Genomic DNA, 115,343 nt, shown 5'->3' with positions numbered 1-115,343 from the left:
GTCCCTGGCCGATCTCCCCGCGGACCAGGCCCACGGTGGCGTCCAGCGCGGCGTGGTCCGGCACGCGCATGGCCAGCAGCTGGTGGGTTCCCAGCCGCAGGGCGTCCACCACCGCGGGGTCCAGCTGGTCGAGGGGGCGGTCCACGCACGTCTGGAGCACGGCGTCCCACGTGCCGCTCCAGCGCATGGTGCCGTAGGCGAGCTCCGTGGCGAACGCGGCGTCGCGCCGGTCCAGACGGTGCTCGCGCGCCAGGGACGGGAGCACGAGGTTGCCGTAGGCGTCCTCGGAGTTCACCGCGCGCAGGGCCTCGAAGGCCGCGAGCCGCGCCGGGTCCGAACGTCGACGCCGCTGGCCCGGCGCCTGCGCCGAGTACGACCGCTCGTGCTGGGCCCGGCGGTTGCGCTCGTGCCCCCGGGCGTTGCGGCGGGAGCTGTCCTGCGAGCGGCCCCGGTCCCGGTCCCCGCCGCGGCCGCTCACGCTGCCGCCGCGCCGTTCACCGCCTCCGGGGCCGCGCTGCTGCCGGCCCTGCGGTCGGCCCCGTCGGTCGTCACCGGATGCTGCTCCACGGTCGTCGTACTCCCGGCTCATGCGAAGGCCACCTGCTCCCTGTGCTGCTGTCCACGGGCCCAGTCCAGGGCCGCCATGGGTTTCTTCCCGCCCGGCTGCACGCGCGTGAGCTCCACGGCGTACGAGCCGGTGCCCGCGAAGACCTGCTTGCCGCGGATCTCCACGTGGCCGGCGGCCAGTCCGGTCACTCCGGGGGCGGGGACCACGCTCTCGACCTTGATGCGCTGCCCCTCGTACTCCGTCCAGGCACCCGGTTCGGGGGTCACCCCGCGCACGTGGTGCGCCACGGCCACGGCCGGGTGCGTCCAGGTGATGCGAGCCTCCGCGCCCGTGAGCTTGGGGGCGGCGGTGGCCTCCCCCCGCTGCGGGACGGGCTGCACCTGTCCGGTGGCCACGCCCAGCAGCGACTCCGCGAGCAACGGCGAGCCCTCGTGCGCGAGCCGGTCCAGGACGGTGCCCGCGGTGTCCTCCGGGCGCACCTCGTCCGTGAGGGTGCCCACCACGGGGCCGGTGTCCATGCCCTCGTCCAGAACGAACGTGGTGGCTCCCAGCACGGAGTCGCCGGCCATCAGGGCGCGCTGCACCGGCGCGGCCCCGCGCCACTGCGGAAGCAGCGAGAAGTGCAGGTTGATCCAGCCGTGCTCGAAGACCTCCAGCGCCGGCCGCGGGAGCAGGGCGCCGTAGGCCACCACCGCCCCGATGCGGGCACCGGTCCCACGCAGCGCGGCCCGGACGTCCTCCGTGACACGGTTGGCCCGCAGCACGGACAGGCCGAACTCCTCCGCGCGGCGCGCCACGGCGGAGGGCGTGAGCACTTTCTTGCGCCCCACGGGGGCGTCCTCGCGGGTCAGCACGGCGGCGATCTCGAAGCGCGGATCCGAGTGCAGGGCCTCGAGCGGGGGCACAGCCGTCTCCGGCGTGCCCGCGTAGACGATTTTCAGTCGTTCGTGCGTCATCGTGCCCCTCCCCGGGTGAAGGCGGAGCCTGCTGCGCGCACGGGACGGGACGCGGCGTCGTCGGCGGGGCGGGTGAAGGCGGAACCGGCCGCCGCCGGGGAATCCCCCGTGCGGACCGGGCCTCGTGCACCACGGGCGGCCGGGGCCGACGGCCCCTGGGTGCCGGCGCCGTGCGACGACGCCGCGAGCCGCTGCTCGTCCCGCTCCTTCTCCGTCCTGGCCGCGGCCTCGCGAAACTCGGGGCTGCGCAGCCTGCGCAGGGCGTCCTTGCGCTCGTCACCCACCAGACGGTCCACGTAGAGCATGCCGTGCAGGTGGTCGGTCTCGTGCTGGAAGCAGCGGGCCAGCAGCCCCGTGGCCTCCCGTTGCACGGGGCGGCCGTGGGAGTCCACGCCGGTGAGCACCGCCCGGTGCCTGCGCGGGGTCTCGTGGGACAGGCCCGGGACGGAGAGGCAGCCTTCGCCGCCCTCCTGGGGTTCGTCCCCCACGCTCAGACGGGGATTGACCACGTGGCCCTCGTCCCCGTGGACACCCCACGTGAAGATCTGCAGACCCACCCCCACCTGGGGTGCGGCCAGTCCGACGCCTCCCACGGCGTACATGGTCTCGAACATGTCCCGCACCAGGGTTCGCAGGGAGTCGTCGAACTCCGTGACCTCCTGGGCGGGGGTCCGCAGGACCGGGTCCCCGATGGTGCGGATGCGCAGAATACTCACCGTGCGGTGCTCTCCTCGTGTGGGTTCGTGGGCCGGGACGGCATCGTCCTCAGTCTACGGCGGGCCCGGCCACCGGCAGTGTGACAGTGGAGTCCGGCACCAGGCGCCCCGTGGGGCTGCCCTCGAGCGGCGGCGGGGCAATGCTGCGCAGCTGCGGCCCCGCGGACTCCAGCTGCGCCGACCGGGCCCACACCTTGGCCAGGGCGCAGAACTTGTACCAGTGGGCAGGCAGGTGCTCGGACACGGCCTGGACCGTGAGCGCCTCCGTCTCCCCGATCGCCACGGCCATGAGCACGTCCGCGTCCCCGTAGCGCCACGGCTCCCACTGCCCCGCTGCGGCGTCCACGAGCGACTCCTCCGCCTTGAGACCCGCGACCAGCTGGGTGACCACCTTGGGGTCCGGGGACTTCACCCGCCCGGAGCGGTCCGTGCCCTTCGTCTTGTAGTCGATGAGGCAGACCTTGCCGCCGATCCGCGCCACGAGGTCCAGGGTGCCGGCGTAGCCCACGGTGGAGTTCCACACCGTGATCTCCGCCGCCAGCGGCTCCGGCCGGTAGAGCTCCCACCACTGGTCCGCGCTGTCCGCGAAGCGTGCCTCGTGGTGCTCCGTGAGATCGGCGCGGGCGCGCTCCACCTCGTGGGCCGCCCCCATGGCACGCAGCGCAAGCTGCTCGCAGTAGTCGTGGACGCGGTCCCCGCGCTGCGCCGCCTGGTCGCGGTGCCGCTCGGCGGCCTTGGCCGCGTGGTTGACCAGGGAACGACGCCGCCGCGAGTCCCGCAGCGCGTCCGGCAGCTGGGGGTCGTTCGCCAGCGCCTGGGCTGCGCTGTACCCGTACCAGCCGCCGAGGTCGTTGGCCTCGCAGCCGATGATCGTGGTGATGGACGGAACCTCGAGGTCCCCGCCCTCACGGCGCGCGTACATGCGGCCGGTGGGCGTCTGCTGTGCGAGTCGGGGTTGCGTCATGGGCCCAGCGTAGGAAGGGCCCCCGACACGCAGAAGCCTTCCGCTCCGTGGGCGGGCACGAAAAAACCCGGCCCCTTCCGGGACCGGGTTCTTCGTTCGTCCGTGCGCGATACTGGGATCGAACCAGTGACCTCTTCGGTGTGAACGAAGCGCGCTACCGCTGCGCCAATCGCGCTTGCAACGTTGAAAACTCTAGAACACATCCCGCGGCAACGGCAAATCGGCCCGGCCCGGATGTGCCACCGGGCCCGTCGGAGCCGCCACGGCCTGTTCCCGCACCCCTCGCACCACTCCTCATGGCGGCCCGATTTGCCCGGACCCGGGGGCATGGGTAATGTTCTTCCTCGTTGGCAACGCCCCGCAGGGGACGGCCTCCGCACCGGAAACGGTTCGGGTGCCGGAACGGCGGGTAGCGCGAAGACCTGTGATAAAGTTTCCGCTCGGAAGAACGGAGAATGAAACAGGTTTCCGATCGACCGACAATGCGGACGTAGCTCAGCTGGTAGAGCATCACCTTGCCATGGTGAGGGTCGCGGGTTCGACTCCCGTCGTCCGCTCGCAGTTATCGACCTCGTGGTCGAGATCTGAGACCCTGTCCTCCAAGGATCTGGTCCCCGGTGGGGTGGCCGAGTGGTTAGGCAGCGGCCTGCAAAGCCGTCAACGCGGGTTCGAATCCCGTCTCCACCTCGGTGCAACCACCCGTTCAATACGTGAACATTGAGCGCGATTGGCGCAGCGGTAGCGCGCTTCCCTGACACGGAAGAGGTCACTGGTTCGATCCCAGTATCGCGCACCAGATCAAGGCCCCGGAACTCACGTTCCGGGGCCTTTTCTCATGTCCTTCTCCCCCGCCTGCCCCCGCGCGGGGCGGAGCAGACACCGTCGCGCCCCCAGGGGCAGGACGATCAGGCCTCGGCGCCGTCCACCACGCCCACGGCGACGGCGAGGTCCTGCCAGCTCATGCCCACGCACTTGAACACACGGGGCCGGGAGCGGTCCACGGCGGCCGCGCCGGTGACCACGTCCGCGAGGGGCACGAGGTCCTCCTCGGTGAGCGCGCCCTCCGCCACGGCCTGCACGACGTCCCCGGCCTCGCGCAGCGCCGTGCCGCGGTCCTCCACGACCACCTGCGCCCGGCCCATCAGCGCGGCGTCCAGTTCCCGGGCGTCCGGCTCGTGGGATCCCATGGCGACGACGCACGCCGCGTCCCGGACCAGCGCACCGTCGAACAGGGGCTCCGCGGCGGAGGTGGCGCACACGACGACGTCCGCGTCCCGGACGTCCTCCGCCGTCCCGGCGCGCGCGGCCAGTCCGAGCCGTTGCGCGTGCCCCACCGCGGCCGCGACCTTCTCGGTGCTGCGACCGCACACCACCACCTCCGAGAAGTCCCGGACGTCCGCGAACGCCTCGATGTGGGACAGCGCCTGCGGGCCGGTGCCGAACACCATGAGCGTCTGCGCATCCGGGGCCGCGAGGTGGTCCGCCGCGAGGGCGGAGACGGCCGGCGTGCGCAGCGTGGTGAGCGCGTTGCCCTCCATGACGGCCTGCACGCTCAGCGTGGGTGTGTCCATGAGCAGGTAGGTGGCCTGGATGCGCGGCAGACCACGTTCCGGGTTCCCCGGTGAGACCGTGGCAACCTTGATCCCGCTCCACGCTCCCAGCACGGACGGCATGAGCAGCATGTGCCCCTGGCCGGCGGTCACGTTGCCCCGGGCGGGGTCCTCCCCGGGGTGGAAGCCACCCACCAGGGTCTCCTCGAGGAGCTTCCTGGCCCGCCGGGGGCTCACCGCGTCGAGGATCTGCTGCGCGGCGAACCAGCGCGGGGCGTTCTCAGGGGTGCTGTGGTCCTGGGTCATGGAGGTTCTCCTGATGATGGGGGCGCAGGCCGGGCGTGGCAGCCGGCTGCCGGTTGTGGACGTGCTCGACGGTGCTCCGGACGACATCTGCCCCGCCCGACCAGGGGTCGAACGGGGCAGAGACGGCCAGGCCGGGCAGGCACCGGGCGCAAGCACCGAGCACGGTCACCGGGGGCGCAGGAAGCGGACCGGGCCGATGCGAAGGCGAGGTGCCCGCGGTGTGGCGCGCGGCGTCGTCGTGCCCCTGTGCTCAGGGACGACGACGGCGCGTCACAGCATGCAGGACACGCAGCCCTCCACCTCGGTGCCCTCCAGGGCGAGCTGGCGGATGCGCGAGTAGTACATGGTCTTGATGCCCTTGCGCCACGCGTAGATCTGAGCGCGGTTGATGTCCCGCGTGGTGGCGGTGTCCTTGAAGAACAGTGTGAGCGAGAGCCCCTGGTCCACGTGCTGCGTGGCCGCGGCGTACGTGTCGATGATCTTCTCGTAGCCGATCTCGTACGCGTCCTGGAAGTATTCCAGGTTCTCGTTGTCCATGAACGGCGCCGGGTAGTACACGCGGCCCAGCTTGCCCTCCTTGCGGATCTCGATGCGCGAGGCGATCGGGTGGATCGAGGACGTGGAGTTGTTGATGTACGAGATGGAGCCGGTGGGTGGTACGGCCTGCAGGTTCTGGTTGTACATCCCGTCCGCCATGACCTTCTCGCGCAGCTCGCGCCAGTCCTCGACCGTGGGCAGGGCGATGCCCGCCCGCTCGAACAGCTCCCGGACCCGCGCGGTGGCGGGCTCCCAGACCCGGTCCGTGTACTTGTCGAAGAACGTGCCGTTCGCGTAGTCCGAGTTCTCGAAGCCCACGAAGGACTCCCCCCGCTCCTTCGCGATCCGGTTGGAGGCGCGGATGGCGTGGTAGGTCACCGCGTAGAAGTACATGTCGGTGAAGTCCACACCCTCCTCCGAGCCGTAGAAGATGTGCTCCTTGGCGAGGTAGCCGTGCAGGTTCATCTGCCCGAGGCCCACGGCGTGGGACATCTGGTTGCCGCGCCGGATGGAGGGCACCGAGTCGATGTTGGACATGTCCGAGACGGCGGTCAGGCCGCGGATGGCGGTCTCGATGCTCGCACCGAAGTCCTCGGACTCCATGGCCATGGCGATGTTCATGGACCCCAGGTTGCACGAGATGTCCTTGCCCACCTCCGCGTAGGTCAGGTCCTCGTTGTACGTGGAGGGCTCGGAGACCTGGAGGATCTCGGAGCACAGGTTGGACATGATGATCTTGCCGTCGATGGGGTTCGCCCGGTTCACCGTGTCCTCGAACATGATGTACGGGTAGCCGGACTCGAACTGCACCTCCGCAACGGTCTGGAAGAACTCACGGGCGTTGATCTTGGTCTTCGCGATCCGGGAGTCGTCCACCATCTCGTGGTACTTCTCGCTCACGTTCACGTCCGCGAAGGGCATGCCGTAGATGCGCTCCACGTCGTACGGGGAGAACAGGTACATGTCCTGGTTCTTCTTGGCCAGCTCGAACGTGATGTCCGGGATGACCACACCCAGGGAGAGGGTCTTGATGCGGATCTTCTCGTCCGCGTTCTCGCGCTTGGTGTCCAGGAAGTTGAGGATGTCCGGGTGGTGCGCGTGCAGGTACACGGCCCCGGCCCCCTGACGGGCACCCAGCTGGTTCGCGTAGGAGAAGGAGTCCTCCAGCAGCTTCATCACGGGGATCACGCCCGAGGACTGGTTCTCGATCATCTTGATGGGAGCGCCGGACTCGCGCAGGTTGGTGAGCGCGAACGCCACACCGCCGCCGCGCTTGGACAGCTGCAGCGCGGAGTTGATGTTGCGCCCGATCGACTCCATGTTGTCCTCGAAGCGCACCAGGAAGCACGAGACGAGCTCGCCGCGCTGCTTCTTGCCGGCGTTGAGGAACGTGGGCGTGGCCGGCTGGAACCGGCCGGAGATGATCTCCGCCACGAGGCGCTCGGCCAGGGCCTCGTCCCCGTCCGCGAGGTACAGGGAGACCATGACCACGCGGTCCTCGAAGCGCTCCAGGTATCGCTGGCCGTCGAAGGTCTTCAGCGTGTAGGACGTGTAGAACTTGAACGCGCCCAGGAACGTCTGGAAGCGGAACTTGTAGCCGTAGGCCTGCTTGGAGAGCTTCTTGACGAACTCGAAGCTGTACTTCTCCAGCACCTCGGCCTCGTAGTACTGGTGGTCCACCAGGTACTTGAGCTTCTCCTCCAGGTCGTGGAAGAACACGGTGTTCTTGTTCACGTGCTGGAGGAAGTACTGGCGGGCCGCCTGCTGGTCCGCCTCGAACTGGATCCTGCCCTCGGCGTCGTAGAGGTTCAGCAGCGCGTTGAGCTCGTGGTAGCCGAGGCCCCGGTACTTCTCGGGGCACGTGGGATCTTCGTGACCGGGCTCGATGCTCACGCCCGGGGTTGCATGGATGCTTGCCAAAACTCTTCCAATCCTTGGGTGACTTTCTCGACGTCCTCGTCCGTGCCCATCAGCTCGAACTTGTAGAGCAGGGGCACCTGGCACTTGACGGCCACCTTCTCCGCCGCCACGCAGAACAGGGGGCCGAAGTTGGTGTTGCCAGCGCCGATCACACCGAGCAGGTGCTGCCGCGACGAGGGGTCGTTCAGGAACTTGACGACTTGAGGGGGGACTGACCCCGCTCCCCCGGGCCGTCCGTAGCTGGGCACGGCCAGGACGTACGGCTCGGTGATGCGGGGAACGGGGTCGGTGGTGCGGAGGGGCAACCGGACGGATCTCACCGGCAGCTTGGCGATGAAACGGTCCGTGTTGCGCGTGACGGAGGAGAAGTACACCACCAGGGGTGCATCCTCCCCCGCGACGACGGGTGCGCGATGGAGTTCCCGCTCCTTCGCCTGGGCGAGAACCGAGCTGATGGCGCTCATACCGGCTCACTTCGACTCGTGGTGGATCGTGCGGTGTGGCGCATGTCCGCGGTGTGGTGCGCCTGCCGGGCCGGACAGGTGGTGCTGTGGCCGGTGGACGCCTGGTGCGCCGGTGCCGACCGGTTCTCGGCCGTGGACTGCGCGGCGCGCCGGGGGAGCTGCCCGCCCGGGGACGGACCGTGGAGTCCGCGGGGAACTGCCTCAGGCGGAGAGCAGCAGCGCCAGGGAGTTGATCTTGTCCGGGCGGAAGCCGGACCAGTGCTCGGTGGTGGTCTCCACCACGGGCACCTGCTGGTAGCCCAGGCCCACCACGTGGTCGTACGCGGTGGTGTCCTCGGTGACGTCCACCACTGTGTAGTCGATGCCCTTCTTGGTGAGGGCGCGGTAGGTGGCGTTGCACTGGACGCACGACGGCTTGGAATACACGGTGACTGACATAGCCCATTCTCCTTGCGGGAAGTACCGATTCTCCGACGCCTCCGGGGCCCAGGGGGTCACGGTCCGGGTGGTGCGCCAGGTGATTGAACAACTGCGTCAATACTACATCTAGTGGCGCAGGAGCACAGGGCACCCAACATGATGTGGTTGCGTGTTCCACAGGGGTGGGCGTGTTTTCCCCCTGTTGTCCACAGGACCGTGCGGGGCAACCCCGCGTGCTTCCGCGGTTCAGGGCACGGTGGTGTGGATAAGAGGAGTTCCCCACGTCACCCGAAATCTTTTTCGGGCGTGGCCCTCCCCCGTCCCCGGCCGTGACGGGACGAGGGCTCAGAGCAGGCCGGCGTCCCGGAGCTGGTCCGAGATCGAGGCGCCGTCGTTGGCCTCGATCCACAGCACCCCCTCGGGAACCGCGACCCGGTGCCCGTCGGACCCGCGGGTGCCCGCGGCCAGCACCGCCTCGGTGGGAGAGAGGTTGCGGATCACGATGGCGGCCACGGAGTCCGGGTAGCGCTCGGCGAAACCCGCGTAGATCTGCGGGTCGTGCTGGCCGTCGTCCCCGATGAGGATCCACCTCACGTGGGGGAAGTTGCGGGCCAGCCGTTGCAGGTTCTGCACCTTGTGCTGGGAGCCGGAGCGGAACCAGCGCTCGGTGGTGGGCCCCCAGTCGGTCAGCAGGAGCGCACCGGCAGGATAGGCGTTGCGGGTGAGGAAGCGGCGCAGGGTGGGTGCCACGTTCCAGGCGCCGGTGGACAGGTAGAGGAACGGCGCGTGCGGATGCCTGCGCCGCAGCCGGTCCATCATGGTGGACATTCCCGGGGTGGGGATGCGGGCGTGCTCGTTGGCCACGAAGGAGTTCCAGGCGGCCAGCATGGGGCGTGGCAGGGCGGTGACCATCACGGTGTCGTCCACGTCGCACACCACACCCAGGTGCTGCTGGTCCGAGACCACGGTGACCGTGGCCTCCGTGACCTCTGACCCCTCGGCCTGCATGTAGATGGTGTGGATGCCCGGCGCCATGGACACGTTGAGGTCCACGTCGATCACACCGCCCTTGTCCGCCACGAAGTGGAACTCGTGGTCCCCGAGCCACACGTTCACCTGGGCGAAGGCGTAGGGCACGGAGGAGAAGGAGCGCCACCCGCGGATGGACTCCGCGGCGTCGTCGGTGTCCGCCACGTAGGTGCGGGTCTTGAGCAGGACGCGCCCCAGGGCCCGGACGTAGCGCGGGCTGCCGTAGCCGTCGAAGGCGAGCATGGTGGGGATGTCCCCCCGCTGCAGGGCACGGCCCTGGCGCCAGCGCTGCAGCTTCTGGTCGAAGCGGTAGCCGATGTTGATTGCCTCTTCCGTGACCTGGTCCACGGACGGCAGCAGATCCCCTCCGCCGCTGTTCTTCGCCATGGCTCCCAGTGTTCCACAGGCTCGCACGCGTGCAGATCCCCTCCCCGTGTCCCTCTTCCCGTGTCATCGGGACCCCGCCCCCTCGCGGGCCGCGGCGCCGTGGCCCGCCTCCGCGCGGGGCGCACCACGGCTCCCCGCGCGGGAGCACGTGCGCCCCGCGGGAGAGGACCCGGTCTCGGAACCCCGCCGGCCGGGCGCTCGGGACGGCGAGGGCCGGGAGCCCAGCAGGGTGCGCGGGTCCGGGAGGGTCTCCGGGCGGGAGAGGTCCCACGCCCGGGCGGCCTGGATGCCGATCCCGCGCGGACCGGTGCGGCGGGTGTGGCCGTGGACCAGCAGCAGCGTGGGAGCGAAGAGCACCTCTCCCGAGGCCTCCTGGGCCTCGTCGAAGAACGTGCAGTCCACGGCTCCCGAGCCGTCGTCCAGGGAGATGAAGACCACGCGCCGGCCGCTGCGCATGGGCGGTGTCATGGTGGAGACCCGGACACCGGCCACCACCACCTCGCTGCCGCTGCGCAGCCCCAGCAGGTCCTCCGCGCGGGTGGCCCGGTAGGCACGCACGAGCTCGGAGTGGGAGTCCATGAGGTGGGCGCTGACCTCGATGTTCATGGTCTCCATCTCCGCTCGGACCCGTTCCTGGGAGGTCGGCTCGGGGAGCCGCGCGGGCACGGAGGTCAGGTCCACGTCCCCCAGGGGCAGCGCGAGCTGGCCCTCCCCCGGCTGCGCACGGCCGCCCCGTCCGCTCGCGGGCTGCTCCGCCCGCTCGGTGAGGAAGCGGACCACGTCCGTGCGGGAGGCGCGGGCCCCGGCCCCGCGCAGCAGCCCGTCCAGGGCCCCGGCCGTGGCGAGGCGCTGCAGGGAGCGCCGGGAGGGCCGGGCCCGCACCCGGACCTCGGCGAGCGTGGCGTAGGGCTGCCCGGCGAGGAGCCGCTCGACCTCCGCGGCGCTGATGCCGGTGATGGTGGCGAGGGACATGCGGATCCCCCAGGCGCCGTCCTGGGTGTGGGGGATCCCGGCGTCCAGGTCCCCGGACACCACCGTTCCGGGGCGGGGGGTGACGGCCTCCACCCGGTGGTGCTCGCCGCTGCGGTTGACGTCCGGGCCGAGCACGGGGATCCCCATGCGCCGGGCTTCCCCCACGAGCAGCCGCGCGGGGTACATCCCGGGGTCGTGCTCCCACACCCCGGCCATGAAGGCTTCCGGGTGGTGCGTCTTCAGCCACGCGGACTGGTAGGTAGGCACCGCGAAGGCCACGCCGTGGGCCTTGCAGAAGCCGAAGCTGCCGAAGGCGTGGAGGGTCTGCCACACGCTGTCCACCACGTCCGGGGAGAAGCCGCGAGCGCGGGCGCCGTCCCGGAACGCGGTCTCCACGGGTTCCTCCCCGGGGGATCCGAGCAGCCGCCGCCAGACGTCCGCCTGTCCGAGTCCGCAGCCGGTCATGCGGTCCATGATGCGCATGATCTGCTCGTGGTAGACGGCCACGCCGCGGGTCTCGGCGAGGATCTCCTGGAGGTCCGGGTGGGAGTACACGGGGGTGGACCAGCCGTGGCGGGCGTCCAGGTAGGGGCGGACCATGTTGGCCTGCATGGGGCCGGGGCGGAACAGGGAGATGTCCACCACGAGGTCGTTGAATTCCTCGGGCCCCATGGTGCCGATGAGCTCGCGCTGGCCGGGGGACTCGATCTGGAAGCAGCCGAGGGTGTGGGTGGAGCTGATGAGGCGGAAGGTGTCGGGGTCGTCCCGGGGCATGGCGTCGAGGTCCGGGGGCGGTTCGTGGGGGTGCAGCCGGGTGATCTCCGAGACGGCGTGCGCCAGGGTGGACTGCATGCGAACCCCCAGGATGTCGAGCTTGATGAGCCCCATGGGGTCCATGTCGTGCTTGTCGTACTGGGACATGGGCAGCCCGATCCCGCTGGCCTGGACCGGGGTGCGGTCCAGCAGGGTGGTGTCGGAGAGGATCACGCCGCACGGGTGCATGGAGATGTGGCGGGGCAGCCGGTCCAGGCGCTCGGTGAGGTCCACGAGCAGGTCCATCTGCCGGTTGTCCCGCAGCCGCTGCGCGAGGGGGGCGAGCTCGGGGCGGCGGGAGATCTCCTCGCGCAGCGTGGCCCCCGGGACCCGCCACAGCTGCCCGGCCACGTGGTCCACGTCCTGGGGGCCGAGACCCAGCGCGAGCCCTGCGTCCCGCACGGCGCCGCGGGAGCGGTAGGCGTTCTGCATGCTCATGAGGCTCACGCGCCGGGGCCCGAAGCGCGCGAAGATCCGGCGGTAGACGTCGTGGCGGCGGGCGCTCTCCATGTCGATGTCGATGTCCGGGAGGTTGGGGCGCAGCGGGGAGAGGAAGCGCTCGAACACGAGGTCGTATTCCAGCGGGTCCGCCGGGGAGATCCCGAGCAGGTGCACCACCAGGGAGGAGACCCCGGAGCCGCGGGCGGCGTGGCGCACCCCCAGGGAGGTCATGAGCTCGGAGACCTCTCCCACGGTGAGGAAGTAGCCCGCGAAGCCCAGCTGCGCGATCACGGCCAGTTCCCGTTCCAGGCGTCCCCGCAGGGACTCCCGGTTGAGGCCGGGGACGGTGCGGTCCCAGTCCTCCCCGCCGTGCAGCCGGGCGAGTCCGGCGTAGCAGCGCTGCGCGAGTTCGCGGTCCGGGTCCCCCCGCAGCCCGAGCACGGAGGCCTCGGGGATCACGGGGGTGTCCACGCCGAGGTCCTGTCGCAGGTCCAGGACGCAGCGCTGCGCCAGGTGGTGGGTGTCCGCGAGCAGCCCTGCCGCCCCGGTGCCCGGCACCTCGGCCGCGCTCGTGATCTCCCGCGCCAGCCGCGTCATGGCGTCCCCGTCCTTGAGCCACCCCTGGCCGTTGGGCTGTAGCACCCCGCGGTCCGCTCCCGCGAGCTCGTCCAGGGACATCAGGGTGCGTGCGGCGTCGAGGACGTCCGCGGTCACGGCCTGGCCCGGGTGGGCGTAGCGCACGGCGTTGCTGAGCACCACGGGCAGCTCCGCGGCCCGCCCGATCTCGTACATGCGCACGGCGTGGCCCGTGCCGAGGGGTGCCCCCTGGGGTGCCAGGTGGTGCACGGTCTCCACCACGAGGGTCTGGGCCGGCAGCCGGGAGCGCCAGCGGTTCAGGGCCTCCCGCGCACCCCGGTAGTGGCGGCGGGCCAGCAGCCTGCCCACGTCCGAGTCCGGGCCCACGAGCACCACGAGTCCCGGGGTGCCGCCGCGGGCCGCGCGGTGGACGTGACGGGCGAGCTGCGCGGCCGTGAGCCCGATGGGGTGGGGGCCGCGGCGGTCGTGGCCGCGGTGGGTCGCCGAGACGAGCCGGCACAGCGCCGCGTACCCCGCCCCGCCGTTGTGGCCCGTGGCCAGGACCACCACCCGCCCGACCACCCGGGGTGCCACGGCACGCCGTCGCTCGCCGGCGGGGGTCCCCCCGGGCTCCCGCAGCAGGGCGAGGTCCACGCCCAGCACCGGGGCGAGGCCGTGCTCCCGGCACGCCAGCACGTGCTTGACCGCGCCGTACAGCCCGTCCCGGTCCGTGCACGCGAGGATCTGCGCCCCCTGCTGCGCGGCGGTCCGCGCGAGCTCGTCGGGGCGGGCCACCCCGTAGTGCGCACTGAAGGCGGAGGCCACGTGAAGGTGAGGGAACCACATGCTCATATTCGAATCTTTGTTCGAATGTTTGTCAACCGGGTCGAGACCTCCCGGAGCTGCGGCTCCACCCCGAGGGGAGCCCGGATCAGAGGCTGACACCGAGCAGCTCCCAGCGTCCCGTGACCTGGCTGCGGGTGATGTCGAAGGTGCGCGCCACGGCTGCACCGGCCTGGACCGCCTGCACACGCCAGCACTCCCGGTCCACGGCACTGGTGCGGCTCTCCCTGGGGACGCGGTCCTCCACATCCCACCAGTTGCGGCGTTCGAACCAGTGGATCACCGGCTGCAGGACCCGCTGCTCCCGGCCCCGGTAGGTCACTGCCCAGGGTGCCCCGGTGTCGTCGCACCGCACCGAGAACCCCTCCGACCCCGGGTCCGGGAGGACGGCAGCCACCCCGGGACCGGCGCGGCCCGCACCGATCACCGGGACCGCGTCCCACGGGTCCTCGTGGCCCGCGGGACCGCCCTCGACGTCCACGCCCTCCGTCATCTCCAGCACCGTCATGGTGGTTCACCCTCCCCAGGTTTTCGAAACTTTATTCGACTCCTGGGACGGTGCCAAGGCCGTCCGACACGCATAAGCGACCACCGGTGCGGGCCCCGTGACCCACCGGGGAGAGGGAGGCAGCGGTCCACCGCGGCTCGCGCCGCGCCGTGTCAGTGCCCGCGGTCCGCGGGCCGCGCCACGGCGGCGAGCACCGCATCCGTGGCACGGGCCAGGTCCTCGGGCGAGAGCCCCACGTCGAAGCCGCGCCGCCCGCCGGAGACGTAGACGCGCTCCATCCCCCGGGCGCTCTCGTCCAGGACCGTGGGCAGGGGTGTGCGCTGGCCCAGCGGGCTCACTCCCCCGAGCACGTAGCCGGTCAGGCGGTGGACGTCCGCCGGGTCCGCGAGGTGCGCCTTCTTGGCACCCAGTGCGGCCGCGGCGGCCTTGAGGTCCGCACGGGCGGCCACCGGCACCACGCACACCCCGAAACCGCCGGGCTCCAGGGCCACCACGAGAGTCTTGAACACGCTCTGCGAGTCGAGTCCGAGCGCCTGGGCGGCCTCGTCCCCGTAGGACCCGGCCCGGGGGTCGTGCTCGTACGGCAGCTCCTCGAACTCGACCCCCGCCGCCGTGAGCGCCTGCGTGGCCGGGGTGGCCGAGGACTTCGTCTTCTTCGCCGCCATCTGTGCTGTCTCCGTTCACTCGTCGCGGGCGGGTCACATGCTGCGGCCCCGGGGAGCCGCACCGGCGCGCCGGGTACTGTGGTGCTGATCCGCGGCGTGCGCGGTGGGCGTCCCGGCCTCCGAGCCTACGACGCTCCCCGCACGCGCACGAACCCCCGCAGCACACGCCCCGACCCCGGCGGCGCGCCACCGGGCACGGGCCGGCCCGCAGGGCTCCGTGCGCGGCCCCCGCTCTCCGTGCACCACCCGCCCACCGCGCAGGGCCACCCGCCCCCGCACCACGAGCGCCACGCATCACGAGCACCACAGCACCCGCGGCGCACCCCCGCCGCCCAGCACCCGGCCGACGGCGCTCCCCCGCCCCGCCGTGCAACCCGCCCATCATCCACCACCCAGGAGGTCCGGGAAGTTGGTCACGACCCCTCCCCCCACCGCCGTGCCGCCCCCGGGCACGGCCCTCGCCCGCTGGTCCGCCGGGACGGGCACCCCGCAGCGGCGTCTCGTCCTCTTTCCCCACGCGGGGGCCGGCGGCCTCTCCGGGCGCGCCCTGCAGCACCCCGGCACCGAGGTCCTCGTGCACCGCCGCCCCGGACGCGAGTCCCGGATGGCCGAGCCCACCCCCGTGCGCGTGGACACCACCGTGGCCGAGGCACTGGCCGTGCTGCTGCCCGTCCTGGACGCGGACGAGGTCCCCACCGCAGTCCTGGGCCACTCCTTCGGGGCCCTGCTCGCCGCGGAGTTCACCGCCGCGGTGGACCGCGAGCGCCCCGGGCGGCTGTCCGTCGTGGCGCTCTCGGCGAAGGCCGCTCCGCCCGCCCCCGACCCGGAGCTCGCACGCGTCGTGGAGGACGACGACGCCCTGCTCACCTGGCTGCGCGGGCTCGGCGGGACCCCGGAGGAGCTGCTGGAGGACCCGGTCATGCGGGAGCTGGTGCTGGGCCCGCTGCGCGCGGACCTGCGTGCGTCCCTGGCCCACGGGGACCCCGCGCCCCGCTGGGTCACACCCCTGCTGCTCGTGAGCGCGGAGCGGGACCGCACGGCGTCGGCGCAGGTGATGGCCCGCTGGGCGGACGCCACGGCCGCCCCTGCGCGCGCGCTCACCGTGCCCGGAGGACACCACGGTCTGTTCGAGCACCCCGAGCTGCTGCACCGGGCGCTGTGGGAGCAGGACGGGGGTGTCCGGTGAGCGCGGGAACCGCCGTGCTGCGGCACCCCGTGTGGGCCGAGCACCGCCGCCGCGTGCCCGGGGCGCCGGCGGACCTCACACTGCATGTGCTGCCGCTGGCGCAGCTCGCCCCGTGGGCCTTCGCGGCCGCGGACTGCCTCACGGAGGAGGAGGTGGCCCGCGCCCACGCCGGGCAGGAGGCCCGCGCGCGGGAGCTGTTCACGGTGTCCCGCGTGGCGCTGCGCCACGTGCTCGCGCACCGGCTCGGCTGCCGGCCCGGTGAGGTCCCGGTGGTGCACGACCCCCGCAGCGGGGCCCCGCGGCCGGTCCGCGGGCGGGCGGGCGCCGTGACCGCGGGTTCCGGGCTGGATCCCACGGCGGTTCCCTCCCCGGAGCTGGGGGGAGCGTCCCCCGTGCGGTTCTCGGTCTCGCGCACCGCGGGGGTGGTCGCCCTGGTCACGGCCCAGCGCCCCGTGGGGGTGGACGTGGAGCGGCTGCAGTCCGAGGTGGAGGCGGACGTGCTGCTGGACCTGCTGCACCCCGCGGACCGGCAGCGGCTCGCGCGGCTGCGCGGGCGGCGTCGTGCCGCGGCCGTGACCCGCACGTGGGTGCGGGTGGAGGCGCTGGTCAAGGGCTGGGAGACGGGGCTGTCCCGCGATCCCGCCGGGATCCACATCGGCGCCGCGGCGCGCGCGGACTACGGCCGCGGCTGGAGCGTGAGCGACGTCCGCACCGCGCCCCGCGAGCACGCCCGCCTGGCCGTGGCGTGGCGGACGGACCCCGCCCCGCAGGGCTGAGGTCCGTCCGTCGGGGCGCCGCGTGCGCTCGCGCTAGCGGCGCGTGGGCTCCGCACGACGCCGCGGGGGCGCCTTCCCGGGCCGGACCGCCGCCGCGGCCGCGCCCTTGGAGACCTTCGTGACGAGGCGCTCGAGGGGGCCGTTGCCGAGGGCCTGCTGCCAGGCCACCGCGAACAGCGCCGCCACGGCGATCTGGACGAGGAACCAGAACCACGGGGTGGTCTCGGTCCACACGAAGGCCAGGAACACCAGGTGCGCCACGTAGAGGGTGAGCGTCATGGAGCCCATGGCCCCCAGCCAGGTCAGCCACTTGCCGATCACCCGGCACAGCAGCAGGAAGGCCCCGAGGGCCACCATGGCCAGCCCCGCGCTCTCGAGCAGCGCGAACGGCGTGTTGGTGTGCGGGCCGGAGAGCAGCAGCCACAGGTTGGTGGTGTCCGGCAGCTGGGGATCCGGGCCGTAGATCTGGATGTTCCAGACGTCGTCCGAGGTCATCCACGGGGTCGCCTCCACCAGGGCGTCCTCGAGGTCGAAGCGCATCAGCATGAGCAGGGAGATCCCACGGGCCACCGCTGCGGTGACCGCGCCCACGATCACGAGCAGCACCTGCACGCGGTCCCGGGACAGGGGCAGCCGGCCGAGGGCCATGCCCAGGCAGATGAACGTCATCCAGGGCAGCGCCGGGTAGGTGCCGGTGAGGAACAGCTCCGCGAGCACCGCCCCCGGGTCCGTGAGCAGTGCCACGAACACCGGGTTGCCGTACACGTGGGCCGGGAGCACGGACAGGGACCACTGCATCACGAACGGCATGACCACGGCGAAGGCCGCGGAGGAGGCCAGCAGCCACGGCACGCTGAGCCGGGTGAACGGGATGGCCACCAGGAACATCAGGCCGTAGTAGATCAGGATGTTGTAGACGGGCAGCTCCAGCATGTTGACCGTGAGACCGAGCAGGAACAGCACCAGGGCGCGCACGAGGATCGAGACCCTCGCGCGGGTGCCGTCACGGCCGCGGCGCGGGGCGCGGCCACCCGTCATGAACGCGAGGCTCACCCCGGCGAGCGTGGCGAACAGCGCGGCGGAGTGCCCCGCGAACAGCTGCCACTCCAGGGACGGGTTGCCCTCGGCGTCGGCCACCGCGGGCAGCACGTGCACCGCGATCATCCCCACGAGCGCGAACCCCCGGGCCACGTCCACACCCATGATGCGGCGCTTCGTGCGGCGGCCGTCGGCGCTGCTCACGTTGCGGGTGGCAGCACCCTGCCGCGGTGCGGACGCGGAGCGCGGCGGCGCGGTCACCACGGGGGTCGAGGAGGTCCACAGCCCGCTCTCGGCGGCCGTGCGGCCCTCGTCCCCGCGGTCCCCGAGCCACACCTCGCGCGGTGGCCTGCGGCCCGGCCGCGGGCGCTGGCCCACCGGCAGGTCCCCCTCCACCACGCCGTGGTCCGTTCTCTGCTGGGTCATTCGGTGACTCCCTCGTGCTGGGCGGTGGGCAGCCCCGCCGCGGCGGGGGCGGCGGTGGAACCGGCGCCGTGCTGCGTGATCTCCTCGGGGGCCGACGACGCCGCGTGGGCACCGCGGCGGCTGGCCGGTGCCGCGGTGGGCGCCACCTGCGCGCTGACCACCTGGTCCCCGGGGGCGAGGTGGCGGATGGGGTTGCCGCCCCAGTTGCCGTCGGAGGGCACGGTCTCCTGGCGCATCACCAGGGAACCCGGTGCCACGGTGGTCCGCTCCTCGATGGTCGCCCCCGGCAGCACGAAGCTGTTGGGGCCCAGGGTGGAGCCGCGGCGCATGGTCACGGGCTCCATGCGCATGATGCGGTCGTGGAACAGGTGGGTCTGCAGCACCGTGCCGCGGTTCACGGACACGTTGTCCTCCAGCTGCACGAGGTCGAACTCGGGCAGCCACCAGGTCTCGCACCACACGCCGCGCCCGATGTGCGCGCCCATGAGACGGGCCCACGCGGTGAACATGGGCGAGCCCACGCTGAGGCGGATCATGGACGGGACGGCCAGGGACTCGGCGAACACGTCGGTGAGCTCGTTGCGCCACACGAACGAGCTGAACAACGGCCGCTCGCTCGGGCGGAACCGGCCCATCAGGGCCCACTTGACCAGCACGGGCACCAGGCAGGCCGCGGTGCTCGCGGCGCTCAGCACCACACCGGACCACGCGAGGGCCGCGAGCACACCGCTCCAGCCCATGCCGTGGGACATGTAGACGTCCGTGAGCACGTAGACGACGAGCAGGTCCAGCCACGCCGAGACCATGGCGGGCAGGAACCGGAAGAGCTCCACGAAGGCGCGCGCGGCCTTCAGCCGCCGCTGCGGCTGGAACGTGGACTCGGTGTCCGCCTCGGTCCTGGCACGGGCGATCGGCTCGGCCGTGCGCCCCAGCCAGGAGGAACCCGCCGGGGCGTGGTGCGGGGCGGAGCTGAGCACGGCCACGAGCGCGTCGGCCGGCAGGTCCCGGTCCGGGCCCACGATCCCGGAGTTGCCCACGAAGGTGCGCTCACCGATCACCGAGGTGCCCACGTGCAGCCACCCGAAGCCCGCACGGTGGGAGGTGACCAGGGCGTGGTCCGCGAGGAACGAGCCGTCCTTGAGCGTGGTGAGGTGCGGGATGGTCTCCGCGGTGGAGATCTCCACGTTGCGTCCCACGGTGGCGCCCAGCAGCCGCATGAACCACGGGGTGATGCAGGAGGCGTAGACGGGGTAGGTGGAGATCAGGGTGCGCTGCATGAGCGTTTCCGTGAGCCACATGGCCCACCCCACGGGGCCGTTCTGCGGGAAGTACCCGGGCACGATCATGCCCGAGACGAGGCGCACCACGGCAACCACCAGCAGCAGCCACACCACCGCCGTGACCACGGTGAACACGGGGACCCACACGGCCACGATGGGGAAGACCACCTCGTACTCCTGGATGGTGACCACCCGGGTCAGCACGAGGAGCGCACCGGGGATCAGGGCCAGGAAGGGCAGCAGCCCCACCAGGGCCGCCCCGGCGGTGAACATCAGGTGGGAGCGCACGGGGCCCCAGGTCCTGAGCCCGCCGGTCTCCTCCGGGGACTCCTCGGGCCACGTGAGCCCGGCGGAGCCGTGGTGGCGCAGCGGCGAGCCGCCCCACAGCTCCCCGTCCGGGACGCTGCGGCTCACGTGGGAACCGGGCAGCACCTCGGCGCCGGCTCCCACCCGCATCCCGGGGTCCACCAGGGTGCGGGTGCCCACGCGGGCGTGCTCGCCGACCTCGATGGCCCCCACGTGGAACACGTCGCCGTCCAGCCAGTAGCCGGAGAGGTCCGCCTCGAACTCCACGGTGGCGTGGTCCCCCACGCTCACCAGACCGGTCACGGGCGGGGTGTTGTAGAGGTGGGCGTCCCGGCCCACGGTGTTCCCGAACAGCCGGTGCAGCCACCGCGCCATGGGGGTGCCGGTGAGGACGTCGTACTTGTTGAACACGACCACGCGCTCGGCGGCCCACACGCGCAGGTGGGTCCAGCTGCCGCGCCGGTAGTGTCCGGGGCGCAGGCCCGCTGTCAGGGCCCGCACGGTCGCGGCGCCCACGAGCACCCGCCCGGGCAGGGAGAACATCACGAGCCAGCCCAGCACGAGCGGCAGCAGCGGCGGCCTGGGGACCCACCCGGCGTCGGCCACGACCGCGAGGACCCAGACCACGATCATGGAGCCGAGCACGTAGCGGAAGCCGTTGACCACGTTCAGGGCCAGCAGGAACAGCCCCTGGAGCCAGCCCGCGGGTGCGGGAACGGGTTCGGGGTCCCGCTTGACGTCGTGGGACTCGCCCAGGGTGGCCAGGTACCCGGCCATCGCCTCGAGCGTGGGGTGCGCGTAGATCTTGGCGATCTCGGTGTCCGGGTGGGTCCGGCGCAGCGCGGAGACCAGGCGGGCCAGGGCCACCGAGCTGCCGCCCATCGCGAAGAAGTCGCTGTCCGCGGTGAACGGGAGGGGCCCGAGCTGGTCCGCCCACAGCTCCGCGAGCCAGGCGAGGTCCCCCTGGAGCGGGGCCGAGCCGTCCTCGTTGCTGTTCGGCAGGGGCCACGGCAGGGCCTTGCGGTCCACCTTGCCGGAGGTCTTCATGGGCAGCTCGTCCATCACGCACAGCGCGGGAACCATCCCGCCGGGCAGGCGCTCCACGAGCCAGCGGCGGGCCTCCGTGAGGTCCACGGAACCCTCCGACTCCGGGACGAGGTAGCCCGCGATCACGCTGCCGCCGCCCGGGGTGGAGTGCACGGCGCACGCCCCGAGCCTCACACCGGGGACCTCGGTCATCTGGGTGTCGATCTCGCCGAGCTCGATGCGCCGCCCGGAGACCTTGACCTGGTCGTCCGCGCGGCCCGCGAAGACGATGCCCTCGGGGTCCGCCCGCACCACGTCACCGGAGCGGTAGGCCCGCTCCCAGCCCAGGGACTCGAGCGGCGCGTACTTCTCGGCGTCCTTCTCCGGGTCCAGGTAGCGGCCCAGACCCACGCCGCCGATGATCAGCTCACCGGTCTCGCCCCAGGCCACGGGCTCGCCCTGGGAGTCCACGACGGCGAGCTCCCACCCGGGCACGGCCAGCCCGATCCTGACGGGTGCCTCCCCGGTGAGCAGGGCACCCGTGGCGATCACGGTGGCCTCGGTGGGGCCGTAGGTGTTCCACACCTCGCGGCCCGGGCGCACCAGGTGCCTGGTCAGCTCCAGCGGGCAGGCCTCGCCGCCGAAGATCAGCAGCCGCACGCGGTCCAGGGCCTCGCTGGGCCACAGGGAGGCCAGGGTGGGCACGGTGGAGACCGCGGTGATCTGCCTGTCCACGATCCACTGGCCCAGGTCCGGACCGGAGCGCACGATGCTGCGCGGCGCGGGAACCAGGGTGGCCCCGTGGCGCCACGCGAGCCACATCTCCTCGCACGAGGCGTCGAACGCGACCGAGAGACCGGCCATCACGCGGTCCCCGGGTCCGAGGGGCCGGCGCTGGAGGTACATCTGCGCCTCCGCGTCCACGAGGGCCGCGGCCGAGCGGTGGCTGATGGCCACGCCCTTGGGCTTGCCGGTGGAGCCGGAGGTGAAGATGATCCAGGCGTCGTCGCGGGTGCGCGGGGTCTCGGTCTGCTCCCCCGAGCGGACCGCCGGGTTGCGGGTCAGTTCCAGGCCCTCCCCGAAGACCGCGGCCACCCCGGCCTCCTGCCACACGGTCTGGGCGCGCTCGTCCGGGTCGTCCCAGTCCACGGGCACGTAGGCGGCACCGGCGAACAGCGTGGCGAGGATGGCCACGTAGAGGTCCACTCCGCCCGAGGGCACGCGCACCCCCACACGGTCCCCGCGCCCGATGCCCAGGTCCCACAGGCGCTGGACGTGCGCCTCGATCCGGTCCTCCAGCTCGCCGTAGGGGACGGACTCGTTCTCGTCCTCCAGGGCGATGGCGTCCGGGTACTGTGCCACGGTGTCGAGCACGATGTCCACGAGTGTGCGCGGTGCCGGCGGCTGCTCCACCGGGTACACGGCGCGGTCCGGGGCCTCCCCCGGACGGGCGGTGGCCGCGTGGGCCCCGCCGCTGAGATTGTGGCTGTCCACTGTTGGTACGCTCCCCCTCGTTCAGGATCCGTGGCGCAGGAGGAGACAGACGTCCACCCCGGTCGGGATGCGTCGGTGCGGATGTGTGGATCCTGCCGTTCAGGTCCCCCGACCCGAACGACGGCGCGACATCCAGGTGCGCGCCCAGTGCCCGGCAAAATGTCCCCCTGCTGGCACGGTTCTGTGGTCCCAGGATACGGCAGGCGTGAACTCAGGTGCAATACGGAAAAGAATGCATGCGTTTGCGAAAAGATATCCTGAACTAACCCGCGGGTAATGTCATGCGGGCCACACGGGGAATACCGACCGGTATCACCCGGTGGCGTGCGGGGAAGCCTCGGAGGCCGAGAGCAGCTCGTCCAGGATCAGGGCGTCCGGCATGTCGAAGTGGTCGTGGCCCGGCAGCAGCTCCAGGCGCGTGCGCTGGAATCCCCGCTGCTGGTAGAAGCCGTGGCCGCGCGTCGCCGCCCGCACCGCGTCGAAGTCCGAGTCCGGGTCGGAGCCGTCGTCCTCGGCGCCGGTGCACCACCACATCCGCAGGTTGCGCTTCTCGTTGTCGGTGGCCGCGGTGCCCAGCGCGTCCGGGGCCCCGCCCCCGCCCACCATGACCGCCCCGTGGGAAACGAGGTCGCGGGCATCGCTGAGCACACCGTAGCTGAGCATTTCCGCCCCGCCCGAATACCCCATCCAGGTGACGAGATCATGCTGAACGGGCGAATTCCGCAGCAATTCCTTGGTGGTGAGCGCTCGCAGCCAGCCCAGGTTCACACGCATGTTCTCCCACCACGTGCGGTCCCCGTTCGAGTCCGGAGACAGCGGTACGGCCAGGAGTGCGTTGTGGGAGGCCGCCACCGCAGCGAGGCACGTGCTGCGGCCGCCGGGTTCGTAGAACTCCGCGCCCCCGTCCCCGTGCAGGTCCACCACGAGTCCCACCGGCCGGGACGTGTCCACACCGCCGTCGATCACGTGGAAACGGCTCGTGACCCCCCGGTCCGTGAAGCTCTGGTCCAGCCGCCCCAGGGGTCCTGCCTGCGTCTGGTCCTCGGCCGTCTCCTGCGTGGCCCGGGTGACCGTGTGGGGGTGCGCCCGGGGATCGTCCGCGGCGAGCCCGTAAGCCGTGCAGTCCGTCGTGGCCGGTGCGGCCGCGCGGAAGGGGTTCACAGCGACCAGCACGCCGGCCATGACCAGCACGGCGACCGCCGCGACCACGGCCGCGGTGCGCCAGCGGCGGGACGTCGGGCGCGTGGCTCTCGTGGGCATGGCGGTCATCGTACCCCCGCCGTCGCCGCACGTCGGAACGGGCGCGCAGCGAGGACGACGACGCCGCGGGCACCACCGCGGACCACCCGGGCGACGCCTCGTCCGCTGGCTGGGGTGGGCGCATGAATGATTCCGCACCCTTCGTGGACCGTGTCGTGCCGGGCGCAAGGCTCCCCCGGGATCGCATTCCACGGGGACCCCTTCGACCCCGACTCTTCGTCCGGGACACCCGCGGGTCCCGCGGCGGCGCTGCGGTGCCAGGGGCACGACGTCGTGGGTCCCGGTGCCCGCGCGGGCGAGCGGGTCGACCCCGGAGTCCAGCGCGCGCTCGCGGTTCCCCGGATGATCCCGCGGCTGACCGCGGTCCTGCGGGGCCAGCCACTCCCCGAAGCCGTGGACCCCGCGAAGGTCTTTCCCGTGGGCCTCGGGCCCACCACGTGCCGGGAGCCGGTCCCGGGAGCGGGGCCGATCCCGTGGCCGGGCAGGGAACGGAGTCGAGCGGCGTCGTCGGGACCGGTGGCGAGCGCCACGGCGCGGACGGGCGGGGCGGCACGGTCGACGACGGCGGCGCCGTGGGCGGCGGTGCAGTGGACGGCCGCGCGGGGAAGCACTGGAGCGTGCCCCGGTTCCTGTTCGCGGGCACGGCGTGGGAGGACAAGAGCGGGCATGCGCGCGCCTTGTGGTCCGCCTGCTTCGCGGTGAGCGGCGCGAAGGTGCTGCAGCGCAGGTCCCTCGGGTAGAGGTTCACGTCGCAGACCGCCACGTCGGGCACGACCACCGACGGCGCCGCCCAGTGCCCCGGGGAAAGTGCCCCGGGGAAGTGGCCAGCCGCGCGGTGCGCATCCCGGCCTCGTACGCGGCGATGTGGTCCTGGTGCAGGGACGGGAACGGCAGGTGCAGCTCCTCCGGTTCCAGCTCCGCGCAGATCTCGTCCGGTAGCCGCGCGAGCGCGAGCACGTCCGCCCCCGCGGCGCCGTCCGGCAGGTCCAGCTCGCGGGTCCGTGTCACGCCCAGCACGTCCATGGCCCGGGCGAACTCACGACGCCGCGTGGGACTCCCCTCCGCGAGGACCACCGCGAGGACCACCGCGGTGCACTTGTCCGGGAACGTGGCCAGCAGTCCCCCGCAGCCCATGCCCTCGTCGTCCTTGTACGGGGCTGTGACAAGTCGTCTCATCGTGCGGTGTCCAGGGGGTCGGGGGTGCGGGGGGTGCCGGATGTTCGCCGTCCATGCTCACCCGCCGGGCCCGGATCCCGCCCACCCGGCACCCGGCACGGGCCGCGCGCGACGTAGCATGAGAGCGAGAGGGCTCCGTGGTGCAGACATGCCACCGATTCGTGCCGCACGGCGGTCATCTCTGCACCTCAGGCGTCACCGGTCCCGCTGCACCCCGCGCGGCGTCACGTCCCCCAGGCCCTGCGCGTCCCTGCCCGCGGCCAGGCGGCGGTCGAACGGGTCCTGCCACCAACGGTCGGTGCCGCGCTCCAGGGCGTCCAGGCGCTCCCGCAGCGGCGGGTGCTGCTCTGCCGGGGTGAGCGTCAGCAGCGTGGTGAACAGTGCGCGGAGCCTGCGCTGGACCTGCACGGAGGTGGTGCCGAACTGCCGGATCTCGTCCGTGGCCGCGGCCACGTGGTCCTCCCACGAGTGCTCCCAGCGCCGCAGCAGCACGGCCTCCGGGTGCCGGGCCACGTCACGACGCCGCTCGCTGAGCCGCGGGGACAGCCGCGCCAGGACCTCCTCGATCTGGTCCAGGGCCTGCACGGCACGCGTGGGGTCGTTGACCGCCGGGGACAGGGCCTTCAACGCCATGTCCACCATGGCGCGGATCGCGCCGAAAGGTCCGCTGTCCGGGGAGAGGATGTCCCCGAACGCCACGGCGTGCTCGAGCTGCCGGCGCTGATCGGGGGTCGTGGGGGCGCTCGTGCGGAACAGCAGACCGCCGCAGGGGCACGGGGGAACCGATCTCCGGGACCAGTTCGACGTGCATGCCCCACGCGTCTTCGCAGTCCAGCAGCCGCGGGGTGTTCACGGCCAGCACACAGTCCCCGCCGGTCCTGCCCCTGCGTGTCCCGGGCACGCGCCGCCGGACCTCGCGGCCCTCCGGGACCGCCCGCGTCTCCACCACGTCCGCGTGGGTGTGGAACCGGGCGGGGTCGTAGCGTGTGGCGTTCCAACCGTCGCGGGCGAGCCGGCGCAGCAGCATCCCCGGGTTCAGCTGCTGCGTGACCCGCACGGACACGGCGAGGAACATGGTGCCGCTCGCCAGGGTTGCCGCGACCGCCAGGACGGTGCCCACCCAGGGGCGGTAGGCGTCATCACGCACGGCAATGCTCAGGGCGATCAGCAGGGAGTAGCCGAAGGTGCCCACGAACGCGCCCAGACCCCACTGGATGACCCGGTCCCCCTGGAACACGGGCACGATCCGCACGGACATGGCCGTGATCCCCAGGCTCATGGCCGTGGCCAGCGCCGTGAACACCAGACCGGCCAGCGTGACCATGGCCCCGGAGACGATGCTGAGGATCGAGGCGACGGCACCGGTGTCCAGGTCCGGGTAGCCGGGCACCGCGGAGCCCAGGAAACGGTCCAGGAACGGCACGAGCACCCCGAGCGCGAGGGCCACCACGAACACCCGCAACGGGATGCCCCACATCGTGGCCACCCGGGTGTGACGGCGCATCCGCTCCCACTCCCGCCGGTTCGCGGGGCTCTCGCGCGGGGCCGAAGCCCCGGTCCCGCTCGCTGCTCGTGCGGCGGGTGCGCGGTGCTCGGTCATGCGGATCCCTCCTGTCGGGCGTCACGCGGGGTGCCCGCACAGGCGGGACGGAACCGCGTGCCGCGGGTTGGGGCCCACCCTACCGAGGGCCGCGCCCGCCCATGGGAAGGTCCGAGAGCAGCGGTGCGTCCAGGAGCACCGGGCCCGGTGGTCGTGGGCTGCCCGCTGAGGCATTGTCCCCCCGCCGCGCACCGGCGCGAGTCCGGGCTACCTCTTCTCGCGTCCGGGGGCCCTCGCGACAGCGCACCAAGGGCCCGCAGGGTGGGCACGAAAAAATCCCCCCACCGTGTCCGGTGGAGGGATCTTTTTCGTTACGTGGAGCTAAGGGGACTCGAACCCCTGACCCCCTGCATGCCATGCAGGTGCGCTACCAGCTGCGCCATAGCCCCGTGCGCCAGAGGAAACTTTACCACGCTTCCGTCGCTGTCCGTTCACCCGAAATTGTCATCCGGGCCACCGTGCGACGGCCGCGTTTCCGGTTCTCCCGTCAACGACTCGATCATCCTAGACAGGATGCTCGGGCGCGCGCAAATCTCCCGGGGTGGGGTTCAGAGGGCGCGTGCGGCGTCGTCGGCCGAGCCCACGGCGGCGTCCGTGGTGCCCGGCGCGGGCAGCTGCACGTCGATCGCGGGCGAGTCGCCCCAGAGCCGTTCGAGCGCGTAGAACTCGCGGTCCTCGTCGTGGAGCACGTGGATCACGGCGTCGCCGTAGTCCAGCAGCACCCAGCGGCCCTCCCCCTTGCCCTCGCGGCGCAGGGGGCGGCGGTCGAAGCGCTCGATGAGCGTCTCCTCCACGGCGTCCACCACGGCGGCCACGAGCCGCTCGTTGGGCGCGGAGGTGACCATGAAGGCGTCCGTGATGGCGAGGCTGTCGCTGACGTCGAACGCCACGATGTTCTCGGCCTTCTTCTGGTCCGCGGCGCGCGCGGCGGCGCGCACGAGGTCGGTGGATTCGGTGGTGGCAGTCACGGAGGTGTGCCGTCCTTTCACAGGGTGTCCGGACCGGGAGGGGCCCGGTGGATCGAGGTCTAGAGGATGAAGATCACGAGCACCACGGCGAGCGCGACGACCACGGCGAGCAACAAGCCCAGCACCACGCGCAGGGTGGTGCTCCCCCGCGTGTAGGCCTTGGGTTCGAGCAGCTGGAGCCCCTCGGCGTCCACGGCCCGGACGGGCTGGGCGGGCAGCACCTCGGGTACTTCCCCTCCCCCGGCGGACGACGCCGCTGTCCCCGCCGTCCCCGCGGGGCGCGCCGCGCCCCCGGTGGAGGTGGGCCCGGAGGTCGAGTTCTCGTTCGCGGTGGCCTCCCCCCGGGCCGCGGGCTCATCGCGCGGCGCGGTGTGGACCGGGATCTGCGTGGTCACGGGCCCGTAGTGCACGTGGGAGGCCGGCAGGGAGGCGGGGTCCGCCGTGCTCACGCCCAGGTCCAGGCCCCCGGCGCCCGTGGCGGCGGCGGACGGGAACCTCACGGTGATCCGGTCGCCGGGGCTCGGGCGGGCGGCATCGGCGGAACCGGGTGCCCCCGTGCGTGGGCCGGTGCCGTGCGTGGACCCGGGGCCCGCGGCGAGGGCGCGCTCGGCGTCCTCCCGGTCCCGGTCGTTGGCGGCGGCGGCACGCACCGCGAGGTCCGCGAGCCGGTGCTGGGCCGCGAGCAGCTCCTCGTCCACCGCTCCCCCGCCGGTCTGCGCCTCGGACTCCTGGATCCGCTGGGCGTGCTCCGCCATCTCCCGCTGCAGCCGCGCGAGCCGCCGCGGCCCCAGGGGCTTGACGGGCTGCGCCTGCTGGGGCGTGTCCAGCTCGATCATGGGCGCGGGCGGGGAAAGCCGCTCGTGCTCGCCCGTGGCCGGGTGGGCGGCCCACGGGCACTGCGGGGACTCGGGGTCGGTGTTCTCGGGGGGTGTGCTCACGCGGTGCTCCTCTGCTCCGAGCGGGGGGTCTCGGGGGTGTCCGCAGGGGCGGACGGGTGGCCCGGGGCGGCGTCGTCGGCGCCGTGGGGCGGCTGGGCGGCCAGGTGGCCGGGGGGCTCCACCGCGTCCGAGCGGTACAGGCCGTACTTGTTGATGTACTGCACCACGCCGTCCGGCACCAGGTACCAGACGGGCTTGCCCGCGGCCACGCGGGCCCGGCAGTCGGTGGAGGAGATCGCCATAGCGGGCACGTTGAGCAGGGAGACGCTCTCGGAACCCACGGGGGCGGAGAGGGTGTGCCCGGGACGGGTGACGCCCACGAAGCACGCCAGGCGCCACAGCTCCTCCGCGCCCTTCCAGGTGAGGATCTCCGCCATGGCGTCCGCGCCGGTGATGAAGAACAGCTCCGCCTCCGGACGCAGCCGGTGCAGGTCGCGCAGCGTGTCGATCGTGTAGGTGGGCCCGTGCCGGTCCACGTCCACCCGGGACACCGTGAACCGGGGGTTGGACGCCGTGGCCACCACCGTCATGAGGTAGCGGTGCTCGGCGTCGGAGACGTCCTGGCCTGCCTTCTGCCACGGCTCGCCCGTGGGCACGAACACCACCTCGTCCAGGTCGAACACCGCGGCCACCTCCGAGGCAGCCACCAGGTGCCCGTGGTGGATGGGGTCGAACGTCCCGCCCATGACCCCCAACCGGGTGCGGCCCGGGGTGCGCGGCGGGATGTTCAGCTCCGTCTCCGCCCCGGTCACCGAGGCGCTCGTGGGATTCACGTCCGGCGGTGCCAGGGGTCAGTGACGCGGCGCGGCGTGCACGCTGTCCAGCATGGCCTGCTCGTCCGCGGGCAGCTGGGCGGGGTCGTGGTACTCGCCGATCTCGGGGCGGCGGCCGCGGTTCGAGAAGGACATGGCAATGAGCAGCGCGGCGATGAACAGCGCGAAGGCCAGGACGCCGAGCACGGGCGCCATGGCGTGCAGTCCCTCGTTGACGGAGTGCGCCTCCTCGGCGGCCACGACGGTGGCGTTGGACAACAGGTACAGCGAGCTCATGCGGTTCCCTTCTCAGGCCGGCGGCGCCGGTCGGTCAATGCTGCGGACGCGCACCGGGTGGCGTCCGTTCCATGGTACGTCTCAGGGGCGCACGTGGCCGTCACCCTGGACGAGCCACTTGGTGGTGGTCAGCTCCTCCAGGCCCATGGGCCCGCGGGCGTGCATCTTCTGGGTGGAGATCCCGATCTCGGCGCCGAGGCCCAGCTGGCCCCCGTCCGTGAACCGCGTGGAGGCGTTGACCATCACCGCCGCGGAGTCCACCTCCGCGGTGAACCGCTCGGCGTTCGCGAGGTCGTTGGTGATGATCGCCTCGGTGTGCCCGGTGGAGTAGCGGCGGATGTGCTCCAGTGCCTCGTCCAGGGAGTCCACCACCTTCACGGCCATGTCCATGTCCAGGTACTCGGTGGCCCAGTCCTCCTCGGTGGCCTTGAGGTGGTCCGAGCCCGGGGGCAGCAGCGCCGCGGCGCGGTCGTCCACGTGCAGGGTCACCCCCGCCCTGTCCAGGGCGGCGAGCACCTCCCTGCCGGTCTCCTCCGCGCCGCCGTGCAGCAGCAGGGTCTCGGCGGAGTTGCACGTGGAGGTGCGGTGGGTCTTGGAGTTCACGCTCAGCCGGACCGCCATGTCCGCGGGGGCGGTGGCATCCACGAACACGTGCACGTTGCCCTCGCCGGTCTCGATCACGGGAACGGTGGCGTTCGTGACCACCGACTGGATGAGACCGCGGCCGCCGCGCGGGATGAGAACGTCCACCTTGCCGCGCGCGCCCATCAGGGCGTTCGCGCCGTCCCGGCCGTAGTCGTCCACGGTCTGCACGCAGTCCACGGGCAGCTTGGCGTCCGCGAGCGCGTCCCGCAGGATGCCCACGAGCGCCCGGTTGGAGTCGAACGCCGCGGAGCCGCCGCGCAGCAGCACGGCGTTGCCGGACTTCACGGCGATCCCGGCGATGTCCACGGTCACGTTGGGGCGGGCCTCGTAGATCACGCCCACCACGCCCATGGGCACGCGCACCTGGCGCATGCGCAGCCCGTTCGCGAGGGTCTGACCCCTGACCACGGAGCCCACGGGGTCCGGCAGCGCGGCCAGCTCGCGCAGGGCGTCCGCGAGCCCGGTGATGCGGGCGGCGTCGAGCTTGAGGCGGTCCAGCAGCGCGGCAGAGGTCCCGGCCTCCCGGCCGCGCTCGAGGTCCCGCGAGTTCGCCTCCAGGATGGTGTCCCGGCGGGCCTCGATGCGCTCCGCCATGAGGTGCAGCGCGCGGTCCTTCCACGCACGCGGGGCCTTCGCGAGGGCGCGCGCGGCGACCCGGGCGTCGTCGGCCATCAGGCCGACGCCGGTCACGGGGTCCTCCCCGAACGTCTCCTGGGCGGTCAGTACGGACGTGTTCTCGGCCACGGTTCCTCCTGGGGGTCCTCGGCTGGTCGGGTGGCGGGTGCGCACCCGCGGTGCGGTTCGGGACTACTTCTTGAGCGTGGTGCGGGCGGAGCGGGGGCGCAGGTTCACCAGGTTGTCCACGTGCACGAGCTCGCGCGCGTAGTCCTCCCCGAACTCCTCGCCGAGCTCGTAGGTGCGCTTGCCGAGCATCCCGGGGACCTCGTCGGAGCCGTAGTTGACGAGCCCGTGGCCCACCTCGTTGCCCTCCGCGTCCACCATGGACACCGGATCTCCGGCGCTGAACGTGCCGGACACGGCGGTGACACCCGCCGCGAGCAGGGAGCGCCGGCCGCGCACGGCCTCCACGGCGCCGTCGTCCAGCGTGAGGGTGCCCTTGATGTCCGCGAGGTGCGCGAGCCACAGCAGCCGCACGTTGCGGCGTCCGCCCGTGGTGGCGAACCAGGTCCCCACGTCCTCACCGGCCAGGGCCCGCTCGATGTTCGCCGCGGACGTCACGAGCGCCGGGATGCCCGACGACGCCGCGATGCGCGCCGCCTGCACCTTGGTCACCATGCCGCCGGAGCCCACTCCGGCGCGGCCGACCGTGCCGATCTCCACGCCCTCGAGGTCCGTGATGGGGTCCGCCACCGTGGCGATCCGCTCGCCGCCGTCCTGGGGGGGCCGGGTGTAGAGCGCGTCCACGTCCGAGAGCAGCAGCAGGGCGTCCGCCTTGATCAGGTGGGCCACCAGGGCGGCGATCCGGTCGTTGTCCCCGAACTTGATCTCGTGGGTGGCCACGGCGTCGTTCTCGTTGACGATGGGCAGGATGCCGAGGTCCAGCAGCCGCTCGATCTGGCGGTGCGCGTTCTTGTACTGCGAGTGGCGCATCAGGTCCTCGGCGGTCAGGAGCACCTGGCCCACGGTCACGTGGTGGCGCGCGAAGTACTCGGTGTAGCGCGAGATCAGCAGCCCCTGGCCCACCGAGGCCGCGGCCTGCTTGGTGGCCAGGTCCTTCGGCCGCTTCGAGAGCCCCAGCGGCTGCAGCCCCGCGGTGATGGCGCCCGAGGAGACGAACACCACCTCCACGCCCTGCGCCTTGATGCGCCCGAGCGCGTCCACGATGCTGCGCAGCGCGTTCTCGTCGATCGAGTTCTCGATCGACGTCAGGGAGGACGAGCCCACCTTGACCACCACACGGCGCGCGGCGGGCAGCTCCTCACGGCTGCCGATGGCCGAGCGGCGGTTCTTCCCGCGGCTCTCGGTGCTGAGCTGGATGGCGGACTTCGAGGCCTGCTGCTCCACGGCGGAGACGTCGATCGTCTCGGTGGGGGTCTTCTCGCGGTGCGTGCCCTGCGGGGTGCCGGTCACTTCTCGTTCGTCTCCTTCTGCTCGGCAGTGCGACGGCGATCTCGGGCTCCGTCAACGGACTCGGTCCAGATCCCGGCGCGGCGCTCCTCCTCGAGCTCCGCGCGGGCCTCGGACTTCGCGTCCATGCGGTCGTAGAACTGCTCCCGCTTCTCGCGGCGGGTGGGACGGGAGGTCTCCTCGAGGCGCAGGTCCGAGCCGCGCGGGCCGCCCAGCAGCTCCGCTCCGCCCACCATGGTGGGCTCCCAGTCGAAGACCACGCCGTTCTCCTCCGGACCGATGAGCACGGCGTTGCCGGGCTTCGCGCCGATCCGGAACAGCTCGTCCTCGATGCCCAGCTTGGCGAAGCGGTCCGCGAGGTAGCCCACCGCCTCGTCGTTGTTGAAGTCCGTCTGCAGCACCCAGCGCTCGGGCTTCTCCCCGCGCACGTGGTACAGCGGCTCCTCCGCGCGGTCCTCGCGCGTGATCACGAACTCCTGGCGGTCCTTCCCCCGACGACGCCGCGCGGGCTCGGGCTGCAGCACCGTCACCGTGCGGCGCTGCTCCTCACGGGCCTCCTCCTGCTCGCGGGCCTCGGCCACGAGGCTCGCCATGGCGAAGCCCAGCTCCCGCAGGCCCTCGTGGGAGGCCGTGGAGATCTCGAACACGGGGTAGCCGCGCTGCTCCAGCTCGGGGCGGATGAAGTCCGCGAGCTCCCGGGCGTCGGGCACGTCCACCTTGTTGAGCACCACCAGGCGGGGCCGCTCCGTGAGCGGGACCGCGGTGGGGTCCTCGTCCCGGATGGCCTCGGCGTAGTGCGCGAGCTCCGCCTCCAGGGCGTCCAGGTCCGTGAGGGGGTCCCGGCCCGGTTCGAGAGTGGCGCAGTCGATCACGTGCACCAGCGCGGCGCAGCGCTCCACGTGGCGCAGGAACTCCAGCCCCAGGCCCTTGCCCTCGGACGCACCGGGGATCAGACCGGGCACGTCCGCGACCGTGAACCGCGTGTCACCCGCCTGCACCACGCCCAGGTTGGGCACGAGCGTGGTGAACGGGTAGTCGGCAATCTTGGGGCGTGCGGCACTCATCGCGGCGATCAGGCTGGACTTGCCCGCGGAGGGGAAGCCCACGAGCGCGACGTCCGCAATGGACTTCAGCTCGAGCTCCACCTCCTGCTCCTCGCCCGGGATCCCCAGCAGCGCGAAGCCCGGGGCCTTGCGCTTGGGCGAGGCCAGTGCGGCGTTGCCGCGACCGCCCTGGCCACCGGCGGCGAGCACGTACTCCGCACCCTCCCCCAGCAGGTCCGCGAGCACGTTGCCCTCGCGGTCCTTGACCACGGTGCCGTCCGGGACGGAGAGCACGAGGTCCTGGCCCTTGAAGCCGTGGCGCATGTCGCCCTTGCCGGGCTCGCCGTTGGGCGCCTTCTGGTGGGGTGCGTGGTGGAAGCCCAGCAACGTGGTGGACTGTCCGTCCACCCGGAGGACCACGGAACCGCCGTCCCCGCCGTTGCCGCCGTCCGGACCGCCCAGCGGCTTGAACTTCTCGCGCTTGACGGAGACGCAGCCGTGGCCGCCGTTGCCGCCCGTGGCGTGCACGATGACTCGATCAACAAAACTGGCCACGTGGCTCCTCGACGTCTGGGTCCCCCGTGGGCGGGCGGACCGGGGTTCTGCTCAAAAGACTAGAGGGTGAGCGCGAGACGCGCCCACCCTCCAGTGGTCGCCGCCACGCTCAGGTGGCGGCGGGTGGACCCTGAGGTCCGAAGCAATGACTACTCGGCGGTCTGGATGTTGACCACGCGGCGGCCACGGCGGGTGCCGAACTCGACGACACCGGCGGCCAGGGCGAACAGGGTGTCGTCCTTGCCGCGGCCCATGTTCAGGCCCGGGTGGAAGTGCGTGCCGCGCTGGCGGACGATGATCTCGCCGGCGTTGACGGACTGGCCGCCGAAGCGCTTGACACCCAGGTACTGGGCGTTGGAGTCACGGCCGTTGCGAGTGGAACTCGCACCCTTCTTATGTGCCATGGTGTGTGCCTACCTTCGTTGGAAAATGTACGGGGGACCGGCGGTCAGGCGTCGATGCCGGTGATCTTGACCGTGGTCAGCTCGGCGCGGAAACCCTGACGCTTCTTGTAGCCGGTCTTGTTCTTGTACTTCATGATCGAGATCTTGGGACCGCGCAGGTCCTCCACGATCTCGGCAGTGACCTTGACGTTGGCCAGGGTCTTGGAGTCGGAGGTGACCTTGTCCCCATCGACCAGCAGCAGTGCAGGGAGCTCGAAGGTGCTGCCTGCCTCGCCGGCGACGCGGTCAAGGGTCACGAGGTCTCCTACGGAAACCTTCTCCTGGCGGCCGCCTGCGCGGACAATCGCGTACACCACTTGGGAACTCACTTCTCTCGACATCTATGGACTGCGTGTAATGGCCGGGTGGGCTCCTGGAGCACTGCGAATGTCGAGACATCACGCCGCGGTGGTTCACGACCGACCGCACGGTTGCGTGGCTATCGCATCAAAACAGGAAGTTCACCCGAGCGTGCCGCTTCCGGGCGCGTGTCATTGCTGATGACGCACACCGGTGGCTGGCACCGACAGCCCAGACTACCCGATGACCCGAAGCCGCGCCAATCATGGCCGCCCGGCGGCGTCGTCCGCGGTCTGGGCGAAGAACGCGAGCTCCAGGCGGCACGCCCGCCGGAATGCACGGCGCATGGCCTCGCGCGTGGCGGGGTCCGCGGTGGCCGCCGCACGGTCCACCGCGCGGCGTGCGACGTCCGTGGCACTCTGGAAGTCCGGGTCGCTGTAGGTGGCCAGCCAGTCCGCGAACGGGTGGCCCTCCCATCCGACGTCGTGGGCGCGCCGGGTGAGCTCCGTGCCCACGTGGGCGTAGAGCCAGTAGCACGGCAGCACGGCGGCGGCTCCCACCGCGAAGCCGTCCTGGCCCGTGCGCGCCAGCAGGAAGTCGGCGTAGGCGCTCGTGGTGGCCGAGGGCGGTTCCGGGGAGCGGCCCCCGAGGCGGGCCCGGTGCAGGGCGGACTCGCCCGTGACCACCGCGGCGGCCGCGGCCGCGAAGAACTCCCGGATCTCCTCCCCCGGCGCCGCGGCCGCGAGCAGCGCCAGTGCCCGGGAGTAGGCCTCCAGGTACTGCATGTCCTGGTCCAGGTACCACTCGAACGCCGCCCGCTCCAGGGTGCCGTCCCCCAGCGCCGTGACGAACGGCAGTGCCGCGATCTCCTCCCGGATCGGCGCGCAGTCCTCCCAGAGCTCGTCCGTGAACCGCTCCGCCGTGCCCCGCGCGTCCGCCTCCCGCGCGTCTGCGGGCTGCCCCGCGCCGGCTGCGGGGACGCCGTGCGCACGGGGACCCACCCCGGAGCGCCCGGGCGCGGCGTCGTCGTCCGCCGCGCCGGCCGCCGAGACGAAGGCGGGGTCCGCCACGAGGTCCTGCACGTGGTGCATGTGGTGCACCGGGCCGTTGCCGTGGCCCACGTGCAGGGAGTCCGCCGCGCGCAGCGCACCGCGCAGCCACGTGCGGGCCGTGCCGATGCCGCCCGCCCAGTCCCCCGTGCGGGCCACCACGGTGGCGAGCGCCGAGGACAGCGAGCAGCCGGTGCCGTGGGTGTTGCGGGTGGCCACCCGCGCTCCCCCGTACTGAGCGGCGGGCTCCTGCCGCCCGGGGACCACGAGGGCGTCCGGGGTGCTCTCCCCCGCGAGGTGCCCGCCCTTGACGAGCACCCGCGTGCCGAAGGTGTCCGCGACGGCGCGCCCCTGCGCGAGCGCCTCGTCCCACGTGCGCGCCACGGGCCGTTCGGCCAGCACCGCGAGCTCGGGCAGGTTGGGGGTGATGAGGTCCGCGTGGTGCAGGATCCTCCGCAGGGCGTGCTCGGCCTCGGGCTCCAGCAGCCGGCCGCCCGCGGTGGCCACCATGACGGGGTCGACCACGACCACGGGCGCCCGGTGCTCCGCGAGCCACCGGCCCACGGTCTCGATGACCGGCACGGAGCCGAGCATGCCCACCTTCACGGCGTCCAGCTCCACGTCCTGGGCCACGGCGTCCAGCTGGGCCTGCAGGACCTCCACCGGCGGGGTGTGCACGGCCACCACACCCTGGGTGTTCTGGGCGACCACCGCGGTGACCACGCTGAGTCCGTAGCCGCCCATCGCGGCAATGGACTTGAGGTCCGCGGCGTGCCCGGCACCGCCCGTGGGATCGGTCCCGGCGATCGAGAGGACGCGGGGGGCGGGGGCAGAAGGCGTGGTGGTCACGACATTCCCTTCGCTAGTGCGAGCTAGATCAGGTTCGACGGGTGTGTTCTCAGCCGCTCGGCGGCACCCCGTGTGCGTGGTCCCGATCATGCCACAGGAGCGCCCGGACGGGTCCGAGCGCTCCTGCGAGGTGGTGCATGGTGGTGTTCGCGGTGCGCACCCGGACGGCCCGGGCGCGCACCGCGGCCATCACTCGCCCTGGGGCGTCATGGTGATGTCCTGGGCCTTGACGCCCACACCCACCACCGTGGGCCGACCGTCCGACGCCGCCACGGGATTGGCGGACGCTGCCGCGGTGAAGCGGGCCGCGGTCCTCTCGGACGGGGTGTACTCGTGCTTCTGCACGCTCGCGGTGCCCGGTGCCGCGGCGGGGGCCACGGCACGCCGCGAACCACGACGCCGCCTGGCCGGGGTCTGCTGCTCGGCGGCCGGCTGCGAGGCGGTCGCGCTGCCGTTCCCGGCCGCGCCCCGACCGGCCCCGTTCCGGCCGGCACTGCTGGCCGCGGCATCGCCCGAGCCGGCGTCGGACCCGGAGGTGACCGCTCCGGCGGCGCCCACCACCCCGGTGGTGCGCGGCGCCGCCGCGTTGTGCCCGGAGGAGGTGCCCTCGTCTGCGCCGCCGGAGGACGATGCCGCCCCGCCCTGGGAGCGGGACCGGCCACGTCCGCGGCCGCGCTGGCGTCCGGAGCGCTCGTCCGTGCCCTCGGAGCCCCGGTTCCGGGTGCCCTCGGTGCCGGACCCCGTGTCCGTGGCGCCGCGGCCCCCGGAGGTGTGGCCGTCGGTGTCCTGCGAGGCGTCCTCGCCGGAGAACGCGGCGGTGAGGGAGTCCAGGGTCATGGCCTCCTCGGCGGTCTCCCGCTGCTCACGGGTCTTCGTGCCGCCGTGGCGCCCGGACCCGGAGTCCCGCGAGCGGTCCTTCTGCGGGCGCTGGCCCTGCGGCAGTTCGATGACCTCGCCGTGGATGGTGAGGCTGGAGGAGTCGCCCTCCCCCGCATCCTGCCCCGAACCGGTGTCGGTGTCGGAGCCGCTGCCGTCCTGCGAGCCGTTGTCCTCGCCGTTCTGCGCGCGACCGCGGCTGCGCTTGCCGCGGCGCTTCTTGCGGCGGCGGCCGCCCTCGGACTCGCCGTCACCGGCGTGCTCGCCCCCCTGACGGCCGCCGGAGTGCTGCTCCGAGCCGTCCTGGTGTGCGGAGTCCCCGCCGCCGCTGCGGGCGCCGTCCCCGGAACCGTCCTGCGCGGCGTCGTCGTCCTCGTGGGAGGAGGCTGCCGCGATGTTGGCGAACGCGGTGCGGGTGGCCTCGTCCCGGGCGTTCTGCTCGCCCGAGTCCTGGGACCGGTTGCCGGAACGGGGCTTCTCCTGCGCGGGGGTGCCCTGCTTCTGGCGCGAGCGCTTGCGGTCGTTGCGCCCGCCCCGGTGGTCCGTGGGGGCGGGGGCGTTGCGGCCCTTGAGCGGGTGGTCGTGGACCAGCACACCGCGGCCCGCGCACTCCTCGCACGGCTCGGAGAAGACCTCCAGCAGCCCGGTGCCCATGCGCTTGCGCGTCATCTGCACGAGGCCCAGGGACGTCACCTCCGCCACCTGGTGCTTGGTGCGGTCCCGACCCAGGCACTCCACGAGCCGGCGCAGCACGAGGTCCCGGTTGGACTCCAGGACCATGTCGATGAAGTCCACCACGATGATCCCGCCGATGTCCCGCAGCCGCAGCTGGCGCACGATCTCCTCGGCGGCCTCCAGGTTGTTCTTGGTGACGGTCTCCTCGAGGTTGCCGCCCGAGCCCGTGAACTTGCCCGTGTTGACGTCCACCACGGTCATGGCCTCGGTGCGGTCGATCACGAGCGAGCCGCCGGAGGGCAGGAACACCTTGCGCTCCAGGGCCTTCTGGATCTGCTCCTCCACGCGCATGTGCACGAAGAGGTCCTCGTCCTCGGTCCAGCGCTGCAGCCGGTCCAGCAGGTCCGGGGCCACGTAGGTCACGTAGGCCTCGATGTTGTCCCAGGCCTGCTCGCCCTGGACCACCATGGCGGTGAAGTCCTCGTTGAACACGTCCCGCACCGTCTTGATGGTGAGGTCCGGCTCCGCGTACAGCATCTCCGGGGCCAGCGTCCTGGTGGAGCGCGCCTTGTCCTGGATCTGCTCCCACTGCGAGCGCAGCCGGTTGATGTCGTTGGTCAGCTCGGTCTCGGACGCGCCCTCCGCGGCGGTGCGCACGATCACGCCCGCGCCCTCGGGCAGCCGGTCCTTGAGGATCTTCTTGAGCCGCTGGCGCTCCACGTCCGGGAGCTTGCGGGAGATGCCGGTCATGGACCCGCCGGGCACGTACACGAGGTAGCGCCCGGGCAGGGAGACCTGGCTCGTGAGGCGCGCGCCCTTGTGGCCCACGGGGTCCTTGGTGACCTGCACGAGCACGGTGTCCCCGGACTTCAGGGCGTTCTCGATCTTGCGGGGCTTGTTGCCGAGCTCCGCTGCGTCCCAGTCCACCTCACCGGCGTAGAGCACGGCGTTGCGCCCGCGCCCGATGTCCACGAACGCCGCCTCCATGGAGGGCAGCACGTTCTGCACCTTGCCCACGTAGACATTGCCGATCAGCGAGTCCTGCTGGGTGTGGGAGACGAAGTGCTCCGCGAGGATCCCGTCCTCCAGCACACCGATCTGGATGCGGTCCTCCTTCTGGCGGACCAGCATGGTGCGCTCCACGGACTCCCGGCGGGCCAGGAACTCGGCCTCGGTGATCACGTGGCGGCGGCGTCCGAACTGACGGGACTCACGACGGCGCTGGCGCTTGGCCTCGAGCCGCGTGGAGCCCTTGACGCCGGTCACCTCGTCGCTGCCGGTGCCCTCGGAGGCGCCACGCGGTGCGCGCACGCGGGTCACGGAGCCGTCGGAGTCGTCCACGAGCTCCATGTCCTCGTCCCCGCGACGACGCCGGCGGCGCCGCTTGCTGGACGCCGAACCGTTCTCGTCCTCGTCGTCGTCCTCCCGGTGCGACGTGCGCTCGGCCTCGCGCAGCCGGGCGGCCTGGGCCTCGGCGGCGCGGCGGATCTCCTCGGGGTCCGGGGCGTGGAACATCAGCGACGCGCCCGGTCCGAAGGCGCCGAAGCCCTCCTGCGCGGGGGGCTCCTCGGCCGGCGTCTCGGACGAGTTCTCGACGTCCTCGGTGGTGGTTGCGGCCCCGGAGTCCGAGCCCGCCGTGCCGGCGGCTCCCGGGTCGCTGATCTCGCCACCTGCGGCCTGGGCCGCTGCCGCGGTGCCGTTGGTGTCGGTCTCGTCGGTGCCGGCGCCGTCGTCGGTCCCGGGGGTGACGGGCAGGGAGGCGTCGGACTCCTCGGCCGTCGAGCTCTCGGCGTCGGACTTCTCGGCGCCGGACTCGTCGTCGGTGCTCGGTGCCGCCAGGGCCTCGTGGGCCTCCACCGCGGCGGCGATCTCGATGGCCGCGCGCGTGCCGTCGATCTCGGTGACCTCGGAGTCCTCGCCGTTGTCGGCCTCTCCAGCACTCGGCGCGGCGTCGGCAGTGGCGTCCTGGGCGGCGTCGGGGGCCGCTGCGGGCGCTTCCTCCGCAGCGGGAGGCGGCGTGGTGGCGTCGGGAGAGGAAGCGGAGGCGTCCGTCTCCAGCGGGGACTGGGCTGCGTTGTCCTGTTCAGGTTCCATGTGAGGTTGTGCTCCTGCTCGGGGCACCGCCCGCACCCGGGCCCGAGGTGTGCTCGGTCGGTCGAGCCGGTGGGGTCCACGCGGCCGCCGGAAGTCGGTGTCGTACCCGTGGGCGCGGCGTGTGTGTCGTGCGCCGTCCACGAGCCGGCGGAGGCCCGAGTCGCTGGGTCCGTGGGACCGCGAACTTGAACCGGTCCGGACGCGCTCGATCCTGTGAGAGCCGCGGGTCCGTGCCGATGGTCGTCGGTGCTCCTGCCGGGCCGGTTACCTCACGTGCGGCTGAGGACCGACCGGTTGCAGTATCTCACAGTCGTCCCCGGCCACCGCACATTCCACGTGGCGCACCCCACAGTCCACCGAGGGGCGCCGCAGGGTGGGGCGGCCCGTGCGGGGGTCGGACGCGCGTGTCGCCCGGGGTCGCGGACCCGGGACACGCACTGCCCGGTGGTCTACGATCGGGCGCGTGAGTTCCGCATCCAGCACCTCCCCCGCCCCCGTGCAGCCCACCGCCGACGGGACGCCCGCACCGGCCAGCCGTTCCGACCGCTCCTGGGCCGTCCTCGCCGCCGTTCTCTCGCTGGTGGGCTTCCTCTCCTCCGCAGCGCTCGTGGCCGAGCGGCTCGCGATCTTCCAGGACGCCAACCACCGCGCGAGCTGCGACCTCAACAGCTGGTTGTCCTGCGGCACCGTGATGCGCACCCCGCAGGCGGAGCTCTTCGGCTTCCCCAATCCCTTCATCGGGCTCGTGGGCTACGCGGTGGTGCTCACCGTGGCCGTGGGCGTCCTGGCCGGGGCGCGCTACGCCCGCTGGTTCTGGTGGCTGGTGTGGCTCGGCACCGCGGCCGGTTCCGTGTTCACCCTGTGGCTGTGGTGGCAGACCACGTTCCAGATCAACGCCCTGTGCCTGTACTGCATGGTGGTGTGGTGCGCCCAGACCCTGCTGCTGACCCACACCACGGCCCGCCTGCGCCGCGCGGGCGTCATGGGTTCCGGTGGACCGGGGGCCGGCTCCGCGGCCTGGGCGTGGCTCATCGGCATCGCCGTGCTCGTGGTCGTCTTCGGTGTCATTGCCGTGCGCTTCTCCACCGTCATCTTCTCCTGACGCCCGGTGCGGCCCGCACTCCCGGTCCGCGCACGACGACGGGGCGGCACCTTCGCGAAGGTGCCGCCCCGTCGTCGTTCTCCCACCTGTGCCGGGCCGCCGGGCGCGTGGTGCGCTCCACACGGCCCGGCCCGTGGGGCTCAGCCGAACCAGATGCCGATCTCGCGCTCGGCGGACTCCGGGGAGTCGGAGCCGTGCACGAGGTTCTTCTGGACCTTCTCGCCCCAGTCACGGCCGAGGTCCCCGCGGATGGTGCCGGGCGCGGCCGTGGTGGGCTCGGTGGCGCCGGCAAGGATGCGGAAGCCCTCGATCACGCGGTCGCCCTCGACGACCGCGGCCACCACGGGCCCGGACAGCATGAACTGCACGAGCGGCTCGAAGAACGGCTTGCCCTGGTGCTCCGCGTAGTGCTGCTCCAGGACCTCACGGCTGGCATTCACGAGCTTGAGCTGGGACAGGGTGTAGCCCTTGGCCTCGATGCGGGCCAGGATCTGACCCGTGAGACCGCGCTGGACGCCGTCCGGCTTGACGAGGACGAGGGTGCGCTGCGACATGGAATCTCCTTGACATTCGTACGGTGCCCGTCCGGCGGCGGGGCCGGGACGCGTGCGGTTTCCGGACCGAGCCTAACGAACGCGGCCGCCCGTGCGAGAACGGGCGGCGCGTCCGGCGGCGCGGGCACTCAGGTGAGCGGGCCCTCGGCTTCCCAGCGGGCCTGCTCCTGCGCACGCCGCACGTTCTCACGGTCCATCCGCCCGCCCTTGACCACGGCGTACCACCAGGCCAGGGCGCACAGCGCGCCGATCACGAACATCGCGGGCACCACGAAGCCGGTGGCGATCAGCACGAGCTGCAGCACCCATCCGGCGGCGTAGCCCCACGGCCTGCGCAGCATCCCGCACAGCAGGATGAACAGTGCCGCGAGCACCACGGAGCCGCCGAGCAGCCACAGCTTGTGGGCCGTGCTCCAGTCCCGGGCCAGGAGCCCGTAGGCGCCCAGCGCGGCGAAGAACACGATGAACGCCTCGATGCTCAGCACACTGGAGGCGAACATCGTCCTGACCGAGCGCTGCTTCTTGGGCTGGTTCGGGCGCCATTCGCGCTGGGCCTTGGTCATGCGGGCCATGCTGCTCCTTCCGGGGAGGCGGGCAGGGGGTCAGAGTCCGAGCAGCACACGGGCTTCTCCCACCACGGTGATGGACCCGGTGACGAGCACCGCGCCGTCGAACTGCTCGCGGGCCGCGGCGTCCTGGATGGCCGCGGCGCAGGCGTCGTCGAGCCGTTCGGCCACGTGCACGGCGTCCTCGTCGAAGCCCATGTCCACGGCGATGTCTGCGAGCTCGTCCGGGGCCACCGCGCGCGGGGAGTGGGAGGCGGTGCACCACAGTTCCAGGTCGAACTCGTGGTACTCGTCCGCGAGCACGCGGAACATGGCCTCCACGTCCTTCTCCCGCAGCACGCCCACCACCAGGTTGAGCTTGGTGAACGTGAACGCCTCGCCCACCGCCGCCGCCGAGGCCAGCAGCCCGTGCGGGTTGTGCGCGGCGTCCAGGATGACGGGCGGGGCCGTGCGGGCCAGTTCCAGGCGGCCCGGGGAGGACACCGCGCCGAGGCCCTGGGACACGAGCTCGGGGTTCAGGGGCTTCTCGCCACCGCCCAGCAGGGCCTCCGCGGCCGCAATCGCGACCGCGGCGTTCTGGGCCTGGTGGGCACCGAACAGGGGCAGCATGAGGTCCGGGTACTCCGCCGCGAGTCCCTGCACCGTGATGACCTGCCCGCCCACCGCGGTGGTGCGGGCGGTCACCGAGAACTCCACGCCCTCGAAGCGGAACGGGACCCCCAGCTCGCGGGCACGGTCCAGGAGCACCTGGGCGGCCTCGGGCTGCTGGGCGGAGCTCACCAGGAAGCCCTCGGGCTTGACGATCCCGGCCTTCTCCCGGGCGATCTCCGCCACGGTGTCCCCCAGGATGTCCGTGTGGTCCAGGTCCACGGGCGTGACCACGGAGACCGCGGCGTCCGCCACGGTGGTGGCGTCCCACGCCCCGCCGATGCCCACCTCCAGGACCATCACGTCCACGGGCTCGTCCGCGAAGACGGCGAACGCCAGGACCGTGAGGATCTCGAAGTACGTGAGCCGCGGCGCGCCGTCGGCCTCCAGGTGGCGGTCCACGAGGTCCAGGTACGGGGCGATCTCCCCGTAGATCCGCACGAACGTCTCGTCCGGAACGGGCTCGCCGTCAATGCTGATCCGCTCGGTCACGCGCTCCAGGTGCGGGCTGGTGTACCGGCCCACGCGCAGGTCGTGCGCGAGGAGAAGGGACTCGACCATGCGTGCCGTGGAGGTCTTGCCGTTGGTCCCGGTCACCTGCACCACGGGGGCGCTGCGGTGCGGGTCCCCCAGCGCGGAGACCGCGAGCTGCATCGCATCCAGGCGCGGCGCCATCCTGTGCTCGGGCGCCCGCGCCAGCAGGTGCTGGTAGATCTCCTCCACGGACGCGAAGTTCTCGTGCTCGGCGTTCTGGCTCACGCGTCCACCACCTCCACGGTGACGTCCAGGTCCGTGGCCTCCACCAGCTCCAGCTCACGCGTGAGGGTCTCCCCCTGCACGAGCTCCCGGTGCGCGGCCACGGCGGCCAGCGTCTCGGCGTCCGCGCGGAGCACCGTGCGGATGCGGTCCGAGACCACGAGCCCGGCGTCCTTGCGGGCCTGCTGAATGGCACGGACCACGTCCCGCGCGGTGCCCTCCGCCTTCAGCTCGGGGGTGAGCTCGGTGTCCAGGACCAGGAAGCCGCCCCCGGGCAGCACGGTGACGGCGCGCGCGGAGGACGCCGCGGCGTCGTCGACCACCGTGACGAGCTCGTACTCGCCCTCCTCCAGGGGCACCGAGCCGGCGACGACGCCGCCGTCCCCGGTGACGGACCAGTCACCGGACTTCGTGGCCCGGATGACCTGCTGCACCTGCTTGCCCAGGCGCGGTCCCGCGGCGCGGGCGTTGACCTTCAGCTCCTGGGAGATGCCGTAGTCCGCCGCGGAGACCTCGTCCGCGTCCACCAGCGTGACGGACTTGAGGTTGAGCTCGTCCGCGACGATCTCCTCGAACGTGCCCGCGAGCGCGGCGGCGCCGGGCACAGCCACGGTCATGCCCGCGAGCGGCTGGCGCACGCGCAGGCTGTGGGCCTTGCGCAGGCCCGAGCCCGCGGAGCAGATGGCACGGGTGCGCTCCATGGCGGAGAGCAGGGCCTCGTCCCGGGGGAAGAGGGAGGCGTCCGGCCAGTCGGTGAGGTGCACGGAGCGCCCGCCCGTGAGTCCGCGCCAGATCTCCTCGGAGACCAGCGGGAGCAGGGGTGCGCTCACGCGGCACACGGTCTCCAGGCACGTGTAGAGCACGTCGAACGCCTGGGTGTCCTCGGCGAAGAAGCGCTCGCGTGAACGCCGCACGTACCAGTTGGTGAGGGTGTCCATGTAGCCGCGCAGCCGCTCGGCCGCGGCCCAGATGTCGTACTCGTCGAAGGCCCGCTTCGTGTCCGTGACGAGCGCACCCGTCTCGGCCAGGAGGTAGCGGTCCATCACGTGCTCGGCGTCGTGGCGCAGCTGGGCGTCGTAGCCCGCTCCCCCGCGGGCGGCGTTCGTGTAGAGCCCGAAGAAGTGGTAGACGTTCCACAGCGGCAGGATCATCTGCCGCACGCCGTCGCGGATGCCCTGCTCGGTGACCACCAGGTTCCCGCCGCGCAGGATGGGCGAGGACATCAGGAACCAGCGCATGGCGTCCGAGCCGTCCCGGTCCAGGACCTCGTTGACGTCCGGGTAGTTGCGCAGGGACTTGGACATCTTCTGCCCGTCCGAGCCCAGCACGATCCCGTGGGAGATCACGTTGCGGAACGCCGGGCGGTCGAACAGGGCGGTGGCCAGGATGTGCAGCGTGTAGAACCAGCCGCGGGTCTGGCCGATGTACTCCACGATGAAGTCACCGGGATTGTGGGTCTCGAACCACTCCCGGTTCTCCATGGGGTAGTGCACCTGGGCGTAGGGCATGGACCCGGAGTCGAACCACACGTCCAGCACCTCGGGCACGCGACGCATCACGGACCGGCCCGTGGGGTCGTCCGGGTTGGGGCGGGTCAGCTCGTCGATCCAGGGGCGGTGCAGGTCCACCTCGCCCTCGGCGTTGCGCGGCAGCCGCCCGAAGTCCGCCTCGATCTCCGCGAGGGATCCGTAGACGTCGCGGCGCGGGTGGTTGGGGTCGCTGGACTCCCACACCGGGATGGGCGAGCCCCAGTAGCGGTTGCGGGAGATGGACCAGTCACGGGCGTTCTCCAGCCACTTGCCGAACTGGCCGTCCTTCACGTTGCCCGGGATCCAGTTGATCTGCTGGTTCAGCTCCACCATGCGGTCCTTGATCGCGGTCACGCTCACGAACCACGAGGACACGGCACGGTAGATCAGGGGGTTCCGGCACCGCCAGCAGTGCGGGTAGGAGTGCTCGTAGGAGGCCTCGCGCAGCAGGGCGCCGCGGGCCCGCAGGTCCCGGATGACGGTGCGGGCCACCTCCTTGTCGAAGACGTTGTGCCCGGCGAGCTCCGCGAGCGGGGCGCCCGCCGCGAGGGTCTCGTCCGCGAAGAGGTCGTAGAAGCGTCCGCCCTCGTCCACGGAGAGCACCACGGGGATCTCGTGCTCGGCGCACACCAGCTGGTCGTCCTCGCCGTAGGCCGGCGCCTGGTGCACGATGCCCGTGCCGTCCGTGGTGGTCACGTAGTCCGCCACGAGGATCTGCCACGCCCGGCCCGTGCCGAAGCGCTCGTCGTCCGTGAAGTAGTTCCACAGCGGGGCGTAGCGGATGCCTGCGAGCTGGGCACCCGTGTAGTGCGCGCTCACGGCCTCGCGCACGGCGGTGGCCGGGTCCTCGGCGTCGCCGTAGCCCAGGTCCTTGGCGTAGCCCCCGGCGAGTTCCGCGGCCACGAGGAAGCGGCGCCCGGCCAGCTCCCCGGCACCGGGCACCAGCACGTAGTCGATGGCGGGGCCCACCGCGAGCGCCTCGTTGGTGGGCAGGGTCCAGGGCGTGGTGGTCCACGCGATGGCCTCCGCGCCCGCGAGCTCGGCGGCGACCTCCGGGTGCGCGGCCCACGAGGTGTCCTCGGAGAGCCGGAACGCCACGGTCACGGAGGTGTCCTGGCGCATCTGGTAGACGTCGTCGTCCATGCGCAGCTCGTGGTTGGACAGCGGCGTCTCGTCCTTCCAGCAGTACGGGAGCACCCGGTAGCCGGAGTAGACGAGGCCCTTGTCGTCCAGGGCCTTGAACGCGCCGATCACGGACTCCATGTACTCGGGGTTCAGCGTCTTGTAGTCGTTGTCGAAGTCCACCCAGCGGGCCTGGCGGGTCACGTAGTCCTGCCACTCGGAGGCGTACTTCAGCACGGAGGCGCGGCAGGCGTCGTTGAACGTGTCGATGCCCATGGCCTCGATGTCCTGCTTGTCCGTCATCCCCAGCTGCTTCATGGCCTCGAGCTCGGCGGGCAGACCGTGGGTGTCCCACCCGAAGCGGCGCTCCACGCGGCGGCCCTGCTGCGTCTGGTAGCGGGCCACAAGGTCCTTGACGTAGCCGGTGAGCAGGTGGCCGTAGTGCGGCAGGCCGTTGGCGAAGGGAGGGCCGTCGTAGAACACGAACTCGTTGGAGCCGCGCTCACCGCGCTCGCGCTGGTCGATGCTCGCCTGGAAGGTGTCGTCCCGCTTCCAGTAGTCGAGCACGCGCTCCTCGATCGCGGGCAGGCGCGGTGCGGAGGGCACACCCCGGGCTTCGGGGTCGGTGCTCGCCTTGGGGTACACGAATGAGTCGCTCACGGTGCTCCATCCTGAGGGTGTGACGGGTCAGGATGCGAGGACGCTCGGGCGCACGGGGCGCCGGTGGCGCGGTACCACCTCGCTTGTCCGCCACGCCGCCGGGGATGCCGACGACGCCGCGAGCCGCTCGTTGGGGGCTGTCACGGGCCCGAGTCGTCCGGTTCTACTGAGATCCCCGCGGGGTTCCGTTCTTCCGGAGGGGCTCCCCGGTGATGGCCGGATCAGCGCCCGTGCGCACGGGGCGCACTCGGCCATTGTACCGCGCGCGGCGCCGGCGTCAGGCGGTCCTCTGCGAAGTGCGCCGCGGGCGTTCGGAGGCGGCCACCAATGGCCCACGAACGGGCACTCCGTCGCTGAGACCACAATGGACCGGGTCCTCCACAACGAACGCCTCCACCACCTGGCACCTGGGCAAGGAAATGCCCCCGACCATCTGGCAATAGGTGCCAGGACAGGAGGCCGGGGGCGGCACCGAAAGGACGATGCAATGCCTGATTCTATCCCACACGGTTCCCGCCTCCACGGCGTCATCGAAGCCGCGGAGCTGCTGGGCATGACCCGCCAGGGCTTCAATGCCTCCGGACAACCCGAGCCGGATGTCTGGATCGGAGACACCCGCGGATGGACCACCGAGACGCGGCGCGAGTGGGACCGCACCCGGAACCGGTGGCAGAAGATCACCGCCGAGAAGCGCGCATCGTCCAGATGTACCGCGACGGGTACAGCATCGCCCAGACCTCCGAGGAATGTGGGATCAGCAATGCCTCAGTGATCCGTATCCGCGCGGCCGAGAAGCAGCGAACAACGTCGACCACATCCGACCCGCCGCTGTCGTCATGGGAGCCACCTCATAGTTTTCTTGATTGCTGTTGTTTTGAGTCGCCTTAAATGGGTTTACAGCCATCGTAACGCAATCTCTCCCTTCGGAAAATTTTAAGGTTTTACTTTCCTCGTTGTTATTTTCTTTTTGTCATTTCTCCTCGATTCGATTGGGTATTTTCCAGATACTGCTGTGTTTGATAGAGGGCAACCGGTACCGCCGGATGATCTCAATCTACTAGGGCCCGAGAGTGAGCCCCAACGGGCAAGCGACTTTCCGCCAAATTGGGGGCCAGCACCTAAATCCTACCCCTGGCCAGTTGCTTGGATCATCTCAAATTTTTGGATGCAAATCGCAAGGTACGCGCTCCAGCTACCCGCCGCGAGTCCCGGCACAGTGCGCCTTACCGTTGGGGAAGGCCGGCCTCGCTTGCCCACTGCCCCGCCTCCGGCAGGCGGGCCACGCCCAGCGCTCGCCGTGCGTAACCACGCGTGGTTGTGGCGCAGGGCGCCGGTGTAGCAGTAAATGTGCTGGTGCTGACAATCCAGGGTTACATAATCCGGGCAAGGCCCGCGCCGTCAAATTGGCCGGTTGTTTATTACCACCCGGCAAATCCGGACGATCCCGTGAGGGCATAAAACTTTCTCACTCGGCAGGAGGAACCGATCGCGGTAGAAACCTTCTCATCTTCAATGGGTATCAGTGTGAACCAGTCTGGGGGATCTGTCCGCAACTCATTTTTTAAAAAGCAATCCCAGCAACCAATAACCAATAACCAATAACCAATAACCAATAACCAATAACCAATGCAAATATTATTAATACAATGACACACAGCAAAGCGATCACAACAAATGGCTGGCCCCGCACGAAATCGCACGGGGCCAGCGTGAAGTTCAATCTATTTAGTTTGACCAGGTAAGGATTCTAATTTAGAAAAAATGTCTTCAATGTCTCGCTTACCTTGACCCCAATCGTATATCTGCGCGCTAAGCTTCGGTTCGGACGAAATTGCTACTTGCGTTTGCTGTGGAGCGATAGGCGTGAGACTTATAAATATCTTCGAGCCCCAAGTACTTATATTTAGACGTCGTGAGATATCAAAACTTTTTTCGCCCACTTGTCGTACGGTGTATTTCGGCGATTCCAGAAGAGCGACCCGTTCCTTTAATTCGTTAAAATCAATATTAAAACAGGTCTTTGAACTTATTGAAGCGCCCTCTGTCTTAAATTCGTACCCCCTAGAGCTTCTTACTTTTTTAGGACGCGATAAAATAATCAGAACGGCGGAAATCAAAATTGGGGTTGCTGTCATAATCAATCCCACGGAAGTTGGAATTCCTGTTGTTATTGTTACCGCCAAAAATATTGCGGACATCAAAACAGCCCACAATATTATCAGTTTTCTTGTTTGTTTGGTAGTAATCTTTAACATATCAACCGAAAAGACTTCCACTCGCGGCACCCACGGCGCATCTCAGCGCCAAGTCATCCACTCCGACCTCATCCTCTGTGCCCTCCAGAGCTGCGGTTGCCGATTCATCTACCATGTCCCCGAGACACCCTCCGATAGCAGCACCAGCAAGGGCACCACCGGGACCTCCTGTTGCCCCTACAAGTGTGAATAACCCAGCAACTCCAGCACCAAGTAGTTGACCAACTGCCTCTTCACGCGAAGCTAAACCCAGGGGGTCGGAGTAGTTGATGGGGTCGTTCCCGGCGAAGGTGTACCGGTTGGCGTTCGCCGGGTCCAGGGGCGCGTCGAGGGTGTCGCGTTGGGTGAAGCGTCCGGTGCCCACGGAGTACCACCGGTACCCGAACTTCACCCAGTTCGTGGACCGGTCGTGGATACCACCCTTGAACTGGAACGGGTTCACCGGGTCTCCCTCACCGTTCTCGTCGTTCAGCGCCGGCACCCCGTACGGGTCGTAGTCGTAGGCGAAGAAGGAAGCATTGGTTATTTTCTGTAATCCAGATGTTCTTGCCTTAAGTATTAGGTGAACTTAAATTTCAACTTCGAGGATTGGTTAAATCATGACGCTTTGTTTTCTTGCCATGTTTTTTTATAACGAAAACGATTATAAACATCAAATACACTCCGAAGAAAATATAGAGTGATATTTCGTGAAACAGTCCGTATGACCTCCACGGGGGCTCACCTGATGTGGCCATCGAAAATAAAATTGCGCATGCCGCCCCGGAGACAAACCCTAAAACCAAGTAAGCCCCCAGGGCAATAAGCTGATAGAATCTACTTCTATTAGTCTGCAACATGTTTGCCCCCACCGCCGCGAATTGCTTTTCCAGCCACCATACCCAGCTTGCCAGCGCCTCCAGAGGCACCACCAAGCAGGGCACCTTCCATGCAACCGTTTGCCGCGTCTTCGCCGTCGAGCCAGGACCCTCCTGCCCCGCCCAGGCAGCCTGCAATTGCACCGCCCACTACGGGGCTCAAAACGCCGTCCAACGCTCCACCAACAGCGGCCCCAGCAACAGCGGAAAAAATATCACCCTTTGTGACTTCCATCCCCAGGGGGTCGGAGTAGTTGATGGGGTCGTTCCCGGCGAAGGTGTACCGGTTGGCGTTCGCCGGGTCCAGGGGCGCGTCGAGGGTGTCGCGTTGGGTGAAGCGTCCGGTGCCCACGGAGTACCACCGGTACCCGAACTTCACCCAGTTCGTGGACCGGTCGTGGATACCACCCTTGAACTGGAACGGGTTCACCGGGTCTCCCTCACCGTTCTCGTCGTTCAGCGCCGGCACCCCGTACGGGTCGTAGTCGTAGGCGAAGGTGGTGGAGTCCTGGTTGGTGACCAATGCTTCCGGGTTCCCGATCCCGTCGTAGACGTAGAGGCTCTGCACGCCCTCGGCGGTGCGCAGCATCAGCGGCTGCCCGGTCACCGGGTCGTTCTCCAGGTGCGCGGTCTTCCCGTTCAAGCTCACCTGCTCGACCACGGGCAGCCCGAACTGGTTGGTGCGCCCGTAGCCGTACTCGTAGTTCCCGCGGGTGGTCTTCTGCTTGATCAGCTCCGACTGGGACCCGCCGGCGTAGGTGTAGGTGAACGTGCCCTGCTCACGGGTGTGGGTCGTCATCTGCCCGGCGGCGTTGTAGGTGAACGTGCCGCCGATGTCCTTGGTCATGTTCCCGGACGCGTCGTAGGCGTACGCGGGGTTGGTGATCTCGTTCGCCGCGTTGAACGTCAGGTTCGTGGCCTGGTAGCCCTCGGTCTTCGCAGAGGTCAGCCGGTTGCCGCGCGCGTCGTAGGTGTAGGTGTAGGTCCTGGGGTCAGTGCCCCCGGTGCGTACGGCCTTGGTGACCTGGCCCTTGGTGTCGTAGGTGAACACCGTGGCCGAGGAATCCACCGCGTCCTTCACCCACTGGATTTTCGCCCGGTCCGAACCCGCCCCGGCAGTGCACCCGCCGGCCGGGGTGGTCCCGGCGGTGTAGCAGTAGGTCTTGTCCTGCACCGTGGTGTTCGTGGTCTCACCGTTGCCGACCTTGGCCACTGTGCGGGCGATGCGCCCGGACTTGTCGTAGTCGGTGTGCTGGTGTGCGGCCCACTTCGTGTGGTCCCCGCCGGGGGTTTCCATCCAGATGTCCGTGCGCCGACCCCGGTCATCGGTGGCCATGTCCGCACGCTTCTTCTGACCACCGGACTCGTACCAGATCGTCGTCGGGGTGCCCGAGGCGTCGAAGTCGTAGGTGGTGGTCCCGCGCTTGTCGCTGACCGAGGTCAGGTTCGAGGCCTTGTCGTAGCCGTAGGTGACTTCCTCCCCGGCTGCGGAGTGCCCGCGCGTGGTCAGCCGCCCCAGCTCGTCGAAGCCCATGGTGGTGGTCCCGGACCCGTCCACACGCTTGGTCTGGTGCCCGTCCGCGTCGTAGGTGTAGGACACCGCCGGTGTCCCGTCCGAATACGACTCCTTGGTGACCCGTCCCATCCTGTCGTAGGTGTAGCTGATCTTGTTGCCGCGGCCGTCGGTGATGCTCGCCGTACGCCCCCACACGTCATACGTCAACGCCTGGGCGCCCAGGGTGGTGCCGGTGACCGGGGTGATCTTGGTCAGCTGCTTGTTGCCGTCGTAGGTGTACTTCGTGGAGTTGGTCCCGTTACCCGGAGCCGTCGCGGTGGCCACGGTCCCGTCGGCGTTGTACGTCACCGCAGCCGGTGTCCCACCGGCCTGGGCGGAGGAGAGCATGTTCCCCGCACCGTTGTAGGTGTAGGTGGACTTGTTCCCCGCAGGGTCCGTACCCGCGGTCGGCAGGTACTTCGTGGCCGAGGCCGTGTTCCCGTACTCCAACGAGGACGCCGCCCCGGTCGGTGAGGTGGACTTGGTCAACGACTGGCCCGAATTGGCCCCGAACGTGTTCGTGGTGGTGCCCGCACTGGCCCCGGACCCGGAGGTGGTCGAGGCGATGTCGAAGTCCGCGGTGTAGGACGCGTCCTTGGACCGCCCCACCGGGTCCGACGCCTTGGTGACGTGATCGGAGGCATCCAGGGTGAACGTGGAACGGGGTACCGATCCCACCGGCTGGGACTGGTCCGTGTTCGGGCCCGCCACCAGGGTCTGGGTGTCCGAGGCGTAAGCCAGGCGGGTGACCGCGTTCTGCCCGTCCCCGGCCACCCGACTCAGCGTGGTCAGCCGGTTCGTGTCGTCGTAAGTGAACTCAGTGGTGTGGCCTTCTGGGGAGGTGACCTTGCGGACCTGCCCCTCCACGGACTCGAAGGTGGTGCGCTGACCCTTGGCGTCGGTGAACGCGGTGAGGTTGTTCTTCGCGTCCTTCTCGAACACCACCGCCCGCGTCTCGGTCCCCGAGGTCTGGGAAACCTTCACCTCGCTGGCGCTGGTGGTGATCGTCGCCGTGCGCGCCCCGGCCGGTCCGGAGTACCCGGTGACCTTGGAGAGCACCCCGTTGGTGTAGGCGTAAGTGGTCTTGTTCCCGTTGCGGTCCGCCACCGAGGTCAGCAGCCCGTCAGCGTTGAACGTGGAGACCTGCGCGGTGGTCCGCGAGGTCAGGGTGTATCCGGAGGAGGTCTTCACCAGGTCAGCCTTCACACCCTTCGGCGGGGTGAACGCCGTACCGGAGGCCGTGAACTTCGCGGAGAACCCGTCCCCACCGGTGTAGAGCATCCCACCGTCCACCGTGGTCAAAGACCCGGAGCTGCCCGCGGTGAGCTCAAAGCCCTGCGGCAGCGCAGAAGACTCGGAATGGTTCGGGGACTGCGAGTTGTTCACCAACCCCCCGCCCCCACCCCGGAGACCGGCAACCCGGCGATGGAGAGCATCACGTTGCCGGTTCCCACATCGACCGAGGCGTTCACCGACTCGGTGATGCTCACCGGCAACCGAGTCGCACCCGGACGGGCACCGAGCTTACCGGTCGTGGACTGGGCACCCGACGACGCCGCCGGAACCGCGGTGGGAACCATCACCGCCGCGGCCGGCCCGGCACTGGCCAACGCCAACGTGGCTGCCACCGACAGCGCGGTGACCGCCCGTGCCGGGCGGCTGGCCCAGACACGAGCAAAAGATGATCGTGGGGACGATCCTGGACTTTGAAAGGCGCAGGGGGTAGCGCCGTAAAACTGCTCGGACATGGGGGGGCTCCCGTCATTGGAAGTAGCAGTGAGCTGAGAGTAGCCCCAGAAAACCCTCCACAGAGCCAAAAGTATGAACTGAGTCACGAAAAATCTTTCGTGTCGCACCGCCACGGAACGGCAACCGCCGCACCATGCGCCGTCGAGCCCTCCCGCCGTTCACTCCCTCCCCAGCGCCGCCACCCGCCCCACGAGGATCACGGCCGGGGCCTTCACACCGCGCTCGGCGGCGATCGCCGCAATGGTGGCCAGCTCCCCCACCGTGGTGCGCTGGGTGGGGGTCCACCCGCGTTCGACCACCGCCACGGGGGTGTCCTCGGGGTAGCCCGCGGCCAGCAGCGTGGCGCTGTTCCGGGCGAGTCCGCGCACTCCCATCATGAGGATCAGCGTGTGCCCCTCTCGGTACGGGATGTGGCGCAGCTCCTCGTGGGCGGTGATGACCGTGAAGCCGTGGGCCATGTCCCGGTGCGTCACGGGGATCCCGGCGGCAGCGGGCACGGAGATCGCGGAGGTGACTCCCGGGACCACCTCCGTGGCGATGCCGTGGGCGTGGCAGAACTCCACTTCTTCCCCACCGCGGCCGAACACGTACGGGTCTCCGCCCTTGAGCCGCACGACACGCAGCCCGGCACGGGCCTGCGCCACGAGGGTCTCGTTGATGCGGTCCTGGGTGACCCGGTGGTACCCGGCGCGCTTGCCCACGTCGATGATCTCGGCGTGCTCCGCCAGCCCCGGCAGCAGGTCCGTGGGTCCGAGCCGGTCCGCGACCACCACGTCCGCCCCCGCCAGGAGGTGGCGCCCCCGCACGGTGAGCAGACCGGGATCGCCCGGCCCGCCGCCCACGAGGGCCACCGTGCCGGGAGCCTGCGCACCTTCAGTGCCGGGGGCACCGGGGCGCTGCGGGGCCACGGGGATCTCCCCCGTCTCCAGCCGCGCGGCCAGCCACGCGGTGACGGCCTTCGCGCGCCGGGGATCCGCACCCGCGTTGACCGCCACAGTGACCCCGTGGGCGCGCGCCACGCCCGGGACCCACGCGCTGGACGCCGCGGCGTCGCCGCCCGTGACGCAGAAGACCCGCTGCTCCTCCGCCGTGCGGTGCACTAGCCCCTGCACCTCGGCAGAGTCGGTGTGGGCGAGCACGAGCCACGCTCCGGTGACGTCCTCCGGGAGGAACCCGCGCCGGTGCCACACGAGGGCCCCGGACTCCGCCAGCTCGGCCAGGCCCGGCTCCACCCGCGGGGCCACCAGCTCCACGGCCGCGCCCTCCGCGAGCAGCGGGGGCACGCGCCGGGCCGCCACGGGCCCGCCGCCCACCACGAGCACTCTCCGGCCGGACAGGTTCAGTCCGAGGGGGTAGGTCATGGGCGGGGCTCTCCTGGCGCGGCGGTGGGAACGGGAACACGCCATGCTACGCACGGTCCCCGCTCACACTGCCCGGGCTGTCACACGGGCGTCACACGGGCCCGCGGCGGTGCCTCACTCGGTGGCGGTGCCCTGCTTCCAGTAGCCCATGAAGGAGATGTCCGTCTTGGGCACCCCGCCGCTCACGCACATCCGGCGCATGGACTTCACGGCGGAGGACTCCGCGGCCAGGAACCAGTAGGTCCCCCGCCCCTCGGAGCGCGCCGTGTTCCACACGAACTCGCTCTCGTCCTGCCACCAGGACAGCTCGGTGTGCCCCGCGGCCCAGTGCCTGCGGGCGTGCTCCGAGAGCCGCTCCCACAGCCACAGCTCCAGCTCCAGGTTGCGGTCGCGCGCCCCGCGCGGCAGCCACGTCCAGCGCAGCTCGGTGCCGCCCTCCAGGACCACGTCCAGCTCGGTGCCGTCCGCGGACGACGCCGCACGGGCCAGCGCGCGCGGACCGGCGGCCGCCACGGCGTCGCCCTCAGCGGGGACCTCCACGGCCACCGTGACGGTGCGCGGGGGAACGTAGGGGGTGTCCGCGGGGTGGTTGACCCGCACCCCCTGCTCGATGCCGTCCACGATCGCGGAGATCGCGGGAAGCGCGGTCTCGTCCCCGGCGACCACCACGTCCTGGCCGGCCGCACGGCGCTCGTCCCACGCGGCCCACCACGATCCGTCCCCAGCGGGCACGAGCAGCTGGGCGGTGTCCCCCTCCCGCACGGTGTCTCCCCACGCGGCTCCCGGGCCCATCCCGTGCTCGGGGTCCTCGTGGAGCACCACGTCGATGGCCAGCTCGGGGACGGTGGTCCCCGCGAGGTCCACTGTGGCGGCGTCGCGCACGGTGTACGTGCGCATCCAGCCGGAGCTCTCGGGCGGGGCGGCCATGAACTCGCGGCGCCACCGGGCCATGTCGGAGACGTCCACGGCCACGGAGCCGCCGCGGGTGGGCGGGATCAGCACCTTGATGTAGGAGTCCGCGCGCGGACCGGGGCCCTGGGCGCCCCACGGCAGCTCCCGCAGGGCCTCTCCCGCCACACGCACCCGCACCAGGTGCTCGCTGAGCATCTCGCGCGCTGTCACCGTGGCGTTCACGCACGCCAGCTGGGTCATGAGGACACCTCGTGGTCGTCGGCTCGGATGGGGGACGGTGCTTCCGGGGTCCGCCCCGGGGGTGCGTCGGCGCACGGGGCGGAGGGCACCGGCACGGGTCCGGGCTGCGACGCCACCGGGGATCCGTCCGATGCGCCGGGGCGCGCAGCGCCCGTGGAGAGGGGGATGACCACGCGCGCGTCGGTCACGCGGTCGTGCAGCACGCGGGCGCGCATGTCGAACACGTGGCCCACCGTGGCGTCGGTCATCACCTCGGCGGCGGTGCCCTGGGCCACCACCACCCCGTCCTTGAGGGCCACGAGCACGTCCGCGCAGCGCGCGGCCAGGGACAGCTCGTGCAGCACCATCACCAGGGTGATCCCCCGCGCACGCTGCAGCTGCCCCAGGATGTCCAGGATCTCCACCTGCCGGGCGATGTCCAGGTAGGTGGTGGGCTCGTCCAGCAGCAGCACGTCCGTCTGCTGGGCCAGGGCGAGCGCGATCCACACGCGCTGGCGCTGCCCGCCGGAGAGGTCGGTGACCTGCCGGTCCACCAGCTCGCGCAGGCCGGTGAGCTCGAGCGCCTCGGCCACGGCGGCGTCGTCCTGGGCGCGCCAGCGGCCGAACGCCCCGCGGTGGGGGTGGCGGCCCCGGGAGACGAGCTCCCGCACGCTCACGCCCTCCGGTGCCACCGGGTCCTGCGGCAGGAAGCCCACGGTGCGGGCGAAGCGCGTGCGGTGCCAGCCGCGCACGTCCTCTCCCCCCACCAGGACCTCACCGGAGGCTGGAGTGAGCTGCCGCGCGCAGGTCTTGAGCAGCGTGGACTTCCCGCAGCCGTTCGCGCCCACGAGCGCGGTGACCCGCCCCGCCGGGAACGTGACGCTCACGTCCCGCAGCACGGGGGCCCCGCCGTAGCCCACCTCCAGGTGCCGCACGGACATCTCGGGCGACGACGCCGCCCACCCGGCCCGCGCGGGACCGTCCGGTGCGTGCGGGGTCGCGGTGGTGCGTGGGGAGTTCTCGGTCACGGTGTCCCGGTCCTTGTCGTCGGTGGTCATGCCTCCGCCTTTCCGCGTCCGATGAGCAGCCACAGCAGCACGGGCGCTCCCGCCGCGGCGGTGACCACGCCCACGGGCAGGGCGAGGTCCGGAATGGCCTCGGCCGCCACGTAGTCCGAGACCACCATGAGCACCGCGCCCACGAGGGCGGCGTGGTGGGCGTGGCCCGCTCCCCCGCCCAGCCCCCGGGCAATGGGCGCGGCCATGAACGAGACGAACGCCACGGGGCCCACGGTGGAGGCCGCCACGGCCACGAGCACCACGGCGAGCGCGAGGGCGGTGATCCGCACGCCCTGCACCCTCACGCCCAGACCGGCCGCGAGCGCGTCCCCGGTGCCGAGGGCGTCCACGGACGGGGCGAGCCACGCGCACACGGGCAGCAGCACGAGCAGGCACACCGCCACGCGGGCGATGTCCTCCCAGGAGGCGGCGTTCAGGGAGCCGGTGAGCCACTGCATGGCGTCCTGCGCGGCGTAGATGTCCGCGCGCGTGAGCACGGCGTTGATGGCACCACCGGTGAGCGCGCCGCCGGCCACTCCGGTGAGCACGAGCTTGCCGATGTTGGCGTGCGTGCCGCCCGCCGCGAGCACCACCGCGGCCATGAGGCCGATCCCGCCCACGAGGGAGCTCAGCGTCACGGCCGGCCCGGAGAGGCCGAAGACGGTGATGGCCACCACGGCGCCGAGCCCCGCCCCGGAGGAGACGCCCATGATGTCCGGTGACGCCAGGGGGTTGCGCAGCACGCGCTGGAACAGGTGGCCCGCGAGGCCGAACGCCATGCCGGTGAGGATCCCCAGCACGGTGCGCGGCAGGGTGATCTGCCACACGATGTAGTCGGCGGGTCCGGTGTAGTCGTGGGCCAGGACCGCGAGCAGGTCCGGCACAGCCACCACGTACTTGCCCAGTGCCACCCGGGCGAAGGCGGCCACGAGCAGCACAGCGAGCAGTCCGAGCGTGAGGCGGCGCGTGCGGCGTCGTGACCGGGTGCGGCCCGCCTGCACGGCGGCGAGCGTCCCGGTGGACGGTGCCGCCGGAGTGAGAGGGGCCGGGACAGTGGGGGCGCTCATGCGCTCACCGTCTTCCCGCGCAGCACAGCCACGAGTGCGGGCGCGCCGATGACGACGAGGGCGATCCCCACCTGGATCTCGCGGTCCGGCACGAGCACCCGGGCAACGACGTCCGAGACCAGCACGATGAACGGGCCCGCAAACAGACATGCCGGGAGCACCCTGCGGTAGGAGACGCCCACGAGCACGCGCACCGCGTGTGGCACCAGCAGGCCGCAGAACACGAGCGGGCCCACGAGTGCGGTGGAGGTCCCGGCGAGCAGCACCACGGCCACCCCGGCGAGCGAGCGCGTCAGGGCGGGGTGGGTGCCGAGGCCGCGGCCCAGCGCGTCGCCGAGCACGAGGGTGTCCAGGGAGCGGGCCAGCGAGCATCCCAGCACGAGGCCGACGAGAATCACGGGGGTTGCCGCGACGAGGAAGGTGCCGTCCGGGCGGGTCAGCTCCCCCACCTGCCAGCGGCGGAACGTGTCGAAGGTGGCCTGGTGGCTCAGCAGGATCGCGCTCGTGAGCGCCGTGAGCCCGGCGGAGACGGCCGCACCCGTGAGCGCGAGGGTCACGGGCCGGGCCCCGCCGCGCGCCGCGGCGGCCAGGGCGTAGATCGCGACCATGGCCACGGCGGAGCCGAGGGCCGCGAGCCACAGCTGGTGCGTGACCCCTGAGAGCCCGAATGCGGCCCCACCGAGCACCACCGCGAACGCGGCACCCGCGGTCAGCCCCAGGATCCCGGGGTCCCCCAGCGGATTGCGCGTGGCCCCCTGCAGCAGGGCCCCCGCAACCGCGAGCGCGGTCCCGGTGAGCAGCCCGGCGGCGGTGCGCCACACGCGGGACTCCACCACGGCGCCGTCGAGCGCGGGAACGCCCGGAACGGAGCCCGGGTCACCCCCGAACACGCTCGGCACCACCCGCCACGTGCTCCCGAGGTCGATCGGGCGGGAGCCGCACGAGACCGAGAGGAGCACCGAGAGCACGAGCAGCACGCCGAGCACGAGCCACGGCACGGCCCGACGCCCCGGGCGCCCCGCACGGGCGAAGTGGTCCGCACGGGCGAAGTGGTCCGTGCGGACGGGGCTCGGGGCGTCGGCGGGCGCGGGGGTGCTGCTCGGGGCCACGGAGGCTAGGCCCCCAGCGCGTTCTTGATCGCCGGGACGTGGGTGTCCAGGGCGTGCGGCAGGGACAGCGGGGAGGACGAGTAGCCCGAGAGCACGTCCTGCTTGCTCGTGAGGAACAGCCCGTGGCCGGCCGCGATCGCGGGAATGGTCTTGAGCACGGAGTCCGTGCGGAACGTCTCGGCCTGGGCGTCGTCCTCCGCTGCGGCCACGAACAGGTCGCTGCGCAGCTCGTCCGCGCGCTCCTTGGGCCACTCGCGCCAGAACTCCTTCTCCGAGATGTTCTCCTTCACCACCGGGGCCAGGCTCAGACCCAGCTCGGTGAGGAAGCGGGGGCGCCCGTCCGAAGGGCCGTAGAAGCCCAGGGACTGGGTGACGTCCCCGTAGATGAAGGTCTTGCCCTTGGCGCCGCCCAGGTCCTCGGAGCGCTCGCGGATGAGCTTCTCGGTCTGGGACACGAGGTCCTCTCCGGCCTGCGCGCGCCCCAGGGCCTGCGCGGTGAGCCGCTGCATGTCCTGCCACGAGTTCACCCACGGGCCCGTGGGGTAGGCCACCACGGGGGCGATCTTGGTGAGCCGCCCGTACTCCTCCTTGGTCACCCCGGAGTTCACCGCGATGATCAGGTCCGGGCTGAGCTGGGCGAGGTCCGTGAAGTTGATCCCGTCGGACTCGTCCATGGTCTGGGGGCTCTGCCCGCCCAGCTCGGAGACCTTGGCGTCGAACCAGTCGGTGGAGCCCTTGTCGTTGCCGCCCCACGCGACCTTGGTCATGCCCACGGGGACCACACCGAGCGCGGCCACGAAGTCCTGGGTGTTGCTGGCACCCACGCAGACCACGCGCTCGGGGGCCTTCTCCACGGTGGTGGAGCCCAGGGCGTGCTTCACCGTCACCGGGAAGGTGTCGGTGGGGGTCGAGGAGGCCGTGGCACCCGTAGTGCCGCCGGAGCCGCCGCCGTCCCGGGAACCGGTGGAGCAGGCCGTGAGCCCCACGAGGGAGGCGAGGGCAAGGCCTGAGCCGAGCAGGGTGCGGCGGTCGAGCTGACGCGGGCGGGGCTGGGACGAGTCGCGGGACATGGGCTCTCCTCGAGCAATGAATTTGATAAGGCTTGCCTAACCTAATTCACCCGAACGGCCGGTCGCAAGCGGGCTTCCGGTCCCCGTGCCCGCTCTCCGCCGGGGCGCACGGCGCCCCCGCTCAGGGCGTGGTGCGAATCACCTTGTGCGCGGCAGCCTGGGCCACGGGCTTGAGGGTGAGGGTGTCGATGTCCACGTGGTGCGGCAGCTCCACCGCGAACGCGCACACCTCGGCCACGTCCTCGCCCGTGAGCGGCTTCTCGACCCCCGCGTAGACCTGCTCGGCCCGCTCCTCGTCCCCGTCCAGCCGGTTGAGCGAGAACTCCGGGGTGCGCACGAGACCGGGCGCGATCTCGACCACCCGCACGTTGTGCTCGGCCTCCTCCAGCCGCAGCGCCTCGGTCATCGCGCGCTCGGCGTGCTTGGCGGCGTTGTACCCGGCGCCGCCCTCGTACGCGCGCCACGCGGCCAGGGACGTGAGGTTCAGCACGGTGCCCTCCCCGTTCGCGCGCAGGGCCGGGAGGAACGCACGGGTCACCCGCAGGGTGCCCAGCACGTTCACCTCGTACATCCACTGCCAGCCGGCCACGTCCGCGTCCAGCACGGAGTCCGTGCCGCGCGCCCCGCCGGAGATGTTGAGCACCGCGTCCACGGTCCCCTGCTCCCCGAGCACCCGGTCCCGCAGCGCGTCCACCTGCCCCTGCTCGGTCACGTCCGTGGGCACGGGCACCGCGCCCGTCTGCTCGGCGAGCGCCGCGAGCCGCTCGGCCCGGCGGGCCACCGCGTACACGGTCCACCCGCTCGCGCGCAGCCGCCGCACCGTGGCCTCCCCGATTCCCGTGGAGGCCCCGGAGACCACGGCCACTTTCCCCGCGCCCAGGGCGTGCGGCGCGGGATACCTCGATGCTGTGTTCTGAGTCATGGCCCCGAGTCTACGGAGCACGACGCCGCCCGGGCCGGGTTCCGCGGACCCGGCCCCCCGCCGCCTCCACGCCCCCAGCCACCCCGCGCGGATCGCTCCCGGAGGCGCGCAGGCGAGCGGGCGGCGTCGTCGTACGGCGGTTGGAGCGGGTGGAAACGCTCGTGAGAGACTGGCGGCATGGCACATGAGACGACGGGTACAGACACGCCCGAGACCCCTGACCACGCAGCGACCACTGCCGCGGTGACCGTTCCCGAGAAGCCCGCACTGGAGGGCCTGGAGGAGAAGTACGCCACCCTGTGGCGCGAGAACGGGACCTACGCGTTCCGCGAGGACACGGACCGGGAGTCCGTGTACTCGATCGACACTCCCCCGCCCACGGCGTCCGGCTCCCTGCACGTGGGACACATGTTCTCCTACACGCAGACGGACGTGATCGCGCGCTACCAGCGCATGAGCGGCAAGAACGTGTTCTACCCGCTGGGCTGGGACGACAACGGCCTGCCCACCGAGCGCCGCGTGCAGAACTACTACGGCGTGCGCTGCGAGCCGGGCAGGCCGTACGTCGAGGGCTACCGGCCGCCGGAGAAGCCCGCCAAGAACCAGCGGGACTGGGACGTGGTCTCCCGCCAGAACTTCATCGAGCTGTGCGAAGAGCTCGCCGTGGAGGACGAGAAGGTGTTCGAGCACCTGTTCTCCACCCTGGGCCTGTCCGTGGACTGGAACCGCACCTACCGCACCATCGACGCCCACTCCCGCAAGGTCTCGCAGCTCGCGTTCCTGAAGGACTACGAGGCCGGCAACGCCTACATGGCCGAGGCCCCCACCATGTGGGACGTGACCTTCCGCACCGCCGTGGCCCAGGCAGAGCTGGAGGACCGCGAGCGAGAGGGCGCCTACCACCGCGTCTCGTTCCACCGCCCGGACGGCGAGAAGGTCTTCATCGAGACCACCCGCCCCGAGCTGCTGCCCGCGTGCGTGGCCCTGGTGGCCCACCCGGACGACGAGCGCTACCAGCACCTGTTCGGCACCACGGTGCGCTCCCCGCTGTTCGACGTGGAGGTGGAGGTCAAGGCGCACCCGCTGGCCAAGCCGGACAAGGGCTCGGGCATCGCCATGATCTGCACGTTCGGCGACCTCACGGACGTCACCTGGTGGCGTGAGCTGGACCTGCCCACCCGCGCCCTGATCGGGCGCGACGGCCGCTTACAGGCCGAGCAGCCCGAGTGGATCGCGGACGGCGCCCCCGCTGAGCGCTACGCGGAGGTGGCCGGCAAGACGGTGTTCTCCGCGCAGAAGGCCGTGGTGGACATGCTGCGCGAGTCCGGGGACCTGGACGGCGAGCCGAAGAAGATCATGCACCCCGTGAACTTCTACGAGAAGGGCGACAAGCCCCTCGAGGTGGTCACCTCCCGCCAGTGGTACATCCGCAACGGCGGCCGGGACGCCGAGCGCCGTGACGTGCTGATCCAGCGCGGCCGGGAGATGTCCTGGCACCCCTCGTTCATGCGCTCGCGCTACGAGAACTGGATCGAGGGTCTCAACGGGGACTGGCTGATCTCGCGCCAGCGCTTCTTCGGCGTGCCCTTCCCGGTCTGGTACCCGCTGGACGCCTCCGGCGAGCCGGACTACGAGCACCCCGTGCTGCCCTCCCCCGAGCAGCTGCCGGTGGACCCCGCCGCGGACACCGCTCCGGGCTACACCGAGGAGCAGCGGGACCAGCCGGGCGGGTTCATGGCGGACCCGGACGTGCTGGACACGTGGGCCACCTCCTCCCTGACCCCGCAGATCGCCACGGGCTGGGGCGTGGACGAGGACCTGCACGCCAAGACCTTCCCCATGGACCTGCGCCCGCAGGGCCACGACATCATCCGCACGTGGCTGTTCTCCACCGTGGTGCGCGCCGAGACGCTCGCTGGTTCCGTGCCGTGGGCCAACACGGCGCTGTCCGGGTGGATCCTGGACCCGGACCGCAAGAAGATGTCCAAGTCCAAGGGCAACGTGGTGGTCCCCACGGACGTGCTGGAGAAGTACGGCGCGGACGCCGTGCGCTACTGGGCCGCCTCAGCCCGCCTGGGCGCGGACACCGCGTACGACGAGGGGCAGATGAAGATCGGGCGCCGCCTGGCCATCAAGCTGCTCAACGCCTCCAAGTTCGTGCTGGCCCAGGGCGTCACCGAGGCCTCGGTGCTGGGCTCCGGCACGGACGGCTCCGTGGTGGTCAACGGCCTGGACCGCTCCCTGCTGGCCCAGCTGGCCACCGTGGTGGAGCGCGCCACCGCGGCGTTCCGGGAGTACGAGTACGCCCGCGCGCTGCAGCTGATCGAGTCCTTCTTCTGGACGTTCACGGACGACTACGTGGAGCTCGTGAAGGACCGCGCGTACGGCTCCCGCGGCGAGGCCGCCCAGGCGTCCGTGCACGCCGCGCTGGCCACCACGCTGGACACCGTGCTGCGGCTGTTCGCGCCGTTCCTGCCCTTCGCCACCGAGGAGGTGTGGTCCTGGTGGCGCACCGGCTCGGTGCACCACGCCACCTGGCCCGTCACGGACGGCTGGGCGGCACTCGCCGAACAGGGCGACCCGGAGGTCCTCACCGTCGTGGGCGAGGCGCTGTCCGGGCTGCGCAAGTCCAAGTCCGAGGCCAAGGTCAAGCAGCGCACCGCCGTCACCTCCGCCACGGTCTGCGCCCCCGCAGCCCAGCTCGAGCAGCTGCGCGCGGGCCTCGAGGACCTCCTGGCGGCGGGCAACGCCGCGGACCTCACGCTCTCGGCCGCCGAGGGCGAGCTCGCGGTGAGCGACGTGGTCCTGGAGCAGACCGAGCAGGGCTGATCCACCGTGGCGGCCGGGCGCGGCTCCGCGACCACGACGACGCGGGGCACCGCCGCGTCCCGGTCAGGCGGATCCCCCTCCACCGCAGCGGCGAGGGGGAACCGCGGCCGGGGATCGCGCCGGCCCGGCCGCTGGACACGACTCCTGCGCCGGGCTGTGGTCGGGGTGCTCGTGGCCCTGCTGGTGCTGACCGCGGCGAGTGTGGTGGGCAACACCCTGACCACCCCGCCCGAAACCCTCGACCCCGACGCGGGTGCGTACACCCAGGTGGACGGGGCCGCCGTGCACTACGAGCACTGGGCCGCCCCGGCCGGAAGCACCTCCGCGGCCGCCGCGCCCGTGGTCCTGCTGCCGGGGTTCGCGGAGTCCACGGTCGCGTTCCGCGCCACGGCGCCCCTGATCGCCGCGCAGGGCCGCGAGGTGTACGCCCTGGACCTGCCCGGTGTCGGCTACACCCGCGGCGGGGACACCGAGAACCTGCGCTCCCAGGCGGACCTCGTGGCGGACACCATCCGTTCCCTGGGCCTGCGGCGCCCCGTGGTCGTCGGTCACTCGCTGGGAGCAGCGGTGGCGGGCGGCACCGCCCTGTGGCACCCGGAGCTGGTGGGCGGCGTGGTCTTCGCGGACGGCGACGCCCAGGACCTCCACCTGGGTGACGGCACCTGGCGCGCACGGATCGCCCGGCTGCCCCACACCACGAGCGTCTACCGGATCGTCACCCGGTGGACCTGGCTGGACCGTTCGGCGCTGGCGCGCTCCTGCGGCTCGGCCTGCACCGCCTTCGACGGCGAGGCCGGGGCCGACCTGGCCCGCGCCTGGCTGCGCCCGATGACCCAGGGCTCGATGGAGCACGCGTTGCTGGGCTCGGCAGGACGCAGCGGCATCCTGCACCTGGAACCGGAGCAGACCCGCGCGATCGCCGTTCCCCGCGCCATCATCTGGGGCGCGGAGGACGAGCGCTCCGGCGGTTCCCTGCAGGACACCCGGGACAGGCTCGGGCACCCGGCCGAGCGGATCATCCCGGGCGCCGCCCACAACGTCATGAACGCGCAGCCGCAGGCCTTCGCCGACGCCGTGGTGGCCCTCACCGACACCTTCACCCGTGATCCCGGCAGCGGCTGCGGCGGCGCGGACTGCCCCGCCGGGAGATGACGGCAGGGCGGCGGCTCCACCCACGACGAAACCCCGCCCGGGCGCTTTCGAGGGAGCACCGGGGCGGGGTTTCCGCTGCCCTGGGGCGGGGCGCCGTGAGACGTACCGGCCACACCGGGAGGGTCAGCTGAAGTCCGGGCCCTTCTCGCGGCCGCGCTTGAGCTCGTAGAACCCGGGGTAGGACGCCAGTGCGAGCGCACCGTCCCAGACCTGGCCGGCCTCCTCGCCCTTGGGCGCGGGAGTGAACACGGGACCGAAGAAGCCCACGCCGTTCACGGCAATGCACGGGGTGCCGATGTCCCGGCCCGCGACGGCCCGTGCCTCGTCCGTGGAGGCGCGCAGGGCGGCGTCGTACTCCGTGGAGTCCTTGGCCGCCGCGAGGTCCGCGGGCAGGCCGACCTCCGCGAGGGACTCGGTGATGATCTGCTCCAGGTCCTCCACGCCGCCGGGGTGGCGGCGCGTGCCCATCGCGTCGTAGAGCTTCTTGCGGTACTCGTCCCCGTGCTGCTGCGCGGCGGCCTCCACCACGCGCACGAGCCACATGGACTCCTCGTGGCCGTGGTGGTGGTTGTCCGGGTTGTCCTCGTTGAGGATGCCCAGGGAGATGATCTTCCAGTCCACCTCCACGTCACGGACGCGCACGACCTCCTCCATCCAGCGGGAAGTCATCCATGCCCACGGGCACAGGGGGTCGAACCAGAAGTCGACGTGCTGCTTCTCTGCCATGAGAGGTCCTTTCGTGCGTTCGCTACGGCCTCACGCGGACTTGTGACGACGCCGCTCGGCCTCGATCATCTCGTGCGTGAAGATTTCGGGGTCAGCGAGCTTCGTCACGGCGTCCTCGGTGACGAGCACCGCGGCGATGTCGTCCCGGCCCGGCAGGTCGAACATCACGGGCATGAGGATGTCCTCGAGGATCGCGCGCAGACCGCGGGCACCCGTGCCGCGCTCTAGCGCGAGCTCGGCAATGGCCTCCAGGGCCTGGGGGTCGAACGTGAGCTCCACGCCGTCCAGCTGGAAGAGCTTGCGGTACTGCTTGACCAGGGCGTTGCGGGGCTCGGTGAGGATCCGCACCATGTCCGCCACGGACAGCTTGGACAGCGTGGTCACCACGGGCAGGCGGCCGATGAACTCGGGGATGAGGCCGAACTTGAGCAGATCCTCGGGCTGGACCTGCCCGGCGATGTCCACCTCGCTGGTGTCCTTGATGGGCGCTCCGAAGCCGATGCCCTTCTTGCCCGTGCGCTGCTGCACGATCTCCTCGAGACCCGCGAACGCTCCCGCCACGATGAACAGCACGTTGGTGGTGTCCAGGTGCAGGAACTCCTGCTGCGGGTGCTTGCGGCCGCCCTGCGGCGGCACGGACGCCACCGTGCCCTCCAGGATCTTCAGGAGCGCCTGCTGGACCCCTTCGCCCGATACGTCGCGCGTGATCGAGGGGTTCTCCGACTTACGCGAAATCTTGTCGATCTCGTCGATGTAAATAATCCCCTGCTCCGCCTTCTTGAGATCGAAATCAGCGGCCTGGATGAGTTTGAGAAGAATGTTCTCCACGTCTTCACCGACGTACCCCGCTTCCGTCAGGGACGTGGCGTCCGCCACCGCGAACGGCACGTCCAGCTTCTTGGCGAGCGACTGCGCGAGGTAGGTCTTGCCGGAGCCGGTGGGGCCCACCAGCAGGATGTTGGACTTGGCGACCTCGATGGCCTCCTCGTCCCCCTCGGCACCGGCCAGGGACAGCGTGTGCCCGGAGACGCCCGCGCGGATGCGCTTGTAGTGGTTGTAGACCGCCACCGCCAGCGCCCGCTTGGCGGGCTCCTGGCCGATCACGTACTCCTGGAGGTGGTCGTAGATCTGCTGCGGGCGGGGAAGCTCCGTCTGGTCCGTCTCCGCGACCTCGGTGAGCTCCTCCTCGATGATCTCGTTGCACAGCTCGATGCACTCGTCGCAGATGTAGACCCGGGGGCCCGCGATCAGCTTGCGCACCTGCTTCTGGCTCTTGCCACAGAAGGAGCATTTGAGCAGGTCAACGCTCTCTCCGATGCGCGCCATGTGTCAGCCTCACAGTTCGTCGTGGCGGGTGCTGGGACCACTCTAGGCGAGCGGCTCGCGGCACGCCGAATCCTCGTGGGCACGCGCGCGGCCACGGCCCACCGGGGTGGTGGGGCGTGGCCGCGCGCGTAGTGCTCGTGTCCGCTCAGGCCTGGGTGACCGTGGCGGGCTTGTTGATCTTGCGGGAGTCCAGGACCTGGTCGATGATGCCGTAGTCCTTGGCCTCGGCCGCGGTGAGGATCTTGTCGCGCTCGATGTCGCGGTTGATCTGCTCGGCGGGCTTGTCCGTGTGCAGCGCCATGGTCTCCTCGAGCCACGTGCGCATGCGCATGATCTCGTTGGCCTGGATCTCGATGTCCGAGGCCTGGCCGCCGCCCTGGCCCTCCATGGCGGGCTGGTGGATCAGCACGCGCGCGTTGGGCAGCGCCAGGCGCTTGCCCGGGGTGCCGCCCGCGAGCAGCACGGACGCGGCCGACGCCGCCTGGCCCAGGCACACGGTCTGGATCTCCGGGCGGATGTACTGCATGGTGTCGTAGATGGCCGTCATGGCCGTGAAGGAACCGCCCGGGGAGTTGATGTACATGGTGATGTCCCGGTCCGGGTCCTGGGACTCGAGCACGAGCAGCTGGGCCATGATGTCGTCCGCGGAGGTGTCGTCCACCTGGACGCCCAGGAAGATGATGCGGTCCTCGAACAGCTTGGTGTACGGGTTCTGCCGCCGGTAGCCGTACGGGGTGCGTTCCTCGAAGTCGGGAATCACGTAGCGGCTGGAGGGCAGCTGCGGTGCAGTGGCGTGGGGCAAGTTCATTGATCCGTCCTGAGAAGTCTGTGAGTGGTGCCTGCAGGTGCGGGCCGTGGCTAGTGCGAGTCCTTCATCGTCCCGCCGCCGCCGGTCACGCCACTGGCGGACTGTGCGATGTGGTCGAAGAAGCCGTACTCCAGGGCGCGCTGGGCGTCGAACCAGTTGTCGCGGTCGTTGTCGCGCAGGATGGTCTCGAGCGTCTGGCCGGTCTGCTCGGCGGTGAGCTCCGCGAGGCGCTGCTTCATGGAGAGGATCAGCTCCGCCTGCACGCGGATGTCCGAGGCCGTGCCGCCCATGCCGCCCGAGGGCTGGTGCATGAGGATCCGGGCGTTCGGGGTGGCGTAGCGCTTGCCCGGGGTTCCGGAGGAGAGCAGGAACTGCCCCATGGAGGCCGCCAGGCCGGTGGCCACGGTCACCACGTCGTTCGGGATCAGCTGCATGGTGTCGTAGATGGCCATGCCCGCGGTCACGGAACCGCCCGGGGAGTTGATGTAGAGGAAGATGTCCGCCTCGGGGTCCTCGGCGGAGAGCAGCAGCATCTGGGAGCAGATGAGGTTGGCGTTGGTGTCCTTCACCTCGGAGCCCAGCCAGATGATGCGCTCCTTGAGGAGGCGGTTGTAGACGTAGTCGTCCTGCCCGCCCGGTGCCATGTCCTCCATGCGCGGAGTGGCCGGCGCGGCACCGTACGGCTGAATGGGAGTGGAGGTCATGAATGCCCTCTTTCTTCTGGAAGGGTCGCAGCGGCTCGCGGCGCGAGCCCGGACCCACGTACATTTCCTGACTCAGAAGCGTAGTGCTCGCCCCGTCCGCGCACCCCCGTCAGCCCGTGCTGTTCGCTGGTGGCGCATGGTGGGCCGGGGACGACGAAACGCCGCGGCCGCACCCCGGGAAGGGGCGGCCGCGGCGTCGTCTCACGCGCGCTCCGCCGGGGCGGAGGGGTGGGTCACTCGCTCTCGGGAGCCTCGGTGCCCTCGGCGTCGTCGGCCGCGCCCACGAAGGAGGACAGGTCCACGGTCTTGCCGTTGGAGTCCGTGACCTTGGCGGTCTCCAGGACCTTGGCCAGGGCCTTGCGGCGGCGCACCTCGCCCACCATCATCCCGGCCTGGCCCGAGCCGTCGAGCATCTGCGCGAACTGGTTCGGGTCCATGCCGTACTGCTGGGACATGGAGATGATGTAGTCGATCAGCTCGGACTGCTCCACGCCGACCTCTTCGGCCTCGGCCACGGCGTCCAGGATGATCTCGTTGCGGAACGCGGTCTCGGCGTTCTTGCGGACCTCGGCGCGGTGCTCCTCGGTGTCGTGGCCCGGCTCCGCGGAGGCCTGGGCCTGCTCGGAGTCGAAGTGCTGGGAGATCTGGTCCTCGATGACCTTCTCCGGCACGGGAACCTCGATGAGCTCCACGAGCTTGTCGAGCACCTTGTCGCGGGCCTCGATGCCCTGCTCCACCACGGCGGACTCGGCGGCCTGCTTCTTCAGGTCCTCCTTGAGCTCGGCAATGGTGTCGAACTCGGAGGCCAGCTGGGCGAACTCGTCGTCGGCCTCGGGCAGCTCGCGCTCCTTGACCGCGGTGACCTTGACCTTCACGGTCGCCTCGGCGCCGGAGTGCTCGCCACCGGCCAGCGTGGTCTCGAAGGTGGCGTCCTCGCCGGCGGAGAGACCGGTCACGGCCTCGTCGATACCCTCGAGCATGGTGCCGGAGCCCACCTCGTAGGAGAGGTCGTTGGCGGCGTCGACCTCGTCGCCGTCCACCAGCGCCTGCAGGTCCAGGGTCACGTGGTCACCCTCGGCAGCGGGACGGTCCACGGCCTTGAGCGTGCCGAAGCGAGCGCGCAGCTCGTCCAGGGCCTTCTGCTCGTCCTCGGCGCTGGCCTCGCGGGCCTCCACCTGGACCTCGAGACCCTTGTAGTCCGGCAGCTCGATCTCGGGGCGGATGGCCACGGAGATCTCCACCTTGGTGTCCGCCTCGCGATTGTTCTCCTCCGGCTTGGAGAGCACCTCCACCTGGGGCTGGGACAGCGGGGTCAGCTCGTTCTCCGAGAGCGCCTGCTGGTAGAAGGCGTTGAGGCCCTCGTTCAGGGCGTTCTCCACCACGAAATCGAAGCCCACGCGCTGGTCGATGAGCTTGGAGGGGACCTTGCCCTTGCGGAAGCCCGGGATCTGGATCTGGTTGGCCAGCTCCTGGTACGTGCTCTGCACGAAGGGCTTCAGATCCGCGTACGCGATGTCAACGGTGATCTTCGCCTCGGTGGGGTTGAGTTTCTCGACGGCGCTCTTCACTTCCGCTGTACTCCTGGGGTCGATGGGTGCTTACGGCAACGGACCGGGGTCGGTCCGGTGGGTCCTCGAACGGCGCGGCGCGGGGCGGCGCACCGTTCAGACGTCGGGGTGACAGGACTCGAACCTGCGATCTCCTGCTCCCAAAGCAGGCGCGCTAGCCACTGCGCTACACCCCGCACTCGCGTGCCCGGGGCACGCGGCGAGGTTCCGCACGTGGGCGGAACCGGGCCGTCGGAGCACCCGCGGGCGCGCCGACATCACGACAGTCTATCGTGTTGCGGCCCCGGGCTCGGAAACCGTGCGGTCCGGGGCCCACGAGGGCACCGGGCGAGTGGCACGGCCCTGGTGCCTCGTGTACGCTTTCCACGTCCCCGGGGGCGTAGCTCAATGGTAGAGCCCCAGTCTTCCAAACTGGCTACGCGGGTTCGATTCCCGTCGCCCCCTCGCAGAACACCGAGAACCCCGTCGCAGCAGTGCGGCGGGGTTCTTGCGTTTCCCCGGCTGTCCAGCCGGAAGGGGTGGGAGCGAGCCTGCTCCTGGGACCGCGCCGGCCCCGGGGCACGACGCCGCCCGGTCACCGCCCACCGTGCCTCACCCCTGGCACGCGGGGCACCAGTACAGGCCGCGCCCGTTGAGGTCCTTCTTGAGGATCGTGGCACCGCACCGCAGGCACGGCTGCCCGTGGCGGTGGTAGACGTAGTTGGCGTGCTCGGGCCAGGCCTCCGTGTCCGGGACACCCGGGCGGTCCTCGGGGTCCGTGGTGACGATCCGCCCCAGTCGCACGCCGGCCGCCATGAGCGCCACGTTCTCCTCCCACAGCCCCAGCAGGTCCTCCCGCGTGAGCGAGGTACCCGGGGTCATGGGGTCCACCCCGCGGCGGAACAGGGACTCGGCGCGGAAGATGTTGCCGATCCCCGCGACCACGTGCTGCTCCATGAGCAGCACGCCGACGGGCCGCCGGGACCTTCCCGCGGTGCGGAGGAACGGCTCGGGGTCCGCGTCCGGGTCCAGGGGGTCCGGGCCGAGCTTCGCCTCCGCGGCCCGCGCCTCCTCCGGAGTCTCCGCGGTGCACAGTGCGGGACCGCGCAGGTCCGCCCAGCCGTGCTCGCCCGCGAGGCGGACCCGCACGGCACCCACGGGGGCGTCGGGAACGACCCGACCGGCGTCGTCGTACTCCACCGCCGTGGCCGCGGAGCCGGTCTCCCGCTCCCCCACCCGGCGCGGGGCACCGATCGACGACGCCGCGGCGAAGCTCTCGTCCCCTGCGAAGCTCCAGGCCCCGTAGATGCCCAGGTGCGAGCGCAGCACCAGGACGTCCTGCGGGTCACCGGGTGCCGCGAGGTCCAGGTAGAGGTGCTTGCCGTGCGCCCGGGAGCGCACGAGCACCCGGCCGTCCAGGGCTGCGGCACCGGCGGCGAAGCGCCCCTGCGGGCTGCTCACGCGCAGCCGCTGACCCTCGAAGAGGTCGCCGATCTGACGCGCGAGTCTGTGGACGGAGTGACCCTCGGGCACGGGCGCGGACCTCCGCTCAGCTCGCGGTGAACGGGCGGGGCGTGACGGCGGAGAGCTTGCCCGCGATGTCACCGGTGCGCTCGAACTCGGCGAGCTGCCCGATGCGGCGCACGTGGCGCTCGTCCCCGGAGAACGGCTCCGCGAGGAAGGCGAGGGCGAGCTCGAGCGCCTCCTCGAACTCGTGCTGGCGCCCGCCGAGGGCCATCACCTGGGCGTCGTTGTGCTCGCGGGCGAGCTTGGCGGTGTCCGTGTTCCACACCAGTGCCGCCCGGATGCCGGCCACCTTGTTCGCGGCCATCTGCTCCCCGTTGCCGGAGCCTCCCAGCACGATGCCGAGGGAGTCCAGGCCGTTCTCGCGGTCCTCGCGCACGCCCTGGGCGGCACTGATGCAGAAGGCGGGGTAGTCATCCGCGGCGTCGTACTCCACGGGACCGTGGTCGATCATCTCGTAGCCGTGCTCGGTGAGCCGGGCCATGAGGTGGTGGGACAGGTCGAGGCCCGCGTGGTCGGTGGCGATGTGCACGCGCATGGGTTCTTCAGCAACTCCTCGGTGGGGTGCGCGGCGCCGGGGACCCGGGACGCGCGGACGGCATGTGTCCCCACTGTAGCGCCGGGCCCGGCGCCGGCGGGGCGGGTCCCACGGGCCCGCGGGACGGGTAAGGGCGGTGCGTGCGGCGCGGGTGGTGCCGACCGGACCCGCCGGAGCGCGCGGACGTCCCCGGGGCGGTCCGCCGCGGCCCGGCGGGGCTGCGGGGCGGCGTGCGCCACGGTCTCCGCCGCGAACCGTGCACAGGGTGTGGCGACTGCCATAATGGCCAGATGCGCCGCGTGCGCATCGAATTGTCGTCGAGGAGAGGAACGCCGTCGTGCCCGGAACCAATCTGACCCGAGCGGAGGCCGCCGAGCGCGCGCGGAACATCTCGGTGGAGTCCTACCACGTGGCGCTGGACCTCACGGGCGACCCCGAGACGTTCCCCGTCCGCACCGAGGTGGTGTTCACCGCCGGGCCGGGGACGAGCACGTTCATCGACGCGATCACCGCGTCCGTGGACTCCGTGACCCTCAACGGCACGGCCCTGGACCCCGCCGAGGTCAGCGACGGCGAGCGCATCCAGCTCCCCGACCTCGCCGAGCGCAACGAGCTCGTGGTGGAGTCCCGCATGCACTACATGAACACGGGTGAGGGTCTCCACCGTTTCGTGGACCCCGTGGACGGGGAGGTGTACCTCTACTCCCAGTTCGAGGTGGCGGACACCCGGCGGATGTTCCCGGTGTTCGAGCAGCCGGACCTGAAGGCCACGTTCCGCTTCACCGTGACGGCGCCCGCCGAGTGGGCCGTGGTGTCCAACCAGCCGACCCCCGAGCCCGTGACGGTCTCCGAGGGCGTGGCGCGCTGGGACTTCTCCCCCACCCCGGTGATGTCCTGCTACGTCACCGCCCTGGTGGCCGGGCCGTACCAGAGCACGCACGACAGCCTGGTCTCCGCGGACGGGCGGACCATTGAGCTGGGCCTCTTCGCACGCCGCTCCCTGTTCGAGCACATGGACGCGCAGGAGATGTTCGAGATCACGAAGCAGGGCTTCGAGTTCTACGAGTCCCAGTTCGCCACGCCCTACCCGTTCGAGAAGTACGACCAGCTCTTCGTCCCGCAGTTCAACGCCGGTGCCATGGAGAACGCGGGCGCCGTGACGTTCGTGGAGTCCTACATCTTCCGCTCCAAGCCCGCCCAGGCGCTCGTCGAGCGCCGCGCCATCACCGTGCTGCACGAGCTCGCGCACATGTGGTTCGGGGACCTCGTGACCATGCGGTGGTGGAACGACCTGTGGCTCAACGAGTCCTTCGCGGAGTACATGTCCACGCTGGCGTGCGCGCAGAACACCCGGTACACCAATGCCTGGACCACGTTCGTGGCCGGTGAGAAGTCCTGGGGCTACGCGCAGGACCAGCTGCCCACCACGCACCCCATCAAGGCCGAGATCCCGGACCTCGAGGCCGTGCTCGTGAACTTCGACGGCATCACCTACGCCAAGGGCGCCTCCGTGCTCAAGCAGCTCGTCGCGTGGGTGGGCCAGAAGGAGTTCATGGCCGGACTCAGCCGGTACTTCGACAAGCACGCGTGGTCCAACACCGAGCTCCCGGACCTCATGGTGGAGCTGGAGACCGCGAGCGGCCGCGACCTCACGGACTGGTCCGAGCGCTGGCTCGAGACCGCGGGGGTGAACACGCTGGTCCCGCGCGTGGAGACGGACGACGACGGCGTCATCACGTCCTTCGCCGTCGAGCAGATCGGCCAGGAGGGCCACCCCACCCTGCGCCCGCACCGGGTGGCCGTGGGCTTCTACGACCACCACGAGGACACCGGGCGCCTCACCCGCACGTTCCGCGTGGAGCTGGACGTGGACGGCGAGCGCACCGAGGTCCCGCAGCTCGTGGGCCGGGAGCGCCCGGACCTCGTGCTGCTCAACGACGACGACCTCGCCTACGCCAAGATCCGCCTGGACGAGTGCTCCCTGGCGACCGCGATGACCCACATTGGGGACTTCGAGGAGTCCCTGCCCCGCTCGCTGGTGTGGGCCGCGGCGTGGGACGCGGTGCACGACGGTGTGAGCCCGGCGAGCGACTACGTGCGCCTGGTGCTCTCCAACGTGGGCCACGAGACGGACTCCACCGCCATCCAGGTCCAGCTGCGCCAGCTGGACGTGGCCCTGGACCGCTACCTCGCCCCGGAGCACGCGGACGAGGTGCGCGCGGCCGCCGCGGACACGCTCTGGGACCTCACGTCCTCCGCCGAGGCGGGCTCGGACCAGCAGTGGCAGTTCTTCCGCGCCTTCCTGCGCCGGGCCTGCACCGAGGCGCAGCTCGACCGCGTGGCGGGCTTCTTCCGCGGCGAGGGCGTTCCCGAGGGCGTGGAGCTGGACACGGACACCCGGTGGGCGGTGCTCACCGCCCTGGTGGCCGCGGGCCGCGCCGGTGCCGAGGACGTGGACGCCGCCCTGCGCGAGGACAACACCGAGACCGGGGCCATTGCCGCCGCCACCGCGCGGGCCGCGGTCCCCACGCCCGAGGCGAAGGCCCAGACGTGGCGGCTCGTGGTGGAGCAGGGCGCACTGCCCAACTCCCAGCAGCAGGCCGCGATCGCCGGGTTCTTGCGCGTGCACGACGACGCCCTGGTGGCCCCGTACGCCTCCCGCTACTTCGAGGAGGTCACCGGGGTGTGGCGCGGGCGCACGCACGAGCTCGCCCAGCAGATCGCGGTGGGGCTGTTCCCGCGCCACGCCGCGCAGGACACGGTGGACGCCGCGCAGCGCTTCCTGGACGGCCTCGACCCCGAGCTGAGCGGTCTGCGCCGCATCGTGCTGGAGCGCCAGGACGGCGCCCGACGCGCGGTCCGCGCCCAGCAGGTGGACGCCGCCGCGCTCGCCACGGACGGCGCGGAGACCGGCCGGTGAACGACGCCGCCACCCCCGGCTCCGCGGGCTCTCCCGGCCCCACTACGGGCCCGGGCGAGACCGCCTCGCCCGAGCGGCTCTCTTCCGAGGCCGCGGCCCCGAGCGGACGGCGCACGTTCACCCTCGGTGCCGTGGGCTCCCGCTCGGCCGGCGCGCCCGTGACCCAGCCGCCCCAGCAGGTGGGGGACGCGCGGGAGGCGGCCGAGGCGTCGTCGTCGGACTCGTTCTACGCGCAGGTGGGCGGGCACGAGACGTTCGTGACGCTCACCCGGGAGTTCTACGCGCGCGTGGCCGAGGACCCGGAGTTCAAGGCCCTGTACCCGGAGGAGGACCTCGGCCCGGCCGAGGAACGGCTGCGGATGTTCCTGGAACAGTACTGGGGCGGACCCACCACGTACTCGGAGCAGCGCGGGCACCCTCGGCTGCGGATGCGCCACGCCCCGTTCCCCGTGGACTCGTGGGCGCGCGAGACGTGGCTGCGGCACATGCGCGCGGCCATGGACGCGGTGGAGCTGTCCCCGCTGCACGACGGCATCATGTGGGACTACTTCGACCGCGCGGCCCACGCCATGGTGAACCGCCCGGGCTGACCCTGGCGGGCGCCGCGGTGGGCTCAGCGCTGCGGCTTGACCAGCACGTGGCCGGCGGCGGTGCTCAGCCGCACCCACTGCCCGCTCTGCTCGGCGGCCACCTGGACCTGCTGCACCGTGGGCGGGAGGAAGCCCAGGACGTCCAGCGCGAAGGCGGCGCCGTCCGGGATGGCGGGGCTCTCCGGCGGTCCCCACCCAGAGGCTGCGCCCCACACGCGGGAGCGCACCTTCTGCACCACGGCGGCGCCCGAGTCCACCGGGACGGCGTCCGAGACCGCCTGAACGCCCCGGCGCGCCACGTCCCGGACCCGCTCGGCGTCCACCGCGCCCACCCCGGACCAGCCGCCGCGGGGCGCGACGATGCCGGCCCAGGAGGCGGAGACCTGCTGGGGCGGGGCACTCAGCAACACGGCGTCGTCGTCAGGGGCGCCCTCCCCCGCCGTGCGCGCGAGCCGGTCCGTGATGGCCGACGCCGCCACGGTCACGTCCAGCGCGGCGGGTTCGGCGAGACCCACCGTGCGCAGTCCCAGGACCACGGGGGCGCTGTCCAGCAGACCCGCGGGGTGGACCACCGAGACCCACACCGCGAGCACGCGGCCCGCACCCTGCAGCCGCACCGCGGCCTGGGGGTCCACCGAGCGCGCGCGGCTGAGGTAGGTGGCCAGGTCCGCCGCGTCCCGCCGGTCCAGCAGCGCGAAGCCCTCGGGATGGGCGTCCCGGGGGGAGCTCATCGGGCGTGCGGGTACTTGACGTCGTCCTCCAGGGTGGCCAGCAGGGCCCGGTGGTCCTCCGAGAGCTTGACGCTCTTACCGGACTCGGGGTCCATGACCACGATCACGGATTCGCCCTGCGCGTACACGTGGGAGCCGTCCTCCTCCTGCAGGCTGTAGGAGATGGTGAACGACGAACCGCCCACCCGCGAGATCCACGTGCGCACGTAGACCAGGTCCATGCGGAAGAACAGCTGCTCCTTGTAGTCCACGCTCTGGTGCGCCACCACGGTGCGCAGCTCTCCCACGGACTCGCGGAACGTGGTGTCCTCCGGGATCCCGTGGTCCGGGTCCTTCGTGATGGGCGACGCGGTGAGCCGCACGCGGGCGTCCTCGAAGTAGCGCAGCATGGTCACGTTGTTGATGTGGCCGTACTGGTCCTGGTCGAAGAAGCGCATCTGCACGGGCACGTTGAGGGAAGTCATGCTCCCATCACACCACACTCACGCCCCGGTTTAGAGTGGGTCCATGACTCTGGACCCGACCCAAGACCCCGTGGGCTCCCTCATCACCATGCTCGACCTCGCGGACGGCGGCGGCGCCCGCACCACCGAGGACATCTTCGTGGGACGCACCATCACCACGCCGCGCGCCCGCGTCTACGGTGGACAGGTCCTGGCCCAGGCGGCGATGGCCGCGATGCGCACCGTGGACCCCGAGCGGGCCATCCACTCCCTGCACGCGTACTTCCTGCGCGGCGGGGACATCGAGCTGCCCATCACGTTCGGCGTGGAGCGTGTGCGGGACGGCCGGTCCTTCTCCGCGCGCCGGATCCACGCGTACCAGGAGGGCAAGACCATCCTGTCGATGATCGCCTCCTTCCAGGTGCCCGCGGAGGGGCTGGAGCACCAGGACGAGATGCCGCAGAACGTCCCGGACCCGGAGTCCCTGCCGTCCCTGCGCGAGACGTTCGGCGCCCTGGACATCCCCGAGGCCCGGGCGCAGGCCTTCGAGCGCCCCTTCGACATGCGCTACATCACCGAGCCCCTGTTCCTGCCGTGGCAGGGCTCCACGGACTCCTACAACGCGGTGTGGGTCAAGGCCCTGGCCCCCCTGCCGGACGACCCCGCCATCCACCGTGCGGCCCTGGCGTACGTGTCCGACTACACGATGATGGAACCCATCCTGCGCCGCCACGGCCGCTCGTGGGGCGAGCGCGGCATGAACGTGGCCTCCCTGGACCACGCCATGTGGTGGCACCGCTTCGCGCGCGCGGACGAGTGGATCCTGTACACGCAGACCTCCCCGAGCGCGTCCTCGGCCCGCGGGCTGTCGATCGGGAAGATGTTCACCCGGGACGGCACGATGATCGCCACCACCGCGCAGGAGGGCATGATGCGCCTCCCCGAGTTCCACTGAGCACCACCCCGGGCGCATGTGAGGCCCCCGGGGACGACGCAGGGCCGGAGGCACGTGCCTCCGGCCCTGCGTCGTGCGTCGCTCAGTGGCGCGCGAGCAGCGGGTGGGAGCGGCAGAGCAGCACCCCGAGCACCACGAGCGCGAGTCCGAGCACGAGCGAGACGCCGTAGCCGGTGATGCTGGCGAGCACCAGCCCCGCCGAGGCGCCGATGGTTCCGCCCAGCATGGAGATGGAGCTCAGCAGCGTGAAGTCGGCGCCCGCGTGGCCCGGGCGGGAGATGTCCAGGTTCACGGCGTAGATGCCCGTGTTCATCACGGTGTAGCCCGCGAGCACGCCGCACGCCCCCACCACACCGAGGCCCACCTGCGCGCCGTGCGGCACGGCCAGCGCGCTCCACACCACGGGGACGAAGCACAGCCCGCCGAGCAGCTGGATCGCGGCGCCGATCAGCAGGGTCACCCCGCGTCCGTACCGGCGGCACAGTCGCCCGCCCAGCAGTGCCGCACCGAGCGCGGGGACCGCGGCGACCACGGACGTCACCGTGCCGATGAATCCGAGGGACCACCCGGCGTCCACGAGCGCGGGGGTCACGAGCGACCACACCGCCGCCGAGCCCAGCGCCACGAGCGGCACGGCCACGAGCCCCCACACACGGGCCCCGGGGACGCTCAGCACACCGAACATGGCCGAGAGCCTCCCCACCTCGGGGTCCGGGACCACGCGCTCGGTCTCGCTGTGCCGCAGCACGGGGACCATGGCGAGCGCGGTGCACAGGGCCAGCACCACGACGGCGACGCGCCACCCCCAGGCCTCGTAGACCAGAAGGGCCAGTCCGCCGCCGATCACGGTGCCGATGTAGCTCGCGCCCACCTGGATCCCCGCGCCGAGGTCGTGCTGCTCACTCGTGAGTCCGCGCACCGACAGGGCGTCCGCGGCAATGTCCTGGGTGGCGGAGAAGACCACGAAGGCGGCGGCGAGCGCCACGACCGCCCCCAGGCCGTCCTGGGGATCCCCGACCACGGCCATGGCCAGCAGGGACACCACCATCAGTGGCTGGAGCACCAGCAGCCACGAGCGGAAGTGGCCGCGGGAGCGACCCGGGGACCAGCGGTCCAGCAGGGGCGCCCACAGGAACTTCAGCGGCCAGACCAGGGCCAGCAGCTGCAGCAGCCCGAGCGTGCCGAGGTCCGTGCCGCCGTCCCGCAGGATGCCCACCAGCCCGGTGGAGAGGAACGAGGCCCCGATGAACTGGGTGGTGTACAGCGCCCACAGCAGCCACCAGAAACCGTTGCTCGTGCGCACCGGGGCGGTCTCGGGTGCGGTCAGGGTGCTCATGTGCTCCTCCAGTACGCCGTGGCGTCGATGTTCGTGCGCGGCACGCCGTAGCGGGTCCGCAGGGTGGTGCTCAGCTTCCGGTTCTGCTGCGCCTCCACGGCGATCCAGAACCTGTCCCCGGCCCCGGGGCTCTCGGCGTCCCAGTGGCTCAGGACGGCGTCCGCGAGCTCGTCGCCCTCCCCGCGGCGCCGGATGCGGCGCACGCGGTGGTGCTCGGCGGCGGCCAGCGGGAGGGATTCGTCATCGGGGTTGCGGTACTCGAACCACACCTCCACGTCCCGGGAGGACAGCCGGGTGAGCATCGAGTTCACGGCCGGCAGGCTCGCGGGGTCCCCCACGATCACGGTGCGCCCCGCGAAGTCCGCGTCGAGCGCCGCGGACGGCGCCTCGGGGGTCCCGCGGCGGGGATGCTTCTTGGGCTGCCACGGCGGGGTGCTGCCCAGCAGCGAGGCACGGATGCTGTCCCCCGGCGCGCACGTGCGCGCCCAGTCGGACGCCGCGCCGTGGTGCAAGGCGAACTCCAGGTCGAACAGGCCCTCCTCGGGGCGCGGGTCGATCACCGTGAACGCGCGCTGGTGGTCCCTGCCCTCGTGCGTGAACCACAGCCGCAACCACAGTGTGGGGAACGGGGTGTGCCGGGCCAGGAAGCCCTCGTCCCGCACCGTGATGCGCGCGTAGGTGGGGCTCACGTCCCGCCGGGCCACCACGGTGAGCCTGGTCTCCGAGGCCCCCAGGGCGCGCACGGCCAGTCGTTCCCAGTGGGGCATGGTTCTCCTCGCTCGGTGGGTGCCCGCGGGCACCGTGATCTCGGTCTCGGTCAGGACGACGACGCCGTACCGGTCCCCCGCGCGCTGCCGCGCCTCTGGGGGTCTGCCGGTTCACGGGCCATCGCGCGGAACGGGTCCGCGTGCCGGACGCGACTGTCCAAAGCCTGATGCTTAGGTTAGCCTAACCTGCTGTTGAATAGGTGACGAATTCGTATCCTATTACGTCCCACGAGTGCACCCGACGGAAAGAAGCACCGTTCCATGAGTTCACCCCTGCTGCACCAGGACACCGTTGCGGATCTGATGCGGGACGTCACCGCGGCCACGGCCGCCGGCGCCGCACGGATCGCAGGCGCCCAGCAGCCCCACGAGCCCGCCGAGCACCGCGACATGGCGGGCGCCGTGGAGCGCATCGACCTGGACACCCCGCTCGGGAACTTCGACGCCACCGTGGACGAGCTGGACCGCACGTGGCTGCGCCACGCCGTGTGGTTCCACCACCCGCGCACGCTCGCGCACCTGAACTGCCCCGTGGCCGTCCCGGCGGTGGCCGCGGAGGCGCTGGCGGCCACGGTGAACGTGTCCATGGACACGTGGGACCAGTCCAAGGCGGCCACCGCGATCGAGCGCTCGCTGCTGTCCTGGACAGCGGGGCGCATCGGCTTCCCCGCCGCCGCGGACGGCATGTTCACCCCGGGCGGGACCACCTCCAACCTGCAGGCCCTGATGCTGGCCAGGGACGAGGCCCTCGAGGCGAGCGGGCAGCAGCCGGGGGCAGCGCCGCGACCGGTGCGGGCGGCGTCGTTGCGCATCCTGGCCAGCGCCGAGAGCCACTTCTCGGTGGTCACGGCGGCGCGGATCCTGGGTCTCGACGACGACTGCGTGATCCCCGTGCCGGTGGACGAGACTGGCGCGCTGTCCGTGGCCGCGGCGCGCCGGACGGTCGTGGACCTGCGGGAGCAGTCGCTCACGCCCATGGCGGTGGTGGCCACGGCGGGCACCACGGACCGGGGGATGGTCGATCCGCTGCCCGAGCTCGCGCGGCTGTGCGGCGAGCACGGGATCTGGCTGCACGTGGACGCCGCGTACGGGGGCGGGCTGCTCGTCTCCCCCACGCACCGCGACCGGCTGGCCGGGATCGAGCACGCGGACTCGGTGACCGTGGACTACCACAAGACGTGGTTCCAGCCCGTGAGCTGCTCGGCCGTGGTGGTGCGCAACGGGCGCACCCTGCGCCACTGCGCCCACCACGCGGCCTACCTCAACCCCGCGGACACCCCCGAGCCCAATCAGGTGGACCGCTCGCTGCAGACCACGCGCCGCTTCGACGCCCTCAAGCTGTGGGTCACGCTGCGCACCGTGGGACCGGACGCGATCGGCGGGATGCTCGACACCGTGATCGACCTCGCGGCGCGGGTCGCGGACGTACTGCGCGCGGACCCCCGCTTCGAGCTCGTGTGCGAGCCGACCCTGAGCACGGTGCTGTTCCGCTGGCTGCCGCCCGCCGGCGGCCCCGCGCCCGGGGATCCCGACCCGTGGGTGCGCGCGATCCGCCGCGCGGTCTGGGACACGGGCCGCGCCACGATCGCCGAGACCGAGGTGGCCGGGCGCCCGTGCCTCAAGCTCACGCTGCTGAACCCCGAGACCACCCTGCAGGACATGCAGGGCGTCCTGGAGCTGGTCCACGAGACCGCTCTGCCCCTGACCGAGCACCAGAACACCGGAAAGGCCTGCGCATGACACCCCACGAGACCCCGTCGCCCACCGCGTGCCCCGCGGACCGGGGCACCCCCGAGCTGCCGCTGGACCTGCTGTGCGTGGGGGTGGGACCGTTCGGGCTCGGACTCGCGTGCCTCACGGACCCCCTGCGGGACGTGCGCGCCGCGTTCCTGGACGCCGCGGACGGCTTCGACTGGCACCCCGGGCTGCTGTTCGAGGACGCCACGCTGCAGGTCCCGTTCCTCGCGGACCTCGTGACCATGGCCGATCCTACCTCCCGGTTCTCCTTCCTGCAGTGGCTCAAGGAGACGGACGAGCTGTACCCCTTCTACGTGCGGGAGTCCTTCTACCCCCTGCGCCGGGACTACAACGCGTACTGCCGCTGGGCCGCCGAGCGGGCACGCGGGATCCACTGGGGCCACCGGGTCACGGAGGTCACCCGGCCCGCGGGCGAGGGCCCGTGGTGCGTCACCGCGGCGGCCCACGGCGAGTCGCGCTCGTGGTGGACCCGTCACCTCGTGGTGGGCACCGGAACCGTGCCCGCCGTGCCGCCGCAGCTGGAGGCGGTCTCCGGGGACACCGTCCACGCCGGGGACTACCTGGGGCACCGGGAGGATCTCCTGCGCCGACGGCACGTCACGGTGGTGGGCTCCGGACAGTCCGCCGCGGAGGTGTTCCTGGACCTCGTCAGCGCCCCGGACGCGCCCGCCGTGGACTGGATCACGCGCTCCCCGCGCTTCTACCCCATGGAGTACTCCAAGCTCAGCCTGGAGCTGACCTCCCCCGACTACCTGGACCACTTCCGGGCCCTGCCCGAGGCGGACCGGGAACGGCTCAACGCCTCCCAGCCCCAGCTGCACCGCGGCATCTCGGACGACACGATCGACGCGATCCACGAGGCCCTCTACGTGCGCCGCCACGCGGACGCGGCCCCCGTGCGGCTCGTGGCCGCGACCGAGCTCACGGACGCCTGGCACGAGGGCGGGCGCACCGTCCTGCGCTGGCGCAGCACCGAGAACCACCGCGTGCGCGAGACCGTCACGGACACCGTGGTGGCCGCCACCGGCTACCGCCCCGCGGATCTGGACTGGCTCGCAACGGTCACCGACCAGCTCTCGACCGACGCCGCGGGCCGGCTGAGCCCGGACCGGCACCACCGCGCGAGCCCGGACGGCACCGTGCACGTGCTCAACCACGGCGAGCACACCCACGCGCTGACGGCCCCGGACCTGGGCATGGGACCGCTGCGCAACGCGCACGTGCTGGCCCACGTCACCGGCCGGGCCCCGTACGCCACCGAGGAGCACACCACGTTCCAGAGCTTCGGCCGGATCCCCCAGGGCGACACCGTTCCCCGCCTCGCGGCCGAGCGTTGGGGGGACGGTGCGGTGGAGGTCCGTTCCCAGGACCGCACGTTCTCGCTGCGCCCCGTGGATCCCGAGCGCGATCTCGCCCTGCTCCACGGGTGGCTCAGTGCGCCCCGCGCCCACGCCTGGGAACTGGTGGACGCCACCCCCGAGCAGGTGCTCGCGGAGTACCGCCGGATGGCCGCCGCCCCCGGGGAGGACGCCTGGATCGTGAGCGAGCACGGCACCCCGCTGGCCCTGCTGGAGACCTACGACCCCGCCCGCAGCCCCCTGGCCGCCGTGTGGCCCGTGCGCGACGGCGACGCCGGTCTGCACCTCTTCGTGGCCCCCGCCGACCGCCCCGTTCCCGGCACCACGCGCGCCGTGATGGCCGCGGCCCTGCGGTTCCTGTGGTCGGACCCCGGCGTGCAACGGGTGCTCGTGGAGCCGGACGTGCGCAACGAACGGATCCGGGCGATCAACCGCTGGGCCGGGTTCCGGGAGGTCGGCGAGGCCCGCCTGCCGGGCAAGACCGCGTGCGTGAGCGTGGTCGAGCGCCCCGCCGCGCAGGACGACGCCGCGCCCGTCCACGGTGCCGCGCGCGCCCGCGGTGCCACCTCCGACCGCAGCACCGACCCCGCCGCCCCCGTGAGCGACCGCGCCGGGCGGCAGGCGCCCGAGCACGCGGCGTCCCCGTGCACCACGAGCACCCGTGCGGAGGCCGACCGGTGAGCCCCCGGACGATCACCGCCCACGCCCACGCCGGGGCCGAGGCGCCGCGTCAGCACCCTGCGAGCAACGAACACGCGGGCGGTGACCGTGCGTCGTCGTCCGCTGTGCGGCCCACCCCCGCACCCGCGCTGGACCGCCAGACCGCGCGGGCCCTGGAACGGGACGTGCTGGCCAAGATGTTCTCCGAGTTCAGCCACGAGCGCATGCTGCGCCCCGAGCGCTCGGGCGCGGGCTGGACCGTGGCGGACGGCACGGGAGCACCGTGCTGGTACTTCGAGGCCACGCGCCACCCGCTGGAGCACTGGGAGGTGGACCCGGCGTCGGTGCGGCGCATCGCCCCCGGGTCCGCGGACCGCGAGCCGGACGCCCAGCAGGCCGTGCTGGACCTGCGGGACGTGCTGGGGCTCAGTGACGAGATGCTGCCCCTGTACCTGGAGGACCTCTCGGCGACCATGTTCTCCATGGCCCAGCGCCGCGCCGCTCCCGCCCCCACCGCGGCGGAGCTCGCGCACGCGGACCTCGCGGACGTGGAGCGCTTCCTGGACCGCGGCCACCCCGGGTTCGTCGCGAGTTCCGGGCGTGTGGGCATGGGCGCCGCCGAGCAGCGGGCCTGGGCGCCGGAGGCCGCGGAGCCGACGCCGCTCACGTGGCTCGCGGCGCGCCGGAGCCTGTGCGCGGTGTCCCTGGGCGGGCACCTCACGGACGCCGAACACCTGGAGCGCCACCTCACGCAGACGGAGTTCGAACGCTTCCGTGCCGCCGTGCGCGCGGTCGGTGAGAACCCGGACGAGTACACGGTGGTCCCGGTGCACCCGTGGCAGTGGGAGCACCGCATCCTGCCGGGGATGCTCCCGGACGTGCTGCGCCGGGACCTCGTGCTGGTGGGTCAGGGCGAGCACGCGTGGCGGGCGCAGCAGTCCCTGCGCACGTTCCTGGACGTCACCGACCCGCGGCGGGACTACGCCAAGACCGCCATCGGGGTGCACAGCATGGGCTTCCTGCGGGGGCTCTCCCCCGCGTACATGGCCACGATGCCCGCGATCAGCGACTGGCTGCACGAGATCGTGACCGCGGACGAGCTGCTGAGCAGCAGCGGCATCCGCGTGCTGCGGGAGCACGCCGCGGTGGGCTACACCGGGGACGCGCACCACCGCAGCGGGCTCCGCTCGGACCACACCAAGCAGCTCGCGGCCCTGTGGCGGGAGTCCCCCGTGGCCCTGCTGGCACCGGACGAGCACGCCGCGAGCCTCGCCGGGGTGCTGCACACGGACCGGGAGGGCCGTCCCCTGGCCGGAGCGTGGATCGAACGCTCCGGTGTCCCCGCCGCCGAGTGGGTGGCCGCCCTGCTGGACGTGTACCTGGTGCCGGTGGCGCACCTGCTGCTGTCCCAGGACATCGCCCTGATGCCCCACAGCGAGAACGTCATCCTGCGGCTGCGGGACGGACTGCCCGTGGGGGCGTTCTGGAAGGACCTGGGCGAGGAGGTCGCGGTGCTCAGCGAGCGCCCCCTGCCGGAGGGCATCGAGCGGATCCGCGCGGTGACCGAGCCCGAGGAGCGGGAGCTGTCCATCCACACGGACGTCCTGGACGGCGTGCTGCGCCACCTCGCGGTGCTGCTGCACACCACGGGCGTGCTGGACGAGACCCAGTTCTGGGCGCTCGCCGCCCGCGCGCTGGACTCCCACCGTGCCCGGTTCCCGCAGCACTGGCGGGAGCTGGACCTGTTCCGGGAGAGCTTCGCCCACTCGTGCCTGAACCGGCTGCAGCTGCGCAACCCCCAGCAGATGGTGGACCTCACGGACCAGTCCGCGTCCCTCACCTACGCGGGGCGGCTGGAGAACCCGCTGGCCACGTTCCGGGACGGCGCACGGTGAGCGCGGGAGCCGGCTGGCAGCTGTTCCGCGACCCCCACGGGGTGCCCCACGTGCAGGCCGAGGACCTCACCGCGCTCGCCCACGGCCACGGGTACGTCACCGGGGTGGACCGCGCCTGGTACGCGGAGGTCCTGCGACGCCGGGCCGAGGCGCGCTCCGCGGAGCTCGTGGGCCCGGACGCCCTCGACGCCGATCAGCTGAGTCTCGCGGTGGACGTGGTGGGCACCGCGCGGCGCTGGTGGGAGGCGTCGTCGCCCGAGGACCGCGCGTTCTTCGCGGCCTACGCCCGCGGGATGAGCGAGGCGCTGGCCGAGGTGTGGGTTGAGACCCCCCAAGCCCGCGCGGCCGGGGTGGCGGACACTCCCGTCCGGCCGTGGGACCCGTGGACCCCGGTCGCCGTGCACCTGGACGCCCACCTGCTCACGGGCAGCCTGCCCGAGCAGCTGTGGCGACGCCGCGTGCGCGCCACCCTGGGCGAAGCGTGGGTTCCCGTGCTGGACGCCGAGTCCCCGGCGGCCGCCGGGTCCAACGCGTGGCTCGTGCCCGGTCACCTCTCCGCCAGCGGCGCGCCCCTGCTCGCGGCGGACCCGCACCGGATCGTGGAGGAGTCCGGACCGTACCAGCCGGTCTGCCTGTCCGCGCCGGGCCTGCGGGTGCGGGGGCTTGCGCTCGTCGGTCTGCCGGGGGTGCCCCACTTCGGGCGCACCGAATCCGCGGCGTGGGCCATCACCGCTGCCATGACGGTCACCGAGACGGTCACGGACGTGGCCCTGGAGCACCGGGCCGGTGCGTGGCGCGTGGCGGACACGGGCGAGCCCCTCGAACGGCACCGCACGGTGCTGCGGGCGCGGGACGGCGTGGAGCGACCGTGCTCCGTGTGGCGCTGCGCGGCGGGCTTCGTGCTCCCCGGCACCGGGGCGGAGCAGAACGCCCTCGACGACGCCGCGGCCGGCGACCGCGCGACCGTCACCGTGGTGACCCCCGCCCCCGTGCCGGACACCGCGCGGGCGCTCGCGGCATGCCGGGAGACCCTGCTGGCGCGCACCGCGGACGACGTGGTGGACGCCTTCACCGGCTGGGCGGTGCCGTGCAACGACCTGCTCGCGGCGGACGACGAGGGAGCGTGCTGCCACGCCGTGGTCGGGGCGTTCCTCGGGGAGCACGAGCCGCGCCGCGAGCTGCGGGAGGTCACGGTGCGCGCCAACCAGCGGCCTTCCTCCCCCGGCGGATCGGCGGTCCGGCTGGCGTGCGCATCCCCGCACCGGGCGCAGCGCGCCACCGCACTGCTCCGGCACGCGGTGGACCGGCACGGCACCGTGATCCTGGAGGACCTGGCCGCCGCGCAGCTGGACACCGCCGCCCCGCACTGGCCCGGACTGCTGAGGTTCCTGTTTGCAGAGCCCGCTCCGGGATCGGCGTCGGCCGCCCCGGAGACCGGAGGGGGTGCCGCGCACCCGGCAGGTGGGCCCGCTCCGACAACGGCTTCCGGCCCAGCACCGGCTGCGGACCCAATACTGGATGCGGGCCCGGGCGCGGCCTCGAGTTCCGGGGTGGCGTCCACTCCGGCACGGCGCCCGGGCGCAGGAACCACGTCCGATGACGGGCGACCACCCCGGCTGTCCCATGCGGCGTCGTGGGTGCGTGCCCGGCTGCTCTCGTGGGACGGGAGCATGGCCGCGGAGTCCACCGGGGCCTCGTGGTTCGCCGTGTGGCGCGATGCGTTCGTGCGCGAGCTCGTGGCCGGCACGGAACTGCGTGCCCTGACCGGGCCCACCGGCAGGCCCGCGGTGTGGGACCCGTTCCTGTACGGCCCGGGGCGTGTGGGGCTCGCGGTGGAGAACGTCCTCCGCCGCGGCCCCGCGCTCGGTGTGGACGTCACGACCTGCGCACTGGTCGCCCTGGAGCGGGTGGCCGAGGAGCACCTCGCGGCGGGTGGTCAGGTGCTGCCCGCGTGGGGAACGCTGCACGCCTTCACCCCGTGGCGCGGCGAGCCCGCCGCCACGGCCGTGGACCCGGTGCCCGTGGGCGGGGACACCGACTGCTTGCTCGCCACCGGAACCGTGCCCGGTACGGGGCCCGCGTGCCTGCGGGTGCCCGCGGCGCGGGTGCTGTGGGACCTCGCGGACCCGGCGGCGTCGTGGTGGATCACCCCCGATCCGGTGGATCGGAGGGCCAGCGCTTCCGTGGGGGACGGCCGCGAGTCCCCCGGCGTTGCGGACGTCGGCGCGCAGACCCCCGAAGCACCGGCCGCCAGCGCGCCGGCCCCCATCCTGCCGGGCCGCGCGGACGGGCACCCGCGTTCCGGTGCCCCGGACGTCGGGTCGTCGTTCGCCGGGCACCCGCTGTCCGGGACCCCGGAAGCCGGGTCGACCTCCGCCGAGACCCCTGCCCGGGGCGGGAGCCCGCTCGCGCGGTGGGCCCGCGGCGAGTTGGACCACGCTCTGCCGTGGGTCCCGGCGGGTGCGGTGGGGCCCACGGGTGCCGTGCTGGACCTGGGTCCCCTGGAGCCCACGGGTGACGGAGAGACCGAGGCCCCGCGTGCCGCGCTGCGCCCTGTGAACCCAGCGCGCGACGCCGCACTGCTGCACGAGTGGGTCAGCGCGCCGCGCGCACGGTTCTGGGGGATGAACGGGCTGAGCGTCCGGGAGGTGCAGGAGATCTACACGTACCTGGAGGCCTCACCCACCCACCACGCGTGGCTCATCGAGCTGGACGGCGAGCCCGTGGGCCTGTTCCAGAGCTACGAGCCGCACGCCGATCCCGTGGGCGCGCTCTACCGGGTGGAGCCCGGGGACCTCGGGATCCACGTGCTGCTGGCTCCCGTGCGGCGTCGGCGGCCCGGGCTCACGGCGGCCCTCGGTCGGGCGGCGTTGGGGCAGATTGCCCGCCACGGGAGCACGCGACGGATCGTCGCCGAGCCGGACGTGTCCAACGAGCGGGCCCTCTCCCGTGCCGTCGCCATGGGCTTCGAGCTGGGGCCCGCCGTCGAGCTGCCGGGCAAGACCGGGCGGCTCGCGTTCCTGCGCGTGCCCGCCACCCCGCCGGAGGGCCGCGGCTGAGCAGGGGGTGCCCCGGGACGACGACGCCCCCGGTCGCCGACGTGCTGTCGGTGGCCGGGGGCGTCGGGGTACTCGGACGGATCCGAGGTCAGTCGCGCGTGAGGCGGCGGTGGGTCAGACGGCGGGGGCGGGCGGCCTCCGCGCCGAGGCGCTCCACCTTGTTCTCCTCGTAGGCGTCGAAGTTGCCCTCGAACCAGTACCAGGTGTCCGGGTTCTCCTCGGTGCCCTCCCACGCAAGGATGTGGGTGGCCACGCGGTCCAGGAACCAGCGGTCGTGGGAGACCACCACGGCGCAGCCCGGGAAGTCCAGCAGCGCGTTCTCCAGGGAGCCGAGGGTCTCGACGTCGAGGTCGTTGGTGGGCTCGTCCAGCAGGAGCAGGTTGCCGCCCTGCTTGAGGGTCAGCGCCAGATTCAGGCGGTTGCGCTCACCACCGGAGAGCACTCCCGCCTTCTTCTGCTGGTCCGGACCCTTGAAGCCGAACGCGGAGACGTACGCGCGGGACGGCATCTCCACCTTGCCCACGTTGATGTAGTCGAGCCCGTCCGAGACGACCTCCCACAGGGTCTTCTCCGGGTCCAGGTTGGAGCGGTTCTGGTCCACGTAGGAGATCTCCACGGAGTCGCCCACCTTGAGCTCGCCGCCGTCCAGCTCCTCGAGACCCACGATGGTCTTGAACAGCGTGGACTTGCCCACGCCGTTGGGACCGATCACGCCCACGATGCCGTTGCGGGGCAGGGAGAACGAGAGACCGTTGATGAGCGAGCGGTCCCCGAAGCCCTTCTGCAGGTTGCTGGCCTCGATCACCTGGTTGCCCAGGCGGGGTCCCGGCGGGATCTGGATCTCCTCGAAGTCCAGCTTCCGGGTCTTCTCGGCCTCCGCAGCCATCTCCTCGTAGCGGGCCAGACGGGACTTGGACTTGGTCTGGCGGCCCTTCGCGTTGGAGCGCACCCACTCCAGCTCGTCCTTCAGACGCTTGGCCTGCTTGGCGTCCTTCTTGCCCTGGACCTCCATGCGCTTAGCCTTGGTGTCGAGGTACGTGGAGTAGTTGCCCTCGTAGGGGTACAGGCGCCCACGGTCCACCTCGCAGATCCACTCCGCGACGTGGTCCAGGAAGTACCGGTCGTGGGTCACGGCCAGCACGGCACCGGGGTAGCTCGCCAGGTGCTGCTCGAGCCACAGCACGGACTCGGCGTCCAGGTGGTTGGTGGGCTCGTCCAGCAGCAGCAGGTCCGGCTTCTCCAGCAGCAGCTTGCACAGGGCCACACGGCGGCGCTCACCACCGGAGAGCACCTTCACGTCCGCGTCCGGCGGCGGGCAGCGCAGAGCGTCCATGGCCTGTTCCAGCTGGGAGTCGAGATCCCACGCGTTCGCGGCGTCGATCTCCTCCTGCAGCTTGCCCATCTCCTCCATGAGGGCGTCGAAGTCCGCGTCCGGCTCGGCCATTTCCGCGGAGATCTCGTTGAAGCGGTCGAGCTTGGCCTTGATCTCGCCCACGCCCTCCTCCACGTTGCCGAGAACGGTCTTGTCCTCGTTCAGCGGGGGCTCCTGCAGCAGGATGCCCACGGAGTAGCCGGGGCTCAGCCGCGCCTCGCCGTTGGAGGGCTGGTCCAGCCCTGCCATGATCTTCAGGATGGTCGACTTGCCCGCGCCGTTCGGGCCCACGACGCCGATCTTGGCGCCCGGGAAGAACGACATGGTGACGTCGTCCAGGATGACTTTGTCGCCCACTTTCTTGCGGGCCTTGTTCATGGTGTAGATAAATTCCGCCATGCCCTCCAGGCTACCGCGCCGCCGCCCCGCTCCGAGCCACCCTCCGGGCACGTCCGGGCCGGAACGGGGGCGTGCTTCCGGGTGCCACGCGCCCCCGCCCGGAGCGGGCGCCACGGTGCACGCTCAGTGGGACGCCACCGCCGGTGCCCGGTCTTTGGCCGCCTCCTGGTCCGCGTCCCCGCCATCCGCGTCCGTACCGGCCGCGTCCTCACACGAACGCCCGGGATCCCCGTTCGCGGTCCCGCGCTCGCGTGTGCCCCCGGTCGGATCGCGGAACGTGTCGTCGTCCCGGGCCACAGCCAGGACCGCCCCGGACTCCAGGTCCACGAATCCCTCTTCCGCGAGGCCCAGTGCCTGTGCGTCCCGGTAGCGGTCCTCCCCCGGTTCGGTGCCGGCGCGGCCCTGCCCCTCCCCGGGACCGGTGCCGCCGCCGTCCCGGGTGGCGCCGGTCCCCCGCGCCTCCGGGTTCGACCCGCCGCCGGTCCGGGTGCCCTCGTGGCTACCTCCGTCCTGCGCGTCCTGGCGCTGGGCCCGCCCACTGGAGCGGGAGAAGTTGGCGGTGCCGAAGCTCAGATCGTGACCCACCGCGGCCGCGTCCACCTGCACCACGGTGCGGGGCCCGTTCTCCGACTGCCACTCGTTGATGCCCAGCTTGCCGGTGACCACCACGGGGTGCCCGCAGCGCACGCTGGCCATGACGTGCATGGCCAGGGATCGGAAGCAGCGGACCGTGTACCAGTTCGTGCTGGTGTCGTGCCACGTGTTCGTGGCGGCGTCGAAGCGCCGGGACGTGGTGGCCAGACGGAACCGGGCCACCATGGTGCCGTCCTCGAAGAGGTGGGATTCCGGGTCCTTGCCCACGAATCCGCGAAGGGTGATGTGCTCGCTCATGGAGTGCTCCTCGTTCGTGCTCGCCCGGTTCCGGTCTGCGGCCCCGAGGCCGTTCACAGCGGGCGAGAAATGTGCCCCGGTACGGGGTGCTCCCACTGTGCTGCGCCCCGCGCCCGGGTGCCCGACGGCGGACGGAACTGGGGAGAACGGCCGACCGGGCGCCGTCGTGCTCGGAGCTGGGGAGGGCGCTCCGCACGGGCGCGCGCATCGGACGGCGCTGCGGCGTTGCTAAAGTAGGGTCTCGTTGCCCGCAGCACGCCCCAGTAGCTCAGTGGATAGAGCAGGAGCCTTCTAATCTCTTGGTCGGGGGTTCGACTCCCTCCTGGGGCACCATAAACCGCCTAGTCAGAGCGGGGTGGAATCGGTCTCGTTGACACGAGGCCGATTTTCGTTGACACGGCCCTATGCTCGGGACCATGGCGAGCATCCGAGAGCGCGTGCGCAAGGACGGCACGACCGTGTGGGCGGTGCTCTGGCGTGATGCCGACTCCGGCAAGCAGACTTCGCGATCGATGGCCACTCAGCAGGATGCTCTCGAGCTGCGGGACTTCCTCAACGCCAACGGGCAGTCGTTCGCGCTGGCGGCGCAGTCAGCGTCCCGTCTCCGCTCCACGGCGGACACGGTCGCCACCGTGGTGGGCGCGCACATCGAGGGGTTGACCGCGGTCACCGATGGAACCCGCCACCGCTACCGCAGGCTCGCCCAGCGGCACATCACCGCGGCCTCCATCGGCCCCATCCCCGTGGACACGCTCACACGGCAGGACGTGGCCTCCTGGCTCAACGGTCTTCCCCTGGCCGTGAAATCGAAGAGGAACGTCCACAGCCTGCTCTCGGCTGCGCTCTCTCAGGCCGTCCAGGACGGCATCATCCCCACGAACGTCGCGCACGGCGCCCGCTTCCCCCGCTCCACCACACGGCGCGAGCCCGTCTTCCTCACTCGCGAGGAGGTCGCCCTCATCGCCGAGGCTGTGCCCGCGCGCTACTCCCCCCTCGTGCACTTCCTCGCCGGCACCGGGCTGAGATGGTCCGAAGCCACCGCGCTGCGGGTCCGCGACGTTGACACCAGCCGCGAGCGCGGGAGCGTGTCGGTGACGCGGGCCTGGAAGGAGGCCGGGCGGGGTTGGGTCGTGGGGGCGCCCAAGACGGCGCGGGGCCGACGTACCGTGTCGATGCCCGCGGCTGTGACCGCGCTGGTGCGGGGAGTGGCTGGCGAGCGCAAGCGGGATGATCTGCTGTTCACGGCACCGCAAGGCGGCCCGGTGTGGAACCACGAGTTCCACAAGGCCGTGTGGCAGCCGATGCTGCGGGATCTGGAAGACCAGCTGCGGGCAGCGCCGCGGATCCACGACCTGCGCCACACGCACGCCTCGTGGTTGATCGCGGCAGGGGTGCCTCTGACCGTGATCCAGCGGCGGCTCGGGCACGAGTCCATCAAGACGACGTCGGACACGTACGGGCACCTCGCGGACGACGCGGACCAGGCTGCAGCCGCGGCACTGGACTGAACGCACGGCCCCGGGCATGACGAAAGCGCCCCCACCATCACGGTGGGGGCGCTTCGCTGCCTGGGGTCAGGCCCGGGTGTCGCAGTGCAGTGCGTCGAGTTCGGCCTGCAGGTCCCCGGCGGTGTCCGGGGCGTCCGCCACGGTGGACTCGGTGCTGGTCTCGTCCACGACCGGTGGGAGCACGGTCGGCGCGGCGGGCAGCACCGCGGCGGTGGCGTCCACGCCGATAGTCCGCAGCTCGTCGTGCTTCAGGTACGCGGTGATGCCCTGCGCGACCGCGGTCAGCGCCATGGACATGGGAACCGCGAACGCGCCCAGGCCGGTGAGCATGTCCGGGGTGACCGCCGCCAGGAACGACCCGGCGAAGGTGAGCGCGAGGCCCACGAGTACGGGCCAGAACACCTTGGGGCTGATGGTGCCGGGGGCGGTGAGGGTGGTGGAGTTCGCGGCCATGATCAGGCCTCCTTCATGGTAGTGGTGGAGCCTGCCGTGGTGGGCTGGGCGTCGGTGAGCAGTTGGTAGGCGTCCTTGTTGCCGTTGAGCTTGGACGTGTACGTCCACACGGCCAGGGCGATGGACGAGGGCCGCACGGCCTGGGCGATCGCCCGGACGGTGTCCCAGTTGGCCTTGTCGTACTTCAGGACGTAGGCGAGGCTGATCTTCCGGCCCTGCGAGTCCTTGAACTGGCGGTCCAGGACGGCGCGGCCCAGGACGGCCTGGCCTTCGGGGCTAGACGCCCACGCGGTGAGCGCCTTGTTGATGTCGGCCTGCTTGGCCATAGTGATCCACTCCAGAAAGTCGAATGCGGTGTTCGTTGCGGTGCCCGTGCCGGTGGTGGCCGAGCCTTGCCACGAGGTGGCGGTGATGGGCGCGTACGGGCGGGTGATGTACGGCTCGGGGTCAATTGCCCCATATGCCCCGTTGCCCCAGTTCGGGTAGGCGGGCCAGAGGTTCACGTGGGAGTGCGGGCCGGTGGCGATGCCGGTGGCCCCGGAGCGCTGCAGAACCTGCCCGGCGCGCACCCTGTCCCCGACCTGGTAGAACGACTGGGACGCGTGGCACAGAGCCCAGTGGGAGCCCGCCGAGTTGCGGAAGATCGTGATGATCCCGCCGCCGCCCTTCGTGTCCCCCACCGCCGGCTTGATCAGGTACCAGCGCGACGCCCAGTCGTTGGGCCCGCCGGGCAGGTCCCACGCCCACCCGTCGAAGACCACGGTCCCGTCCTCCGGTGCCACCAGGGGCGTGCCCACGGGCACCCCGTAGTCCAGGGCACCGTGCATTCCCGCCGAGTTGTACGCGGTGGAGTTCTCCCGGTACCGCTGGGTGATGGGGTACATGCCCGGGGCTGGGCGCATCGCCCCATCCGGGGATGGGGGCGCCTTGACCGGGGGCTTGAAGCCACGGGCCTCGCGATCCAAGCGTGCCAGGTCCCAGCGGCCCGGACACGAGGTGCCGAAGAACGCCTTGTGCGGGCGCAACGGCAGGTCCCCGTACTGGGCGCGCAGCCACCGCACGAGCTCCGCGACGGTGGCGTAGTCCGCGGCGGTGGCCTCGGGGCGGCACTCGATGCCGATGCTCGTGGTGTTCGCGTCCCAGTCCCCGGCGTGCCACGCGGTGTCGGCTGGGGAGACGATGCAGTGCACCCGCCCGCCCGAGACCACGAAGTGCGCCGAGGTCTGCGCGCCCTTGGCAGGGTTGCAGAACCAGTCCACGACGTCGTCGTGCTTCTGCCCATCGACCCCCCAGTGATGGATCACGAACTTGTCCACCCGGCGGCCCTGCCGGCCCGGGGTGTAGTTCACCGCGGTGCGGGACTCATCGATGTTCACCACGGGCCCCTCCTTTCCGCCCGTCCTCGGGCATGAAGAAACCCCGCGGCGTATGCCTGCGGGGTTGATGTGCGTGTGGTGGCCTACTGCTCGTGGGTGGCCGTGGAGCCCCGACGCGGGGGGATACGGAAGTGCGGCAGCGCCGGCGGGTCCGGGCGGCGGCGCAGCTCCTCCCACCGCTCCTGAATGTCGCGCCACCCGCCGACGAGCACCTCGACGGCCTGGCGCAGCAGACCGAGCTCCTGCCGGTCGGCCTCACGGTCGGCCTGCAGGCCCTGGACCTTGGACTCCAGGGACAGCCGCGCCCGGTACTCCCGATCCGCGTTCTCCCGGGTCTCGCGCAGCTCGTTCTGCACGTCGTGGAGCAACTCCAGGGTCATTTGCTGGGAGGTGTGCGCGGCGACGGTCTCGGCGTCGGCCTTCTTGATCGGCGCTTCCTTCTTCGGGATCAGCGCGGCCAGGAACGTCCACAGGCCACCGCCGGCCAGGAGCGCGACCACGATCGCCACGATGCTTTCCTCACTCATGACGGGTGATCACCTCCTGCTCGCTGGTCGCTGCCGCCCGAATCTCTCGAAGCTTCGCCCGGGTCCGCCGGGCCATCAGATGCAGAGCGATCACCCGGGTGGCGGCCATGGCCACGAACATCACCCCCTGCCCCCAGGAGAACTGGGAGTGCGGGAAGTTCTGCACGACCACGAACGCGTAGGAGGCCCACCCGGCCGCGATCAGGATCCAGCCGGCCTGCTCCACATTCCACGCCCGCGAGCGGTTCTGCCAGTCGTTGAGCAGCCCCACCACCGCGGCCCCGCCACCGCCGGCCAGCGTGGCCGCGAGCAGCGCCGCCGTCCAGCCCGGCAGCCGGCCCAGCGACGGGGATGGGGTGTACGCCGGGAAGAACGGCGAGAGCCCCAGCAGCGCGCCGGCGATCACCGACCAGGCCGCCACCCAGATGATCGGGTGCGTCAGAGCCCGCTCCCACCACGTGGGCGGGTCATGGGACGGGATGAACGCGCTCACTCCGACGCCCCCTCGCTGGTGGCCTGCGCGGCGAGCGCCGCGGAGGCGTTCTCGGCGCGGACCTGCCACTCCAGGGCCGCGAGCTCCGCTTGGGCTTTCTGGGTGGAGAGGGTGGCGATGATCCGCTGGTAGTCGGCGGGGGTGAGGTCAGGCGCTTGTGCCATGGGTGGGTCCTTCCTTGTCGGGGAGGTACTCCCCGTCGATGTACAGGCCGACTTCTTCGACTTGCACGGTTCCTGCGGGTGTGGTCCATTCGCCCATTGCCGCTCCTTAGAAGTAGTTCGAGTAGAGGCCCTCGTTGACGTTGAACACGACTCCTCGTACCTTCAGCGAGCCGGTGTCCCCCGCGGACTTGTTGACGATGCGGACCTTGATTGTGCTGTAGGTCAGCTGCATGATCATCGCGATGCACTCGCGTCCGGACGCGGTCTCGACGGAAAGGTAGGGCATGAGAACCGTGTACTGGCTCGTGAACGCGAACCGGTAGGTGTAGACCACGTCCACGTACCCACCGGCCGGAAGGCCGCGGTCGTTGTCCATGCGGAAGAACTTCACGGTGTCGGACTCCTGCGCCCACCTGCCGGTGAACGCGAACTCCCCGCGGAACGGGAACATGAGCATCCCGGGGTTGCCCTTGCCTTGTGCCATGACGTTGTGGGAGATGATCTTCGAGACCGTGTCCTGTCCCGCATCGGCCTGATGCCAGATCGCGAGGTGGTCGATCGTGTTGTTCGACCCAAAGAAGTCCGCGGCGGCGATGGACCCGGTGGAGCGCAGACGCACGCGCTGCCGGTCCGGTGCGGTGGAGAGCTCGCCCACGAGGTAGTTGTTGCGGCCGTTGATCTGTACGGACTGCTGCCCGTCCTCGTCCCATGCCCGGATGCCCGCGTTGTCGATCTTCACGCCCCGGGTCGAGGCCGTGGTGGTCTGCAGCAGACCCGAGGTCATGATTCGGGTGGCGACCGTGCCCGCGTTGATGACCTCCGCGACCGTGGTGCCCAGCAGGGTGGAGTCCTGAGCGGTGAGGCCCTCCGTGAAGATGCCCCGGCGGGCGGTGACGTCCAGGGCCTTCACGACGGTCGCGGCCATCTCCCCGGTGACGTTCAGCGCGGGCAGGTCCACGGTGCCGTTGATGATGATGTGCCCGTCGATCTTCTCGATCTCCCCGGCCGCGACCCGCCCGATCCGGTCCTGCGCGTCCGCGAGGGTCTGCTCGGTCTGCGCGAGCGTGGCCCGGGTCTGGTCGATCAGCGCCGTGCCGTCCTGGATGCGCTGCTCCACGCTGTTCGCGGTCTCCCAGTCCCAGAAGATCTCCGCACCATCGCCCGGGGGCACCAGCTGCAGGCCCTCCCCCGGCTCCACCGTCTTGATACCGTGCGGGACGGTGGCGCCAGACTGGACGTCGTTGCGCAGCTGGCGCAGCGTGTCCGCGAGCGCGGGCTTGAGGTTCTGCCGTTGTGGCATGTGGGCCTCCTATATCAGATCGGTCGGGGCGTACCACTGGCCCTGCTGCAGTTCGACCTTCACCATGTCGGTGAGGTCCCCGCTGGCCTTGATGATGTCCATCTGGTGCTCGCCGCCGGGGATGGACCACCAGTCGTCGGTGAGGACCACGGTCACCGTGTCGCCGACGTGCCAGGTGCCCCACGGGGTGGCCTCGTGGGCGGCGTACACCGTGACGGAGAGCTGGTCCACCATCCGCCGGGAGTCCGCGAGCTCACCCAGGCACTTCTGGCGGATCGGTTCGGGCTTGGCCTGGTCCTGGTCGGAGATCACGGTCTCCAGCGGCGGCCAGCCCTCCTTGATCAGGGCGAGGGACTCGGCCTGGGTGCGGGTGACCTTCGCGCCCTCGCCGGCGCCGGTGCCGAACACGCGGGTGACGATCTTCGAGCCGTCCGAGGTGACGGAGGGGTTCGTGACGTGGGTGCCCGCGGCGGTGGTGTCCCACACCATCGTGGTGTCCTGGGCTATGGTCGGGTCCCACGAGGTGCCGTGCACGAACCGCCACCGGACCCGGGTCATCTCGTCGTCGGCCCACTCGGGGCGGAACATCATGTCCGGGCCGTGGATCACGTTGGTGAGCTCCGTGAGCCGTTTCTCGCAGTTGTTGTTCGCCAGGTTCCACGCCTCGTAGGTGCGCTCGTTCAGGGTGGACTTCGACTCGTACGGGGAGCCGTGGACGATCGGCAGGCCCCCGGCGGGGCGGTCCATCCCGGCCTTGACGACCTCCCACGCGATCGTGCCCAGCGACAGGCCGCGCAGCGTGTAGTCCTTCTCGAGGTGCCGGCGGGTGAACACCTCGCGCATGCCCCGCCAGTCGAGGGTCAGGCTGTCCTGGTCCTCCGAGGGCCACGAGATGATCGGACCCCCGCACACCGGGATGACCCGCCCGTCCGGGGTGATGTAGGAGAACAGCACCGACGCCCACCAGGGGGACAACCGGCGCCGGTCGATGTCCGCGACGTCGTCCTTGGAGATCCGCACGGAGCCGGAGTCGGCCTTGTTCAGCTCGATCGCCCAGGACCCGGCCTCCGGGGACAGCGTCCGGCCGACCTGTCCGGTGACGGTCTCCACGAGGTTCACCTGCCAGCTCACACCGAGACCCCCGCGTCGTAGACCGTCAGCGCGTCGCCCGGGAAGCGGTCCTTGCCACCCCAGCGCACCACCCAGAACGTGTTGGTGGCCATGTCCCCGTCGTCGGCCCACTCCGAGACCACGTGCGCGGTGTGGGCCCCGCGGGTGACCTTGTGCAGCGACTCGACCTGCACGGTGGTCCACCGCCGGTCGATACCGACCTCGAAGGTTTTCACGAGCTCGTCGTCCACGTACAGCCCGTAGCGCAGGGAACCCGCGGTGCCGGCGACCGTGCCGATGCTCGAGACCCCGGAGGCGTTCGTGCGCCCGGCGGTGATCGAGAGCTTGATGTTCACCTCGCGGTCGGTGTCCACGGTGAACCGCTGGGCGCACTTCTTGTACTTCGTGCCCTTCTTCCGCACGTCCCCGCCCTGGTCCACGGCCACCGACAGGCTGCCGAGCGTGGACTGGGAGTGCATCGCGTACTGCCGGTCCCACACCCGGGTACAGGACGAGGTCTTCGTGGTCCCGGCCGGGACGAGGATCTTGTCCAGCACCACCCGCCCAGCGGGCACAGCCCCCGTGGTCATCACCACCGACGCGGCCTTGGACGTGGCCGTGTCGGCCTGCTCCACGTAGAAGGAGACGGTCACGTCCCCGGTGGCCGGGGGCGGGTCGAGGGTGATCGTCTGCCGGTACACCGGCACCAAGATCGAGCCGCGGTTGTTCCACTTCATGACCACGGCGCCGTCGTACACGTCGACCTTCAGGTCTGAGCGCAGCCCAATGTACGCGCCGGTGAGGATCCCGGCGTTCTGGTACTGCGCGTCGATGATCAGCTGCATGTCCTGCGGCGTCGTGGCGTCGATGATCGTGCCGTTCTCGTCGCGCAGGTCGGGGATGCCCCAAGCGGTTGTCATGGGTCCTCCTAGATGTAGGTCGAGTGAAGGGTGATGTCTGCCCACCCGGTGGACGGGGCGAACTGCTCGGCGCGCACGGTGATCGCGCCCCGCGGGGGCACCTTGAACCACTGCCGCTTCGTGAGCCGGTGCGTCTGGTCAGCGCCGCGCACCGTGACGGACCCGGTGCGCATGTTCACGGTCACCGGGGACTGGTCGTAGACGGCGTGCGGGTACTCGACCGCGTGGCGGCCGTCCGTGAGCCGGAACCCGTTCGGCCAGGACCCGCGCACGGTCACGGTCGGGTAGGCGTCGGCGTTGCCCTCGTTCACGATCCGCGTCGTCGTGTTGCGGCCCTCGTGCCACTCCACCCCGCCGCCGGGGAACACGCCGTTCGCCCAGGAGAAGCCGACCCCGGCGCCGGGCGGGGACACCTGGGCGGTGACCGGCGGGGCGTACAGGAACGGATCCGGCGCCATGAGCGGCACCTCGAAGTCGATCCACTCGTACCCCTTCGTGGTGTGCTTGACCTCCCCATCCAGGCGAACCCGTGTGGAGAGCTCGAAGCCGTCCACCGAGTAGGTGAGCGTCCCGAAGTCGCCGTCCTGGAGGATCCCGGAGACGTAGCGGTCCGCGAGGTCCCGCCAGGACTCCTCCCGGAACCACAGCGAGCCCTTGAGCGTGAGCGTGCGCCCGGTACGCAGGGCCTTGCGGGGGAACAGACCGTGCCCGAGCTCCCGCTGCGGCTGCGTGCCGTAGACGCCCACCCCGCCGTACCAGCCCTCGAGGTCCGTGAGGTGGTGCTCCTCCTCCCGGTCGTCCTCGACGGTGCTCAGCGTCAGGACCTGATCGCCCCAGCGCAGCTCGGCGCGGCGCCGGCTGATGTCGTCCATCTAGATCCCCGCTCTCATCATCTCGAAGGCGAATGCTTCCCCGGCCCGGCGCCCGAGCTTGTCCGGATCCTCCGGAGCCTCCGGCAGGTGGAAGTGGTTCTCCCAGGTGCCAGCCGGTCCGCGCTGATCCTCGACCTCACGCGCGAGCGCGTGCATGTCCTGGAACTGCTGGTGGGTGAGCACGGCGTCCGGGCGGGTCTCGCGGTGGTGGACGAGCATCGGGTCCGTGGTCTTGCGCAGCCATCCGCCGCCGTCGAAGACCTGCGCGCCGAGTCCCTGGAGGTTGGTGGGGAGCACGCCGCCCTTCGCGTATCCGTGGCCGTGTCCGATCACTCGGAGCATGCCCTCGATGCCGTAGGACTTGGCGTGGTTCATCCCGGCCACGAGGTTCGCCAGCGGGTCGAACTGGTTGTTCGGCAGGGACGGGTCGCGGTTCGCCGCGAAGGTCGAGCCGATGACCATGACCAGGCCCTTGCCGAGGTCGCCGGTGGCGTTGTTGATGTCGCCGATGTTGCCCTGCACGGCGTTCGGGTCACCGCCGGACTCGGTGTCGATCTGCTTGACCCATGCGTCCTGGTAGGGCTTCGTGGCCGGCAGGCCAGCCTTCTTGAGCGCTGCGATGACGGTGTCGCGCCACTTCTCGGCGCCCTGCGCGCTGGCCACCTCGGAGTCGCCGCCGTCGAAGGGGTTGATGGCGGCCGCGGCCCAGGACTTGAAGCCCTCCCAGGCCTTCTTCGCGGCCCCGACCATGAGGTCCTTCGCGAAGCCCCCGCCGGGGATCTTCTCGAGCAGCTTGTCGAACCCGATCATGTCCAGCAGCCCGGAGAGGATCCCTCCGCCTCCGCCCGGGTCGTCGTACTTCTTGACGCCCTTGCCGGGCTGGCCGTAGATCTCCGCGAGCTTCGCGTAGTCCGCACCGGACGGCCAGTACCCGCCGGCCATGCCCGCGGACATGATCGACCCGGTGGCCCCGTACCCGCCCGGGGGGTGGTTCAGGGACAGCACGTGCCCGATCTCGTGGATCAGCGTGCCGCGCACCGCGGACGGCCCCACAGCGGCCGGGCCACCGGGGGTGATGGTGATCCGCCCGTCCGAGGTGGCGTAGCCCCACGGGCCACCGCCACCACCGGAGATGGACTGCACACCGGGCCCGCCGGAGCCCATGCGGATCTCCAGCGCGGACCGCCCCATCCAGGCCTTCGCCGCGGACTCGAACGACACGCCGCTGATCGAGCCGCGGGGCACGTTGAAGTAGCCCAGCTGCGAGGCGCGCGCCTGGTTCGAGGACCACAGCCCGCCCGAGGGCCCACCCGGGGGTCCCATGGCAAACCGCTTGTCGTTGTCCCGCGGGAAGGTCTCGATGGAGGGCTTCGAGGCGTCGAGCCACGACTGGGCGCCATGGATACCCCCGGAGTTCGCGGCGGCGTTGACGCCGTTGATCCAGGACTCTCCGCCGAGCGCGCGGGTGGCCTCCGGGGTGAGGATGCCCTCCCCGCCGCGCAGCGGCTGCACTCCCCCGCCGGCCACCGGGTAGAGGTGGTCGTCGATCTTGCGGGGCTGGTAGCCGGGCACCACACCACCGCGGGCGAGGCCCTTGTACTTGATCTCGTCGATCGTGTCGATTCCGAACTTCGATGCGACCTTGTTGAAGTTCTTGATGAACCCGCCGTTGATGACGGTGTTGATCACGAAGTCGACCGGCTTGTCGACGACGCTCTTGACCTTGTCCCACGCGTTCTTGATGCCGTCCTTCGCGGCGTTCCAGGCGTTGACTACGCTGCCCCGGAGGAAGTTGATCATCGGCTGCAGGATCGAGCCGCGCACGAAATTCCACGTGTTGGACACCGTGTTGCGGATCCCGGTCCAGACCTGCGAGACCACCGAGCTGATCCACCGCCACGCGCCCGTGAGGGCCCCGCGCACGAAGTTGATCAGCGGCACAAGCACGACGTCGCGGACCCACGCCCAGGAGCTGGAGACCGTGCCCCGGATCGCTCCCCACACCTGGGCCACGATGCTGCGGATCCACAGCCACGCGCTGGTCAGCGCGCCGCGCACGAAATTGATCAGCGGCACAAGCACGACGTCGCGGATCCACACCCATGCGGCGGAGATGGCGCCGCGGATCGCGCCCCAGACCTGCGCCACGGTGTTGCGGATCCACAGCCATGCGCTGGTCAACGGCCCGCGCACGAAGTCCATGAGCGGGGTGAACACGGTGTCCCGGATCCAGACCCAGGCCGCGGCGATGACGTTCTTGATGCCGTTCCACGCCGGGAGAATGATGGTCGCGTAGAGCCAATTCCACAACGGGGCGAGCACGCCCTGCACGAAGGCCACCAGGCCCTGCCAGATCGTCATGACGACGGCCACAGCCACGGCGATGGCGGTCTTGATGCCGTCCCACACCGGGAGCACGACGGTCGTGTAGAGCCACGAGAACACGAGCCCGAGCGCGGCCATCGCGGTCTGCACCCACGGCACCACGATGGTGGCGATCCACGTCACGACGTTGCTGATTGCGCCCTGGATCCAGGTCCACACCGGCTGCACCACGCCGGTCCACAGCCAGGTGAAGAACCCGCCGACCGCCTGCAGCGCCACACCGAGGGCGGGCACCGCCACCGTGGTCAGCCACGTGACCGCCCCGCCGATCAGCGTCAGGATCCCCGAGGCGAGCGCGGCGATGACCGTGACGACGAACTGGAGGACGGGGACGAGGAGGCTGAGGATGGTGGTGATGACCGGCATGAGGGCCATCACGAGCGCGGCGACCACCTGGATGATCGCGGTGATGATGGTCACGACGGGCGGCAGGACCGTGGAGATCAGCTGCACGAAGACGGGCAGGAGCTGGGAGAGCAGCGTGGCCACCAGCGGCAGGATGGCCGTGAGCAGCTGCGCCACGACCGTGACGACGGTCTGGAAGACCATCACGACGGCCGGGATGATCGCTGAGGCCAGCTGTGCGAACAGCGGGACGAGCTGGGCCATAAGCGTGGCGACGAGACCGCCCATGGTGCCCATGACCTGGCCGATGGTTCCCTGCAGCTCCTCGCTGCTGCTGATCGCGGCGACCACGAGGGAGATGGCGATGCCGACCGGGCCGGTCAGGAGGGTGAAGGCGCGGCCGAAGATCGCGAGCTTGCCTGTGGAGAGACCGAGTACGCCCATGAGCTTGCCAACGATGCCGACGAGCGGGGCGGCTGCGATCTTCGCGGCCCCGAACTTCACGGCGAGCACGCCCACGACTCCGGCGATGCCCGCGAGCGCGGGCGCGGGGATGGCGTCGGCGATTCCGCCGGCGGCGCCGAGGAAGTCGGCGGCGCGGTCCTTGAGGTAGGCGAGGGCGGCGCCGAGGCGGGATGCGGGGTCCGCGGCCGCGGCGATGGAGGAGGCGATGGCTTCGGCGACGGGCTTGAGGCGGGCGCCGAGGGCGTCGAAGACGTCGGTGAGGCCGAGGGCGGCCTTCTGGACGAGGGGCATGAACGGGGTGATGACGTTGGCGCCCATGCGGGAGATCGCGGTGGAGAGGTTGGCGAGCGCGCCGCTGGTGGTCTTGCCCATGGCGACGGCGGAGCCACCGACGCCCTTCTCCATGGCGGAGGCGAAGTCCTCGAAGCTGATCTGTCCCTTGGAGACCATCTTGGAGACGTCGTCGGTGGTGACGCCGAGCTGGTCGGAGAGGAACTTGAGGACGGGCACGCCGCGGCTGGTGAGCTGGAGCATGTCGTCGCCCTGGAGCTTGCCGCGGGCGAGCACGGAGTTGAAGATCGCGCCGGCGTCCTGCATGGACATGCCGGCGATGCCGGCGGTGTCGTTGATGGTGCGGAGCACGCGCTCGAGGTCTTCACCGGGTGCGACGCCGGAGGCCACCGCTGCGGCGGCGACGGAGGCGGACTCGTTGAGGGCGGCGCTGGTGCCCTTCACGGCGTCCGAGGCGTTGACCATGATCTTCTGGATGTCCTCGGTGCTGTTGCCGAGGCCCTTGAGCTTGGCCTGTGCCTGCTCGATCTGGACGGCGCGGTTGAAGCCACCCACCGCGGCGATACCGGCGATGGCCCCTCCGACGGTGCCGGCGGCCGCGACGGCTGCTCCGCCGAGTCCGCTGATGCCGGAGGTGAGGTCGGCGATGTGGCCGCGCACGGGGGCGATCGCACCGCTGATGCTGGAGCGGAACGTGCCGAAGGCGCCGGCGGTCTCGGAGACCACGCCGCGCACGGCCCCGGTCGCGGCCGAGACCGCCCCGGCCACCTGGTGGCCGACGGTGACGGTGCTGGTGGCCACCCGGGTCAGCCCGGTCTGGGCGCTGGTGGCCATCGTGGCCACGGCGGATCCCGTGCGGGCGAAGATCCCGGAGGAGCGCACCGCGGCGTCACCAGCGTTGCGGAAGCCGCGCATGAACTCCTGGCCGGGCAGGGCGGCGGTGGTCGCGAGCGTGCGTGCGGCGCCGCCGAGCGTGCCCATGCGGCCGGTGAAGGTGCTCGCCGCGGCCTGCGCGTCGCGGAACCCGGACACGAAGTTCTGGGCCGGGAGCGCGGCCGTGTCCGCCACGCGGCGCACCGCGCCGCCCATCGTGCCGAGGTGCCCCGTGAACGAGCTGGCGGCCGCCTGCGCGTCGCGGAACCCGGAGACGAAGTTCTGGGCCGGGAGCGCGGCCGTGTCGGCCACCTTCCGGGCCGCGCCTCCGATGGTGCCGAGATGTCCGGTGAAGGAGCTGGCGGCGGCCTGCGCGTCCTTGAACCCGGAGACGAAGTTCTGCCCGGGGACGGCCGCGGTGTCGGCGACCTTGCGCGCTGCGCCGCCCACGCTCCCGAGGTAGCCCGTGAACGAGGACGCGGCTGCCTGCGCGTCCTTGAATCCGCCCACGAGGTTCTGGGCGCCAGTCAGCGCCGGGCGCAGCGCGGCACCCAGGTCCTTGCCGAGAGTCTTGGTCGCGGTCAGCGAGTCGCGGATTCCGGAGCTGAGGTTGTTCCCGAGGGCCTTGCCGCCGTCCTTGCCGGCCTGCTCGGCGGCCTTGGTCACCTGGGGGTTGAGCTGGCTGGCGAGCTGGCCCTGAATGCCGCGCACGGACGGGACGATGTCCACGTAGAGAGTGGCAATGCTTTCGGCCATCTCGCCCTCCTGGGTATGAGGAAGGCCCCGCCGGTGACCGGCGGGGCCTTCTGCTGGTTGGTTACTTCTGCTCGTCCTGCGTGTCGGGCTTGAGCCGGAACGCGGCCGCGCGGCGCTGCATCTCCTCGCGGTGCTCCGCGTAGTGCGCCCGCCACGCTGCGGCGCGGTCCGCCCACTGGGCGGCCTTGCGCTGCTCCTCCTGCTGCTCCACGAGCCAGCCCGTGGGGGCCTCCGGCGGCTTCGGGCGCTTGCCCTTGCCCCCGGTGTAGGCGTGCCAGATGGCGCGCATCTGGTACTCCACGACCTGGATCTGCCGGGCCTCGACGGTCAGCGCGGCCCAGCCGCCCACGGCCGCCCACACGCGGGAACCGGCAGGGAGCTGCATCACGAGGTCCGCGATCTCCCCGGCCCCGTACTCGCCCGACTCCCGGGCCCGGGCCAGTCGGATGCCGTAGACCTCGAGCAGGTCCGCGGCGACCTCCTGCGGCACGTCGAGCAGCAGACGAGCAAGGATCAGGAGTTTTTTGCCCCCGCCTCCTGCACGATCTGCTGGTAGAACTCGAAGAACCGCTGCACGTCCACGAACCCGGTCTCGTCCTTGACGTGGTCCGCGATGCGAGCGCGGTCGGCTCGGTCGGGGATGACGAGGGCGACGACCTGGAAGATCTCTGCGGCTCCGGCGGCGCCGGCTTCGACGGCTCCGGAGGCTTCGACGAAGCGCCAGTCACGCATGCCGTTGGTGTCGACGGTGACGGTGACGTCGTCGACCGTGACGTTGAGCATGCCGTCCTTGTCGGGCTTCGGGGCGGGCTTATGGTGATCCTGGGGGCGCTTGGCTCCGGCGCGGTCCTTTGGGGATCCTGCGGGGGCGCGGCCGGTCTCCTGGCGGGACTTGCGCTCGAGCTTCTCGGCGGGGGTTTCGGTCTTGGGCATGGTGGCGATCTCCTATCTCGGTGGCGATCGGGTGGGTGTAGTGCGGCCCCGGCCGATGAGATCGCCGATCACCGGCCGGGGCCTGTCGTGGGGTCCTGCTCGATCTACTCGCTGGCGCCGACGAGCGGCTTCGCGGCATCGAGGTAGGACTGGCTGTCGGTGAGGATGTAGGCCTCGCCGACGATGGAGGCGGCCATCGTGTAGCCGGAGATGGCGGCGTTCTGGTGGTCCACGTCCTCGCGCTCACCGATCTCGGTGCGCTGGGAGACGATCCACTTCGTGACGTCGTCGTCGTTGACCACCTGGATGGTCTTGACGGCGACGGTGCCGATGCCCTTGGGGAGGTCCACGCGGGCGACGTCGTCGGTGACCTTGTAGGGGTCCTTGTGGTCGAAGAACAGCCCGGTCACGAGCGGGGACTCCTCGAGGGCTCCGATGCTGAAGCCCTTCTCCGTGGAGGTGACCTTCGTGCGGAGCAGCGACCCGCCCTGGTGGCCCTTCATCTTCTCGATGTCCGTGGAGACGGTCAGCGGGATGCCGTCCTCGTTGAGCCAACCGACGTTCACCCACGGCTTCGGAAGGTCCAGGAGCAGGTCAGCCTTCGTCTTGATCACGGGGTCCGGGGTGCCCAGAGGCGCCACCCAGATCCCGTCGAACATCGAGCCGTAGACCCGCACGTTCGCGTTGTTCAGTGTCTTCTCGCTCATTGCTGTGTCCTCTCGTGGTGGGCGCGGAGCCCGGTCACTTGCTCGTGGTCTTGGAGGCGGCCTTGCCAGACTTCCCGGCGGGCGCCGGGCTCTCGTCGCCCTTGTGGTCCTCCGCCAGCTCGGAGAGCGACTTGCCCTCCTCGGCGGCCTTGCCGGCGTCGCTGTCCTTCGGGACCGCCACGCCCTGGTGGAGCAGGTTCTTCGCCCACGCGGTGGGGATGTCGTAGGTCTTGCCCTGGACGTAGAACGAGCCGTTCACGGGGTCCCGGACGGTGGTGACAAAGGTCAGGTCCTCGGTGCTCTCGTTGGTGGCCATGGTGGTGGTCCTTCCGTTAGGTGGTCGGTGTTCGCATCGTGATTCGGACGGTCGCGGTGAACCGCGTCCAGTCCTCCTCCCCCGTGGGGAGATCTGCGGGGCCCTCGACGTTCTCGACGCGCCGGATCCCGTGCGTGCCCGTAGCCGCGTGCAGCGCGCCGCGAGCGCGGTCGAGGTGCCCGATGGCGGTGAGGACGTCGGGTCCCCAGCCTTCGAGTTCGATCCGGACGTCCTGGGTCACGCGGGTGGGGTCGCCTCCGCCGTTGAGGAAGTAGACGACGAATCCGTCTGGCGGGTACTGGCTTGGGCGGCGGATGCCGGCGGTGAGGCCGGCGTCGCGCAGGACCGCGTCGACAGCGACGAGAGCGGGTGCTGCGATGGTGCTCATCAGCGGCCGCCGGCAGGCTTCGCGCGGGTGAGCGCCCGGTCGATCTGCTCGGCCTTGATCGCGGCGGGGTTGACCATGGCCACGTGGAAGCGGACACGGTCGCGGCCGATGTACTCCTTGAGGTCGACCTGGGGGTTCTCCCCCGGCCGCGCGGCAGCGCGGGCGTTGGCCTCGGCGCGGTCCCGGATGGGCTCGACCACGCGGCGGACGCCGCGGGCGATCTCCGGGCTCTTGAGGAAGCGGCCGACTGCCTTGCGGTCCAGCTCGAACTTGTTCGCCATGATCAGGTCTCCTCTCGGGAGCGGGTGGCGACGATGGTGCGGTCCAGCAGCCCCGTGGGCCCCGAGGGCCGGCGGGGCGGGGCGGTGAGCTCCAGGCCCGTGGCGGGGGTCCCGCCGTACTGCTGGCCGCCGTAGACGAAGGACACGCGGTCGTGGCGGGTGATCTGCACGCCCGGGGGCATGGAGATCGTGTACTCGGTGACCGCGGCCTCCTCCCGGGTGAGGACCTCCTGGGCCGGGCCGGACTTGATGTGGCAGCCCTCCACGATCCGGTCCGGGTCCACGCCCCACTTGCGGGTCGTCTTCCCGAACTGCGTGACGGTGGTGGCCGGATGGACCGTGACGGTGGTGGTGGCGAAGAACGGGTGGATCACGCGCGGTCCCCCGTCCCGATGCCATAGCGGGTCACTGCGTCCGCCCAGTCCTGGGAGGTGCCCTGGTCGCTGCCGAAGGACACCGAGGCCCCGTCGAGGGCGAGGTCCTTGACCCCTACCGGGATGGCCAGCGCCCGGGCTGCGGCGTCGAGCACGGCGTCCTCGATCTCCTCGGGGACATCCTCGAAGCCATGGTCCAGCTCAACGACGATGGCCCCGTATCCGGTGCTGAACGCGGGGCCGGTGGACTGGAGGTAGCCCTGCGGGGAGACCCGCACGTGGGCTGTGATGTCGCGGCCCTGATCCGTGACGCGGTGGACTGTGGGGTGGAGCACCGGCAGGCGGAGTACGTGGCCGCCGGGGCCGTCGAAGGTCATCTGATCGCCCGTGACGCGGTGCACGGGGTGGCGTGCTGCTGCCCGGAACCTGTTGGACGCCCGCCGGACCGCTTGCACCGCCCGGGGGTCCTCCCCGCCGGCGATGGTGCCGGCGGGGAGGACGTGCGCGAGGTCCTGCGGGTCAGCCAGCAGCGGCGCCGCGCTCGGCGTGCTCACTGGTCTGTCCTCCTCCGGATTCGCTGCTCACGCGCTCGGGGGCCTTGCGGGCCTTATTGCGCGCGGGCCGGGCGGCCTTGCCCCCGGCGAGGGCCGGCTCGACGGCGACGGGCTGGCCGTCCTTGTCGAGCAGGCCCTTCGTGATGGCGTCGTGTTCCTGGTAGCGGACGCCGTTGATCACGTGGACGTCGCCTGCTGCCATTACGCCGCCACCTCCGCGGACTCGTGGCCGGTGACCAGCAGGCCGGGGTTGAGAATCCCGAAGCCGGCGCGGCACTCGGCCAGCAGCGCCACGAGGTTGCGGACGAAGAAGTCCGCGTGGCTGTCCGTGGCCGTGATCGTGGCCTGCTCGCGGTCCCAGAGCACGCACTGGCTGAGGTCGCCGGCAATGAACTTGCCGGTGCCCGCGAGCGCGGGGATCACGATGCGGGGGCGGCCCCACAGCGTGCCGGGGCCGAGGGCGAAGGGGCCCTGACCGTAGAAGCGGCCGTTCTGGTCGCGGGCGAGGTCGATCTGCTCATCGAGCTCCGGGGAGACGAGGAACGCGGAGACCTGGCCGCCGAGGTTGGTGACGCGGGTCAGCGCGTGGCGGGCGGTCTTGAACAGATCGGTGTCGAACTTCTGGTCCTGCACGCCGGTCGTGTTGAAGATGCCGTTCCACTCCTCCTCGCCCTTCTTCGGGGTCGTGGCGTTGCCCTCGACCACGAGCCGCTCGATCTCCTGCTCCAGGCCGCGGGCGAGAAACCCGTCGATCATGGTGGCGATCTGCGCGGCGTCGGAGAGCGCGCGCTTGGTCACGGGGATCCAGTGCGCGATCGTGATCACGTCGGCGGAGGCCTTGCGGAACCCGAAGGCGGACTCCGGCTTCACGCCCACGCTGCCGGTGGTGGCCGGGGCCTCCTTCACGCCCTTCGCGGCGTTGGTCACGGCCGGGTCCGAGTCGGGCAGCAGCTGCGCGTACTCGATCCGGTCCGAGCCGGTGGTGCCGTTGGTGATGACGTCGCGGAGCTTCGGCTGCACCTGGGGGAAGGGCACGAGGCCGAGGCGGTCCGGGGTGACCAGGCCGTTCGCGGAGGAGTCGGTGTTCGCCGCGCCGGCGCCGGAGGTGATGAGCGCCTTCATCCCGTCGACCTGGACGGAGTCCATGGTCACTCGAGCCTCACGGGGCACGTTGCCTCCGGGAAACCGATTCTGCAGCGCCTTGAACTGCGCGGAATCGGTGAAGGTGTGTCCCACGGACTTGCGGGCCGCGCCCATGCCCTGGCGAGTGCCCTGCAGGGCCTTCGCGTTGAGCTCCTCTGCGGCGCCGGACTCGATCTCCCGGCCGAGGTCCTCGATCGACTGGCGGGCCTGCCGGGCGGCCTTCTCCTGCTCGAACTCACCGCGAGCGCGCGTGGTGAGGTCGTCGATCTTGGCCTTCTCCTCGGTGGTCAGCCAGCGGCCGGCCTGCTCGGCGGCCTTGGCGACGTCGCGGGCTGCGGTGAGCAGCTCCTGTGCTTTCTTGTTCACGATGCTTCTCCTTCGGCTTGAATCTGGATGAGGTCGATCTCCGTAAGGGAGACCGCGGGGTCCACGTCACCGTCCGGGTGCGGGTCCTGCCCTGGCGTGCGAGCCGGGGCGGGGTCTTGGCCGGTGTCTTGATCCCCTTCTGCCTCACCGGATGCGGCCGGCGAGGTGGTCTGGCCCCCGGCCGGCGCGGGCGCCGGCGGGGTGTCGGTGTCGTCGGGCCGCTGCGCGGTGTCCTCGACGGTGGCGGGGTCGCCGGGGGCGGGGATGTCCTGGGCCTTGCGCGCGGCCGCGCGGGCGAGCGCGTGGGCGAGGTCGTGGAGGTGGGTGCCCTTCGAGCCGGTGGAGCTCACCAGCTCCCGCTCGAACGCGGCGAGCGCTGCGGGGTCCGCGCCCTTGATCTCGAGCAGTTCGGTCTCGCGGTTCACGCCCACCAGGCACGGGCCGACTTCGAGGATCGCGAGCTTCCGCAGCTCGTAGACCTCCCGGCCATCCTGCTCGGCCCATCCGCCCTCGAGGACGTCGTAGGCGAACGAGAACTGGTTCACGCGCCCGGCCTTGAGCAGCCGGTACACCTGGGCGGCCTTCGGGTTGAACTCGAGGTCCTCCTCGCTGATCTCCCCGATCACCTCCAGGCCCGCGGCGGTCTCGGTGGCCTTGACGACGCTGCCGACCAGCGAGAACGGGTCTCCCCAGTCGTGGGACCAGATCACCGGGATTCGCTGCCCCTTGGCCTCCCACTCCGCGATGCTCTCCGTGAACGCGCCGGGGCGGATCACGTCCCCGTAGGAGTCCGTGTTGTCGAAGACGGAGACCAGCGCGCGGAACTGGCCCGCGGCGAGCGCCCCGGTGCCTGCCGTGGTGGTGGCCTTGAACTTCGCCTGTGTGGTCATTCGGTGTCCTGTTCCGGTATGCCCCCGTAGACGAGGACGCACCTGCAGTTCGCTGTTTCCGGTCCCCGGCCGCTGTGGTCCCCTGGCCAGCGCAGGCCGTTGAGGAAGTAGCCGTCGATGGGCACGGTCTGGCCGTTGAGCGTGGCGTGGGAGGGTCGTGGGGCCTTCGAGGTGGTGCGCCAGGTCTTCGTCGTTGCCCCGGCCGCGCGGGCGGCGTCGTTGCGGCCGACCGACTCCAGCTCGGTGCCGATGGTCTGGGCCGCGTTGGTGAGCTTCGACTTCTCGCCGAGCTTCTCCAGCAGCGCCTCGCGCCACGAGGATGGGTCATCGGCCACGGCCTGGTTCACGACGTCGCGGTACTGGGTGAGGATCAGGTGCTCGGACCAGTTCTGCGAAGCTCGGTAGCACCAGTTCTCCTGGGTGTTCATGGACCAGTTCTCCCAGTTCGCGATCCCCAGCTCCTTGAGCTGGTCCTTGGAGGCGGTGGCCATGACCTGCTGCATCCGTGGGAACGTCCACTTCGTCATCTCCGCGACGTCGGAGACCACGTCCTCGGGGTCGATCGTGGGGAGCTTGATCTCGCCCCCGATGACTTTCGCGATGGAATCCCCGTAGGCCACCTTGGCTCCGCGCTGCGCCTTCTCCCCCGAGACGCCCAGCCGCTTGAGCCAGCGTTCCCGCAGCTGCTCCCCCTTGGCCGCCACGTCACTCTCGAACTTCTGCCGAGCCACCACGGTCGCGGTCCGGGTGGGGGTCAGCTCCAGCGCTTTTGGGCGAACCACCATCCGTGCGGCCTTGTACGGGTCCCCGCCCTCCTCGTTGGTCTGCCCCGTGTCGTTGGGCGAGGCGAGTCCGCCGGAGGTGACGTTCATGGGGACGATGAGCTCGTCGGTGCCCTCCAGGTACTCGAGGTTCTCGCGAGCGCGGATCTCCGCGCGGGTGAGCCATGGGCCGCCGCCGGCGGACTGGTAGGCCTTGACGCGTTCGGTGAAGGTCGCGCGCAGGCGGGCGTCCACGTTGGCCTCGATGTAGTAGTTCGCGCCGAGGTGGTCTCGGAGACCGGCGTTGAGCGCGTCCTCGAAGAAACCGATGTCCGCGCCGAGCACGTCCACGTAGAGCTGCTCGCGCAGGGCCACGATGTTGCTGTGCGTGCCCTCCTTCGCTCCGACGAGCTCCGGGGGTATGTGCAGTGCCTGGGCCGCTTCCATGAGCGTGAGCTGGCGTACCTGGACGTATTCGAGGTCCTTGGGGTTGACCGTGTCCACGGGCTTGTACGTCATGCCGTCCTCGAGGATCGGCACGCCGCCTGCGGAGCCGCCCCCGGGGCGGTAGGTGGAGAACTGTTTGCGGAAGCGCCCCCACGCCTCGTCGGACCACTTCCCGGCCTCGTGTGGCCGCTCGATCACCGCGGGCACCATGGCCGAGTTGCGGAACAGCTCGGAGCGGTACTCGTTGAGCGCTTCGGTCTCGCGCGCGAGCCCGTCGAGGGTGCTCACCGGGGTGCTGCCCGTGCGGGTGCCGGCCTTCCATACCTGCACGTTCAGGTCGAAGGTCACGTCCGTGAGCGGGCGGGTGACCTTCCGGCCGTCCCCGAGGTAGAGCACGAGGTCCGTGTACCGGCCGAGGCCGTCCACGGCGATGCTGAACATGTGGGCGGGGATGATGATGAACTCCAGGCCGCCGTCCTCGCGCGGGTACGTGGTGAACGCCCAGCGGCCGTAGAGGAGCATGTCGTGCTGCAGCTGCTGCACCCAGCGGCGCTGTCCCATGCGGAACCCGGGGGCCTTGAGGGCCTCCTGCACGGCGTGCCCGCGGGCCTTGCGGCGACCGCCGTCCTCCATCCGCTCGTACACGTCGAAGGGCACCAGCGCGATGCTGTTGGTGATGAAGTCGACCACCGTGCGGATCTGGGGCTGGTCCGCCCACATGGCGGCCGGGGAGAAGCTTGAGCCCTCGTAGTTGGTGACCGGCACCGAGTGGACCAGGGCGCCGAACTTCTCGTTGTCCGTGCTGATGATGTCCCCGTCACGGATTCCGTACCCCATCAGCCGACCACCTGGACCCAGGCGATTTGCGCCGCGGGGATGATCACGGTGCCGTCCAGAGACCCGCTGTCCTGCCGCGAGCGCAGCTCGGCGCTGGTGAGGTCGAGGTAGTCCCGGCCCGTGCGGGCGAGGCGGCCCACGAGGGCATCTCCGTTGGTGAGGTTCACCATGACCTTGGCGCCTTCCAGTCCTCGGAGTGTTCGCATCGGGGCCTCCTTTCGTGGTTACACGACCCGCAGGTCGTCGGATTCGTAGGTGCTCTCGCGGACGCCGCCGGAGCTGATGGCTTCGTAGATCGCGTCACACAGTGCGGACACGCCGTCGATCTTGTCGGCGCTGTTGGCCTTGGAGGGCTTGACGTTGCCGGACGGGTCCATGTCCACGGCGAGGTTGTCGACGCACCAGAGCGCGACGGGGTTGCCGCCGTTGCGCAGGCGGGGCACGCGGTCCGCGGGGCGGCCGCTGGCGCCCATCCGCACGAGGCGGTGGACCTCCTTCAGCGCGGGGCTCATGCTCATGTAGCCCTGGCCGACGCGGACCATGTTCACGCCGTCGTCCATGAGGTCGGTGACGAGCTGCGAGGAGTTCCAGCGGTCGAAGCCGACCGACTGGACGTCGAAGGTGTCGGCGTCCTTCTTGATCTGCGCCTTGACCCACCCGTAGTCGGTGACGTTGCCCGGGGTGACCGTGAGCCAGCCGTTCTTGACCCAGTCGCGGGACGCGCGGCCGGCTGTGCGGTCGTCCAGAGCGTCGAGGTTGTCCTCGGGGGTCCAGAAGCGCCAGAGCACGTCGTAACCGGGCCCGCGTTCGGGGCTGTAGGGGAACAGCCAGCACAGCGCCGTGAGGTCCGAGACGGAGGCGAGGTCCAGGCCGCCGTAGGCGGGCCGCCCCGCGAGATCCGACTCCCGGATCGGGCCGCCGCTGTTCATCCGCCAGTCCTTCGTCTGGATGAACGCGGTGGTCTGACGGGTACGGATCCCGAGGTGCAGCCGCTTGAAGCGGGCGAGCAGCACGGGGCTGTTCTTCGCCTTGTTCGCCTCCGAAGCCAGATAGTCGGCCTTCGGGCTGACCCCGTACCCCGGGTTAGCCTTCCGCCACGTCTCCGGGCTGAACGGGTCATCATTGTCCCCAGCGGCGAAGATCACCCCGTAGACCGTGGGGTCCTTGAACACGCCGCGGGCGAGCTTTTCCAGGTACTCCCGGTTCTGGGAGTAGGGCGACTGGGGTTTGCCGTCGTCGGCCGTGGTGATCTTGCAGATCAGCGGCTGCTCACGGGAGCCCGTGCCGGTCTCGATCGCCTCGACCAGATCGCCCTTCTTGTGGACGTGCAGCTCATCGACGATGCCCCCGTGGAGGTTCGCGCCGTGCTGTGCGTCCGCGGCCGAGGAGATGACCTGGAAGTAGGAGCCCGAGCGGGGATGCGTGATCCGCTCCTTGAACGGCTTCACGTGCCCGCGCAGCGCCGGGGCCTTCTCCGCCAGGGTCTTGATCGGCGCGAACGTGAACCCGGCCTGGTCCTTCGTCGTGGCCGCGGCGATCACCTGCGCGCCAGCCTCCCCGTCCGCCGCGGTGAGGTAGATCGCGACGCCGCCGCACAGGGTGGTCTTGCCGTTCTTGCGCGGCACGTCCAAGGTGGCGTTGCGGATGATCCGCACGTACCCGTCTCGGCCGCCGCCGGGCTTGATCCAGCCGAAGACCGGGGCGAGGAAGTAGGCGATCTGCCAGGGGTCCGGGACCAGCGGCTGGCCCGCGAGCGGGCCCTGCGTGTGCCGTAGACGGCTGAACGCGTCCAGCACGCGGTCCACGCGGGCGAAGCTGAACGCCGCATCCGTGACCCCCGAGGGCTCCGGGGTCTTGATCTTCGGCGGGATCTCCGGCCACGGAATGTCGCGGGCGTCGAGATACGCGGCGACCTCCGGAGAGAGCCGCAGCTTCCGCAGGAGCGTCTCCTCCTCGACCCACCGCTTCCCGTTCCACCGGCGCCCGTCCTCGTGCTGCTCAGCGAAGGCCCGCGGCTGCTTCAGCACCACCACGGCCTCCTCCTACGCGAACGGATTGTCAGCGTCCTCCTTCTCGGCGTCCGGGACGAGGTTGCGCTCCGCAGCCGGGGTGAGCCCGTACTCCGAGCACCAGGCGCGGAACTCCTTGCCAGCGCGCTCCTCGATGCCGACCCACGGCGCCGAGACGCGGCCCTGACTGTTGTCCGCCAGGATCGAGTCCTTGCGCCTCATCCGAGCGGCTTCCTTCCACCGCGCGTAGGTCTCGCAGAGAATCTCGAGCGACGGCGCGTCGAGGGGCTTGAGAAGGCCGACCGACTGCATCTGCTCGACCACGAGGTCCCACAGCTTCGAGGCGTCCTCGCTGAGATCCTCGG

General features: G+C 71.2%; 95 protein-coding genes, 8 tRNA genes, 1 pseudogene and 1 riboswitch (2 of these 105 cut by a window edge). Of the genes and pseudogenes, 21 read left to right on the top strand and 83 right to left on the bottom strand.

What is annotated here, in order from left to right; translation table 11 throughout:
• From EAE32_RS07015 to EAE32_RS06995, 5 genes are all read right to left on the bottom strand, one after another.
• Positions 1–589, bottom strand: the beginning of a protein-coding gene (locus tag EAE32_RS07015; protein ID WP_121864582.1) for an RsmB/NOP family class I SAM-dependent RNA methyltransferase. It extends 1,061 nt beyond the left edge of the window; the window shows 589 of its 1,650 coding nt (coding positions 1–589); the start codon lies at positions 587–589; the stop codon falls past the left edge of the window.
• Positions 586–1,509, bottom strand: coding sequence for a methionyl-tRNA formyltransferase (locus EAE32_RS07010; RefSeq protein WP_121864831.1), 924 nt, complete (start codon positions 1,507–1,509; stop codon positions 586–588). Before EAE32_RS07010 ends, EAE32_RS07015 begins: the two co-directional genes overlap by 4 nt.
• Before the next feature lie 11 nt (positions 1,510–1,520).
• Positions 1,521–2,240 carry a peptide deformylase gene (gene def, locus EAE32_RS07005; RefSeq protein WP_121864581.1) on the bottom strand — a complete coding sequence of 240 codons (720 nt, stop codon included), beginning with the start codon at positions 2,238–2,240 and terminating at the stop codon, positions 1,521–1,523.
• A gap of 49 nt (positions 2,241–2,289) precedes the next feature.
• Positions 2,290–3,204 carry a cytochrome gene (locus EAE32_RS07000; protein ID WP_121846327.1) on the bottom strand — a complete coding sequence of 305 codons (915 nt, stop codon included), beginning with the start codon at positions 3,202–3,204 and terminating at the stop codon, positions 2,290–2,292.
• A gap of 103 nt (positions 3,205–3,307) precedes the next feature.
• Positions 3,308–3,379: transfer RNA gene (locus EAE32_RS06995), tRNA-Val, on the bottom strand.
• A gap of 309 nt (positions 3,380–3,688) precedes the next feature.
• On the opposite strand from EAE32_RS06995, the gene EAE32_RS06990 reads away from it, so the two are divergent.
• From EAE32_RS06990 to EAE32_RS06980, 3 genes are all read left to right on the top strand, one after another.
• Positions 3,689–3,761, top strand: a tRNA-Gly gene (locus EAE32_RS06990).
• Positions 3,762–3,820: 59 nt separating this feature from the next.
• Positions 3,821–3,891: transfer RNA gene (locus EAE32_RS06985), tRNA-Cys, on the top strand.
• A gap of 34 nt (positions 3,892–3,925) precedes the next feature.
• Positions 3,926–4,000 (top strand) — tRNA-Val (locus EAE32_RS06980).
• A 109-nt stretch (positions 4,001–4,109) separates the two neighbouring features.
• On the opposite strand, the gene EAE32_RS06975 is transcribed toward EAE32_RS06980, so the two are convergent.
• The 8 genes from EAE32_RS06975 to ybaK form a co-directional block, all read right to left on the bottom strand.
• Complete coding sequence (locus EAE32_RS06975) at positions 4,110–5,060, bottom strand: ornithine cyclodeaminase family protein (RefSeq protein ID WP_121864580.1); 951 nt, start codon at positions 5,058–5,060, stop codon at positions 4,110–4,112.
• A gap of 270 nt (positions 5,061–5,330) precedes the next feature.
• Entirely contained in the window at positions 5,331–7,490 is a 2,160-nt protein-coding gene (nrdE, locus tag EAE32_RS06970; RefSeq protein WP_121846329.1) for a class 1b ribonucleoside-diphosphate reductase subunit alpha, read from the bottom strand.
• The gene (nrdI, locus tag EAE32_RS06965) at positions 7,487–7,981 is read right to left on the bottom strand and encodes a class Ib ribonucleoside-diphosphate reductase assembly flavoprotein NrdI (protein ID WP_240625174.1); all 495 of its coding nucleotides are present in this window, start codon (positions 7,979–7,981) and stop codon (positions 7,487–7,489) included. Before nrdI ends, nrdE begins: the two co-directional genes overlap by 4 nt.
• Positions 7,982–8,182: 201 nt before the next feature.
• Positions 8,183–8,419 (bottom strand): glutaredoxin-like protein NrdH, encoded by a 237-nt coding sequence (gene nrdH / locus EAE32_RS06960; RefSeq protein WP_121846330.1) that lies wholly within the window; start codon positions 8,417–8,419, stop codon positions 8,183–8,185.
• A 327-nt stretch (positions 8,420–8,746) separates the two neighbouring features.
• Positions 8,747–9,817, bottom strand: a complete 1,071-nt coding sequence (locus EAE32_RS06955) for an App1 family protein (RefSeq protein WP_121846331.1) — start codon at positions 9,815–9,817, stop codon at positions 8,747–8,749.
• Between the two features lie 63 nt (positions 9,818–9,880).
• Positions 9,881–13,465 carry a DNA polymerase III subunit alpha gene (locus EAE32_RS06950; protein WP_121864830.1) on the bottom strand — a complete coding sequence of 1,195 codons (3,585 nt, stop codon included), beginning with the start codon at positions 13,463–13,465 and terminating at the stop codon, positions 9,881–9,883.
• An 85-nt stretch (positions 13,466–13,550) separates the two neighbouring features.
• The gene (locus EAE32_RS06945; protein ID WP_121846881.1) at positions 13,551–13,970 is read right to left on the bottom strand and encodes a DUF6504 family protein; all 420 of its coding nucleotides are present in this window, start codon (positions 13,968–13,970) and stop codon (positions 13,551–13,553) included.
• A gap of 152 nt (positions 13,971–14,122) precedes the next feature.
• Entirely contained in the window at positions 14,123–14,635 is a 513-nt protein-coding gene (gene ybaK, locus EAE32_RS06940; RefSeq protein WP_121864579.1) for a Cys-tRNA(Pro) deacylase, read from the bottom strand.
• Between the two features lie 409 nt (positions 14,636–15,044).
• Here ybaK and EAE32_RS06935 point away from each other — a divergent pair, with 409 nt between their 5' ends.
• The gene (locus tag EAE32_RS06935) at positions 15,045–15,821 is read left to right on the top strand and encodes a thioesterase II family protein (protein WP_121864578.1); all 777 of its coding nucleotides are present in this window, start codon (positions 15,045–15,047) and stop codon (positions 15,819–15,821) included.
• Positions 15,818–16,597: a 4'-phosphopantetheinyl transferase family protein gene (locus EAE32_RS06930; RefSeq protein WP_121864577.1), complete on the top strand. Its 780-nt coding sequence runs from the start codon at positions 15,818–15,820 to the stop codon at positions 16,595–16,597. The genes EAE32_RS06935 and EAE32_RS06930 overlap by 4 nt, the downstream gene beginning before the upstream one ends.
• A 33-nt stretch (positions 16,598–16,630) precedes the next feature.
• Here EAE32_RS06930 and EAE32_RS06925 read toward each other — a convergent pair whose 3' ends face one another.
• The 3 genes from EAE32_RS06925 to EAE32_RS06915 all read right to left on the bottom strand — a co-directional run bounded on the left by EAE32_RS06925 (position 16,631) and on the right by EAE32_RS06915 (position 23,427).
• A complete protein-coding gene (locus EAE32_RS06925) occupies positions 16,631–18,061 on the bottom strand; it encodes a DUF418 domain-containing protein (RefSeq protein WP_121864576.1) in 1,431 nt (476 codons plus the stop codon).
• Entirely contained in the window at positions 18,058–22,167 is a 4,110-nt protein-coding gene (locus EAE32_RS06920; RefSeq protein ID WP_243635613.1) for a Pls/PosA family non-ribosomal peptide synthetase, read from the bottom strand. The genes EAE32_RS06925 and EAE32_RS06920 overlap by 4 nt, the downstream gene beginning before the upstream one ends.
• A gap of 312 nt (positions 22,168–22,479) precedes the next feature.
• Complete coding sequence (locus EAE32_RS06915) at positions 22,480–23,427, bottom strand: alpha/beta hydrolase family protein (protein ID WP_243635612.1); 948 nt, start codon at positions 23,425–23,427, stop codon at positions 22,480–22,482.
• A 473-nt stretch (positions 23,428–23,900) separates the two neighbouring features.
• Between EAE32_RS06915 and EAE32_RS06910 the strand changes: the two genes are divergently transcribed.
• Positions 23,901–24,167 (top strand): hypothetical protein, encoded by a 267-nt coding sequence (locus EAE32_RS06910; protein ID WP_121864574.1) that lies wholly within the window; start codon positions 23,901–23,903, stop codon positions 24,165–24,167.
• Positions 24,168–24,171: 4 nt separating this feature from the next.
• Here the strand turns inward: EAE32_RS06910 and EAE32_RS06905 are convergent, their stop codons facing one another.
• The 14 genes and pseudogenes from EAE32_RS06905 to EAE32_RS06840 all read right to left on the bottom strand — a co-directional run bounded on the left by EAE32_RS06905 (position 24,172) and on the right by EAE32_RS06840 (position 39,775).
• Positions 24,172–24,603 (bottom strand): PIG-L deacetylase family protein, encoded by a 432-nt coding sequence (locus EAE32_RS06905; RefSeq protein ID WP_121864573.1) that lies wholly within the window; start codon positions 24,601–24,603, stop codon positions 24,172–24,174.
• Between the two features lie 195 nt (positions 24,604–24,798).
• A pseudogene (locus EAE32_RS06900) lies at positions 24,799–26,080 on the bottom strand (DUF2254 family protein).
• Positions 26,081–26,519: 439 nt separating this feature from the next.
• Positions 26,520–26,592: transfer RNA gene (locus EAE32_RS06895), tRNA-Ala, on the bottom strand.
• Between the two features lie 159 nt (positions 26,593–26,751).
• On the bottom strand, positions 26,752–27,171 hold the full coding sequence (gene rsfS, locus EAE32_RS06890; RefSeq protein WP_121864572.1) for a ribosome silencing factor: 420 nt from the start codon (positions 27,169–27,171) through the stop codon (positions 26,752–26,754).
• A 59-nt stretch (positions 27,172–27,230) separates the two neighbouring features.
• Positions 27,231–28,109 carry a hypothetical protein gene (locus EAE32_RS06885; protein ID WP_121864571.1) on the bottom strand — a complete coding sequence of 293 codons (879 nt, stop codon included), beginning with the start codon at positions 28,107–28,109 and terminating at the stop codon, positions 27,231–27,233.
• A complete protein-coding gene (gene nadD, locus EAE32_RS06880) occupies positions 28,106–28,882 on the bottom strand; it encodes a nicotinate-nucleotide adenylyltransferase (protein ID WP_121864570.1) in 777 nt (258 codons plus the stop codon). The genes EAE32_RS06885 and nadD overlap by 4 nt, the downstream gene beginning before the upstream one ends.
• An 18-nt stretch (positions 28,883–28,900) precedes the next feature.
• Positions 28,901–29,158 carry a hypothetical protein gene (locus EAE32_RS06875; RefSeq protein WP_121845726.1) on the bottom strand — a complete coding sequence of 86 codons (258 nt, stop codon included), beginning with the start codon at positions 29,156–29,158 and terminating at the stop codon, positions 28,901–28,903.
• 81 nt (positions 29,159–29,239) lie between these two features.
• A complete protein-coding gene (locus EAE32_RS06870; RefSeq protein ID WP_121845727.1) occupies positions 29,240–30,547 on the bottom strand; it encodes a glutamate-5-semialdehyde dehydrogenase in 1,308 nt (435 codons plus the stop codon).
• Positions 30,548–30,610: 63 nt separating this feature from the next.
• Positions 30,611–31,801 (bottom strand): glutamate 5-kinase, encoded by a 1,191-nt coding sequence (proB, locus tag EAE32_RS06865; RefSeq protein ID WP_121864828.1) that lies wholly within the window; start codon positions 31,799–31,801, stop codon positions 30,611–30,613.
• Positions 31,802–31,890: 89 nt separating this feature from the next.
• On the bottom strand, positions 31,891–33,489 hold the full coding sequence (obgE, locus tag EAE32_RS06860; protein WP_121845728.1) for a GTPase ObgE: 1,599 nt from the start codon (positions 33,487–33,489) through the stop codon (positions 31,891–31,893).
• Between the two features lie 149 nt (positions 33,490–33,638).
• Positions 33,639–33,893: a 50S ribosomal protein L27 gene (rpmA, locus tag EAE32_RS06855; RefSeq protein WP_012398199.1), complete on the bottom strand. Its 255-nt coding sequence runs from the start codon at positions 33,891–33,893 to the stop codon at positions 33,639–33,641.
• Between the two features lie 44 nt (positions 33,894–33,937).
• Positions 33,938–34,249: a 50S ribosomal protein L21 gene (gene rplU / locus EAE32_RS06850; protein ID WP_121845729.1), complete on the bottom strand. Its 312-nt coding sequence runs from the start codon at positions 34,247–34,249 to the stop codon at positions 33,938–33,940.
• 246 nt (positions 34,250–34,495) lie between these two features.
• A complete protein-coding gene (locus EAE32_RS06845) occupies positions 34,496–36,130 on the bottom strand; it encodes a bifunctional hydroxymethylpyrimidine kinase/phosphomethylpyrimidine kinase (protein ID WP_121864569.1) in 1,635 nt (544 codons plus the stop codon).
• Positions 36,118–36,211: riboswitch (TPP riboswitch) on the bottom strand. It overlaps the preceding gene by 13 nt.
• Positions 36,212–36,319: 108 nt before the next feature.
• The gene (locus tag EAE32_RS06840) at positions 36,320–39,775 is read right to left on the bottom strand and encodes an Rne/Rng family ribonuclease (protein WP_121864568.1); all 3,456 of its coding nucleotides are present in this window, start codon (positions 39,773–39,775) and stop codon (positions 36,320–36,322) included.
• A gap of 463 nt (positions 39,776–40,238) precedes the next feature.
• On the opposite strand from EAE32_RS06840, the gene EAE32_RS06835 reads away from it, so the two are divergent.
• Positions 40,239–40,877 carry a vitamin K epoxide reductase family protein gene (locus EAE32_RS06835; protein ID WP_243635611.1) on the top strand — a complete coding sequence of 213 codons (639 nt, stop codon included), beginning with the start codon at positions 40,239–40,241 and terminating at the stop codon, positions 40,875–40,877.
• Between the two features lie 140 nt (positions 40,878–41,017).
• On the opposite strand, the gene ndk is transcribed toward EAE32_RS06835, so the two are convergent.
• From ndk to ileS, 4 genes are all read right to left on the bottom strand, one after another.
• Complete coding sequence (ndk, locus tag EAE32_RS06830) at positions 41,018–41,431, bottom strand: nucleoside-diphosphate kinase (RefSeq protein WP_121845732.1); 414 nt, start codon at positions 41,429–41,431, stop codon at positions 41,018–41,020.
• 128 nt (positions 41,432–41,559) lie between these two features.
• On the bottom strand, positions 41,560–42,003 hold the full coding sequence (locus EAE32_RS06825) for a DUF4233 domain-containing protein (RefSeq protein ID WP_121864567.1): 444 nt from the start codon (positions 42,001–42,003) through the stop codon (positions 41,560–41,562).
• Between the two features lie 30 nt (positions 42,004–42,033).
• A complete protein-coding gene (locus tag EAE32_RS06820) occupies positions 42,034–43,404 on the bottom strand; it encodes a bifunctional folylpolyglutamate synthase/dihydrofolate synthase (protein ID WP_121864566.1) in 1,371 nt (456 codons plus the stop codon).
• Entirely contained in the window at positions 43,401–46,712 is a 3,312-nt protein-coding gene (gene ileS, locus EAE32_RS06815) for an isoleucine--tRNA ligase (protein ID WP_121864565.1), read from the bottom strand. Before ileS ends, EAE32_RS06820 begins: the two co-directional genes overlap by 4 nt.
• Positions 46,713–47,333: 621 nt before the next feature.
• On the opposite strand from ileS, the gene EAE32_RS12175 reads away from it, so the two are divergent.
• Positions 47,334–47,600, top strand: coding sequence for a helix-turn-helix domain-containing protein (locus EAE32_RS12175; RefSeq protein ID WP_121864564.1), 267 nt, complete (start codon positions 47,334–47,336; stop codon positions 47,598–47,600).
• 833 nt (positions 47,601–48,433) lie between these two features.
• Here the strand turns inward: EAE32_RS12175 and EAE32_RS11705 are convergent.
• The 3 genes from EAE32_RS11705 to EAE32_RS06795 form a co-directional block, all read right to left on the bottom strand.
• Entirely contained in the window at positions 48,434–48,988 is a 555-nt protein-coding gene (locus EAE32_RS11705) for a hypothetical protein (RefSeq protein ID WP_124035167.1), read from the bottom strand.
• The gene (locus EAE32_RS06800) at positions 48,969–49,493 is read right to left on the bottom strand and encodes an RHS repeat-associated core domain-containing protein (protein ID WP_276309556.1); all 525 of its coding nucleotides are present in this window, start codon (positions 49,491–49,493) and stop codon (positions 48,969–48,971) included. Before EAE32_RS06800 ends, EAE32_RS11705 begins: the two co-directional genes overlap by 20 nt.
• Positions 49,494–49,792: 299 nt before the next feature.
• Positions 49,793–52,765, bottom strand: a complete 2,973-nt coding sequence (locus tag EAE32_RS06795) for an RHS repeat-associated core domain-containing protein (protein ID WP_124035166.1) — start codon at positions 52,763–52,765, stop codon at positions 49,793–49,795.
• A 147-nt stretch (positions 52,766–52,912) separates the two neighbouring features.
• On the opposite strand from EAE32_RS06795, the gene EAE32_RS11805 reads away from it, so the two are divergent.
• Entirely contained in the window at positions 52,913–53,089 is a 177-nt protein-coding gene (locus tag EAE32_RS11805) for a hypothetical protein (RefSeq protein ID WP_165860461.1), read from the top strand.
• 197 nt (positions 53,090–53,286) lie between these two features.
• On the opposite strand, the gene cobA is transcribed toward EAE32_RS11805, so the two are convergent.
• From cobA to EAE32_RS06755, 7 genes are all read right to left on the bottom strand, one after another.
• On the bottom strand, positions 53,287–54,489 hold the full coding sequence (gene cobA, locus EAE32_RS06785) for a uroporphyrinogen-III C-methyltransferase (RefSeq protein ID WP_121864560.1): 1,203 nt from the start codon (positions 54,487–54,489) through the stop codon (positions 53,287–53,289).
• Between the two features lie 114 nt (positions 54,490–54,603).
• A complete protein-coding gene (locus EAE32_RS06780; RefSeq protein ID WP_121844950.1) occupies positions 54,604–55,641 on the bottom strand; it encodes a siderophore-interacting protein in 1,038 nt (345 codons plus the stop codon).
• Positions 55,638–56,561 carry an ABC transporter ATP-binding protein gene (locus EAE32_RS06775; RefSeq protein ID WP_424321737.1) on the bottom strand — a complete coding sequence of 308 codons (924 nt, stop codon included), beginning with the start codon at positions 56,559–56,561 and terminating at the stop codon, positions 55,638–55,640. Before EAE32_RS06775 ends, EAE32_RS06780 begins: the two co-directional genes overlap by 4 nt.
• 113 nt (positions 56,562–56,674) lie before the next feature.
• Entirely contained in the window at positions 56,675–57,745 is a 1,071-nt protein-coding gene (locus tag EAE32_RS06770) for a FecCD family ABC transporter permease (protein WP_121844952.1), read from the bottom strand.
• Complete coding sequence (locus EAE32_RS06765; protein ID WP_121864559.1) at positions 57,742–58,854, bottom strand: FecCD family ABC transporter permease; 1,113 nt, start codon at positions 58,852–58,854, stop codon at positions 57,742–57,744. Before EAE32_RS06765 ends, EAE32_RS06770 begins: the two co-directional genes overlap by 4 nt.
• 5 nt (positions 58,855–58,859) lie before the next feature.
• Positions 58,860–59,924, bottom strand: coding sequence for an ABC transporter substrate-binding protein (locus EAE32_RS06760; protein WP_121864558.1), 1,065 nt, complete (start codon positions 59,922–59,924; stop codon positions 58,860–58,862).
• Between the two features lie 121 nt (positions 59,925–60,045).
• Entirely contained in the window at positions 60,046–60,846 is an 801-nt protein-coding gene (locus EAE32_RS06755; RefSeq protein WP_121864557.1) for an SDR family oxidoreductase, read from the bottom strand.
• 177 nt (positions 60,847–61,023) lie between these two features.
• On the opposite strand from EAE32_RS06755, the gene valS reads away from it, so the two are divergent.
• Positions 61,024–63,675: a valine--tRNA ligase gene (gene valS, locus EAE32_RS06750; protein ID WP_121864556.1), complete on the top strand. Its 2,652-nt coding sequence runs from the start codon at positions 61,024–61,026 to the stop codon at positions 63,673–63,675.
• Between the two features lie 171 nt (positions 63,676–63,846).
• On the top strand, positions 63,847–64,827 hold the full coding sequence (locus EAE32_RS06745) for an alpha/beta fold hydrolase (protein WP_165860460.1): 981 nt from the start codon (positions 63,847–63,849) through the stop codon (positions 64,825–64,827).
• A gap of 123 nt (positions 64,828–64,950) precedes the next feature.
• Here EAE32_RS06745 and EAE32_RS06740 read toward each other — a convergent pair whose 3' ends face one another.
• The 6 genes from EAE32_RS06740 to EAE32_RS06715 all read right to left on the bottom strand — a co-directional run bounded on the left by EAE32_RS06740 (position 64,951) and on the right by EAE32_RS06715 (position 70,135).
• Positions 64,951–65,553: a mycothiol-dependent nitroreductase Rv2466c family protein gene (locus EAE32_RS06740; RefSeq protein ID WP_121844958.1), complete on the bottom strand. Its 603-nt coding sequence runs from the start codon at positions 65,551–65,553 to the stop codon at positions 64,951–64,953.
• A 30-nt stretch (positions 65,554–65,583) separates the two neighbouring features.
• Positions 65,584–66,879 carry an ATP-dependent Clp protease ATP-binding subunit ClpX gene (gene clpX, locus EAE32_RS06735; protein WP_121844959.1) on the bottom strand — a complete coding sequence of 432 codons (1,296 nt, stop codon included), beginning with the start codon at positions 66,877–66,879 and terminating at the stop codon, positions 65,584–65,586.
• Positions 66,880–67,024: 145 nt separating this feature from the next.
• On the bottom strand, positions 67,025–67,687 hold the full coding sequence (locus EAE32_RS06730; protein WP_121844960.1) for an ATP-dependent Clp protease proteolytic subunit: 663 nt from the start codon (positions 67,685–67,687) through the stop codon (positions 67,025–67,027).
• A gap of 50 nt (positions 67,688–67,737) precedes the next feature.
• A complete protein-coding gene (locus EAE32_RS06725) occupies positions 67,738–68,391 on the bottom strand; it encodes an ATP-dependent Clp protease proteolytic subunit (protein ID WP_121864554.1) in 654 nt (217 codons plus the stop codon).
• A gap of 233 nt (positions 68,392–68,624) precedes the next feature.
• The gene (gene tig, locus EAE32_RS06720) at positions 68,625–69,959 is read right to left on the bottom strand and encodes a trigger factor (RefSeq protein ID WP_121844962.1); all 1,335 of its coding nucleotides are present in this window, start codon (positions 69,957–69,959) and stop codon (positions 68,625–68,627) included.
• A gap of 103 nt (positions 69,960–70,062) precedes the next feature.
• Positions 70,063–70,135: transfer RNA gene (locus EAE32_RS06715), tRNA-Pro, on the bottom strand.
• 197 nt (positions 70,136–70,332) lie between these two features.
• On the opposite strand from EAE32_RS06715, the gene EAE32_RS06710 reads away from it, so the two are divergent.
• Positions 70,333–70,403: transfer RNA gene (locus EAE32_RS06710), tRNA-Gly, on the top strand.
• Between the two features lie 147 nt (positions 70,404–70,550).
• On the opposite strand, the gene EAE32_RS06705 is transcribed toward EAE32_RS06710, so the two are convergent.
• Both EAE32_RS06705 and EAE32_RS06700 read right to left on the bottom strand, forming a co-directional pair.
• Positions 70,551–71,471: an Fpg/Nei family DNA glycosylase gene (locus tag EAE32_RS06705; protein ID WP_121864553.1), complete on the bottom strand. Its 921-nt coding sequence runs from the start codon at positions 71,469–71,471 to the stop codon at positions 70,551–70,553.
• Positions 71,472–71,487: 16 nt separating this feature from the next.
• Complete coding sequence (locus EAE32_RS06700) at positions 71,488–72,000, bottom strand: ribose-5-phosphate isomerase (RefSeq protein ID WP_121844964.1); 513 nt, start codon at positions 71,998–72,000, stop codon at positions 71,488–71,490.
• A gap of 337 nt (positions 72,001–72,337) precedes the next feature.
• Here EAE32_RS06700 and pepN point away from each other — a divergent pair, with 337 nt between their 5' ends.
• Complete coding sequence (gene pepN / locus EAE32_RS06695) at positions 72,338–74,920, top strand: aminopeptidase N (RefSeq protein WP_121864552.1); 2,583 nt, start codon at positions 72,338–72,340, stop codon at positions 74,918–74,920.
• 179 nt (positions 74,921–75,099) lie between these two features.
• The gene (locus tag EAE32_RS06690; protein ID WP_121864826.1) at positions 75,100–75,510 is read left to right on the top strand and encodes a globin; all 411 of its coding nucleotides are present in this window, start codon (positions 75,100–75,102) and stop codon (positions 75,508–75,510) included.
• Between the two features lie 23 nt (positions 75,511–75,533).
• Here the strand turns inward: EAE32_RS06690 and EAE32_RS06685 are convergent, their stop codons facing one another.
• Entirely contained in the window at positions 75,534–76,241 is a 708-nt protein-coding gene (locus tag EAE32_RS06685) for a DUF8185 domain-containing protein (RefSeq protein ID WP_121864551.1), read from the bottom strand.
• Entirely contained in the window at positions 76,238–76,705 is a 468-nt protein-coding gene (locus EAE32_RS06680) for an acyl-CoA thioesterase (RefSeq protein ID WP_121864550.1), read from the bottom strand. Before EAE32_RS06680 ends, EAE32_RS06685 begins: the two co-directional genes overlap by 4 nt.
• 43 nt (positions 76,706–76,748) lie before the next feature.
• Here EAE32_RS06680 and EAE32_RS06675 point away from each other — a divergent pair, with 43 nt between their 5' ends.
• The gene (locus EAE32_RS06675) at positions 76,749–77,639 is read left to right on the top strand and encodes an acyl-CoA thioesterase (protein WP_121864549.1); all 891 of its coding nucleotides are present in this window, start codon (positions 76,749–76,751) and stop codon (positions 77,637–77,639) included.
• An 82-nt stretch (positions 77,640–77,721) separates the two neighbouring features.
• Here the strand turns inward: EAE32_RS06675 and EAE32_RS06670 are convergent, their stop codons facing one another.
• A complete protein-coding gene (locus EAE32_RS06670; RefSeq protein ID WP_121864548.1) occupies positions 77,722–78,975 on the bottom strand; it encodes an MFS transporter in 1,254 nt (417 codons plus the stop codon).
• On the bottom strand, positions 78,972–79,742 hold the full coding sequence (locus tag EAE32_RS06665) for a siderophore-interacting protein (RefSeq protein WP_121864547.1): 771 nt from the start codon (positions 79,740–79,742) through the stop codon (positions 78,972–78,974). Before EAE32_RS06665 ends, EAE32_RS06670 begins: the two co-directional genes overlap by 4 nt.
• A 261-nt stretch (positions 79,743–80,003) precedes the next feature.
• Between EAE32_RS06665 and EAE32_RS06660 the strand changes: the two genes are divergently transcribed.
• From EAE32_RS06660 to EAE32_RS06645, 4 genes are read left to right on the top strand one after another with little or no spacing between them, the layout of a single operon-like run.
• On the top strand, positions 80,004–81,482 hold the full coding sequence (locus tag EAE32_RS06660) for a pyridoxal phosphate-dependent decarboxylase family protein (protein ID WP_121864546.1): 1,479 nt from the start codon (positions 80,004–80,006) through the stop codon (positions 81,480–81,482).
• Entirely contained in the window at positions 81,479–83,539 is a 2,061-nt protein-coding gene (locus EAE32_RS06655; RefSeq protein WP_121864545.1) for a GNAT family N-acetyltransferase, read from the top strand. The genes EAE32_RS06660 and EAE32_RS06655 overlap by 4 nt, the downstream gene beginning before the upstream one ends.
• Positions 83,536–85,413, top strand: a complete 1,878-nt coding sequence (locus tag EAE32_RS06650) for an IucA/IucC family protein (RefSeq protein WP_243635609.1) — start codon at positions 83,536–83,538, stop codon at positions 85,411–85,413. The genes EAE32_RS06655 and EAE32_RS06650 overlap by 4 nt, the downstream gene beginning before the upstream one ends.
• On the top strand, positions 85,410–88,472 hold the full coding sequence (locus tag EAE32_RS06645) for a GNAT family N-acetyltransferase (RefSeq protein ID WP_243635608.1): 3,063 nt from the start codon (positions 85,410–85,412) through the stop codon (positions 88,470–88,472). Before EAE32_RS06650 ends, EAE32_RS06645 begins: the two co-directional genes overlap by 4 nt.
• An 88-nt stretch (positions 88,473–88,560) precedes the next feature.
• On the opposite strand, the gene ettA is transcribed toward EAE32_RS06645, so the two are convergent.
• Positions 88,561–90,243, bottom strand: coding sequence for an energy-dependent translational throttle protein EttA (ettA, locus tag EAE32_RS06640; protein WP_121844973.1), 1,683 nt, complete (start codon positions 90,241–90,243; stop codon positions 88,561–88,563).
• Positions 90,244–90,366: 123 nt separating this feature from the next.
• Positions 90,367–91,134 carry a single-stranded DNA-binding protein gene (locus tag EAE32_RS06635; protein ID WP_121864824.1) on the bottom strand — a complete coding sequence of 256 codons (768 nt, stop codon included), beginning with the start codon at positions 91,132–91,134 and terminating at the stop codon, positions 90,367–90,369.
• Between the two features lie 257 nt (positions 91,135–91,391).
• Here EAE32_RS06635 and EAE32_RS06630 point away from each other — a divergent pair.
• Both EAE32_RS06630 and EAE32_RS06625 read left to right on the top strand, forming a co-directional pair.
• A tRNA-Arg gene (locus tag EAE32_RS06630) sits at positions 91,392–91,467 on the top strand.
• Between the two features lie 83 nt (positions 91,468–91,550).
• Positions 91,551–92,642, top strand: a complete 1,092-nt coding sequence (locus EAE32_RS06625) for a tyrosine-type recombinase/integrase (protein ID WP_165860459.1) — start codon at positions 91,551–91,553, stop codon at positions 92,640–92,642.
• 66 nt (positions 92,643–92,708) lie between these two features.
• Here the strand turns inward: EAE32_RS06625 and EAE32_RS06620 are convergent, their stop codons facing one another.
• The 25 genes from EAE32_RS06620 to EAE32_RS06510 form a co-directional block, all read right to left on the bottom strand.
• A complete protein-coding gene (locus EAE32_RS06620) occupies positions 92,709–93,095 on the bottom strand; it encodes a hypothetical protein (protein ID WP_121864543.1) in 387 nt (128 codons plus the stop codon).
• Between the two features lie 2 nt (positions 93,096–93,097).
• Positions 93,098–94,474, bottom strand: a complete 1,377-nt coding sequence (locus EAE32_RS06615) for an N-acetylmuramoyl-L-alanine amidase (RefSeq protein ID WP_121864542.1) — start codon at positions 94,472–94,474, stop codon at positions 93,098–93,100.
• 80 nt (positions 94,475–94,554) lie between these two features.
• Positions 94,555–94,998 (bottom strand): hypothetical protein, encoded by a 444-nt coding sequence (locus EAE32_RS06610; protein WP_121864541.1) that lies wholly within the window; start codon positions 94,996–94,998, stop codon positions 94,555–94,557.
• Complete coding sequence (locus tag EAE32_RS06605; protein ID WP_121864540.1) at positions 94,991–95,491, bottom strand: hypothetical protein; 501 nt, start codon at positions 95,489–95,491, stop codon at positions 94,991–94,993. The genes EAE32_RS06610 and EAE32_RS06605 overlap by 8 nt, the downstream gene beginning before the upstream one ends.
• The gene (locus EAE32_RS11800) at positions 95,488–95,655 is read right to left on the bottom strand and encodes a hypothetical protein (protein ID WP_165860457.1); all 168 of its coding nucleotides are present in this window, start codon (positions 95,653–95,655) and stop codon (positions 95,488–95,490) included. The genes EAE32_RS06605 and EAE32_RS11800 overlap by 4 nt, the downstream gene beginning before the upstream one ends.
• A gap of 106 nt (positions 95,656–95,761) precedes the next feature.
• Positions 95,762–96,955 carry a hypothetical protein gene (locus tag EAE32_RS06600; RefSeq protein WP_121864539.1) on the bottom strand — a complete coding sequence of 398 codons (1,194 nt, stop codon included), beginning with the start codon at positions 96,953–96,955 and terminating at the stop codon, positions 95,762–95,764.
• Between the two features lie 9 nt (positions 96,956–96,964).
• Positions 96,965–98,086, bottom strand: coding sequence for a hypothetical protein (locus EAE32_RS06595; protein WP_121864538.1), 1,122 nt, complete (start codon positions 98,084–98,086; stop codon positions 96,965–96,967).
• Positions 98,083–98,985, bottom strand: a complete 903-nt coding sequence (locus tag EAE32_RS06590; protein ID WP_121864537.1) for a hypothetical protein — start codon at positions 98,983–98,985, stop codon at positions 98,083–98,085. The genes EAE32_RS06595 and EAE32_RS06590 overlap by 4 nt, the downstream gene beginning before the upstream one ends.
• Before the next feature lie 8 nt (positions 98,986–98,993).
• Positions 98,994–99,857, bottom strand: a complete 864-nt coding sequence (locus EAE32_RS06585; RefSeq protein ID WP_121864536.1) for a phage tail family protein — start codon at positions 99,855–99,857, stop codon at positions 98,994–98,996.
• Entirely contained in the window at positions 99,858–104,972 is a 5,115-nt protein-coding gene (locus EAE32_RS06580; protein WP_121864535.1) for a tape measure protein, read from the bottom strand. It abuts the gene before it with no gap.
• Positions 104,973–105,033: 61 nt separating this feature from the next.
• A complete protein-coding gene (locus tag EAE32_RS06575; protein ID WP_121864534.1) occupies positions 105,034–105,462 on the bottom strand; it encodes a hypothetical protein in 429 nt (142 codons plus the stop codon).
• A 23-nt stretch (positions 105,463–105,485) separates the two neighbouring features.
• Positions 105,486–105,905 carry a hypothetical protein gene (locus EAE32_RS06570; protein WP_121864533.1) on the bottom strand — a complete coding sequence of 140 codons (420 nt, stop codon included), beginning with the start codon at positions 105,903–105,905 and terminating at the stop codon, positions 105,486–105,488.
• A gap of 104 nt (positions 105,906–106,009) precedes the next feature.
• Positions 106,010–106,612, bottom strand: a complete 603-nt coding sequence (locus EAE32_RS06565; RefSeq protein ID WP_121864532.1) for a hypothetical protein — start codon at positions 106,610–106,612, stop codon at positions 106,010–106,012.
• A 34-nt stretch (positions 106,613–106,646) separates the two neighbouring features.
• Positions 106,647–106,928, bottom strand: coding sequence for a hypothetical protein (locus tag EAE32_RS06560; protein ID WP_121864531.1), 282 nt, complete (start codon positions 106,926–106,928; stop codon positions 106,647–106,649).
• A gap of 16 nt (positions 106,929–106,944) precedes the next feature.
• Positions 106,945–107,316, bottom strand: coding sequence for a hypothetical protein (locus tag EAE32_RS06555; protein WP_121864530.1), 372 nt, complete (start codon positions 107,314–107,316; stop codon positions 106,945–106,947).
• Entirely contained in the window at positions 107,316–107,597 is a 282-nt protein-coding gene (locus tag EAE32_RS11795) for a hypothetical protein (protein ID WP_165860456.1), read from the bottom strand. The genes EAE32_RS06555 and EAE32_RS11795 overlap by 1 nt, the downstream gene beginning before the upstream one ends.
• 2 nt (positions 107,598–107,599) lie before the next feature.
• Positions 107,600–107,971 carry a hypothetical protein gene (locus EAE32_RS11790; RefSeq protein WP_165860455.1) on the bottom strand — a complete coding sequence of 124 codons (372 nt, stop codon included), beginning with the start codon at positions 107,969–107,971 and terminating at the stop codon, positions 107,600–107,602.
• Complete coding sequence (locus EAE32_RS06545; protein WP_121864528.1) at positions 107,968–108,525, bottom strand: hypothetical protein; 558 nt, start codon at positions 108,523–108,525, stop codon at positions 107,968–107,970. The genes EAE32_RS11790 and EAE32_RS06545 overlap by 4 nt, the downstream gene beginning before the upstream one ends.
• On the bottom strand, positions 108,491–108,727 hold the full coding sequence (locus tag EAE32_RS06540; protein ID WP_121864527.1) for a hypothetical protein: 237 nt from the start codon (positions 108,725–108,727) through the stop codon (positions 108,491–108,493). The genes EAE32_RS06545 and EAE32_RS06540 overlap by 35 nt, the downstream gene beginning before the upstream one ends.
• Entirely contained in the window at positions 108,727–110,034 is a 1,308-nt protein-coding gene (locus EAE32_RS06535) for a phage major capsid protein (RefSeq protein WP_165860454.1), read from the bottom strand. Before EAE32_RS06535 ends, EAE32_RS06540 begins: the two co-directional genes overlap by 1 nt.
• Positions 110,031–110,924 (bottom strand): HK97 family phage prohead protease, encoded by an 894-nt coding sequence (locus tag EAE32_RS06530; protein ID WP_121864525.1) that lies wholly within the window; start codon positions 110,922–110,924, stop codon positions 110,031–110,033. Before EAE32_RS06530 ends, EAE32_RS06535 begins: the two co-directional genes overlap by 4 nt.
• On the bottom strand, positions 110,921–112,969 hold the full coding sequence (locus EAE32_RS06525; protein WP_121864524.1) for a phage portal protein: 2,049 nt from the start codon (positions 112,967–112,969) through the stop codon (positions 110,921–110,923). The genes EAE32_RS06530 and EAE32_RS06525 overlap by 4 nt, the downstream gene beginning before the upstream one ends.
• Positions 112,969–113,175 (bottom strand): hypothetical protein, encoded by a 207-nt coding sequence (locus EAE32_RS06520; RefSeq protein ID WP_121864523.1) that lies wholly within the window; start codon positions 113,173–113,175, stop codon positions 112,969–112,971. Before EAE32_RS06520 ends, EAE32_RS06525 begins: the two co-directional genes overlap by 1 nt.
• Before the next feature lie 18 nt (positions 113,176–113,193).
• Positions 113,194–115,002: a terminase large subunit gene (locus EAE32_RS06515; protein WP_207803859.1), complete on the bottom strand. Its 1,809-nt coding sequence runs from the start codon at positions 115,000–115,002 to the stop codon at positions 113,194–113,196.
• A gap of 9 nt (positions 115,003–115,011) precedes the next feature.
• On the bottom strand, positions 115,012–115,343 hold the 3' portion of the coding sequence (locus EAE32_RS06510) for a phage terminase small subunit P27 family (RefSeq protein WP_019309114.1). It continues 121 nt past the right edge of the window; 332 of the gene's 453 nt are visible here — the last part of the coding sequence; the start codon falls outside the window, past its right edge — the gene reads right to left on this strand; the stop codon is at positions 115,012–115,014.

Origin of the sequence: Kocuria tytonicola (assembly GCF_003687175.1) — a bacterium.
Classification (GTDB): Bacteria; Actinomycetota; Actinomycetes; order Actinomycetales; family Micrococcaceae; genus Kocuria; species Kocuria tytonicola.
The sequence above is the reverse complement of the archived record's forward strand: the minus strand, read 5'-3'. Positions and strand labels throughout refer to the sequence as shown.

What these genes read in the sequence shown, in the direction of transcription:
- EAE32_RS07000 (WP_121846327.1), bottom strand. Translation starts at nt 3,204, where the DNA reads ATGACGCAACCCCGACTCGCACAGCAGACGCCCACCGGCCGCATGTAC.
- EAE32_RS06975 (WP_121864580.1), bottom strand. Translation starts at nt 5,060, where the DNA reads ATGACCCAGGACCACAGCACCCCTGAGAACGCCCCGCGCTGGTTCGCC.
- nrdI (WP_240625174.1), bottom strand. Translation starts at nt 7,981, where the DNA reads ATGAGCGCCATCAGCTCGGTTCTCGCCCAGGCGAAGGAGCGGGAACTC.
- nrdH (WP_121846330.1), bottom strand. Translation starts at nt 8,419, where the DNA reads ATGTCAGTCACCGTGTATTCCAAGCCGTCGTGCGTCCAGTGCAACGCC.
- EAE32_RS06955 (WP_121846331.1), bottom strand. Translation starts at nt 9,817, where the DNA reads ATGGCGAAGAACAGCGGCGGAGGGGATCTGCTGCCGTCCGTGGACCAG.
- EAE32_RS06950 (WP_121864830.1), bottom strand. Translation starts at nt 13,465, where the DNA reads ATGTGGTTCCCTCACCTTCACGTGGCCTCCGCCTTCAGTGCGCACTAC.
- EAE32_RS06945 (WP_121846881.1), bottom strand. Translation starts at nt 13,970, where the DNA reads ATGACGGTGCTGGAGATGACGGAGGGCGTGGACGTCGAGGGCGGTCCC.
- ybaK (WP_121864579.1), bottom strand. Translation starts at nt 14,635, where the DNA reads ATGGCGGCGAAGAAGACGAAGTCCTCGGCCACCCCGGCCACGCAGGCG.
- EAE32_RS06925 (WP_121864576.1), bottom strand. Translation starts at nt 18,061, where the DNA reads ATGACCCAGCAGAGAACGGACCACGGCGTGGTGGAGGGGGACCTGCCG.
- EAE32_RS06915 (WP_243635612.1), bottom strand. Translation starts at nt 23,427, where the DNA reads ATGCCCACGAGAGCCACGCGCCCGACGTCCCGCCGCTGGCGCACCGCG.
- EAE32_RS06905 (WP_121864573.1), bottom strand. Translation starts at nt 24,603, where the DNA reads ATGAGACGACTTGTCACAGCCCCGTACAAGGACGACGAGGGCATGGGC.
- EAE32_RS06875 (WP_121845726.1), bottom strand. Translation starts at nt 29,158, where the DNA reads ATGAGCTCGCTGTACCTGTTGTCCAACGCCACCGTCGTGGCCGCCGAG.
- rpmA (WP_012398199.1), bottom strand. Translation starts at nt 33,893, where the DNA reads ATGGCACATAAGAAGGGTGCGAGTTCCACTCGCAACGGCCGTGACTCC.
- EAE32_RS06840 (WP_121864568.1), bottom strand. Translation starts at nt 39,775, where the DNA reads ATGGAACCTGAACAGGACAACGCAGCCCAGTCCCCGCTGGAGACGGAC.
- ndk (WP_121845732.1), bottom strand. Translation starts at nt 41,431, where the DNA reads ATGTCGCAGCGCACCCTCGTCCTCGTCAAGCCGGACGGCGTCCAGCGC.
- EAE32_RS06825 (WP_121864567.1), bottom strand. Translation starts at nt 42,003, where the DNA reads ATGGCCCGCATGACCAAGGCCCAGCGCGAATGGCGCCCGAACCAGCCC.
- EAE32_RS12175 (WP_121864564.1), top strand. Translation starts at nt 47,334, where the DNA reads ATGGACCACCGAGACGCGGCGCGAGTGGGACCGCACCCGGAACCGGTG.
- cobA (WP_121864560.1), bottom strand. Translation starts at nt 54,489, where the DNA reads ATGACCTACCCCCTCGGACTGAACCTGTCCGGCCGGAGAGTGCTCGTG.
- EAE32_RS06780 (WP_121844950.1), bottom strand. Translation starts at nt 55,641, where the DNA reads ATGACCCAGCTGGCGTGCGTGAACGCCACGGTGACAGCGCGCGAGATG.
- EAE32_RS06775 (WP_424321737.1), bottom strand. Translation starts at nt 56,561, where the DNA reads ATGTCCGTGCGGCACCTGGAGGTGGGCTACGGCGGGGCCCCCGTGCTG.
- EAE32_RS06770 (WP_121844952.1), bottom strand. Translation starts at nt 57,745, where the DNA reads ATGAGCGCCCCCACTGTCCCGGCCCCTCTCACTCCGGCGGCACCGTCC.
- EAE32_RS06760 (WP_121864558.1), bottom strand. Translation starts at nt 59,924, where the DNA reads ATGTCCCGCGACTCGTCCCAGCCCCGCCCGCGTCAGCTCGACCGCCGC.
- EAE32_RS06755 (WP_121864557.1), bottom strand. Translation starts at nt 60,846, where the DNA reads ATGACTCAGAACACAGCATCGAGGTATCCCGCGCCGCACGCCCTGGGC.
- valS (WP_121864556.1), top strand. Translation starts at nt 61,024, where the DNA reads ATGGCACATGAGACGACGGGTACAGACACGCCCGAGACCCCTGACCAC.
- EAE32_RS06740 (WP_121844958.1), bottom strand. Translation starts at nt 65,553, where the DNA reads ATGGCAGAGAAGCAGCACGTCGACTTCTGGTTCGACCCCCTGTGCCCG.
- clpX (WP_121844959.1), bottom strand. Translation starts at nt 66,879, where the DNA reads ATGGCGCGCATCGGAGAGAGCGTTGACCTGCTCAAATGCTCCTTCTGT.
- EAE32_RS06730 (WP_121844960.1), bottom strand. Translation starts at nt 67,687, where the DNA reads ATGAACTTGCCCCACGCCACTGCACCGCAGCTGCCCTCCAGCCGCTAC.
- EAE32_RS06725 (WP_121864554.1), bottom strand. Translation starts at nt 68,391, where the DNA reads ATGACCTCCACTCCCATTCAGCCGTACGGTGCCGCGCCGGCCACTCCG.
- EAE32_RS06700 (WP_121844964.1), bottom strand. Translation starts at nt 72,000, where the DNA reads ATGCGCGTGCACATCGCCACCGACCACGCGGGCCTCGACCTGTCCCAC.
- EAE32_RS06685 (WP_121864551.1), bottom strand. Translation starts at nt 76,241, where the DNA reads ATGAGCTCCCCCCGGGACGCCCATCCCGAGGGCTTCGCGCTGCTGGAC.
- EAE32_RS06680 (WP_121864550.1), bottom strand. Translation starts at nt 76,705, where the DNA reads ATGACTTCCCTCAACGTGCCCGTGCAGATGCGCTTCTTCGACCAGGAC.
- EAE32_RS06675 (WP_121864549.1), top strand. Translation starts at nt 76,749, where the DNA reads ATGACTCTGGACCCGACCCAAGACCCCGTGGGCTCCCTCATCACCATG.
- EAE32_RS06670 (WP_121864548.1), bottom strand. Translation starts at nt 78,975, where the DNA reads ATGAGCACCCTGACCGCACCCGAGACCGCCCCGGTGCGCACGAGCAAC.
- EAE32_RS06665 (WP_121864547.1), bottom strand. Translation starts at nt 79,742, where the DNA reads ATGCCCCACTGGGAACGACTGGCCGTGCGCGCCCTGGGGGCCTCGGAG.
- EAE32_RS06660 (WP_121864546.1), top strand. Translation starts at nt 80,004, where the DNA reads ATGAGTTCACCCCTGCTGCACCAGGACACCGTTGCGGATCTGATGCGG.
- EAE32_RS06655 (WP_121864545.1), top strand. Translation starts at nt 81,479, where the DNA reads ATGACACCCCACGAGACCCCGTCGCCCACCGCGTGCCCCGCGGACCGG.
- ettA (WP_121844973.1), bottom strand. Translation starts at nt 90,243, where the DNA reads ATGGCGGAATTTATCTACACCATGAACAAGGCCCGCAAGAAAGTGGGC.
- EAE32_RS06635 (WP_121864824.1), bottom strand. Translation starts at nt 91,134, where the DNA reads ATGAGCGAGCACATCACCCTTCGCGGATTCGTGGGCAAGGACCCGGAA.
- EAE32_RS06625 (WP_165860459.1), top strand. Translation starts at nt 91,551, where the DNA reads ATGGCGAGCATCCGAGAGCGCGTGCGCAAGGACGGCACGACCGTGTGG.
- EAE32_RS06620 (WP_121864543.1), bottom strand. Translation starts at nt 93,095, where the DNA reads ATGGCCGCGAACTCCACCACCCTCACCGCCCCCGGCACCATCAGCCCC.
- EAE32_RS06610 (WP_121864541.1), bottom strand. Translation starts at nt 94,998, where the DNA reads ATGAGTGAGGAAAGCATCGTGGCGATCGTGGTCGCGCTCCTGGCCGGC.
- EAE32_RS11800 (WP_165860457.1), bottom strand. Translation starts at nt 95,655, where the DNA reads ATGGCACAAGCGCCTGACCTCACCCCCGCCGACTACCAGCGGATCATC.
- EAE32_RS06600 (WP_121864539.1), bottom strand. Translation starts at nt 96,955, where the DNA reads ATGCCACAACGGCAGAACCTCAAGCCCGCGCTCGCGGACACGCTGCGC.
- EAE32_RS06590 (WP_121864537.1), bottom strand. Translation starts at nt 98,985, where the DNA reads ATGACAACCGCTTGGGGCATCCCCGACCTGCGCGACGAGAACGGCACG.
- EAE32_RS06585 (WP_121864536.1), bottom strand. Translation starts at nt 99,857, where the DNA reads ATGGACGACATCAGCCGGCGCCGCGCCGAGCTGCGCTGGGGCGATCAG.
- EAE32_RS06580 (WP_121864535.1), bottom strand. Translation starts at nt 104,972, where the DNA reads ATGGCCGAAAGCATTGCCACTCTCTACGTGGACATCGTCCCGTCCGTG.
- EAE32_RS06570 (WP_121864533.1), bottom strand. Translation starts at nt 105,905, where the DNA reads ATGCCCAAGACCGAAACCCCCGCCGAGAAGCTCGAGCGCAAGTCCCGC.
- EAE32_RS06565 (WP_121864532.1), bottom strand. Translation starts at nt 106,612, where the DNA reads ATGAGCGAGAAGACACTGAACAACGCGAACGTGCGGGTCTACGGCTCG.
- EAE32_RS06560 (WP_121864531.1), bottom strand. Translation starts at nt 106,928, where the DNA reads ATGGCCACCAACGAGAGCACCGAGGACCTGACCTTTGTCACCACCGTC.
- EAE32_RS06555 (WP_121864530.1), bottom strand. Translation starts at nt 107,316, where the DNA reads ATGAGCACCATCGCAGCACCCGCTCTCGTCGCTGTCGACGCGGTCCTG.
- EAE32_RS11795 (WP_165860456.1), bottom strand. Translation starts at nt 107,597, where the DNA reads ATGGCGAACAAGTTCGAGCTGGACCGCAAGGCAGTCGGCCGCTTCCTC.
- EAE32_RS06540 (WP_121864527.1), bottom strand. Translation starts at nt 108,727, where the DNA reads ATGGCAGCAGGCGACGTCCACGTGATCAACGGCGTCCGCTACCAGGAA.
- EAE32_RS06530 (WP_121864525.1), bottom strand. Translation starts at nt 110,924, where the DNA reads ATGACCACACAGGCGAAGTTCAAGGCCACCACCACGGCAGGCACCGGG.
- EAE32_RS06525 (WP_121864524.1), bottom strand. Translation starts at nt 112,969, where the DNA reads ATGGGGTACGGAATCCGTGACGGGGACATCATCAGCACGGACAACGAG.
- EAE32_RS06520 (WP_121864523.1), bottom strand. Translation starts at nt 113,175, where the DNA reads ATGCGAACACTCCGAGGACTGGAAGGCGCCAAGGTCATGGTGAACCTC.